This is a genomic window from Pseudomonas sp. I8001 (genome assembly GCF_013385345.1).
Taxonomy (GTDB): domain Bacteria; phylum Pseudomonadota; class Gammaproteobacteria; order Pseudomonadales; family Pseudomonadaceae; genus Aquipseudomonas.
In genome coordinates, this window is sequence record NZ_JACAQC010000028.1 from 1 (window position 1) to 88,810 (window position 88,810).

At 60.7% G+C, this 88,810-nt stretch carries 80 protein-coding genes, 1 tRNA gene and 2 pseudogenes; 44 read left to right on the plus strand and 39 right to left on the minus strand.

Annotation, left to right across the window (positions count from 1 at the left end):
- Positions 1-43: 43 nt before the first annotated feature.
- Genes HX839_RS19475 through HX839_RS19485 form a run of 3 tightly spaced genes read right to left on the minus strand, consistent with a single transcriptional unit; the run spans position 44 to position 3,667 of the window.
- Positions 44-1,141 (minus strand): DUF1513 domain-containing protein, encoded by a 1,098-nt coding sequence (locus tag HX839_RS19475; RefSeq protein WP_003214098.1) that lies wholly within the window; start codon positions 1,139-1,141, stop codon positions 44-46.
- Positions 1,142-1,143: 2 nt separating this feature from the next.
- Positions 1,144-2,208: an imelysin family protein gene (locus HX839_RS19480; RefSeq protein WP_102606236.1), complete on the minus strand. Its 1,065-nt coding sequence runs from the start codon at positions 2,206-2,208 to the stop codon at positions 1,144-1,146.
- A gap of 31 nt (positions 2,209-2,239) precedes the next feature.
- A complete protein-coding gene (locus HX839_RS19485) occupies positions 2,240-3,667 on the minus strand; it encodes a di-heme oxidoredictase family protein (protein WP_177067562.1) in 1,428 nt (475 codons plus the stop codon).
- Positions 3,668-3,806: 139 nt separating this feature from the next.
- On the opposite strand from HX839_RS19485, the gene HX839_RS19490 reads away from it, so the two are divergent.
- Positions 3,807-4,370 carry an NAD(P)H nitroreductase gene (locus HX839_RS19490; protein WP_003214103.1) on the plus strand — a complete coding sequence of 188 codons (564 nt, stop codon included), beginning with the start codon at positions 3,807-3,809 and terminating at the stop codon, positions 4,368-4,370.
- Between the two features lie 149 nt (positions 4,371-4,519).
- Here HX839_RS19490 and HX839_RS31895 read toward each other — a convergent pair whose 3' ends face one another.
- The 8 genes and pseudogenes from HX839_RS31895 to gap all read right to left on the minus strand — a co-directional run bounded on the left by HX839_RS31895 (position 4,520) and on the right by gap (position 13,525).
- Positions 4,520-5,275 (minus strand): methyl-accepting chemotaxis protein, encoded by a 756-nt coding sequence (locus HX839_RS31895; RefSeq protein ID WP_371132077.1) that lies wholly within the window; start codon positions 5,273-5,275, stop codon positions 4,520-4,522.
- Between the two features lie 102 nt (positions 5,276-5,377).
- Positions 5,378-6,658, minus strand: a pseudogene (locus tag HX839_RS31900) (HAMP domain-containing protein); the annotation flags it as partial.
- A gap of 123 nt (positions 6,659-6,781) precedes the next feature.
- A complete protein-coding gene (locus HX839_RS19500) occupies positions 6,782-7,183 on the minus strand; it encodes a YbaN family protein (protein WP_003214107.1) in 402 nt (133 codons plus the stop codon).
- A gap of 170 nt (positions 7,184-7,353) precedes the next feature.
- A complete protein-coding gene (locus HX839_RS19505) occupies positions 7,354-7,962 on the minus strand; it encodes a biliverdin-producing heme oxygenase (protein ID WP_003214109.1) in 609 nt (202 codons plus the stop codon).
- 131 nt (positions 7,963-8,093) lie between these two features.
- The gene (locus HX839_RS19510; protein WP_177067563.1) at positions 8,094-10,673 is read right to left on the minus strand and encodes a TonB-dependent receptor; all 2,580 of its coding nucleotides are present in this window, start codon (positions 10,671-10,673) and stop codon (positions 8,094-8,096) included.
- A gap of 117 nt (positions 10,674-10,790) precedes the next feature.
- Positions 10,791-11,759, minus strand: coding sequence for a FecR domain-containing protein (locus tag HX839_RS19515; RefSeq protein ID WP_032899418.1), 969 nt, complete (start codon positions 11,757-11,759; stop codon positions 10,791-10,793).
- Positions 11,760-11,820: 61 nt separating this feature from the next.
- Positions 11,821-12,339: an RNA polymerase sigma factor gene (locus HX839_RS19520; RefSeq protein WP_003214115.1), complete on the minus strand. Its 519-nt coding sequence runs from the start codon at positions 12,337-12,339 to the stop codon at positions 11,821-11,823.
- 184 nt (positions 12,340-12,523) lie between these two features.
- Complete coding sequence (gene gap / locus HX839_RS19525; protein WP_003214117.1) at positions 12,524-13,525, minus strand: type I glyceraldehyde-3-phosphate dehydrogenase; 1,002 nt, start codon at positions 13,523-13,525, stop codon at positions 12,524-12,526.
- A gap of 221 nt (positions 13,526-13,746) precedes the next feature.
- Here gap and edd point away from each other — a divergent pair, with 221 nt between their 5' ends.
- The 4 genes from edd to HX839_RS19545 all read left to right on the plus strand — a co-directional run bounded on the left by edd (position 13,747) and on the right by HX839_RS19545 (position 18,871).
- Positions 13,747-15,573, plus strand: coding sequence for a phosphogluconate dehydratase (gene edd, locus HX839_RS19530; RefSeq protein WP_003214119.1), 1,827 nt, complete (start codon positions 13,747-13,749; stop codon positions 15,571-15,573).
- Positions 15,570-16,526 carry a glucokinase gene (locus tag HX839_RS19535; protein ID WP_003214122.1) on the plus strand — a complete coding sequence of 319 codons (957 nt, stop codon included), beginning with the start codon at positions 15,570-15,572 and terminating at the stop codon, positions 16,524-16,526. The genes edd and HX839_RS19535 overlap by 4 nt, the downstream gene beginning before the upstream one ends.
- Before the next feature lie 154 nt (positions 16,527-16,680).
- Positions 16,681-17,412 (plus strand): response regulator, encoded by a 732-nt coding sequence (locus HX839_RS19540; protein ID WP_003214124.1) that lies wholly within the window; start codon positions 16,681-16,683, stop codon positions 17,410-17,412.
- Positions 17,402-18,871: an ATP-binding protein gene (locus HX839_RS19545; protein WP_087694634.1), complete on the plus strand. Its 1,470-nt coding sequence runs from the start codon at positions 17,402-17,404 to the stop codon at positions 18,869-18,871. Before HX839_RS19540 ends, HX839_RS19545 begins: the two co-directional genes overlap by 11 nt.
- Positions 18,872-19,023: 152 nt before the next feature.
- On the opposite strand, the gene HX839_RS19550 is transcribed toward HX839_RS19545, so the two are convergent.
- On the minus strand, positions 19,024-19,953 hold the full coding sequence (locus tag HX839_RS19550) for an AraC family transcriptional regulator (protein ID WP_177067564.1): 930 nt from the start codon (positions 19,951-19,953) through the stop codon (positions 19,024-19,026).
- Positions 19,954-20,279: 326 nt separating this feature from the next.
- Here HX839_RS19550 and HX839_RS19555 point away from each other — a divergent pair, with 326 nt between their 5' ends.
- Entirely contained in the window at positions 20,280-20,621 is a 342-nt protein-coding gene (locus HX839_RS19555; RefSeq protein ID WP_003214130.1) for an antibiotic biosynthesis monooxygenase family protein, read from the plus strand.
- A 43-nt stretch (positions 20,622-20,664) separates the two neighbouring features.
- Positions 20,665-20,913 carry a hypothetical protein gene (locus HX839_RS19560; protein ID WP_003214132.1) on the plus strand — a complete coding sequence of 83 codons (249 nt, stop codon included), beginning with the start codon at positions 20,665-20,667 and terminating at the stop codon, positions 20,911-20,913.
- Positions 20,914-21,054: 141 nt separating this feature from the next.
- Here the strand turns inward: HX839_RS19560 and HX839_RS19565 are convergent, their stop codons facing one another.
- The 5 genes from HX839_RS19565 to HX839_RS19585 all read right to left on the minus strand — a co-directional run bounded on the left by HX839_RS19565 (position 21,055) and on the right by HX839_RS19585 (position 28,246).
- On the minus strand, positions 21,055-21,687 hold the full coding sequence (locus tag HX839_RS19565; protein WP_177067565.1) for a flavin reductase family protein: 633 nt from the start codon (positions 21,685-21,687) through the stop codon (positions 21,055-21,057).
- 124 nt (positions 21,688-21,811) lie between these two features.
- A complete protein-coding gene (locus HX839_RS19570; RefSeq protein WP_003214136.1) occupies positions 21,812-23,131 on the minus strand; it encodes an MFS transporter in 1,320 nt (439 codons plus the stop codon).
- A 289-nt stretch (positions 23,132-23,420) separates the two neighbouring features.
- A complete protein-coding gene (locus HX839_RS19575) occupies positions 23,421-24,746 on the minus strand; it encodes a sigma-54 dependent transcriptional regulator (RefSeq protein WP_008435499.1) in 1,326 nt (441 codons plus the stop codon).
- Complete coding sequence (locus HX839_RS19580) at positions 24,740-26,506, minus strand: ATP-binding protein (protein ID WP_003214141.1); 1,767 nt, start codon at positions 26,504-26,506, stop codon at positions 24,740-24,742. The genes HX839_RS19575 and HX839_RS19580 overlap by 7 nt, the downstream gene beginning before the upstream one ends.
- Before the next feature lie 216 nt (positions 26,507-26,722).
- Positions 26,723-28,246, minus strand: coding sequence for a fumarate hydratase (locus HX839_RS19585; protein ID WP_003214142.1), 1,524 nt, complete (start codon positions 28,244-28,246; stop codon positions 26,723-26,725).
- A gap of 216 nt (positions 28,247-28,462) precedes the next feature.
- Here HX839_RS19585 and HX839_RS19590 point away from each other — a divergent pair, with 216 nt between their 5' ends.
- Entirely contained in the window at positions 28,463-29,395 is a 933-nt protein-coding gene (locus HX839_RS19590) for an iron-sulfur-binding ferredoxin reductase (RefSeq protein WP_177067566.1), read from the plus strand.
- A 30-nt stretch (positions 29,396-29,425) separates the two neighbouring features.
- Positions 29,426-30,175: an enoyl-CoA hydratase-related protein gene (locus HX839_RS19595; protein WP_003214147.1), complete on the plus strand. Its 750-nt coding sequence runs from the start codon at positions 29,426-29,428 to the stop codon at positions 30,173-30,175.
- A gap of 199 nt (positions 30,176-30,374) precedes the next feature.
- On the opposite strand, the gene pyk is transcribed toward HX839_RS19595, so the two are convergent.
- Entirely contained in the window at positions 30,375-31,826 is a 1,452-nt protein-coding gene (gene pyk, locus HX839_RS19600; RefSeq protein ID WP_003214149.1) for a pyruvate kinase, read from the minus strand.
- Between the two features lie 175 nt (positions 31,827-32,001).
- On the opposite strand from pyk, the gene HX839_RS19605 reads away from it, so the two are divergent.
- Both HX839_RS19605 and HX839_RS19610 read left to right on the plus strand, forming a co-directional pair.
- On the plus strand, positions 32,002-32,376 hold the full coding sequence (locus HX839_RS19605; protein WP_003214151.1) for a tol-pal system YbgF family protein: 375 nt from the start codon (positions 32,002-32,004) through the stop codon (positions 32,374-32,376).
- Between the two features lie 226 nt (positions 32,377-32,602).
- Positions 32,603-32,962: a PilZ domain-containing protein gene (locus HX839_RS19610; protein WP_134327238.1), complete on the plus strand. Its 360-nt coding sequence runs from the start codon at positions 32,603-32,605 to the stop codon at positions 32,960-32,962.
- A gap of 16 nt (positions 32,963-32,978) precedes the next feature.
- Here the strand turns inward: HX839_RS19610 and HX839_RS19615 are convergent, their stop codons facing one another.
- The 6 genes from HX839_RS19615 to HX839_RS19640 are packed head-to-tail and all read right to left on the minus strand — an operon-like array spanning position 32,979 to position 39,634.
- Positions 32,979-34,310, minus strand: coding sequence for a DUF58 domain-containing protein (locus HX839_RS19615; RefSeq protein ID WP_177045884.1), 1,332 nt, complete (start codon positions 34,308-34,310; stop codon positions 32,979-32,981).
- Between the two features lie 7 nt (positions 34,311-34,317).
- Positions 34,318-35,298, minus strand: coding sequence for a MoxR family ATPase (locus tag HX839_RS19620; protein ID WP_008432346.1), 981 nt, complete (start codon positions 35,296-35,298; stop codon positions 34,318-34,320).
- Positions 35,295-36,452, minus strand: coding sequence for a DUF4350 domain-containing protein (locus tag HX839_RS19625; RefSeq protein WP_177067567.1), 1,158 nt, complete (start codon positions 36,450-36,452; stop codon positions 35,295-35,297). The genes HX839_RS19620 and HX839_RS19625 overlap by 4 nt, the downstream gene beginning before the upstream one ends.
- Positions 36,449-37,978 (minus strand): DUF4129 domain-containing protein, encoded by a 1,530-nt coding sequence (locus HX839_RS19630; RefSeq protein ID WP_177067568.1) that lies wholly within the window; start codon positions 37,976-37,978, stop codon positions 36,449-36,451. Before HX839_RS19630 ends, HX839_RS19625 begins: the two co-directional genes overlap by 4 nt.
- A complete protein-coding gene (locus tag HX839_RS19635) occupies positions 37,965-38,945 on the minus strand; it encodes a stage II sporulation protein M (RefSeq protein WP_177067569.1) in 981 nt (326 codons plus the stop codon). The genes HX839_RS19630 and HX839_RS19635 overlap by 14 nt, the downstream gene beginning before the upstream one ends.
- Positions 38,942-39,634, minus strand: a complete 693-nt coding sequence (locus HX839_RS19640; RefSeq protein ID WP_177067570.1) for an RDD family protein — start codon at positions 39,632-39,634, stop codon at positions 38,942-38,944. Before HX839_RS19640 ends, HX839_RS19635 begins: the two co-directional genes overlap by 4 nt.
- A gap of 189 nt (positions 39,635-39,823) precedes the next feature.
- On the opposite strand from HX839_RS19640, the gene sbcB reads away from it, so the two are divergent.
- A complete protein-coding gene (sbcB, locus tag HX839_RS19645; RefSeq protein ID WP_177067571.1) occupies positions 39,824-41,251 on the plus strand; it encodes an exodeoxyribonuclease I in 1,428 nt (475 codons plus the stop codon).
- A 90-nt stretch (positions 41,252-41,341) separates the two neighbouring features.
- Here sbcB and mvaT read toward each other — a convergent pair whose 3' ends face one another.
- Complete coding sequence (gene mvaT, locus HX839_RS19650; protein ID WP_003209760.1) at positions 41,342-41,716, minus strand: histone-like nucleoid-structuring protein MvaT; 375 nt, start codon at positions 41,714-41,716, stop codon at positions 41,342-41,344.
- Between the two features lie 349 nt (positions 41,717-42,065).
- Here mvaT and purU point away from each other — a divergent pair, with 349 nt between their 5' ends.
- On the plus strand, positions 42,066-42,914 hold the full coding sequence (purU, locus tag HX839_RS19655) for a formyltetrahydrofolate deformylase (protein WP_003209762.1): 849 nt from the start codon (positions 42,066-42,068) through the stop codon (positions 42,912-42,914).
- Between the two features lie 70 nt (positions 42,915-42,984).
- Positions 42,985-43,185: a hypothetical protein gene (locus tag HX839_RS19660; protein ID WP_023659227.1), complete on the plus strand. Its 201-nt coding sequence runs from the start codon at positions 42,985-42,987 to the stop codon at positions 43,183-43,185.
- A 10-nt stretch (positions 43,186-43,195) separates the two neighbouring features.
- Here the strand turns inward: HX839_RS19660 and HX839_RS31905 are convergent, their stop codons facing one another.
- Positions 43,196-43,960, minus strand: a complete 765-nt coding sequence (locus HX839_RS31905; protein WP_371132408.1) for a methyl-accepting chemotaxis protein — start codon at positions 43,958-43,960, stop codon at positions 43,196-43,198.
- 93 nt (positions 43,961-44,053) lie between these two features.
- Positions 44,054-45,085, minus strand: a pseudogene (locus HX839_RS31910) (cache domain-containing protein); the annotation flags it as partial.
- Positions 45,086-45,281: 196 nt separating this feature from the next.
- Between HX839_RS31910 and HX839_RS19670 the strand changes: the two are divergent.
- Entirely contained in the window at positions 45,282-46,760 is a 1,479-nt protein-coding gene (locus tag HX839_RS19670; protein ID WP_008432355.1) for a helicase HerA-like domain-containing protein, read from the plus strand.
- Positions 46,761-46,882: 122 nt separating this feature from the next.
- Here HX839_RS19670 and HX839_RS19675 read toward each other — a convergent pair whose 3' ends face one another.
- Positions 46,883-47,338: a DUF721 domain-containing protein gene (locus HX839_RS19675; RefSeq protein ID WP_008432358.1), complete on the minus strand. Its 456-nt coding sequence runs from the start codon at positions 47,336-47,338 to the stop codon at positions 46,883-46,885.
- 305 nt (positions 47,339-47,643) lie between these two features.
- Between HX839_RS19675 and secA the strand changes: the two genes are divergently transcribed.
- The 3 genes from secA to HX839_RS19690 all read left to right on the plus strand — a co-directional run bounded on the left by secA (position 47,644) and on the right by HX839_RS19690 (position 52,705).
- Complete coding sequence (gene secA / locus HX839_RS19680; protein ID WP_003209775.1) at positions 47,644-50,379, plus strand: preprotein translocase subunit SecA; 2,736 nt, start codon at positions 47,644-47,646, stop codon at positions 50,377-50,379.
- Between the two features lie 122 nt (positions 50,380-50,501).
- The gene (argJ, locus tag HX839_RS19685; protein WP_008432361.1) at positions 50,502-51,719 is read left to right on the plus strand and encodes a bifunctional glutamate N-acetyltransferase/amino-acid acetyltransferase ArgJ; all 1,218 of its coding nucleotides are present in this window, start codon (positions 50,502-50,504) and stop codon (positions 51,717-51,719) included.
- Positions 51,720-51,760: 41 nt separating this feature from the next.
- The gene (locus HX839_RS19690) at positions 51,761-52,705 is read left to right on the plus strand and encodes a Nudix family hydrolase (protein WP_102369787.1); all 945 of its coding nucleotides are present in this window, start codon (positions 51,761-51,763) and stop codon (positions 52,703-52,705) included.
- A gap of 148 nt (positions 52,706-52,853) precedes the next feature.
- Here the strand turns inward: HX839_RS19690 and HX839_RS19695 are convergent, their stop codons facing one another.
- Genes HX839_RS19695 through HX839_RS19705 form a run of 3 tightly spaced genes read right to left on the minus strand, consistent with a single transcriptional unit; the run spans position 52,854 to position 56,435 of the window.
- Entirely contained in the window at positions 52,854-53,432 is a 579-nt protein-coding gene (locus tag HX839_RS19695) for a cob(I)yrinic acid a,c-diamide adenosyltransferase (protein WP_008432363.1), read from the minus strand.
- Between the two features lie 2 nt (positions 53,433-53,434).
- Positions 53,435-55,471 (minus strand): ATP-binding protein, encoded by a 2,037-nt coding sequence (locus HX839_RS19700; RefSeq protein ID WP_003209782.1) that lies wholly within the window; start codon positions 55,469-55,471, stop codon positions 53,435-53,437.
- A 46-nt stretch (positions 55,472-55,517) separates the two neighbouring features.
- Entirely contained in the window at positions 55,518-56,435 is a 918-nt protein-coding gene (locus tag HX839_RS19705) for a putative 2-dehydropantoate 2-reductase (protein ID WP_177067572.1), read from the minus strand.
- A 126-nt stretch (positions 56,436-56,561) separates the two neighbouring features.
- On the opposite strand from HX839_RS19705, the gene HX839_RS19710 reads away from it, so the two are divergent.
- Entirely contained in the window at positions 56,562-57,047 is a 486-nt protein-coding gene (locus HX839_RS19710) for a YajQ family cyclic di-GMP-binding protein (protein ID WP_003209785.1), read from the plus strand.
- Between the two features lie 134 nt (positions 57,048-57,181).
- Complete coding sequence (locus HX839_RS19715; protein ID WP_003209787.1) at positions 57,182-58,024, plus strand: mechanosensitive ion channel family protein; 843 nt, start codon at positions 57,182-57,184, stop codon at positions 58,022-58,024.
- Between the two features lie 191 nt (positions 58,025-58,215).
- Here the strand turns inward: HX839_RS19715 and HX839_RS19720 are convergent, their stop codons facing one another.
- A complete protein-coding gene (locus tag HX839_RS19720; RefSeq protein WP_003209790.1) occupies positions 58,216-59,487 on the minus strand; it encodes an OprD family porin in 1,272 nt (423 codons plus the stop codon).
- Positions 59,488-60,370: 883 nt separating this feature from the next.
- Here HX839_RS19720 and HX839_RS19725 point away from each other — a divergent pair.
- Together HX839_RS19725 and HX839_RS19730 are read left to right on the plus strand one after the other, a co-directional pair.
- The gene (locus tag HX839_RS19725; protein WP_008432371.1) at positions 60,371-60,796 is read left to right on the plus strand and encodes an HIT domain-containing protein; all 426 of its coding nucleotides are present in this window, start codon (positions 60,371-60,373) and stop codon (positions 60,794-60,796) included.
- A 3-nt stretch (positions 60,797-60,799) separates the two neighbouring features.
- Positions 60,800-61,006: a SlyX family protein gene (locus tag HX839_RS19730; protein ID WP_003209796.1), complete on the plus strand. Its 207-nt coding sequence runs from the start codon at positions 60,800-60,802 to the stop codon at positions 61,004-61,006.
- 85 nt (positions 61,007-61,091) lie between these two features.
- Here the strand turns inward: HX839_RS19730 and HX839_RS31750 are convergent, their stop codons facing one another.
- Positions 61,092-61,694, minus strand: a complete 603-nt coding sequence (locus tag HX839_RS31750; RefSeq protein WP_003209798.1) for a cold-shock protein — start codon at positions 61,692-61,694, stop codon at positions 61,092-61,094.
- Between the two features lie 428 nt (positions 61,695-62,122).
- On the opposite strand from HX839_RS31750, the gene HX839_RS19740 reads away from it, so the two are divergent.
- The 18 genes from HX839_RS19740 to HX839_RS19825 all read left to right on the plus strand — a co-directional run bounded on the left by HX839_RS19740 (position 62,123) and on the right by HX839_RS19825 (position 76,011).
- Entirely contained in the window at positions 62,123-62,596 is a 474-nt protein-coding gene (locus HX839_RS19740; RefSeq protein ID WP_003209800.1) for a Dps family protein, read from the plus strand.
- 209 nt (positions 62,597-62,805) lie between these two features.
- On the plus strand, positions 62,806-63,159 hold the full coding sequence (locus tag HX839_RS19745) for a ribbon-helix-helix domain-containing protein (protein ID WP_043225921.1): 354 nt from the start codon (positions 62,806-62,808) through the stop codon (positions 63,157-63,159).
- 218 nt (positions 63,160-63,377) lie between these two features.
- Complete coding sequence (locus HX839_RS19750) at positions 63,378-63,599, plus strand: FmdB family zinc ribbon protein (RefSeq protein ID WP_003209804.1); 222 nt, start codon at positions 63,378-63,380, stop codon at positions 63,597-63,599.
- Positions 63,600-63,707: 108 nt separating this feature from the next.
- Positions 63,708-65,483 (plus strand): aspartate--tRNA ligase, encoded by a 1,776-nt coding sequence (gene aspS, locus HX839_RS19755; RefSeq protein WP_003209808.1) that lies wholly within the window; start codon positions 63,708-63,710, stop codon positions 65,481-65,483.
- Positions 65,484-65,634: 151 nt separating this feature from the next.
- Entirely contained in the window at positions 65,635-66,381 is a 747-nt protein-coding gene (locus HX839_RS19760) for a YebC/PmpR family DNA-binding transcriptional regulator (RefSeq protein WP_003209810.1), read from the plus strand.
- A gap of 155 nt (positions 66,382-66,536) precedes the next feature.
- Complete coding sequence (ruvC, locus tag HX839_RS19765; RefSeq protein ID WP_003209812.1) at positions 66,537-67,061, plus strand: crossover junction endodeoxyribonuclease RuvC; 525 nt, start codon at positions 66,537-66,539, stop codon at positions 67,059-67,061.
- Between the two features lie 115 nt (positions 67,062-67,176).
- The gene (ruvA, locus tag HX839_RS19770) at positions 67,177-67,788 is read left to right on the plus strand and encodes a Holliday junction branch migration protein RuvA (protein ID WP_003209814.1); all 612 of its coding nucleotides are present in this window, start codon (positions 67,177-67,179) and stop codon (positions 67,786-67,788) included.
- Positions 67,789-68,847, plus strand: coding sequence for a Holliday junction branch migration DNA helicase RuvB (ruvB, locus tag HX839_RS19775; protein WP_003209815.1), 1,059 nt, complete (start codon positions 67,789-67,791; stop codon positions 68,845-68,847).
- A 138-nt stretch (positions 68,848-68,985) separates the two neighbouring features.
- Positions 68,986-69,441, plus strand: coding sequence for a tol-pal system-associated acyl-CoA thioesterase (ybgC, locus tag HX839_RS19780; protein WP_008432379.1), 456 nt, complete (start codon positions 68,986-68,988; stop codon positions 69,439-69,441).
- Position 69,442: 1 nt separating this feature from the next.
- Complete coding sequence (gene tolQ, locus HX839_RS19785; protein ID WP_003209819.1) at positions 69,443-70,138, plus strand: protein TolQ; 696 nt, start codon at positions 69,443-69,445, stop codon at positions 70,136-70,138.
- Between the two features lie 23 nt (positions 70,139-70,161).
- Positions 70,162-70,614 (plus strand): protein TolR, encoded by a 453-nt coding sequence (gene tolR, locus HX839_RS19790; RefSeq protein WP_161635741.1) that lies wholly within the window; start codon positions 70,162-70,164, stop codon positions 70,612-70,614.
- Positions 70,614-71,687, plus strand: coding sequence for a cell envelope integrity protein TolA (gene tolA / locus HX839_RS19795; RefSeq protein WP_003209823.1), 1,074 nt, complete (start codon positions 70,614-70,616; stop codon positions 71,685-71,687). Before tolR ends, tolA begins: the two co-directional genes overlap by 1 nt.
- Before the next feature lie 17 nt (positions 71,688-71,704).
- Positions 71,705-72,985 carry a Tol-Pal system beta propeller repeat protein TolB gene (gene tolB, locus HX839_RS19800; protein WP_032868196.1) on the plus strand — a complete coding sequence of 427 codons (1,281 nt, stop codon included), beginning with the start codon at positions 71,705-71,707 and terminating at the stop codon, positions 72,983-72,985.
- A gap of 55 nt (positions 72,986-73,040) precedes the next feature.
- Positions 73,041-73,541 (plus strand): peptidoglycan-associated lipoprotein Pal, encoded by a 501-nt coding sequence (gene pal / locus HX839_RS19805; protein ID WP_003209827.1) that lies wholly within the window; start codon positions 73,041-73,043, stop codon positions 73,539-73,541.
- A gap of 6 nt (positions 73,542-73,547) precedes the next feature.
- On the plus strand, positions 73,548-74,381 hold the full coding sequence (ybgF, locus tag HX839_RS19810) for a tol-pal system protein YbgF (protein ID WP_023659229.1): 834 nt from the start codon (positions 73,548-73,550) through the stop codon (positions 74,379-74,381).
- A gap of 164 nt (positions 74,382-74,545) precedes the next feature.
- Positions 74,546-75,193: a 7-carboxy-7-deazaguanine synthase QueE gene (gene queE, locus HX839_RS19815; RefSeq protein WP_003209831.1), complete on the plus strand. Its 648-nt coding sequence runs from the start codon at positions 74,546-74,548 to the stop codon at positions 75,191-75,193.
- Position 75,194: 1 nt separating this feature from the next.
- On the plus strand, positions 75,195-75,872 hold the full coding sequence (gene queC, locus HX839_RS19820; RefSeq protein ID WP_043225928.1) for a 7-cyano-7-deazaguanine synthase QueC: 678 nt from the start codon (positions 75,195-75,197) through the stop codon (positions 75,870-75,872).
- Between the two features lie 63 nt (positions 75,873-75,935).
- A tRNA-Lys gene (locus HX839_RS19825) sits at positions 75,936-76,011 on the plus strand.
- A gap of 118 nt (positions 76,012-76,129) precedes the next feature.
- Here HX839_RS19825 and pstB read toward each other — a convergent pair.
- From pstB to lldD, 5 genes are all read right to left on the minus strand, one after another.
- Complete coding sequence (gene pstB, locus HX839_RS19830) at positions 76,130-76,909, minus strand: phosphate ABC transporter ATP-binding protein PstB (RefSeq protein WP_003209835.1); 780 nt, start codon at positions 76,907-76,909, stop codon at positions 76,130-76,132.
- Positions 76,909-77,781, minus strand: a complete 873-nt coding sequence (gene pstA / locus HX839_RS19835; RefSeq protein ID WP_003209837.1) for a phosphate ABC transporter permease PstA — start codon at positions 77,779-77,781, stop codon at positions 76,909-76,911. Before pstA ends, pstB begins: the two co-directional genes overlap by 1 nt.
- Complete coding sequence (gene pstC, locus HX839_RS19840) at positions 77,778-78,773, minus strand: phosphate ABC transporter permease subunit PstC (RefSeq protein ID WP_177067575.1); 996 nt, start codon at positions 78,771-78,773, stop codon at positions 77,778-77,780. Before pstC ends, pstA begins: the two co-directional genes overlap by 4 nt.
- 66 nt (positions 78,774-78,839) lie before the next feature.
- Positions 78,840-79,856 carry a phosphate ABC transporter substrate-binding protein PstS gene (pstS, locus tag HX839_RS19845; RefSeq protein ID WP_177067573.1) on the minus strand — a complete coding sequence of 339 codons (1,017 nt, stop codon included), beginning with the start codon at positions 79,854-79,856 and terminating at the stop codon, positions 78,840-78,842.
- 169 nt (positions 79,857-80,025) lie between these two features.
- Positions 80,026-81,168, minus strand: coding sequence for an FMN-dependent L-lactate dehydrogenase LldD (gene lldD, locus HX839_RS19850; RefSeq protein WP_003209842.1), 1,143 nt, complete (start codon positions 81,166-81,168; stop codon positions 80,026-80,028).
- Between the two features lie 107 nt (positions 81,169-81,275).
- Here lldD and HX839_RS19855 point away from each other — a divergent pair, with 107 nt between their 5' ends.
- Positions 81,276-82,181: a LysR family transcriptional regulator gene (locus HX839_RS19855; RefSeq protein ID WP_003209844.1), complete on the plus strand. Its 906-nt coding sequence runs from the start codon at positions 81,276-81,278 to the stop codon at positions 82,179-82,181.
- On the opposite strand, the gene HX839_RS19860 is transcribed toward HX839_RS19855, so the two are convergent.
- The gene (locus tag HX839_RS19860) at positions 82,178-84,136 is read right to left on the minus strand and encodes a PAS domain-containing sensor histidine kinase (protein WP_177021869.1); all 1,959 of its coding nucleotides are present in this window, start codon (positions 84,134-84,136) and stop codon (positions 82,178-82,180) included. The two genes, HX839_RS19855 and HX839_RS19860, sit on opposite strands and share 4 nt — an antisense overlap.
- Before the next feature lie 359 nt (positions 84,137-84,495).
- Between HX839_RS19860 and HX839_RS19865 the strand changes: the two genes are divergently transcribed.
- The 3 genes from HX839_RS19865 to nadA all read left to right on the plus strand — a co-directional run bounded on the left by HX839_RS19865 (position 84,496) and on the right by nadA (position 88,760).
- On the plus strand, positions 84,496-85,782 hold the full coding sequence (locus HX839_RS19865; protein ID WP_177067574.1) for an OmpP1/FadL family transporter: 1,287 nt from the start codon (positions 84,496-84,498) through the stop codon (positions 85,780-85,782).
- Positions 85,783-85,910: 128 nt separating this feature from the next.
- Positions 85,911-87,482: a lactate dehydrogenase gene (locus HX839_RS19870; protein WP_218173652.1), complete on the plus strand. Its 1,572-nt coding sequence runs from the start codon at positions 85,911-85,913 to the stop codon at positions 87,480-87,482.
- Positions 87,483-87,701: 219 nt separating this feature from the next.
- The gene (gene nadA, locus HX839_RS19875) at positions 87,702-88,760 is read left to right on the plus strand and encodes a quinolinate synthase NadA (RefSeq protein ID WP_003209852.1); all 1,059 of its coding nucleotides are present in this window, start codon (positions 87,702-87,704) and stop codon (positions 88,758-88,760) included.
- Positions 88,761-88,810: the final 50 nt, after the last annotated feature.

Here is an 88,810-nt window from a genome sequence, read left to right on the forward strand (position 1 = left end):
AACCATAAGCCGCCGTTACCGCAGCAACGGATATGCCCCCCAATCAAACCAGATGCAGATGGTTATCCCAAAGCCCCGCCGGCAATTCCAGCGGCTTGCCCACCAACGGCACCTGCCGGCAATCGTAAAACCGGCAACGGCCCTGCCCGGAAGTCACCACAAACCCATCAGCCACCGCACCCACCCCGGCACAATCCGGCAACGGCCCGTCCAGCAGCAACTGCGCGCTGTCCATGTTCCAGATAAAGAATCGATTCCCCCGTGGCGCCGTCAACGCCACCAGCCGCAACTCGCTGTGCACCGCCACACTGGCCGTGTAATGCCCCATGGCCTGCAACTGCTCATCCGCCACCGGAAACGCCACAAACGCCTGCCCCGGCCGCTTGATCGCCAGCAACTCCGAACGCTCATGGGAAGGCCCCATGAATTGCTGCCCCGCGAGGATCGTCCCGTCGCTGGCAATCCCCATATGCCGCACACTGTTCATCTGCTGGCTCAGGGTCTCCTTGCTCAACAGCGTCCCGTCGCGCTTCATCAGGACCAGGCTCGGCTCCATGGCATTCAGGTTCATCTCGACCCGGCTCTCCGCCTCGGTACGAATCCCGCCATTAGCCACCACCAGCGTCTCGCCATCAGGCATCCACGACACCTGGTGCGGCCCGATCCCATGGGTAGAAATCTCCCCGGTGTGCACCAGCCGCTCACCCTCGAACCGGTACACACCCAGCAAACCGCGACCCGGGTCAGACGTGTCGTTCTCTGTGGCATACAACCACTCGCCATCCTTGTGCACCACCGCATGCCCGTAAAAGTGGCGATTGGCCTTGGAGGTGATGGTTTGCAGCAGCGCCCCGTCCCGCAAGTCGATCAGGTAACTCTCGGTGCCCGGCCGGCGGGCGACAAACAGCGCAATCGGCAGCGTCGGGTGGTTGATGATGTCGTGGCAGCGCTGGCCGACCTCGGTGGCAAATACCTGCTTGCCGTCCAGGCGAAAGCCGACGGCGTAGTGCCTGCCATCACTGTCATCCCGCGCCGAGAGCAGCAGCGGGCTTTTGCCCTTCTGCTTGAACAGCGTCCAGCCGCCCAAAGTGATCGCACTGAGCAGCACGCTGCCGAGGGCCAAAGCCTGTCGCCTGAGCATCATCAGTCACCGTCGTTGGCGTTAAAGCCCAGTTGGATGCCCAGCGCCTTGGCCAGCTCGCCTTCGTGCAGGCGGTGGACGACGTTGAGGCTGTCGTAGATATCGTTGAGTTGCTGGCGCCCGGCATCGTCGGCCAGCATTTCATTCAGCGTACGCTGGTTGCTGGCGAAGAGTTTCAGGGAGGCGGCATACGCGGCGTCGATCTTGTCAGCCAGGGGCTTTTGATCGGCAGGCAACAGGCCGCGCAGGCCTTTGTTGTCGACGCCGACCCAGACGGTCTGGGCGGCAGCCAGGCTGGCTTCCAGGCTTTGCAGGGACGACTGGCTGCGCCACGCATCGGCCTGGAACGGTTGCGGGATGCCCTTGGTCTGGCGGCCCATCGGGGTGCCGAGTTTTTTCTTCAGGGTGTCCAGCGCAGTCACTTGAACCCGCAGCAGGTCGGCGATGGCTTCGTGGGAATCGGCGTAGCGCTGGTTAGGAAACTTGGTCATCTGCGCCAGCATGCCGTCGGTGCTGTTCCAGCTCGACAGGATTTCTTCGGCCAGCAGTTTCTGGCGCTCGCCGATGGCTACCAGCAACGGGCAGTAGCGAGCTTTTTGCGTCTCGTCCGCCAGATCGGTCTTGGCGTCGTAGAGGATGTATTCGTAGGCCGACAGGCCCTGCACCACGACGCTGGATTTGGCCAGGGCGGCGGCGTCGATCTGTGGTTGGGCGGTCACCAGTTGCTCGACTTGACGACCCACCAGGTTTTTCTTGTCCGGCCAGAACTGCACCTGCCACGAGCGGTTGCCCTCGGCCAGCGGGCCGATCAGCAGCGGTTGCAACTCGGCCCAGGCCTTTTGCGCGTGCAGGAAGTCGGCGCGGGCGGTCTCCAGGCTTTCCTTGCCCTGGCAGTAGGCCAGGGCGCTGACGGCCAGTTGGCGGTCGGCTTCAACCCAGCGGCTGTAGGTCGGCAGGATCACTTGCTTGGCGATGGCCGCCGAGGTCACCGCTTGCGGATCCTGGGGCGAGCACGCACCGAGGGCGAGGGCGGCCAGGCTGGTGAACAACAACTTGGGACGGAACATGTCGAGCTCCCTTCTGTAATTAGGACAAAGCTTATAAAGAATTCAGAAATGCCAGCAACGCGGCGCGCTGCTCGGCATTGAACGACAACACATGCTGCTGCGCCGCCTGGGCTTCACCGCCGTGCCACAGCACGGCCTCCATCAGGTTGCGGGCGCGGCCGTCATGCAAGAACTGGGTGTGGCCACTGACGGCTTGCGTCAGGCCAATGCCCCACAACGGCGGCGTGCGCCAGTCGCGGCCACTGGCTTTGAATTCGCTGCGGTTGTCGGCGAGGCCGTCGCCCATGTCGTGCAGCAGCAAGTCGCTGTAGGGGCGAATCAACTGGTTAGCCAATTCAGGTTCGGCGGCGGTGGGCGCCGTGGTGAATTGCGGGGTGTGGCAGCCCTGGCAACCGGCCTGGTAGAACAGGTTTTTCCCGGCCAGCACTTGCGGTGCGTTGACGTCGCGGCGGGCGGGGACGGCCAGGTTGCGGGTGTAGAACAGCACCAGGCGCAGGATGTTGTCGCTGACCTCAGGCTCGCCATCCGGGCCATTGCCGTTGGGCGCCTGTTTGCAGGCCACTTGTGCATCGGTGCAGTCATCGAACGGTCTCAGGGAGGTGGTCAGGCCCATATCACCAGAGAACGCGTGAACATTTTGTTGATTGAGGTTCGGTTGCCCGGCTTTCCAGCCAAATCGACCGAGCACGGTCTTGTGTTGCGCGTCGTCCCAGACCCAATTCGCCCGCCCGACGATGGCTTCCTTGTCGGCGGTTTTCGGGTCGGTGTTGCGCAGGATGTCGGCGTCGGGGATCGCTTCGAGCAGCCCCAGGCCGATCATCGGCGGTGCAACCCGCGCCGAGAAGCGCGTGTCGGGGTGCATCGGCCCATAACCGAGCTGGGTGATTTGCAGGGCAGGCTTGCGCAATTCGACCACGGTGCCGTCCTTGAAGCGGACGTTGACCGGCGTGTAGTCGACCCGCACCTTGCCCTCCGGGGCGACGCCGGGCACGGCCATGTCCTGCAATTGCCCACCGTAGACCGGTTCGGGGACTACACCCAGTTGCTCGATGACCTTCGCATAGGGCGGTGCATCGGGAATCGACAGGCGTACCAGCATCGACACCGCGTTGGGCGCATCGGGCAATGGCGGATGCCCACGGCCATCCTTGATATGGCAGTTCTGGCAGGCATTGGTATTGAACAGCGGGCCCAGCCCGTCGCGGGCAGTGGTGGTGGACGGGGCAATCACCCAGGGGCTGCGAAAGAAACTGTTGCCGACGCTGAAGTCCAGGCGCCGGGTGGGCGACAGGTTGGCCGAGGGCAGGGAGAAGGCGTTCTGGTCGGTCTTCTTCACCGTGGTCGCGCCACCGGCACGCGCTTCACCAGGCTCGGCCTTGGTGAATCGCGGGGCGTCATCGCAGGCACTCAGGCTCAAGGCCATCAACAGTGCAGACAGGCGAAGGGGCGAACGGGACATCAGTCTTCCTGAACGTAGGCTGAAAATAAGGCCGCAAAGTCTAACAGGGCAGGGCGGATTGAATAAGAGCAATTATCGTTTGGTGGTATCCGATTCATTCCCGCTAGAATGACCGCACATTTTTCTCTGGAGGTGGCCAATGCAGGCTCTCGACGCTTTGCTCAACCGTGTTTCCGTGCCGCGACTGCTGGACCCGGCACCGACCCAGGAGCAGCGCGACCTGCTGTTCGCCGCTGCCATGCGCGCGCCCGACCACGGCCAACTGCGCCCTTGGCGCTTCCTGACGGTGGAGGGTGCGGCACGTGAGCGCATGGGCACCCTGCTGGCCGAAGCCGCCCGCCTGCAGGACGCCGACGCGCCCCAGGCCGCGATCGACAAGGCGCAGAACGGCCCGCTGCGGGCGCCGTTGGTGGTGGTGGTGATTGCCCGCCTGCAAGAACATTTCAAAGTGCCAAAATCCGAGCAGCTGCTGGCGGCGGCCTGTGCGGCTCACGGGATTCTGCTGGCGGCGTACGCCCAGGGGATCGGCGCGGTGTGGCGCACCGGTGAGTTGTCGTACTCGGCCCATGTCGCCAAAGGCCTCGGGCTGAAGGCGGATGAGGAAGTGATTGGCTTCCTCTACCTGGGCACCCCACAAAACCCGCCGCGTACGGCCCCGAAAGAAGACCTGGCGCCGTTTGTGGCGGCCTGGACGGGTCAATAAGGCACCGCGACTCTAAATGTGGACGGGCTTGTGTGGGAGCGGGCTTGCTCGCGAATGCGGTGTGTCAGTCAATACATATACCGACTGATCCACCGTATTCGCGGGCAAGCCCGCTCCCACATTGGGTGCTTACTGGCTTCAAGCCCGGGTCAAACCCGAAACTGATCCATCAGCTTCATCTGCTGGCTGGCCAGGGCATTGAGCTGGCTGCTGATGGCCGCCGATTCGGTGGCCTGGCCGGTCAGGGTTTCTGTCACTGTGCGGATCGCCGAGACGTTGCGGTTGACCTCCTCGGCCACCGCACTTTGCTGCTCGGCGGCGCTGGCGATTTGCAGGTTCATGTCGCTGATCACCGTCACTGCATCGCTGATCTTGCCCAGGGCCTGTACTGCCTGATGAATCTGCCCGGCGTTGTTCTGCGCCTGGCTCTGGCTCGAATGCATGGTCGCCACCACTCCACGGGTGCCGGTCTGGATGCGCTCGATCACCAGGCGAATCTCCTCCACCGAGTCCTGGGTACGCTTGGCCAGGTTGCGCACCTCGTCGGCCACCACCGCAAAACCGCGCCCGCTTTCCCCGGCTCGCGCCGCTTCAATCGCAGCGTTCAGGGCCAGCAGGTTGGTCTGTTCGGCGATGCTGCGGATCACTTCCAGTACCGAGCCGATCTGCTCGCTGTTCACCGCCAGGGCTTCGACTTCGGTCACGGCCTTGCTGACTTCTTCGGCCAGGGTGGTGATGTCGCGGGTGCTGCGTTCAATGATCTGCATGCCTTCGCGGGCTGACTGGTCGGCGCCGCGGGCCGCGCTGGCGGCGTTGGAGGCGCTGTTGGCCACGTCGTGGGCGGTGGCGCTCATTTCATTCGAGGCGGTGGCCACCTGGTCGATCTCACGGAACTGCACCTGCATGCCTTCGCTGGTCTGGCGCGCGATTGCCGAGGACTGGTCGGCGGTGCCACGGGCTTCGGTGATGCTTTGCTTGATCTGCGCGATGGTCGGCTGCAGCTTGTCGAGGAAGCGGTTGAACCAGTTCACCAGTTCCCCCAGTTCATCTTTTTTACCGTAGGCCAGGCGCTGGGTGAGGTCGCCGTCGCCGCTGGCGATTTCCTTGAGCATGGCGGCCACGCTGTTGATCGGCCGGGTCACGCCGGTGGCGGTCAGCCAGATCAGCAACAGGCCCAGCAGCCCGGCGGCTGCGCCTACCAGCAACGCCTTGACGGTGCCACTGGCCTGGGCCTTGTCGAGCACCGCCTGGAGTTTGAGCGAGTCTGCCAGCAGCACTTGTTTGGGCAGTTTGATCACCACGCCCCAGGATTTGGCGTCGGCAATCGGTTTGACCGGGTACACGGCGCGAATCGTGCCGTCTTCCTCGCGGATCTTGCGGGTATCGCTGGCCAGCAGTTGCACGATCTCTTTGCCTTCGGCACCGAGGGTGTCCACCAGGTTTTTGCCGACTTTGGCCGGCTCGCCGCTGTAGCCGGCGATCAAGCCGTTACCGGACAGTATTTCGAGAATTCCGGCGCCGTTGAACAGTTCTTTTTGCGCCGCATCGGTCGCCGCTTGCAGGGCATTGAGGGCGAGGTCCACACCGACCACGCCGATCACTTTGCCGTCGACCAGCAGCGGCAGGGAAATGGTGGTCATCAACACCGGCTTGCCGGCCACGGTGTCTTCATACGGGTCCAGCAGGCAGGTGTTTTTTGTGTCTCGTGGGCAGGTGTACCAGATGTTGTAGGGCGTGCCGCTGAGGTTGAGGGTGGTCTTGGTCAGGTCATCCTCGACCATCACGGTGTTCAGGCCTTCACCGCCGGCGCGGCTCCAGTAGCTGGAAAAGCGGCCTTTTTCGTTGGACACACGGGCGGCATCATTGACGAATTCACTGTCTTTGCCATCGAGGGCGTTGGGCTCGAACGACAGCCAGATGCCGAGCACCTTGGTGTTGCGGTCGAAGGCGGTTTTCAGGCTGTGGTTGAGTTCTTCACGCAGGGCCCCGGCATCCAACGAGCGCTTGCCGGCCAGAGTGCGCAGGTCCTTGATCTGGTCGGCCAGGGCCGTCACCACCAACAGGCTTTCACCGAAGGTTTTTTGCAGTTGCACCGCTTGCTCGGCGGCCTTGGCCTGCAGCAGGTTCTGCACACTGTCGGTGAGCATTCGCGAGCTTGAATCGCTGATGAGTTCGTCGTTCTGGTTGGTCTGGTACAGGTTCATGCCGACCACCAGGGCGATCACCCCCAGCAGGCACAGACCGGACAACAGCACGATTTTCAAGCGAATGGAGAGGGTGTCGAACATAGAAGTACCCGCGAATGGACTTATTAGTATGCAAGCTCACGCGAGTCCATTCGGCGCTATGCCCGGAACATCGGCTTGGGCCGGCAGTTCATGAGCGGGAGCCGATGAGCGGTAGTCAGGGTGTCAGGTGGGTTGCGGGAGACGTTCCGGTCGCGACCAGATCCACAGGTTGCCCATGCTCATTCCGGCGATGGCCAGGTAGATCGGCCAGCCGTGGTCGAGCATCACCAGCATCAGGCCGGCGCACAGCAGCATGCTCACGGTGGCGCTGACTTTGGCCCGGCGGGCGATGATCCTGCCATTGCGCCAATTGAACAGGATCGGCCCGAACAGCCGGTGGTTTTCCAGCCAGGCACTCAGGCGCGGCGAGCTTTTGGTGGCGGCCCAGGCGGCCAGCAGGATGAACTCGGTGGTGGGCAAGCCCGGTACCACAATCGCAATCAAGCCGATGCCCAGGCTGACGTAGGCCAGCAGGCCGAACAGGACGCGGGCGATTTTGGATGAGGATTGAGTTTTGCCGGTCATGGGTGCGGTTTGCATGGATGGATTTACGAAGGATTCAAAGTGAAACCGGATCAAAATGTGGGAGCGGGCTTGCTCGCGAATGCGGTGGTTCAGTCAATATATCTGGTGACTGAACCACGGCATTCGCGAGCAAGCCCGCTCCCACATTTGATTGCATTCCAATCAGGGAATCAGGCCAGTTCAGGGGCGCTAGCGTACGCCTGTTCCAGCAACACGGTGAAGCGCACGAACGCATCAATCGCGCCTTTCTCCACTTCGGCTTCTTCTTCAGCGGTGAATTCCAGTGCGTCGAGGGTGCGGGTGAAGCGCTTCCAGCCTTCAGCGCGACCCCCCGCAGGCTCGCCCAGGTGACGGGCACCGAAGGTTTCGCTCAAACCCAGGCCCACGGCACGCTTGATCAGGAACGCGGCGCCCAGCTTGGAGCCTTCGGACACGAACAGCCAGCCCAGCGCTTCGGCCTTGCTCGGGTTTTTCACCGCGCCGGCCACCGGTGCCGGTACTTCGGTGTCCAGGTCGCCCAGGTCCAGCTTGGCCGCTTCGGCACGGCAGCGTTCGGCGAGGTCAGGGACGATCTTGATCAACTCTGCATCGTTGTACAGCGCCACCAGCTCCGACTGGAACAGGTATTGCGCGACCACGAAGCGGGCGAAGTTGGCCTGGGTTTCAAACGGTGCATGGGCCTTCACCAACGCATCGAGCTTGGTGTGCGGTTCGTTGGTGATCTGGTTCAGGCGCTGGGAGCGCAGGGCTGCACGTTCTGCGGTAGGGGAGGCGGTCATCGGGGAGTCCTTGAGAAGAGAAAGCGTCTGGTTGCCAGGCTGTTATGAACTAGACGAACCAGAAGACGCGTCACAGTAAAAAATCCTCACCCCGGCGCAGATTAAATCGCGCCGGGGTGAGGCTCCATGGATCAGATGTCCCAGATCAGATTGATCGCAAAGTTGCGGCCCGGCTGGGTCAGGCGGTCGAGGTTGGCCGGGCCGGTCACACCGGCTTCGCCGACGCTGTCGTAGCTGCGCACGTCATCCCAGTTCCAGTATTTCTTGTCCGTCAGGTTGTACAGGCCGCCGTTGATGGTCACGTCGTTGGTGACCTTGTAGAAGCCGGTCAGGTCGACGATGCCAAAACCCGGGGTCTTGAACGGGCCGTTGGCGCTGTTGCCGTCAGGGGCGAAGAAGGTGGTGCTGTCGACGCGGTCCTGTTTCTTGACCAGGGTCCAGCTGACCAGGGCACCGTAGTTCTGCTGGTCATAGCCCAGGCCGAACACGCCCTTGAGCGGGTTGACGCTGTTCAACGGTTCGCCGTTGTCGTCATTGCGCCCGTAGGTGTAGGCAATCGAGCCTTGGGTATACAGGCCCTGCGGTGCGCCGAATGCGTCGAGGCTCAAGCGGCCCTTGGCCTCCACGCCCTTGATGGTGGCGTGCTTGATGTTGTTGGCTTCGAACTGCTGGACGGTGCCACCGGCAACCGAGGCATCTTCGTCGATGAAATCACGGTACTTGTTGTAGTACACCGCCACATCAAACGAGCCCGAGTCGAAGTTGCCGCGAATCCCGGTTTCGACACCCCGGCTGCTTTCCGGCTTGAGGTCCGGGTTGGGTTCGACGGTGTAGCCCTGCTGCAGGTTTTCAAAGCGGCCATACAAGGCCTTGGCCGATGGCGTGCGATAGCCTTCGGCGTATTGGCCGAACCAGGTGTATTGCTCGGTCAGGGCATAAGTGATGCCGAATTTTGGCGTTACACGGTGCCAGTTCTTTTCCGAATCGCTGTGGTCGTAGATGCGTGTCGGGTCAACGGTATTGAGGAATTCCTGGGTCAGCTTGGGTTTGAGCTGGATGTAGTCGTACCGTACGCTGGGCAGGAAGGTCCACTTGTCCCAGGCAATCTGGTCCTGGGCAAACAGCGCGTAGGAGTTGATGGTCGGGTCGGGGAAGTCGCTGGCTTTTTTCACGCTGTCGGCGGCCGACGGGCTTGGTGCACCGATGGCGGTGCAGCCTGCGCCGACCGCCAGGCAGGTCGCGGCGCCCTCACGGGAACCGGTGACTTTCTGCTGCTTGAGGGTGGTGCCGTAGGTCACGACATGGTCGGTTTCGCCGATGCTGAAAGCCTTGTCCAACTGCGCGTCGAATACCCACTGTTTCTCTTCGTACAGGGTCTCGCGGGTGCGCAATACCTTGCGCGATGGCTGGTAGATTTCTGCGGTGGTCTGTTCGGTCTTGGCGATCTGGTAGTTGAGGCTGGTCTTGATGTGATCGGCAATCGGCGAGTCGAGGGCGAACTTGTTTTCGATGCCGAAGCGTTCTCGGGTGATGGTGTCGTTGCCCGTGCGGCCGCGGTAGAAGTTGAAGCCCTGGCCACCGACAAACGGGCCACCCACTGCGTTTTTCAGGTTGGTGTCGCGATCGTCCTTGAACTTCTCGTAGGTCAGGCCCAGGCGGTTCTCTTCGCCGTAGTTCCAGCCCAGTTTGGCCAGCACGTTGGTGGTGCGCGCATCTTCCGGGTTGGCGCCGGTGCGCGCCAGGCCGGTGGCGTTATTGCCGTCGTAGGATTCCATCTCGTGACCGTTGCGCTGGCTCAGGTGCAGCAAGCCGTCGAAGTCCTGCACGCGACCGGCGACGGTGCCGGAGGTCAGCCAGCTCTCATCGGCGGAGCTGTAGCCGGTCTTCAGGCGTGCGCCGTAGTCCTGCCCGGGCTTGATGATGTCGTTGGGGTCGAGGGTAAAGTAGCTCACCGCGCCGCCGATGGCGCTGCTGCCGTACAAGGCCGAGGCCGGGCCGCGCAGGATTTCCACGCGCTTGACGATTTCCGGGTCGACGTAGTTGCGGCGGGTCTTGGCGTAGGGGCCGTTGAAGAAGTTGTCCGGCACCTCGACGCCGTCCACCTGGGTCAGGATACGGTCGCCGTCGATCCCGCGAATGTTGTAGCCAGCATTGCCGGAGCGGGTGCCGGCACCGCCCACCGAAACACCTGGCTCATAACGCACCAGTTCACGGATGGTGTTGACGTTCTGGCGGTCCAGTTCTTCGCGGTCGTGCACGGTCACGGTGCTGGGCACGCTGTCCACGGCCTGTTCCTGGCGGGTGGCACTGATGGTCATCTGTTGCAAGGTGATGGCGCCGACGGCGACGCGTTTTTCCAGCACGATGTTGTTGTTGCCCAGTTTGCGATAACCCAGGTTGGTCCCCACCAACAGCCGGTCCAGGGCTTTATCCGCCGGCAATGAGCCGCGCACGCCAGGGGACGACACACCCTGGCCCAGTTCTGCCGGCAGGCCGACTTGCCAGCCGGTCACCGCGGTGAAGGCGTTCAGCGCCGAGACCAGGGATTGCTGCTCGATGCTGAAGCTGTAATTGCCCTGGCTGCGGCTGGCAGGCTCGGCGGCGGTGGCGGCCATGACGGGCGCACCGGCCAACAGGATTGCAGCCGTCAGCAGCGACAAGCCCTGGCGGCGAACGGGCGAAGAGGACCGGCGGTTGAAACGAGACGACATCGAGAGCGCTCCGGAAGGTACGAATCTTATAGTTGCGCACTGAATCAAATAGGAATCAGTTGCATTGGCTATAACGAGACGTATCGTCGCTGGCTATCGAGTAAAAATAATTCTCATTTAGTTCAGGATCACCAGCGCCGGGTATTCCGAGAGCTTGGCCGAGGTGATGTGGGCCAGGGAGCGCACCACGTCGAGCGGCTGGTCGAGCCGGTAATTGCCGGTGACGGCCACGCTGGCCAGCCTGTCGTTGTTGTTGACGATCCAGCCGGGGTAGTAGCGACGCAATTCGGCGAGCACTTCGCTCATCGGGCAGTTTTCGAAGATCAGCCGGCCGTCGACCCAGGCCAGGTCCTTGGTGGTGTCGAGCTTGGCCGGTTGGCCGAAGCCCTTGGGCCCGATGCGGATACTTTCACCGGCGCTCAGGCGCACCCGCGCGTCGTCAAACGTGTTGCTCAGGTCGACATCACCGCGCTGTACCTGAACCTGGGCTTCACCGTTCAAGTAGCGCACCGCGAAAGAGGTGTCCCTCACGCTGGCGCGCACCGGGCCGGCGTCGATTTCCAGGGGCAGGCCACGGCTGGGCAGCACTTCGAAAAACGCCTCGCCCTGATACAGGCGGGCGATGCGCTGGTGGTCCTTGATGCTGCTGGAGAAGGCTGAATTGGTGTTGAGCAACACTTTCGAGCCATCGTCCAACTGCAGGCGCTGGCGCTCGCCCACCACGGTCAGATGGTCGGCCTGCAGGCGCATAGGCAGGTTGCTGAAGCTGAACAGGCCCAGCAGCAACACGGCGGCAGTGGCCAGGGGCTTCCAGTGCGGTTTGATACGGCGCCAGGCGCTGGGTTTGCGTGGCGCATTCAGGGCGACGGCAGCGCTGTGAACGGGCGCTCCGCTCCAGGCAGTCTGGGCCTTGATGAAGGCTTCGGCGTTTAACGGGTCGTTGGCGAGCCAGGCTTCAAATTCCGCTTGCTGCCCAGGTTGCGGGCACTGCAAGGCGATCAGCCAGTCGAGGGCTTGGTCCATGGCCGCGTCTTGCAACACCTCATGAGCCAGCTCATGGGGGTGCCGTTGATTCGGTTCCGTCACGGTGTTCCTCGGGTCTTCGCCACGTTTTAATCAAGAGTCCTACAGACTGTGCCGCTAAAGCTTAAGGGCGATCCAGTCTTTCGGCCACACCTATGCAGATGGCCATGATCAGTTTCAGTTCCTTCTGCACGGTGCTCAGGGACACGTCGAGCTTGTCGGCGATCTCCTGATAGCTGCAACCGTGCAGGCGGCTGAGGATGAATATCTGCTGCTGGCGGGCGCTCAACTGGCCGAGGCTGACACTCAGGTGCTCGAGCAATTGCTCGGCCTGTGTCGCGTCTTCGGGGGTGCTGACGGGGGAGGCGACGCTTTGCAGAACGTCCAGCGGGACATCTTCCTGCAGGGTGCGGGCCTGAATCCTGCGGGCGCGCAGGTGGTCCAGCGCCAGGTTGCGCGCCGTCTGGTAGACAAAGGGTTCGAGGTGGTCGATCGGCCGCTCGCTCAGGGCCCGGGTAACGCGCAGGTAGGTTTCCTGCAACAGGTCCTCGGCGGTGCTGTGGTTATTCACCATCCGCTGCAAGGTGCGCAGCAAAATCACCCGCTGGGTGAGGAAGACTTGGTTGAAACGAGATTGGCTCACAGTGATACCAGACCGATTTGCAGCGAATGATAATGCTTATCATCAACGTAAATGGCAAGTGGCACTTTGGATTACTGTAGGAGCGAGCTTGCTCGCGAAGGGCGTCAACGATATCGCTGGCATCCTGAATAAACGCGGTGGTTTTGCGTTTTTCGCGAGCAAGCTCGCTCCTACAGGCCGAGCATTACTCGGCGTTGCACAGCGCCAGGCAGTTATCCAGCATGCGGTTCGAGAAGCCCCACTCGTTGTCGTACCAGGCCAGCACTTTCAGCAGTTTGCCGCTGACCTTGGTGTGATTGGCGTCGAAGATCGACGACAGCGGGTTATGGTTGAAGTCGCTGGAAACCAGCGGCAGGGTGTTGTAGCCGAGGATTTTCGAGTGCTGGCTGGCTTCTTTCAGCAGCGCGTTGACCTGCTCGGCACTGGCTTCTTTTTTCAGTTGCACGGTGAGGTCCACCAGCGACACGTTGATCACCGGTACACGCACGGCCATGCCGGTCAGCTTGCCTGCCAGTTCCGGCAGCACCAGGCCCACGGCTTCGGCAGCGCCGGTCTTGCTCGGGATCATGTTCTGGGTGGCCGAGCGCGCGCGGTACGGGTCGGTGTGGTAGACGTCGGTCAGGTTCTGGTCGTTGGTGTAGGCGTGGATGGTGGTCATCAAGCCGCTTTCGATGCCCAGCTCGCGGTGCAGCACCTGGGCCACGGGCGCCAGGCAGTTGGTGGTGCAGGAAGCGTTGGAGATGATCTGGTGGGATTGACGCAAAATGTCATGGTTTACCCCGTACACCACGGTGGCATCGGCGCCCTTGGCCGGGGCCGAGATGATTACCTTGCGCGCGCCGGCGGTAATATGGGCGGCGGCCTTGTCACGGTCGGTGAACAGACCGGTGCATTCGAACACCACGTCCACCTTGTGCGCAGCCCACGGCAGGTCGGCCGGGTTGCGAATGGCACTCACGGCAATCCGGTCACCATTCACGGTCAGGCTTTCCTGATCATGAGCGACCTCTGCGTCGAAAGTACCGTGGACGGTGTCGTATTTAAGCAGGTGGGCATTGATCGAGCTGTCGCCGAGATCGTTGATGGCGACGATCTGCAAATCCTGACGGTAGCCTTGGGTATAAAGTGCGCGCAGGACATTACGGCCAATACGGCCAAAACCATTGATAGCGATACGTAGAGTCATTGGAAGGTGCCTGTCGTCGATTTGTTGTAAGAATTACAAGATTATTCGCATAAAAATAGAAAACAAGCCTTTTTAGTGGCAATATTTTGTTCAATCTACAACGAGTGACCTGAATCAACTGGTCCGATTGGTCAAGCAACACCCTGCCAACCTCTTCGCGGCGGGCTTTTGACCAGCATAGACACTCAGGTCGCCACATCCGTTAGCCTGGAGTTCTATACATGCATCCCCGCGTACTTGAGGTCACCGAACGGCTTATCGCCCGCAGCCGTGCAACCCGTGAGGCATACCTTGCGCTCATTCGCGGCGCTGCCAGCGACGGCCCGATGCGCGGCAAGCTGCAATGCGCCAACTTTGCCCACGGCGTGGCCGGGTGTGGCACCGAAGACAAAAACAGCCTGCGCATGATGAACGCCGCCAACGTGGCAATTGTTTCGTCATATAACGACATGCTGTCGGCCCACCAGCCATACGAACATTTCCCCGAGCAAATCAAAAAGGCCCTGCGTGAAGTCGGCTCTGTTGGGCAGTTCGCCGGCGGTACCCCCGCCATGTGCGACGGCGTGACCCAGGGCGAGCCAGGCATGGAGCTCAGCCTGCTGAGCCGCGAAGTGATTGCCATGTCCACGGCGGTAGCGCTGTCCCACAACATGTTCGACGCCGCGCTGATGCTGGGTATCTGCGACAAGATCGTCCCCGGCCTGATGATGGGCGCCCTGCGCTACGGCCACCTGCCGATGATCTTCGTACCGGGCGGCCCGATGCCGTCGGGGATCTCCAACAAACAGAAAGCCGACGTGCGCCAGCGCTACGCCGAAGGCAAGGCCACCCGCGAAGAGCTGCTGGAATCGGAGATGAAGTCCTACCACAGCCCGGGCACCTGCACCTTCTACGGCACCGCCAACACCAACCAGTTGCTGATGGAAGTCATGGGCCTGCACCTGCCGGGCGCCTCGTTCGTCAACCCGTACACGCCGCTGCGTGACGCCCTGACCCGCGAAGCCGCGCACCAGGTCACGCGCCTGACCAAGGCCAACGGCAGCTTCACGCCGATCGGCGAGATCGTCGACGAGAAATCCATCGTCAACTCCATCATCGCCCTCAACGCCACTGGCGGGTCCACCAACCACACCCTGCACATGCCGGCCATCGCCATGTCGGCGGGCATCATCTTGACCTGGGATGACATGGCCGACCTCTCCGAGGTGGTGCCGACCCTCTCCCACGTGTATCCAAACGGCAAGGCCGACATCAACCACTTCCAGGCGGCGGGAGGCATGTCGTTCCTGATCCGCGAACTGCTGGAAGCCGGCCTGCTGCACAACGACGTCAACACCGTGGCCGGTCATGGCCTGAGCCGCTACACCCAGGAACCGTTTCTGGTGGACGGCGAGCTGGTATGGCGTGAAGGCCCGATTGAAAGCCTCGACGAAACCATCCTGCGTCCCGTGGCCCGTGCGTTTTCTCCGGAAGGCGGCCTGCGGGTAATGGAAGGCAACCTCGGCCGGGGTGTGATGAAGGTCTCCGCCGTGGCCCTCGAACATCAAATCGTCGAAGCCCCGGCCGTGGTGTTCCAGGACCAGCAAGACCTGGCCGACGCGTTCAAGGCCGGTGAGTTGGAAAAAGACTTTGTTGCAGTGATGCGTTTCCAGGGCCCGCGCTCCAACGGCATGCCGGAATTGCACAAGATGACCCCGTTCCTCGGCGTGTTGCAGGATCGTGGCTTCAAAGTGGCGTTGGTAACAGACGGGCGCATGTCCGGCGCGTCGGGTAAGATTCCCGCCGCGATTCACGTCAACCCCGAAGCCCAGAGCGGCGGGCCACTGGCACGTGTGCGCGATGGCGATATCATTCGCGTGGATGGCGTCAAAGGCACCTTGGAGCTTAAGGTGGACGCCGAAGAATTTGCCGCGCGCGCGCCTGCCACGGGCCTTCTGGGCAATAACGTGGGGGCCGGTCGCGAGTTGTTTGCGTTTATGCGTTTGGCTGCAAGCTCCGCAGAGCAGGGCGCCAGCGCCTTTACCTCTGCCTTGGAGACACTTAAGTGAAGCTAGCGCTGGTCGGTGATATCGGTGGTACCAACGCCCGTTTTGCGTTGTGGCGGGATCAGGAGCTGCATTCGATCCGCGTCCATGCGACGGCGGATCATGCCAGCCCGGAGGAGGCGATCCAGGTCTATCTGAAGGAAGAAGGCCTGGCCATCGGCTCGATTGGCGCGGTGTGCCTGTCGGTCGCGGGGCCGGTGAGTGGCGATGAATTTAAATTCACCAACAATCACTGGCGCCTGAGCAAGACTGCGTTCTGCAAGACCTTGCAGGTGGACGAGCTGCTGCTGGTGAATGATTTCTCGGCCATGGCCCTGGGCATGACCCGCCTGAAGCCCGACGAATTCCGCGTGGTGTGCGAAGGCACGCCGGAGCCGTTGCGCCCTGCGGTGGTGATTGGCCCGGGCACTGGCCTGGGCGTCGGCACCTTGCTCGACCTCGGCCATGGCCGTTGGGCGGCATTGCCGGGGGAGGGCGGCCATGTCGACCTGCCCGTGAGCAGCCCGCGTGAAGCCCAGCTGTGGCAGCACATCTACAATGAGATCGGCCATGTCAGCGCTGAAACTGCCTTGAGCGGTGGCGGTTTGCCCAGGTTGTACCGGGCGATCTGCGCGGTGGACGGTCACGAGGCGGTTCTGGAAACTCCCGAAGCCATCACTGCCGCTGGCCTGGCGGGTGACCCGATAGCCCTGGAAGTGCTGGACCAGTTCAGTATCTGGCTGGGCCGCGTTGCCGGTAACAACGTGCTGACCACCGGCGGTCGTGGTGGCGTGTACATCGTGGGTGGGGTGATCCCGCGCTTTGCCGATTTCTTTATCAAGAGTGGTTTTGCCAGGAGTTTTGGCGACAAGGGCTGCATGAGCGACTACTTCAAAGGCATTCCGGTGTGGCTGGTGACGGCACCGTATTCAGGGTTGACAGGTGCTGGTGTGGCGCTTGAGCAGGCATTTGCGTAGGCAGTGATGGCCTCTTTGCGAGCAAGCCCGCTCCCACATTCAATCCCATTCCAACTGGATGAATGAGGTCGAATGTGGGAGCGGGCTTGCTCGCGAAGGCGGCCTCAAGGGCAACAAATGACTTAAGCTTGGCCATAACAACAAGGAGGACCCCGTGAGCGTAATCAGTAAATCCATTCTCCTGGTCGACGACGACCAGGAAATCCGCGAGTTGCTGCAAACCTACCTCAGCCGCGCCGGTTTCCAGGTGCGCGGCGTGCCGGATGGCGCGGGGTTCCGCCAGGCGATGAACGAAGCCCCGTGCGACCTGGTGATCCTTGATGTGATGCTGCCGGACGAAGACGGTTTCAGCCTTTGCCGCTGGATCCGCCAGCACCCGCGCCAGGCCCAGGTGCCGATCATCATGCTCACCGCCAGTTCCGACGAAGCCGACCGCGTCATCGGCCTGGAGCTGGGTGCCGACGATTACATCGGCAAACCCTTCAGCCCCCGTGAGTTGCAGGCCCGTATCAAGGCCTTGTTGCGGCGCTGCCAGTTTGGCCAGGAGCGCAGCGGCGGCGAGGTGCTGGTGTTTGGCGAGTGGCGCCTGGACATGGTCAGCCACCGGCTGTTCCACGTCGACGGCGAGGAAGTGATTCTTTCCGGCGCCGATTTTGCCCTGCTCAAACTGTTCCTCGACCACCCCCAGCAAATCCTCGACCGCGACACCATCGGCAACGCCACCCGTGGCCGCGACCTGATGCCCCTGGACCGGATTGTCGACATGGCCGTCAGCCGTCTGCGCCAACGCCTGCGCGACACCGAAAAACCACCCCGGCTGATCCGCACCGTGCGCGGCAGTGGCTATCAATTGGCAGCCAGCGTGGTTGCCGGCAATGCCCACTGAGCGCCTGCGTGAACTGCGCCGGCGCATCCCGGTACCGCGTTCGCTGCTGGGGCGGATGTTACTGCTGACCCTGTTGGCGGTGCTGTTTGCCCAGGCGTTGTCCAGCGTGATCTGGGTCTCGCAATTGCGCGCTACCCAGCTTGAAGGCCTGGTAACCGCCGCCCGCAGCCTGGCGCATTCGATGACCGCCAGCGTCAGTTATTTCCGCTCGTTGCCGGTGGCCTTCCGGCCGTTGGTACTGGACCAGTTGCGCAGCATGGGCGGTACCCGGTTTGTGGTGACGCTCAACGACAAGCCCCTGGACATGGCGGTATTGCCGGAAACCCCGCGCAAGCATGCAGTGCTCGGTGCTGTCGAAGAAGTGTTGCGCCAGACCCTGGGCAGCGACGTGCATGTTTCGGTGGAGTTCGTCAGCGCCGAAGACCTGCGCATCTTCAACGCCGGCTTGAAACTCGATGAATTGCCGCGTTCCTGGGCGCATTACGCGTTGACCCTGGAACCGGTGAATCCGCCGGTGTTGGTCACCCAGATCCAGCTGGCCCAGGGCGAATGGCTCTACATTGCCTCCTTGCTGCCCGAACCCTATACCAGCCTCGAAGAACAAGGCCTGCCATACCAGCAGGTGTGGTTTATCGTGCTCACCAGCGGCTTCCTGCTGCTGTTTATCGGCCTGTTGGTGCACTGGCAAAGCCGCCCACTCAAGCGCCTGGCGAGGGCGGCGCGGGACATGTCCCTGGGCGCCGACGTGGAGCCGGTGGCCGAAGGCGGCGGCAGCGAAGTGGTGGAAGTAGGCCGCGCGTTCAATGCCATGCGCGAACGCATCAGCCGTTACCTGACCGAACGCAGCCAGCTGTTCAGCGCCATTTCCCACGACCTGCGCACACCCATCACACGCCTGCGGTTGCGGGTGGAATTGCTGGAAGACGAGAACCTGCAAACCAAGTTCGGCCGCGACCTGGATGAACTGGAGTTGCTGGTCAAAGGCGCGTTGCAGTGTGTGAAAGACACCGACATTCACGAAAACATCGAACCGGTGGACCTCAACCACGTACTCGACTGCCTGGTGGAGCCGTACCTGGCGCCCAACGGCAATGGGCGCGTGACCCAACATGGTCGGGCACTTACGACGTACCCGGGCAAGCCGCTGGCGCTCAAGCGCTGTATCGGCAACCTGATCGACAACGCCCTGAAGTACGGGCAGAACGCCCATTTGCACATTGAAGACGATGGCGCGGAGTTCATCCTCCACGTCGACGACGAAGGCCCGGGCGTGCCGGAACAGCGCCTGGAGCAGGTCTTCGAACCGCACTTCCGCCTGGCCGGGCAGCAACAGGGTTACGGCCTGGGCCTGGGCATCGCCCGCAACATTGCCCACAGCCATGGCGGTGAAGTGAGTTTGCAGAATCTGCGGGAGGGCGGTTTGCGGGTGACCTTGCAACTGCCTCGTGGCCTGGATTGAACGCCACCAATACCGCAGCTGATTGAGTACTTGTGGCGAGGGAGCTTGCTCCCGTTGGGGCGCGAAGCGGCCCCAAAAGATGGGACTGCTGCGCAGTCCAACGGGAGCAAGCGCCCTCGCCACATTATTAGTATCCGGCGTTATAACCGTGGTTAGACGCTCTGGCGCAACCTGGCCAGATCCCGCAACGGCGGCGCACCAAACAGCCGGCTGTATTCGCGGCTGAACTGCGATGGGCTCTCATAGCCCACCCGATACCCCGCCGCCGAGGCTTCCAGGCCCTCGGCGATCATCAACCGCCGAGCCTCCTGCAAGCGCAACTGTTTTTGGTACTGCAGCGGGCTCATGGCGGTCATCGCCTTGAAGCGGTGGTGCAAGGTCGAGACGCTGAGGTTCACTTCCTTGGCCAGGTCATCAATGCGCAGGGGCTGTTCGTAGTTGCCGTTCAACCAGGTGATCGCCTGGCTCACCCGATGGCTCTGACTGTTGGCGACGGCGATTTCATACAGCCGATAACCCTGTGGACCGCGCAACAGGCGATAGAGAATTTCCCGATTGATCAGCGGCGCGAGCATTGCGATGTCTTTCGGTGTGTCGAGCAATCGGGTCAGGCGCAGCACGGCGTCCAGTAGCTGGTTGTCCAGACGGTCGACATACATCCCTCGGGAGGTCGGGCGCGGGGGCACGCCCATCGGCCCGGCTTCGGCAATCAGTGCGGTGATCTGTGCCGGGTCGATATTCACCCGAATCGACAGGTTGGGGTCTTCCGGCGTGGCATCAAGGATGCGCCCGGCCACCGGCATCGCTACCGAAAACACCAGGTAATTGAGCGGGTCATAGGCGAAGACTTCATCCGCCAAACGCACTTCCTTGCGACCCTGGGCGAGGATGCACAGTGCGGGTTCCACCAGCACCGGCGTGAATTCACGCGGGGAGTTATGACGGTTGAGATACAGCGACGTGATCGCCGTGCCGTAGGAACCATCCTCCCAGGTATGCCGGCGAACGATGCCGGCGAGTTCTGCGCGCTGCTTTTCCATATCGGCGTCGAGGGGTTTGGAGCGAAGTTCGGGCGACGACATGGGACATCCTCTGGTGCTTTGACGATGGGCACAGCTTAAGGGCGGCTTTGCAAAAAGCGGTATTTCGATTCTGCACAATCCTTGCCTGATCCTGCGAAAAATCGTGAATCAGGCAAGCCGGGGCCTGTCATGCCCCTGAAATACGGCAGTCATGCCGGGAATAAACTTCGCAGGCCGATTGCTATATCTACGTATCTCGCAGGATTGTGCAATAAGCCAGCAGGAATTGACTAACCGCATCCATACCCGCGCCCGTATCTTTGATCCTGTGGCAACACGCCCTCACAGTGCTTGCCGAGCATCACTTCTCAACGGGAGAGTCGAACATGTCCACCCCCATTCCCGCGAGCCATATGGCCTTTATCCGTGCCCGTACCGGGTACAGCACCGAACTGGGTGCACGCTTGAGCAGTTTGATCGAACCGGGCCGCCAGGCTCAGGGTTGCCTGCAATTCTCGTTGCAGCACTCCCTGGCCGACCCGGATGTGTGGTTGGTGTCGGGCTTCTGGAGCAGCGAGCAGGCGATGAGTGCCTACTTCAGCTCGCCGGCGCTGATGGTCTTCACCGAGTTGTTGAATGACATGGTGGTTCGCAGCATGGACTTCCAGACCTTTACCGACGCCTCGGCGGCCAATGCCTATGGCGAGTACCTGCAACTGGCGGGCTAGTGCTTTAGAATGGCCGCCTTTCCCATTGGCCAGGACCTGCAACATGGCACGTAAAGAGTTTGCCCACCACGAAGCCGTTTCCGCCTTGGTGCGTGAAGAAGAGGGTGGCTATAGCGCCGCCATCGCCGTCAAGGCGCTGGATGGCATGGGCGCACCGCGCTTTCACAAGATCCTCGATGGACAGACGTTCAAGACTGCCTCCGACGCCGACGATGCCGCAGCGCTGCAACTGGAGCGCTTGGTCGATGTAGATGAAGACGGTCAGCTCTCTTGGGCAACTTCCGCCAACTAAAAACACCGCTGATCCAAATCTGGGAGCGGGCTTGTGTGGGAGCGGGCTTGCTCGCGAATGCGGTGGATCAGTTGGCATATGCATTGACTGATACGCCCCCTTCGCGAGCAAGCCCGCTCCCACATTTTTATCGCATTCCAATCAGCGTTTCGCGGCGCCTGGGCGGTACATTTTGAACAGCGCTTCCGGCCCCAACTGAAAATAATCCGCCGGGCCACCTCCACGCAGGATCGGCTGGGCGGCAGCCGTGTCGTACACCCCGTCTTTCAGCAGCCATTTGGCGATATGCACCGCGACCACCTCGCCGAGCACCAACCAGCTTGGCACCAGCTCCTTGTCTGCGCGCTGCAGCTGAATGATCTGCGTCACCTTGCACTCGAACGATACCGGGCTTTCGGCTACGCGAGGCACGGCGATCACCTTTGAAGCCACCGGCGTCAGGCCCGACAATTCAAACTCGTTGACCTCGGGCGATACCGGCGCGCAGCTCTGGTTCATCTGCTCGGCCAGCGGGCGGGTAGCCAGGTTCCACACGAATTCGCCAGTCTGTTCGATGTTGTTCAGGCTGTCTTTGCGCCCGACACTGGAAAACCCAATGATCGGCGGAATGTAGTTGAACGCGTTAAAGAAACTGTAGGGCGCCAGGTTCAGGCGGCCCTGGCTGTCGTGTGACGAAATCCAGCCAATCGGGCGCGGGCCGACGATCGCATTGAACGGGTCATGGGGCAGGCCGTGGCCGTTGGCGGGTTCGTAGAAATGAATATCGTCGGACATGGGCCGGGGTTCCTGCTGGTGGTTCGGGGAAGGGCATCATAGTGCACTCAGGTGGCGTGTTCGCCAATGAAAAAGGGGCTGTGTCATACACTGACACAGCCCCTTTTTTATCCTGGCAGAACCCTTAGTCCGTAGTAATCCGCGAATGCTTGCGGGTGTCCTTCATGGTCACATACACCAACAGCGACACCGCAATACACGCGGTGACGTACCAGTAGTAACCGGTTTCCATGCCAATGCTCTTGAACCACAGCGCGATATATTCAGCGGTGCCGCCGAAGATCGACACGGTCAGCGCATAGGGCAAGCCAACACCCAGGGCGCGGATTTCGGTGGGGAACAATTCGGCCTTCACCACGGCGTTGATCGAGGTGTAGCCGCTGACGATGATCAGCGCCGCCATGATCAGGAAGAACGCGCCCCACCAGGTCTGGATGGTGTGCAGGGTGGTGAGGATCGGCACGGTGAACAGGGTGCCGAGGACGCCGAAGGCGATCAGGATCGGCCGGCGGCCAACCTTGTCCGACAGCCCGCCGATGATGGGTTGCAGGCACATGAACAGGAACAGCGTGGCCGCCGAAATGGTGGTGGAGTCGGAGATGCTCATGCCGACGGTGTTCACCAGGTATTTCTGCATGTAGGTGGTGTAGGTGTAGAACGCCAGGGTGCCGCCCATGGTCAGGCCAACCACGGTCATCAGTTCCTTGGGGTGGCGCATCAAGGTGCGCATTGCGCTTTCCTTGGCCTTTTCTTTCTTGGTGAACGACTCGGTTTCTTCCATGCCACGACGCAGGTACAGCGCCACTACCGCGCACAGGGCGCCGATGGCGAACGGGATACGCCAGCCCCAGTCGTACAGCTGTTCGGTGGTCAGCAATTGTTGCAGCACGATCAATACCGCCAGGGCGATGAGCTGGCCGGAGATCAGGGTCACGTACTGGAAGCTGGAGTAGAAGCCCCGACGTTCCTTGGTCGCCATCTCGCTGAGGTAAGTGGCGGAGGTGCCGTATTCACCGCCGACCGACAGGCCCTGCAGCAAACGGGCGAATACCAGCAGGATCGGCGCACCGATACCAATGGCTTCATAGCCCGGGCTCAGGGCAATCAGCAGCGAGCCGAAGCACATCAGGTAGACCGACGCCATCAAGGCCTTTTTACGCCCGACCTTGTCGGCGTACAGGCCCATCAGCCAGCCACCGATCGGGCGCATCAGGAAGCCCACGGCGAAGATCGCGGCGGTGTTCAGGAGTTGGGCGGTGGTGTCGCCTTTCGGGAAAAAGGTCTTGGCGAAATACAGGGAGAAAGCCGCGTAGACGTACCAGTCGTACCACTCGACCATGTTGCCGACCGATCCGCTGAAGATCGACCTGATACGGCTGGAGGTGGTGCGTCCTTTTGCCGGCGCAGTCGCCGACCCCAGAGGCAGGGAGTTGGAGTTATCCATTTAAGGATCCTTCATCTAATTGTTTTTGTGGAGCGCGCGGTAGCGCAGCCTGGCTGGGCTATAGCAGGAGCTGTGCCAAGCTGATGAAGGCCCGGTCTAGAAGGGTTTGCGGAAATTTTTGAGCGGAAAATTGCTGATGAATCAAGGGGGATGAGCGGAAAACCGCCGACGAAGATCGCTCCCACGCTCTGCGTGGGAGCGTATCCTGTGACGCTCCGCGTCACGATTTTAAGGGCGGACGCGGAGCGTCCAGAGCTGCATTCCCACGCGGAGCGTGGGAACGATCGGGTTAGAGGAACGTATCCCGCGCCAGGCCATGGCGCTGCATTTTTTCATTGAAGGTGCGCCGTGGCAGCTGCAGCTCGGCCAGCACCGCCTTGATATCGCCTTTGTGCCGGGTCAGCGCGGCTTTCAGGCAATGGGCTTCAAATGCTTCCTGCTGCGCCGCCAACGATTGCCCGGCTTCGATGCCTTCCGGCTCCGGTTCACCCAGCCCCAGCACCTGGCGTTCCGCGGCATTGGCCAGCTCCCGCACATTCCCCGGCCAGTCATGGCTGAGCAGGCGCCCCAGCGCGGGTCCGCTCAGCGGCGCGAAGTTGCGGCCCAGGCGCTCGGCGGCGCTTTGTGCAAAGTGCTCGAATAGCAGGGGAATGTCTTCCCGGCGTTCCCGCAGCGGTGGCAGGCGCAGTTGTGCGACGGTCAGGCGATAGGCCAAGTCCTCGCGAAAACGCCCGGCGCGAGCTTCGTCCAGCAGGTCGGGTTTGGTGGCGGCGATGATCCGCAAGTCCACCTTGATGCTTTGATTGGAACCGAGCCGTTCGAGTTTTTGCTCCTGCAACACCCGCAGCAATTTCACCTGCTGGGCCAGCGGCATGCTTTCGATCTCATCGAGAAACAGCGTGCCGCCATTGGCGTATTCCAGCTTGCCGATGCGCTTGCCCTGGGCGCCGGTGAACGCGCCACTTTCATGGCCGAACAGCTCGGCTTCAAACAGCTGCTCGGGAATCGCCGCGCAGTTCAGCGCCACAAACGGCTTCTTCGCCCGGGGGCCGAAATCATGCAGGCAACGGGCGACCAGCTCCTTGCCGCTGCCGGTTTCGCCGCGAATCAACACATTGACCGGCAAGCCGGCCAGGTCCAGGACTTGCCGGCGCAGGTTCTGCAAACCCCGGGACACCCCCAGCAGGCTCGATTCCAGTTGGGCACGGTGATCGGCCTGCTGATGCAAGCGGCGGTTTTCCAGCACCAGCCCGCGCTTGTCCAGCGCCCGGCGCAGGCTGCTGAGCAGGGCTTCGGGGCTGAAGGGTTTTTCGAGGAAGTCGTAGGCGCCGTCGCGCATGGCTTCGACGGCCATCGGCACATCGCCGTGGCCGGTGAGCAGAATCACCGGCAGGTCGGCGTCACGCCGCTGCACTTCAGCCAGCAACTCCAGGCCGCTGAGGCCGGGCATGCGCACGTCGCTCAGGATCACCCCGGGAAAGTCCCTGGGCAATTGCGCCAGGCATTCTTCGGCGCGGCCGAACAACTGCACCTCAAAGCCGGACAGGCTCAGCCATTGCTCGACGGCCGTGCGAATGCTGGCTTCGTCGTCGACCACAATCACCGCATTCAACATAGGTCTGGCGTCTCCAGTGCGATGGGCAAGGTCAGGGTAAAGATCGCCCCGTCACCTTGATTGCCGGCGCTCAGGCGCCCGCCAAGTTCGTGGACGATAGCGTACGACACGGCGAGTCCCAAGCCGAGCCCGTCGCCTACCGGCTTGGTGGTGAAGAACGGGTCGAACACGCTGTTGAGGTTTTCCTCGGCGATCCCGCCGCCGCTGTCGCTGACGGTCAGGTGCCATAGCTGCTGATCGGCGTGCAGACGGATCTCCAGGCGCTTGCGTGGCTTGTCGGCCATGGCGTCGAGGGCGTTGCGCAGCAGGTTGATCAGCACCTGTTCGAGGCGGATCGCGTCGCCGCGTACCCAGGCCGGGCGGGTCAGGTCCAGTACGGTGCCGATGGCTTCGTCCCGCAGGCGCGCATCGAGCAAGTGCAGGGACTGGTCCACCACCGTCGCCAGGTCGAGGCGTTCGCGCAGGCCGCTGGGGCTCTTGCGGGCGAAGGTCTTGAGGTGGCCGGTGAGCGCGGCCATGCGTGTGAGCATGTCGTCCAGCGGGGTCAGGGCCTGGTAGGCGTCGTCCACCCGGCCATGGTCCAGCAGCAGCCGCAGAGTCGCCAACTGCATGCGCTGGGCGGTCAATGGCTGGTTGATTTCGTGAGCGAGGGCGGCAGACATCTGCCCCAGCGCTGCCAGTTTGGCGGATTGCACCAGGCCATCCTGGGCAGTACGCAGGGCGCGGGTGCGTTCTTCCACCAGTTGTTCAAGTTCTTCGCGGCTGCGCTGGCGCAAGCGGGCGAGGCGCCAGCGCTGGGTCAGGAACAGCACCAGGAACACCAGCGCCAGCCATGAGCCGGCGGCGGCGAGGCCGGCGTTGCGTTGGTCTTCAAAGGCAAATTGTGGCTTGCGCAGCAGGTGCAAGGTCCAGCCTTCGGCCTTCAGCGGCAGGGATTCCCAAATGTAATTGGCCTTGCCGTCGGGGCCGTCGACGCGCATCAGGTGGCTGTTTTCGTCAAAGCGCTGCAAGGCTTCGGTGTCCAGCGGCAGCAATTGTTTCTTGTCGTATTGGCGGGTGGCCTTGAGTTCGGCGTGGTCGCTGTCCGACAACGGACGCAGCGCGCGGTAGCGCCAGCCCGGCTGATTGGCGATAAACACAATGCCCCGGGCATCGCTGACCAGCAGCAAGTCATTACCCTGGGCCCACTCGCGCTCCAGTTCCGGGAACTCCAGCTTGACCACCATGGCACCGAGGAACTGCTCGTTCTCGCCGACCACCGCGCTGGAGAGGAAATACCCCGGAATCCCGGTGGTCACGCCCACTGCATAAAAACGCCCGGTGCCCTGGCTCAAGGTTTGGCTGAAGTAGGGACGAAACGCGTAGTTGTGCCCCACATAACTGCTGGGCAGGTTCCAGTTGCTGGCGGCCACGGCGAGGCCGTTGCGGTCCATCAGTTCCAGGGTCGAGGACTGGGCGGCGCCGTTGATGCGCTCCAGCTTGCGGTTGAGCAAATCCTGGGTGGCGGTGTCCAGCGGGCCCTTCAGGGCGCTGATCATTTCCGAGTCCAGGGCCAGCACGGCGGGCAGGGCGCGGTAACGTTCGATCAGGGTGTGCAGGGAGTTGCCATAAAGCATGAGCTGCTGATTGGCGCGGGCGGCGTCATCCACCAGGGCCAGGCGTTCGGCGTGGCGGGTGGCCAGGGCGGCAGCCAGCATCGCACCGGCGATGATCAGCAGGGAGTAGAAGGTCAAACGCAAAGGCCGGGGAATCGCGATCATTCGAGGATGAACAGTGCAATTGGGGGCGAGCACCATAGCATGAGGCGCATGGCTGTTGTGGCGAGGGAGCTTGCTCCCGCTGGGGCGCGTAGCGGCCCCAAAAAAATGGGAGCGCTGCGCACTGGAGCGGGAGCAAGCTCCCTCGCCACAGTGAGAGGTGCATGAAACAAAAAAAGGCGACCGTAGTGGTCGCCTTTTATCCTTGCGGGGAAATGCTTACTGCACTTCAACCGCCAGGCTTTCACTGATCTTTTTCTGCCAGATGGCAGGACCGGTGATGTGTACCGACTCGCCCTTGCTATCAACGGCAACGGTGACCGGCATGTCTTTCACGTCGAACTCGTAGATCGCTTCCATGCCCAGCTCGGCGAACGCCACGACGCGGGATTTCTTGATGGCCTGGGCCACCAGGTAAGCCGCGCCGCCCACTGCCATCAGGTAAACCGCCTTGTGGTCCTTGATCGCTTCGATAGCGGTCGGGCCGCGCTCGGATTTGCCGATCATGCCCAACAGGCCGGTTTGCTCGAGGATCTGGCGGGTGAACTTGTCCATCCGCGTAGCGGTGGTCGGACCGGCAGGCCCCACCACTTCTTCGCGCACCGGATCAACCGGGCCGACGTAGTAGATGAAGCGACCCTTGAGGTCCACCGGCAGGGTTTCGCCCTTGTTCAGCATCTCGACCATGCGCTTGTGCGCGGCGTCGCGACCGGTGAGCATCTTGCCGTTGAGCAACACGGTTTCGCCCGGCTTCCAGCTCTGCACGTCTTCCGGGGTCAGGGTGTCGAGGTTGACGCGACGGGCCGACGGGCCGGCTTCCCAGACGATTTCCGGGTAGGCGTCCAGCGGTGGCGCTTCGAGCGATGCAGGGCCCGAACCGTCGAGCACGAAGTGCGCATGACGGGTGGCGGCGCAGTTGGGGATCATGCACACCGGCAGCGAGGCCGCGTGGGTCGGGTAGTCCATGATTTTCACGTCGAGCACGGTGGTCAGGCCACCCAGGCCCTGGGCGCCGATGCCCAGTTGGTTGACCTTCTCGAACAGCTCCAGGCGCATCTCTTCGATACGGTTGGACGGGCCGCGCTTCTTCAGCTCGTGGATGTCGATGGATTCCATCAACACTTCCTTGGCCATTACCGCGGCTTTCTCGGCGGTGCCGCCGATGCCGATGCCAAGCATGCCCGGTGGGCACCAGCCGGCGCCCATGGTCGGAACGGTCTTGAGCACCCAGTCGACGATCGAGTCGGACGGGTTGAGCATGGCCATTTTCGACTTGTTCTCGGAACCACCGCCCTTGGCGGCCACGTCCACTTCCACGGTGTTACCCGGGACGATGGAGTAGTGGATCACGGCAGGGGTGTTGTCCTTGGTGTTTTTACGCGCACCGGCCGGGTCGGCGAGGATCGAAGCCCGCAGGACGTTTTCCGGCAGGTTGTAAGCCTGGCGCACGCCTTGGTTGATCATGTCGTCCAGGCTCATGGTGGCGCCATCCCAGCGCACGTCCATGCCTACACGTACAAATACGGTGACAATCCCGGTGTCCTGGCAGATCGGGCGGTGGCCGGTGGCACACATGCGCGAGTTGATCAGGATCTGAGCCATGGAGTCACGGGCCGCTGGCGATTCTTCGCGCAGGTAGGCCTCGTGCATCGCCTGGATGAAGTCAACGGGATGGTAGTAGGAAATGAATTGCAGGGCGTCGGCAACGCTCTGAATCAGGTCGTCTTGCTTGATCACGGTCATGAGTCGCGCTCCTCTATAAGGGAACATTCAATAAAGGTGGCGTCAGTGTTGCATCGGTCGGCTGAAGCCACCTTTCCAAGGCACGCCAAAGTGGTGCAGGCGCGACGCTAAAAAGGCGCGGCAGTATAACCCGCCACGGTGGCCGATACACCCGACTATGGTCAAACTCTACCGGGCGTGATTCCCTGTAGACGCCTTTTTGATCCGAGACCCTTGATGCCTGAACTTCACGTCGGTGAACGCCACTGGTCGGTAGCCGCCGGCAGCAACCTGCTGGATGCCCTGAACCAGGCGGGCGTGGCCGTGCCTTATAGTTGCCGCGCCGGCAGCTGCCATGCCTGCCTGGTGCGTTGCCAGGGTGATATCCAGGACAACCAGCCGGATGCCCTGAGCCCGGCGCAGCGCCAGGATGGCTGGCGCCTGGCGTGCCAGTGCCAGGTCGCAGGTGACTTGCAGGTCGAAGCCTTCGACCCGCTGCGTGACGGGTTGCCGGCGACGGTGCTGAGCGTCGATTGGTTGAGCCCGAGTGTACTGCGCTTGCGGCTGCAACCCGAACGCGGCTTGCGCTACCGGGCGGGGCAGCATCTGGTGTTGTGGGCCGGCAGCGTTGCGCGGCCTTATTCATTGGCCAGCCTGCCCCAGGAAGATCCGTTTCTCGAATTTCACATCGATTGCCGCCTGCCCGGCGAATTCAGCGACGCCGCCCGCCAATTCAAGGCCGGTGACAGCCTGCGCCTGGGCGAATTGCGGGGCGGCGCCTTGCAGTACGACCCCGACTGGCAATCGCGGCCGCTCTGGCTGCTGGCCTCGGGCACCGGACTCGGCCCGCTATGGGGCGTGTTGCGCGAGGCCTTGCGCCAGGATCACCAGGGCGCCATCCGGGTCATTCACCTGGCCCATGACGCGGGCGGTCATTACCTCGCCGGGCCATTGGCCCAGCTGGCTGGTGCGCATCCGAACGTGACCGTTGAGCTATGGACAGCGGCTGAGGTGACGCAGGCGTTGGCGCAACTGCGGCTTGTTTCCCGGCAAACTCTGGCTTTACTCTGCGGGCACCCGGCCAGTGTCGAGGCCTTTTCCAAGCGCCTGTTCCTGGCCGGACTGCCGCGCAATCAACTGCTGGCCGATGTGTTCCTGCCCCGTGGTTGAGCGCTGAATTTCCCAGCCGCGAGATTTGTCATGACCGATGCCATCCTGCAGCAACGCGAACGCGGGTTGCTGATTTTGCAGCTCAATCGCCCGGACAAGAAAAATGCCCTGACCCGCGCCATGTACAGCCAATTGGCCGAGGCGCTGGAGCAGGCGGATGCCGATACCAGCGTGAATGCCGTGCTGATCCAGGGCAGCAGCGAGTGCTTCACCGCCGGTAACGATATTGGCGACTTCCTCGAACAACCGCCGGCGGATCTCGACAGCCCGGTCTTCAATTTCATGCGCAGCTTGCTCAACTGCCGCAAGCCGGTGATTGCGGCAGTGGCGGGCGTGGCGGTGGGAATTGGCACGACGCTGCTGCTGCATTGTGACCTGGTGTATGTCAGCCGGGATGCACGGTTGCGCATGCCGTTCGTCAACCTGGGGCTGTGTCCGGAGTTTGGGTCCAGCTTGATCCTCCCGCGCTTGCTGGGGCATGCCAAGGCGGCGGAGTTGCTGCTGCTGGGTGAAGGGTTTACCGGCGAACAGGCTGCCGCCTGGGGCATTGCCACCGAGGCATTGGGCAGCGGTGAATCGGCCCTGGCCAAGGCGCGGGAAATTGCTGGACGGTTTGAGACCCTGGCGCCGGGCGCGGTGCAGGTCAGCAAGCATCTGATGAAAAGCGTTGATCGCGAGCAGTTGCGCAAGGTGATCGAGGAGGAGGGGGCGTTGTTTACCCAGAGGTTGAAGTCGCCGGAGGCGATTGCGGCGTTGTCGGGGTTTATCACTCGGAGATGAATGAGCGTTGACTGGTCGGCCGTCTTCGCGAGCAAGCCCGCTCCCACATTCGACCGTGTTTCTTCAGGATGTACGCGATCAAATGTGGGAGCGGGCTTGCTCGCGAATAGGCCAGTAAAGCCAACACACAAGCCAATTTGCAATGCAAAAAGCCCCGCCATTCACATGGCGGGGCTTTTGTTTTTCAGCGAGCGGTCACTCAGACCATTGGGTCGCCAACGTGCAGGATCTTCATGCCGTTGGTGCCGCCGATGGTGTGGTAGCTGTCACCCTTGGTCAGGATGACCCAGTCGCCTTTCTCCACGACGCCGCGCTTGAGCAACTCGTCGATCGCGGCCTGGCTGACTTGCTCAGGCGGCAGCGATGCCGGGTCGAACGGTACGGTGTAGACGCCGCGGAACATGGCCGCACGGGCCTGGGTTTCGCGGTGCGGGGAGAACGCGTAGATCGGGATCGAGGAACGGATGCGCGACATGATCAACGGCGTGTAGCCACTTTCGGTCAGGGCGATGATCGCTTTCACACCCGGGAAGTGGTTGGCGGTGTACATGGCCGCCAGGGCGATGCTCTGGTCGCAGCTTTCGAAGACCTTGCCGATACGGTGGCTGGAGGTCTTGCTGGTCGGGTGCTTTTCAGCGCCGACGCAGATGCGTGCCATGGCCTGCACGGCTTCCAGCGGGTACGGGCCAGCCGCACTTTCAGCCGAAAGCATCACGGCGTCGGTGTAGTCGAGCACGGCGTTGGCCACGTCGGACACTTCGGCACGGGTTGGCATCGGGTTCTGGATCATCGACTCCATCATCTGGGTCGCAACGATCACCGCCTTGTTGTGGCGACGTGCGTGCAGGATGATTTTCTTCTGGATACCGATCAGCTCGGCGTCACCGATTTCCACACCCAGGTCGCCACGGGCAACCATCACGGCGTCGGAAGCCTTGATCAGGCCGTCGAGGGTTTCGTCATCGGCTACGGCTTCGGCGCGTTCGATCTTCGCCACCAGCCAGGCAGTGCCGCCGGCTTCGTCGCGCAGTTTACGGGCGTATTCCATGTCGGCGGCGTCGCGCGGGAAGGATACCGCGAGGTAGTCCACTTCCATTTCGGCGGCGAGCTTGATGTCGGCCTTGTCTTTTTCAGTCAGGGCCGGGGCAGTCAGGCCACCGCCGCGACGGTTGATGCCTTTGTGGTCCGACAGCGGGCCGCCGATGATCACGGTGCAATTCAGTTCGGTCGGGGTGGCGGTGTCGACGCGCATTACCACACGGCCGTCGTCCAGCAGCAGTTCGTCGCCCACGCCGCAGTCTTTCACCAGGTCCGGGTAGTCGATACCCACGACTTGCTGGTTGCCTTCGGTCAGGGGATGGCTGGTGGAGAAGGTGAACTGGTCACCGATCTTCAGCTCGATCCGCTTGTTGGCGAATTTGGCGATACGGATTTTCGGGCCTTGCAGGTCACCCAGCAACGCCACAAAGCGGCCATGCTTGGCGGCCAGGTCACGCACCAGCTTGGCGCGAGCCTTGTGCTCGTCCGGGGTGCCGTGGGAGAAGTTCAGACGGGCAACGTCCAGGCCAGCCAGAATCAGCTGTTCGAGGACTTCCGGCGAGTTACTGGCCGGGCCAAGGGTGGCGACGATTTTGGTACGACGGACGGACATGCACGGACTCCTGAGTTCAAGCGCTGGGGAAGGCTACTATGCTCTTTGGTTGTAGTCATTGTTCGTTTGCACTACTTATCGATGATTCGCTTGTTTTCACTCTGCATGAACAGATGAACAACCTTGAAGATTTTCGATGAAGGGTCGATACACTGCACAAGACAGGAGAACCCCCATGCGAATCGTGATCATTGCTGCCCTGGCCGTCAGTGTTGTCGGCTGCACCCGTTGGTCGATGGACCATCATTTGAACAATGCGTACCGCGCCTACGGTGTGGGCGATTGCCAGCGGGTCACCCTTGAGTTGTCCCAGGTCGACCGTGAAAGCCGTTCCCGGCGCTACGTGCAACCGGAAGTCTCGATGTTGCGCGGGCAGTGCCTGGAGCGCGAGAAGCTGTTTGTCGATGCGGCGCAAACCTATCAGTTCATCATCAGCCAGTACCCGGCGAGCGAGTACGCATTCCGTGCCCGTGCCCGTTTGGATACCCTGCAGCAACTGGGGCATTACCCCGGCGCGAGCGTTGCCCAGCCGCGGCCGGCGTCGTTGTGATGATATTTGTCATGCCATAGCTGGCTCGTTGCCAGTCTTGGGCTAATCTTCGAATGTCAGTTTGTATAAGTTTCTATTCAAACGGATGGCGTTCCCGGATTTGGCAGCTGTAAAAGTGGCAACCCGTTTGCGGTTGTCGCACCGATATCCGGGGAGAGCGGGCCTTCAGGCTCGTTTCGAATCACTGGAGCGGCCACAATCATGGCCATTGGATGGCGACCTCATCATGTTTACTCCCCGACGGATCGAGCGACATCAGTTACCTTGCTTCCTTCAAGTGTTCAATCGCCTGACGGACAAGCCAATCGGCTATCTGGGCAATGTTTCCGAGCAGGGCCTGATGTTGATCAGCCAGTTACCCATGATGGTCGATGTGGAGTTCGAGCTGCGCTTGAAGATCCCCGGGCCTGAGGGGGAGGTGCAGGCGGTAGACCTCACGGCCACCTGCCTGTGGTGTCATGAGGATATAAACCCCCAGCATTACGATTCCGGGTTCAGCATATCCCAGGCCCCTGCCGAATATGGGGAGGTGATCAGCGCGCTGCTGGATTACTTCAGCTTTGATCCGTTGCAGGCCTCTGCCTAGGTGCTGCATCCGGCGTTCATAGCGCGCCGGCTTTTTTCCAGCCCAGGTAGCGGGTCACCAGGGCGGCACCCAGGTCCGAAGGCAGTGTGTCCAGTACCGACAGCCCGTGGGCGTTCAAGCGGTCGTGGAGTTCGTCCCGGGTATTGAGATAGTTGATCGTGCCGCAGTAGGCCAGGGCTTCGGGCAGGGTTTGCACGGGAGCCTGGCGTAACTGGTCAAGGACCTCCTCCCGCAGGCTTGCGACCATTACCCGGTGCTGGCGGCTGATGCGCTTTACGGCGCTGAGTAACTCTTCATCTTCCTCATCCCGCAAATTGGTCACTACGATCACCAGCGAGCGACGTTTCTGCCGGGCCAGCAGTTGGCTGGCGGCCGCCTGGTAATCGGCCGTACGCCGGGACGTGTCCAGGTCATACACCGCATTCAGCAACAGGTTGAGCTGGCCACTGCCCTTGACCGGCGCCAGGTAGCGCGGCTGGTCGCAGGCAAATGTGCACAGCCCTACGGCATCGCCCTGGCGCAAGGCTACATAACTGAGCAGCAGGCAGGCGTTGAGCGCGTGGTCGAAGTGCGACAGTTCGGCGTCCTGGCTGCGCATACGGCGGCCACAATCGAGCATGAACATGATCTGCTGGTCGCGCTCGTCCTGGTACTCCCTGGCAATGGGCGTGCGTTGCCGGGCGGTGGCTTTCCAGTCGATCTGGCGCAGGCTGTCACCTTCGCGAAACTCACGCAGCTGGTGAAACTCCAGGCCCAGCCCACGCCGTTGCCGCTGGCGTACGCCCAGCTGGTTGAGCCAGTTGTCCACCGCCAGCAACTGCGCGCCATACAGGCGTGCGAAGTCCGGGTAGACCCGGGTGGCGTCGCTGACGTCGATCAGGCGCCGGGCCGACCATAGCCCCAGGGCGCTGGGCAGATGCACTTCACAGCGGGTAAAGCTGAAATGCCCGCGCCTTTGGGGCCTTAGCCGATAACCCAGTTCACTGTGCTCGCCGGGCCGCAGTTCGATGGATTGCGGCAGGTCCTCCACCGCCAGGCCGTCAGGCACATGATCGAATACCTGGACCGCCAACGGCTGGGGATAATCGTGCTCCAGGGTTACCCGCACTTCCCCCCAGCGCCCCAGTGCCAGGCTGCCGGGCATCTGCCGTCGCACGCGCGGGGACGGCCGGCGGCGCAGGCGGCTGGCATCCAGCAGGGCCAGCAGCAACAGGGCCAGCAGCAGGCCCCACGTCACTGAGTGCAGGGCGTCTGGCACCTTGACCTGTAGCGCCACCAGTGCGCCGAGCAGGATACTCAGGCCCAGCAGTACACCGAGCCAGGTCAACAGCAGGCGGGTTGGTCTCATGGGCGTCTCATTGGCGTGGCGCCGGGACCTGGTCCAGCAATTGCCGGAGCACCTGGTCGACTTCCAACCCGTCGATATCCAGCTCCGGGGCAATACGCACCCGATGGCGCAACACTGCCAGGGCGCAGCCCTTGATGTCGTCCGGGGTCACGAACTCGCCCCCGCGCAGCAAGGCCCGCGCCCGTGCACCGCGAACCAGGGCGATGGAGGCCCGGGGCCCGGCGCCGATGGTCAGGCCCGGCCAACTGCGCGTAGTGCGGGCCAGGCGCACGGCGTAGTCGAGCACCTGCTCATCCAGCGCCAACTCGCTGGCAATCTGTTGCAACAGCAGCACGTCTTCGGCTTGCAGCACCGTGCGCAGCGGCTGTACGTCGAGCATGTCGGCTCGGGACGAGCGGGTGACTTCGCGCACCATGTCCAGTTCCTGCTGTGCCTCGGGATAGTCCATGCGCACCTTGAGCATGAAACGGTCCAGTTCGGCTTCGGGCAACGGGTAAGTACCTTCCTGCTCGATGGGGTTCTGGGTGGCCAGTACCATGAACGGCTGGCCGATGGGCAGCGCCTCGCCTTCAAGGGTTACCTGGCGTTCCTGCATGGCTTCCAGCAACGCTGCCTGGGTTTTCGCCGGGGCACGGTTGATCTCGTCAGCCAACAGCAGGTTGGTGAACAACGGTCCCTTGCGCAGCTTGAACTGTTCGGTATGCAGGTCGTATACGGCATGGCCGGTCACGTCGCTGGGCATCAGGTCCGGGGTGAACTGGATGCGCGCGAACTCGCCTCCAAAACAGCGTGCCAGCGCGCGTACCAGCAAGGTCTTGCCCAGGCCGGGAACCCCTTCAAGCAACACATGGCCGCCCGCGATCAACGCCGTGAGCACGTCATCGATCACCGGGTCCTGACCGATAACCGCCTTGCGCAGTTCGACGCGCAAGGCCTGGGCCAGTTGGCTGGCGCGCTGAATCGGGTCAGTGGCGGGAAATTCGCTCATAGGGCATTCCTGAGGGTTTGCAGGCAGGCCACCTGGCGGCTGAAATCGGCGCTGGAGAGCCGTTTCGTCGCAGGTGGGCCAAGGGCCTGGCTGATAACAAGGGAGGGTTGGCGGGTCAGGCGTTCAAGCACCCGCAATTGTTCGGCTGTATCGAGGTGTTCGAACCCGGGATGACGGCGCCGAGCGGTGCGCTGGATGTCGCGCTGCAAAGCTTGCAGCAAGCTGTCTTGCCCGCTGCGGCGCAACAGGAAGTCGGCACTGGCGTTCAAGTGTTCCTGCAATTGCCGGCGTGCCTTGGGCGCCGGTTGCCGGATCGGACCCTGGCGCAGGCTGGCGTGCCAGAGGCCCAGGGCGATCAGTGCGGCAAGTGCCATCAGTGCCTGGGGGAAGTAGCGCAACAACAGGCTGAACAGGTCCTCGACATCCGTGTTGAACAGCAGTGTGACCTGGGTGCCCTGGCTCAGGTACCAGAGCAGCCACGCGTTATCGTGCAGGCCGATGCCCGGGTTTTTCCACAGGTCGCTGTCGGTGACCACGGTCACACGCCCTTGCCCGAGGTTGACCTGCATCAGGTGCGTCGACCGGGCGCTGTTGGCCGAGAATTGTGCCAGGTGCCTGGGGTCGGTGAGGTTGAAGTCGGTGTCGAAGCTGAAATAGGCCGGCGCTGTTTCGTTGTCCACATAGAGTTTGGTCAGGTCCGGCGTTTTCTTTTTACGCGCGGGTGCCGGAGCGTCGAATTCTTCACTGAAGGATTGGTGTATCTGCACACGATCCAGCAACAGGTCGCCACTTTCACCGGTGTCCTCATCCCACAGCGCTTCGGCTACCAGCAGCAGATGGCCGCCAGCCCGGGTCCACTGCAGCAATTGATCAACCTGGGGCGGGCTCATGTTGCTGCGCTCGCCCAGCAACAGCAGGCTGTTGCCCTTGGGCGAAAGGCTGGCCAGCCGTTCGAGGCTGTTGGCATGTTCCACCACCAGGCCCTGCTGGCGCAGAAAGTGTTCAGCTGCCAGGTAGGGGTTGGCCAGGGCTTCGGGTGAAGGGCCGCGATCGACCACTTCCTGATAAGGAATCGCCTTGTGCCAGGCATAAAAACCGCCTGCTGCCAGCAAGCCTGCGACCAGCAGCCCGACCCACAGCAACGGCCGATTCATTGCGCCGCTCCCGAGCCGAACAGGGTTCGCCAATCGCTGCATAGCTGTTGTTGCACCAAGGCAGGCGGCAGGCGATGGCCATAGGCAAGGTTTTGCCAGTAACGGGTCAGCTCACCGCTGAATGCCAGCAGCTGCGGTTGTTGCAGTTGGCGGATACGTTCCAGGACTTCACCTTCCGTGTCGGCACTTTTCAGCGGCAGGTTGAAGTCGTGCAGCAAGCGGCTGAGCAACCCACGATAGAGCAGGCCGAGGGCTTCCCGGGGCTGTGTTGCCCACAGCTGTTCGGCGGCGCCTGCGATGTCTTCGGGCAAGGTGTCAGCCCCCAGTTCAAGGCCGAACAGCTGCGAAGGCACGGGTTTGGCAGCCTTGGGTTTGCGCGGGCTGCGGCGGCTGACAAAGGCATGCAGCCAGTCGCGGTAGCGCCAGATCACCAGTGCCAGGCCACCTGCCAGCAATCCCCAGAGCAGTACTTCAAGGCCCTTGGCGATGTGCTTGAACGAATCACTGTTGAGGTTTTTCAGCAATGCTTCCAGCCAGGCTGGCAGCTTGGCATCACCTGCCGCTTTGTTTTTGTCGGCTGCTTTATCCTCGCCGAAGCGGTAGCGAGTGAGCGTTTCCGGGTTCTTGAACGGTGGCTGCTCCAGCAGCGTCTTGATCGAGTGACTGGCCGATTGTGTAGTCAGCGGCGTTTGGGGAACCGGTTCATCAGCCCATGCCGGTGGGGTCGGCGGAATCAGCGTCAGCCCGGCCACCAGCAACAGCACCGACGCCACACCACTCAGGCGCTGGCGTATTCGGCGGAACACCAGTTCCAGGTCCCAGGCTTCCAGCACCGTGCGGCGGTTCAGGTAAAGGCTGAAGCCACAGGCGACATAGATCGGCTCCCAGAACACCAGGATCAAGGCGTAGAACATGTTGGTCAGGTGCTCCAGCCAACGCCAGTCGTGGCCGGCGGTGAGCACCAGTTGCTGCCAATCCCAGTCGCGTTCGACCTCTTGCGGCAGGAAGAAATAGAATCCTGCCATCAACCCGAACCACAGGGCGATTTCCAGGTGCACCCCGATCAGGGTCAGCCAGCGCGCGGCGCCTGCGTTGCGCTGCTGCAACACCCCGAGACGTTGTTGGCGCGCCTGGCCTTGCAGCCCTTCGAGCTGGACCACCGGCATCTCGAAGCTACGGCTGAGGCTGAAGCGCCGCCAGGTCAGGCTGGCCAGCAGTTGGCCCTTGAGCAGCCGCGGCGATTGGCGCAGCGCTTGTTTCAGGCTGGGTGTTTCGCCGAACAGGGCCTTGGACAGGATATACAGTGGCAGGCGGTCGAATGCCGGTTTCAACCACCAGAACAGCAACAGCGCGGTGGTGGGGTGATTCCACAGCAGCACGCTGAACAGGGCGAAGACCGGCAAGGTCACGATGGCCCAACTGCTCATCAACAGCAGCCGGTGTTCCCGGGCCAGCAGGATGCCGAGGTCCATGGCCTCCCAGGAGGTACGCGGGCGGATCACGACGCTGGCATCACTCAGGCGCATGGCGATTCCGTCCGGCAAACAGCAGGTAGGCCGCCACCAGCAACCACAGGGCGGTGCCGACCAGGTACTTGACCCACGGCGCCACGGCATTGGTGGACGACCAGTACGCCTCGATAAACGCGGCGATCAGCAGGAACACCATCACACCACAAATCATTTGCACACTTTTGCGCGCGGCCACGCGCAGGGATTCGCCTCTGGTGAGGGGCCCCGGTGCAATCAGCGCCCAGCCCAGTTGCAGGCCAGCCGCGCCAGCCAGGGCAATTGCGCTGAGCTCGAAGGCGCCATGGCCGATGACAAATGACCAGAACGTTTGCCCGTAGCCGATTTGCGTCAGGTGCCCGGCAACGGCGCCAATGATCAGGCCATTGAAGAACAGGAAAAATACGCTGCCCAGGCCGAACAGCAACCCGGCGGCAAAGGTCTGGAAGGCGATACCGATGTTGTGCATCACGTAGTAGCAGAACATCATCCAGTCCTCGCTGGAAGCGCGTTCGGCTGCCCGGCCCAGGCGGCTGGCATCGGGGTTGTACATGGCCTGCATCTCGGCCACCTGCCGAGGGCTGACGATGCTGTAGATCAAGTCCGGAAACAGGTACACCAGCAAGGCAATGCCGAGCAGGCTGCCAAAGAACAGCAGGCCGGCAGCCAGCACAAATGGCCATTGCGCGCGAACCAGCCTGGGGAAATCGGCCAGCAGGAAGCTCAGCACGTTTGCCCCCATCCGGCTGCGATGACGATACAACTGTTGATGGCCGCGCAAGGCAAGCTGCTGCAACGGGTCCACCAGGTAGCTGCTGTAGCCGCGCTCCTGGGCCAGGGCCAGGTGCTGGCACAACTGCCGGTATTGATGAGGGAAGTCGACGAAGTCGGCGCCTTTGGCTTTGCCTTTCTCCAACTGCGTCAATTGCTCGGCAAAGGCTTGCCATTGTGGCTGATGGCGGCTTTCGAAAAGACTCTGTTTCATGCTGGCCCCAACAATCCGCGGGCCACACCGTTGAGTTCTGCCACGGCGCGGGCAGGGGAGACCTGCAGGGGCGCGGCCAGGATAGCGGCCAGTTCGTTGACCCGTTCGGCTGACAGCTCGCCCTGGCGTTCGGCGAAGCTGAGAATCGCCCGTTGTTCGTTCAGCTCAAGGGCGAACGGCAGGCGCAGCGCCGGGGCCTGGGGCACTTGCGGGCGGGAAAGCGGTTGTTCGCGGTAGATCACCAGGGTCCCGGCCGCCAGGTCGCCCAGGCGCTTGAAGTTGGGGTGTTGCAGGCAACTGATGGCGCCGAGGAAATAGCCGAAGGGCAGCATGTCGACAAAGCGCAGCAGGTTACGGATCAGCGAGGCGGACCAGCCGATGGGCGTGCCGTCGTCCTGTACCACCCGCAGGCCCATGACCTGTTTGCCGGGCGAGCAGCCCTGGTTGAGCACTTCGAAAAGCACCATGTACCACCAACTGACGAGGAACAGCAGCAGCGAACCCAGGCCAATGCCCAGGTTGCCGAGAAAGGCCAATGCGATAAACAGGATGCCGAGAATCAGGCCGCGCAAACCCAGGTCGAAGGCAAAGGCCAGTGAGCGTACCAGCAGGCCGGCCGGGCGCAGGGGCAGGTCGATACCCTCCGGGGTCTCGATCTGGTAGCGGGTATCCAGTGGCGCAGGTGGCATCGCGGTCCTTGGCAGTGCGGCGCTGGCGCCTGAGCGGCAGCGGCGGGGTTGGAAAGACCGATGCTAGCAGTGTCGACGGTGGAAGCAACCACTCAACGATTTACTGAATGTTTGTACAGGGAACACAGCGCTGGCCCCCGATGCCTGCAAGCGCCTAGACTTTGCCGGTCTTCAGCACAGGAATAGCCCGTGACCACCATTTTCTGGTACGACTATGAAACCACCGGCATCAATCCGCGTACCGACCGCCCGCTGCAGGTAGCCGGTATTCGCACCGACCTCGAGCTTAACGAGGTCGGGCCGCCGGTCAATCTCTACTGCCACCCCAGCGACGATATCCTGCCGCATCCGGCAGCGTGCGCGATCACTGGCATCACTCCCGGCGTGCTGGCGGAAAAAGGCCTGGCCGAAGCCGACTTCATGACCCGGGTGCACGCCGAGCTGGCCACCCCGGGCACTTGCGGGGCCGGCTACAACACCTTGCGTTTTGACGATGAGATGACGCGCTACAGCTTGTACCGCAATTTCTTCGATCCCTATGCCCGGGAATGGCAGGGCGGCAACAGCCGCTGGGACCTGATCGACGTGGTGCGCACTGCCTACGCCCTGCGCCCTGACGGGATCGTCTGGCCGGAACAGGACGGGCGCGTCACCCTCAAGCTTGAGCGGTTGACGGCCGCCAACGGCATCGACCACGGCCAGGCCCACGACGCCTTGTCCGATGTGCGCGCCACCATCGCCCTGGCCCGGTTGATCCGCGAGAAGCAACCCAAGCTCTATGACTGGCTGTTTCAACTGCGCAGCAAACAACGGGTCATGGACCAGGTGCGGTTGTTGCAGCCGATGGTGCATATTTCCGGTCGTTTTTCTGCCGAGCGTCATTACCTGGGGGTGGTGCTGCCGCTGGCGTGGCACCCGCGCAATCGCAATGCATTGATCGTCTGCGACCTGGGGCTCGATCCGCAAGGGCTGTTGGACGAGGACGCCGATACCTTGCGCCGGCGCTTATATACCCGCCGCGACGAACTGGCCGAAGGTGAGTTGCCGGTACCACTCAAGTTGCTGCACATCAATCGTTGCCCGGTGGTCGCACCGTTGAGCGTGCTTCGGCCGCAAGACCGCGAGCGTTTGCAGCTGGATATGGATGAGTGTGATGCGCGGGCCCTGCGGCTAAGCGACGCACAGGAACTATGGCGCGATAAACTGGCGGCGATTTACGCCGAGGAAGATTTTGCGCCAAGCGCCGATCCCGAGCAGCAGCTATACGATGGTTTTATCGGGGATCGTGATCGACGTTTATGTGAGCAAGTGAGAGTCGCCGAGCCGGCGCAACTAGCGCGCCAGCAATGGCCTTTCGATGATGAACGTTTGCCTGAATTATTATTTCGCTATCGTGCACGCAACTTTCCAGACACCTTGAATAGTGAAGAGCAACAACGCTGGAGAGTTTTCTGTCAGCAACGTTTGTCAGACCCTCAATGGGGCGCGCCAAACACCCTTGAGGGTTTTAAGCAGGCGTGTCTTGAGTTGGCTATTAGTGCCACACCGTTTCAGCGCCGGGTGCTTGATGAATGGCAGGAGTATGTTGATGCCTTAGCGACTCGAATGAGTCTGTAATCAGCTTCCCGGTAAAATACGGACAATAAAAAACGCCAGCAAGCTGGCGTTTTTTATTGCGTTGCGTATCACGCAGCGTCCTGGCGAGGCTTAGCCCAGCAGGGTAGCCCAGCCTTCAACCACGTCGCCGCCCCACTTGGCTTTCCACTCTTTCAGAGTCTTGTGGTTGCCACCTTTGGTTTCAATCACTTCGCCGTTGTGCGGGTTTTTGTATTGTTTAACCTTGCGTGCACGCTTGGTGCCGGTAGCTTTTACGGCGCCACGTGGAGCCTTAACTTTCGAATCCGGATCCAGCAGCGCGATGATGTCACGCAGGGATTTGGAGTATTCGCCCATCAGGGTGCGCAATTTGCCTTCGAATTCCAGCTCGGTTTGCAGTTTGTCGTCTTGGGACAGGTTCTTCAAACGGGCTTGCAGCTCTTTGATAGCTTCTTCGGTGGCGCGATATTCGTTGATCAGGGACATGGGGACTACCTTATGCAGGGCGCTGGGTGAAAGGGGATAGTGGCTCAATAATAGTCAGACAGTTTGCCCAAGTAAACATTTAAGGCCGCATTTATGTAATTTACTTTGGTTGTTTGTGGCAAAAGCGTGGAATTGAGTTAATTAGTAAGGGGGATGGCCTAAAGATACTCTGGTTAAGTCTTGGCTTACTGCCGGAGTCCACGCGTTTGCACACATAGTGGGGAAAAACCTTACGCTATTAAGGGGCAGGGTTGACGCAGCCGATCAGAATAAGCGTTGAGGAATACTGCAGTTTTTCTGCGCAATCGCTAGAATGGCGGCCTTTGCGAAGTTCTGGAGTTTCCCCCTAATGCGCACTTTTCGGCTGGTGATTGCTTGCCCGGACCGGGTTGGCATCGTTGCCAAGGTCAGTAACTTTCTGGCTTCCCACAACGGTTGGATCACCGAAGCGAGCCATCACTCGGACAATCTCAGCGGCTGGTTTTTCATGCGTCACGAAATTCGTGCCGATACGCTGCCCTTTGGTCTAGAGGCATTTCGCGAGGCATTTGCGCCGATCGCTGAAGAGTTCTCGATGACCTGGCGCATCACCGACACGGAACAGAAAAAACGCGTGGTCCTGATGGCCAGTCGTGAGTCCCACTGCCTGGCAGACCTGCTGCACCGCTGGCACAGCGATGAACTGGACTGCGAAATCTCCTGCGTGATTTCCAACCATGACGACCTGCGCAGCATGGTCGAGTGGCATGGCATTCCGTACTACCACGTCCCGGTCAACCCGCAGGACAAGGAGCCGGCCTTTGCCGAGGTCTCGCGCCTGGTCAAGCAGCACGATGCGGACGTCGTGGTACTGGCGCGCTACATGCAGATTCTGCCGCCGGAGTTGTGCAGTGAATACGCTGGCAAGGTGATCAATATTCACCACAGTTTCCTGCCATCGTTTGTGGGTGCCAAGCCGTATCACCAGGCATCCCTGCGTGGCGTGAAGCTGATCGGTGCAACGTGCCACTACGTCACCGAAGAGTTGGACGCCGGTCCCATCATCGAGCAGGACGTGGTGCGTGTCAGCCATAGCGACAGCATCGAAGACATGGTCCGTTTTGGCCGTGACGTCGAGAAGATGGTGCTGGCTCGCGGCCTGCGCTATCACCTGGAAGACCGGGTACTGGTGCACGGCAACAAGACTGTCGTGTTCTGATTGAAGAATGAAGGGCCTGGGCGTTAAATCGCTACAGGCCCTTTTTTTGAGCGCGGGTGAGGACTGGAGCATGAGCGATCCACTGGACAAGGCGACTTCCAAAGCCCCCGCGACGCTGGGAGAGGGTTGTTTGAGTCGATATGACCCGGATGACCTGAGCAGTGAGGACGGCACCGAGTTTCCAGGCGCCGCCGAGTTGTGGGAACAATTGCAGGACACATCCGAATTGCCTGAAGAAAAGGCGTCAGCGGCTGTGCAAGGCAGCCGCTGACCCGGCGGGATCAAATCCGGAAACTACCCACCAGTTGTTTCAAGCGCGCCGCTTGCTGTTCCAGGTCGGAACAGGCCCGCAAGGTTGATTGCAGGTTTTCCACACCTTCCTGATTGAGGGTGTTGATCTCGGTGATGTCCATGTTGATTGACTCCACCACCGAGGTCTGTTCCTCGGTAGCGGTGGCTACCGACTGGTTCATCCCGTCAATTTCGCCGATACGCTGGGTCACGCTGTTCAGGCGCTCGCCCGCCAGGTTGGCGATTTCCACACTGTCCTGGCTGTGCCGCTGGCTTTCGCTCATGGTGCTGACCGAATCCCGGGCGCCGACTTGCAGCTCCTCGATCATCTTCTGCACCTGCTGCGCCGACTCCTGGGTGCGGTGCGCCAGGTTGCGCACTTCATCGGCCACCACCGCAAAGCCGCGCCCGGCTTCCCCTGCCCGTGCGGCTTCAATCGCCGCGTTGAGGGCCAGCAGGTTGGTTTGCTGGGAAATGCTGGTGATCACTTCCAGAATCTGCCCGATGTTCACTGTCTTGCTGTTAAGCGCTTCGATATTGGTGCTGGAGGCGCTGATCATCTGCGACAACTGGTTCATCGCCTTGATATTGCGTTCCACCACCTGCTGACCGTCTTCGGCCAAGTGCCGGGCGTCGCTGGCCTGGTTGGAGGCTTGTGCGGCGTTGCGGGCGATTTCCTGGGCGGCGGCCCCCAGCTCGTTGATCGCGGCCGCGACGCTGTTGGTCCGGTTGGCCTGCTCGTCGGAATTGACCATTGAGGAATTGGAGGCGCTGACCACCCGCAGGGCCACTTCATTGACCTGCTCGGTGGCCGAGGAAACTTCGCGAATCGAGGTGTGAATCCGCTCCACGAAGCGATTGAAAGCGCTGCCAAGCACGCCGAATTCGTCGTGGTTCTGGATGGTCAGGCGGCGGGTCAGGTCGCCTTCACCGTCGGCGATGTCTTCCATGGCGCGGGTCATGACGTGCAGTGGCTGCAGGAGGATGCGAATCAGCATGCCCAGCAGGGCGATGATGATGACCACGGCGATGATCGTGGCGATGATCGCCGAGGTGCGGAATTCGCTGAGCATGGCGAAGGATTTATCTTTATCCACCGACAGGCCGAGGTACCAGTTCACCGAGGGCAGGCCCTTGATCGGGGTAAAGGTGACGATACGTGTCTTGCCGTTTACCTCGACTTCACTGAAGTCGCTGCTGATTCGGGGGGTGTTGTTCGGATACACGTCGGCCAGGGTTTTCATCACCAGGCTCTTGTCCGGGTGTACCAGCACTTTGCCGTCGGCACTGACCAGGAAGGCATAACCCATGCCGCCGAAGTTCAGGGCACCGATGTTGTCTACCAGGGTTTGCAGGCTCAGGTCGCCGCCCACCACGCCGACACTCTGGCCGGCCTTGCTGCTGGGGGTGGCGATGGAGATGATCAACTGGCCGGTGGCCGCGTCAATGTAGGGTTCGGTCAGGGTTGAGCCGTTGCTGCCCTGCGCGCCCTTGTACCAGGGGCGTACCCGTGGGTCGAAGCCGTCGGGCATCTTGGTATCGGGGCGGATGACGAAGCCGCCCTTGCTGTCGCCAAGGTATGTGGCCATGAACGAGGACGTCAGGGCCTTCTGTTCCAGAAGGCTGGCGACGCTGGTTGAATCCGGGTTGATGGCGATGTTCTGTGCGGCGCTTTCTATCAGCACTATGCGCCCGGTAAGCCAGGTCTGGATGTTGCTGGCAGTGACATCGCCCATTTCATGCAGGTAGTTGTTCAGGTCGTCGCGAATCGCATTACGCTGCAAGTAGTCGTTGTAGAGGGTAAACAACGCAAAGGCGGCAATGACGACAAGAGCGGCGGCAAGCAGGATTTTATGGCTGAAACGCAGATTTTTATTCATGGCTTGTGGGGTCCGCTATGGTCTTAATATCCGATGCACGTCCTTCTGGGACGCGCGGAATGGCTGCGTCAAAAAAAGTGTGATATTTCCATCTGCTCCTGCAGGAATTATCCGGCCTGTTTTTCCAAGACTTTTTGGGTCTCTCGCTTTATCTGTATCGACCATTCAGCGCCAAAGATTAACCATGGGTGACAAAATGCCTGACTCCTCGCAACTCATTATTGGTGCAGATCTTCAGGGCCAGCCGATTGCCCAGTCGATGCGCCTGGCCAACCGCCACGGCCTGATCGCAGGCGCCACCGGCACCGGCAAGACCGTGACCTTGCAGCGCCTGGCGGAAGCCTTCAGCGACGCCGGCGTCGCGGTATTTGCCGCCGATATCAAGGGTGACCTGTGTGGCCTGGGCGCTGCGGCCAACCCTCAGGGCAAGGTCGCCGAGCGCATAGCCGGCATGCCTTTCCTTAATTACACGCCCAAGGCGTATCCGGTGACGTTGTGGGATATCCACGGCCAGTCCGGTCATCCGTTGCGCACCACCATGAGTGAAATGGGCCCGCTGTTGCTCGGCAGCCTGTTGGAGCTCACCGACAGCCAGCAATCGGCCCTCTACGCAGCCTTCAAGGTGGCCGATCGTGAAGGCCTGTTGTTGCTGGACCTCAAGGACCTCAAGGCGCTGCTGAACCATTTGCGCTATCACCCGGAGTTGCTCGGGGAAGACGCGGCCTTGATGACCACCGGTTCCAGCCAGGCGCTGTTGCGGCGCCTGGCGGTGCTGGAGCAGCAGGGTGCCGAAGCGTTGTTCGGCGAGCCGGCGCTGCAACTCGAAGACATCCTGCAACCGGCCAGTGACGGCCGCGGGCGTATTCATCTATTGGACGCCAGCCGGCTGGTGCATGAGGCGCCGAAGGTCTACGCGACCTTCCTGCTTTGGCTGTTGGCCGAACTGTTCGAGCAACTGCCGGAACGTGGCGATGCCGACAAGCCGCTGCTGGCGCTGTTTTTCGATGAGGCGCATCTGTTGTTTGCCGACACCCCCAAGGCCCTGCAGGATCGCCTGGAGCAAGTGGTGCGGCTGATTCGCTCGAAAGGCGTCGGTGTGTATTTCGTCACCCAGTCTCCCGGGGACTTGCCGGACACCGTGCTGGCGCAACTCGGCTTGCGCATCCAGCACGGGCTGCGGGCGTTCACCACCAAGGAGCAGAAGTCCCTGCGGGCGGTGGCCGATGGTTTCCGGCCCAATCCGGCATTTGATGCGCTGGCGGTGCTGACCGAGTTGGGTACAGGTGAGGCATTGGTGGGAACCTTGCAGGAAAAGGGGACGCCTGAAGTAGTCCAACGCGTACTGGTAGCACCGCCGCAATCGCGGATCGGGCCACTGAGCGAAGCTGAGCGGGCAGCACTGATTGCCAGTTCGCCATTGCAGGGGCGTTATGACAAGCCGATTGACCGTGAGTCGGCGTACGAAGTGCTGATGGCGCGCAAGGACTTGGGCCCGCAAGAGGATTCGACGCCCGCCGCTGAAGAGCCAAGCTTTACCGACAAGGCCGGTGCGTTCCTCGGTACTACGGCAGGCAAGGCACTGAAATCGGCGATGCAACAGGCGGCCAATCAGATGGGCCGGCAGTTGGTGCGCGGGTTACTGGGGTCTTTGTTAGGCGGCAGCAAACGTAAATAACGATGGGATCAAATGTGGGAGCGGGCTTGCTCGCGAAAGCGGTGGATCAGTCAATATATCCAGTGACTGACACGCCACCTTCGCGAGCAAGCCCGCTCCCACACTTGGTTCTGCGCCGGGTCTCAGGTTTTGGGTTTGGCGTGAGCGGCCAGCCGCTCCAGCGCAGCGCGTAAGTTCGGATCGGTAATCCCGTCTGCCGTGGCCTGAATGGTTTCGGCGGCGATTTCCGACAAATCCATCGTGTGCCCCACCGCACCTTGCGGCACGGTCGGCGGTTGCACCTTGAACTGGATGCGCGTCAGGCTGGCGAATTCGTCGAAGGCCATCAATTGGCGCTGCAAACGTTTCTGCTGGTAGCGCAGGCGCGTCGCCCAATGGCCGTCGGTGACGATCAGCAGCAGATTGCCCTCGCGCCACGAGGCCACATGGCAGTGTTCGCGGGCGGCGGGCTGCAGTTGGCTTTCTACCAGGCGTTGCAGATGACCAAGGCGTTGCGCATGGCCGAAGATGGCTTTTAAAGGCTTGGCTTCGCGAAGCAACACGGCGGGAGCTCGGGCCGTAAGAGGGCGAAATGCCATGACTAGACACCTTAAGTAACAGAGAGGCCATGGTAGCAGAAAGCGTCTGCGACACCGCCGCCATTGCATTACCGGCAGTTTATCCATTAAATCAACGAGTAACTTATTACCCGAATGGGTTGAAGTTCAGCAAAAAGCCCTTATTTTAAACAAGCCCTCCAAGAGCGCCGTGCCAGCATCGTGGAATAACGCCACTTTCCTCACCCACGTTTCCGGGTAGAATGCTCGTTCGCATGCGGCCGTGAGGGCTGCTCGGGCGACTCACGGGGCGCCCTCCATCCCTATGTGTGGAAGAACCTGCCGATATGTTTGCGCCTTTGTTAAAGAAACTTTTTGGAAGCAAGAATGAGCGCGAAGTCAAACGCATGCTCAAGACGGTGCAGCTGGTCAATGCCTTCGAAGAGCAGATGGTTGCCCTTTCGGACGAGCAATTGCGCGCCAAGACCGAAGAGTTCAAGGCCCGCATAGCCAAAGGTGAAACCCTCGACAAGCTGCTTCCCGAAGCCTTTGCGGTCGCCCGCGAAGCCGGTAAGCGTGTCATGGGCATGCGCCACTTCGACGTCCAGTTGATCGGCGGCATGACCTTGCATGAAGGCATGATTGCCGAAATGCGTACCGGTGAAGGCAAGACCCTGGTAGCTACCCTGGGCGTTTACCTCAACGCATTGTCCGGCAAGGGCGTGCACGTTGTGACGGTGAACGACTACCTCGCCCGCCGGGATGCCAACTGGATGCGTCCGCTGTACGAATTCCTCGGCCTGACGGTCGGCGTTGTCACGCCGTTCCAGCCGCCGGAAGAGAAGCGCGCCGCCTACGCTGCCGACATCACCTACGGTACCAATAACGAATTCGGTTTCGACTACCTGCGCGACAACATGGCGTTCAGCATGGAAGAAAAATTCCAGCGCGAACTCAACTTTGCCGTGATCGACGAAGTCGACTCCATCCTGATCGACGAAGCCCGTACCCCGCTGATCATCTCCGGCCAGGCCGAGGACAGCTCGCGCCTGTACACCGAGATCAACAAGCTGATCCCGCGCCTTGAGCAACATATCGAGGAAGTGGAGGGCGTGGTGACCAAAGAAGGTCACTTCACCATCGACGAGAAGACCCGCCAGGTCGAACTCAACGAAGCCGGTCACCAGTTCGTCGAAGACATGCTGACCCAGATCGGCCTGCTGGCCGAAGGCGAGAGCCTGTACTCGGCGCACAACCTGGGCCTGTTGACCCACGTGTATGCCGGTCTGCGTGCCCACAAGCTGTTCCATCGCAACGTTGAATACATCGTGCAGGACGGCCAGGTCGTACTGGTCGACGAACACACCGGTCGTACCATGCCGGGTCGCCGTTTGTCGGAAGGCCTGCACCAGGCGATCGAAGCCAAGGAAGCCCTGAACATCCAGGCTGAAAGCCAGACCCTGGCCTCGACCACCTTCCAGAACTACTTCCGTCTGTACAACAAACTGTCCGGCATGACCGGTACAGCCGACACCGAAGCGTTCGAATTCCACCAGATCTACGGTCTGTCGGTGATGGTTATCCCGCCGAACAAGCCGCTGGCGCGTAAAGACTTCAACGACCTGGTGTTCCTGACCGCCGACGAGAAATACGCTGCAATCGTCGCCGACATCAAGGAATGCATGGCCCAGGGCCGTCCAGTGCTGGTGGGTACTGCCACCATCGAAACTTCCGAGCACATGTCCAGCTTGCTGGCCAAGGAAGGCATCGAGCACAAGGTCCTCAACGCCAAGTTCCACGAAAAAGAAGCCGAGATCATTGCCCAGGCCGGTCGCCCGGGCGCACTGACCATCGCCACCAACATGGCCGGTCGTGGTACCGACATCCTGTTGGGCGGTAACTGGGAAGTGGAAGTTGCGTCCCTGGACAACCCGACCCCTGAGCAGATCGCGCAGATCAAGGCCGACTGGCAGAAGCGCCACCAGCAAGTGCTGGAGTCCGGCGGCTTGCAGGTGATCGCGTCCGAGCGTCACGAATCGCGCCGTATTGACAACCAGCTGCGTGGTCGTGCCGGTCGTCAGGGTGACGCCGGTTCCAGTCGTTTCTACCTGTCCCTGGAAGACAGCCTGATGCGCATCTTCGCCTCGGATCGGGTGAAGAACTTTATGAAAGCCCTGGGCATGCAGTCCGGTGAAGCGATTGAACACCGCATGGTGACCAACGCGATCGAGAAGGCCCAGCGCAAGGTAGAAGGCCGTAACTTCGACATTCGTAAGCAACTGCTCGAGTTCGATGACGTCAACAACGAACAGCGTAAAGTGATTTATCACATGCGTAACAGCTTGTTGGCCGCCACCAACATCGGCGAGACCATTGCCGATTTCCGCCAGGACGTGCTCAACGCCACCGTCAGCGCCCATATCCCGCCACAGTCCCTGCCTGAGCAGTGGGATGTTGCCGGCCTGGAAGCTGCGTTGAAGAGCGACTTCGGTGTCGACTTGCCGGTCCAGCAATGGCTCGACGAAGACGATCACCTGTACGAAGAAACCCTGCGCGAGAAGCTCATGACCGAGCTGCTGGCCGCTTACAACGAGAAAGAAGAGCAGGCGAGTGCCGAAGCACTGCGCACCTTCGAGAAGCAAATCGTACTGCGCGTGCTGGACGACCTGTGGAAAGACCACCTGTCGACCATGGACCACCTGCGTCACGGCATCCACTTGCGTGGCTACGCCCAGAAGAACCCGAAGCAGGAGTACAAGCGCGAGTCGTTCACGCTGTTCTCCGAACTGCTGGATTCGATCAAGCGCGATTCGATTCGTGTGCTGTCCCACGTTCAGGTGCGTCGCGAAGACCCGATCGAGGAAGAAGCCCGCCTGCGTCAGGAAGCCGAGGCACTGGCTGCGCGCATGCAGTTCCAGCACGACGAAGCGCCTGGTCTTGAGGCTCCGGAAGTATTGGGTGAAGAGGTCGATGTGGCCCTGGCCCAGGCCCCGGTGCGCAACGAACAGAAGCTGGGCCGCAACGAACTGTGCTGGTGCGGTTCGGGCAAGAAGTTCAAACACTGCCACGGCGAAATCAACTAAGATTTTCGCCTGACGCTGCAACACCCCCGCGCCGCGACCGGCATCAGCCGTCGCGGCGTTTTGCCATTTCGTCACCGTCGATAGCGACGGGGTACACACCCAATATTTTTAGGAGCGCATTCATGGCTGTTGGTCTTGGTCCTTTGCCCACGTTGCACCCGGTTGCCGGTTTTGAACTCGGTATCGCTTCGGCGGGCATCAAGCGCCCGGGGCGCAAGGATGTGGTGGTGATGCGCTGTGCCGAAGGCTCGACCGTCGCGGGTGTGTTCACCCTGAACGCGTTTTGCGCCGCGCCCGTGATTCTGGCCAAGCAGCGTGTCGAAGGCCCGGTGCGTTACCTTTTGACCAACACCGGCAATGCCAACGCCGGGACCGGCGAGCCTGGCCTGGCCGCCGCTGCCCGCACCTGCGCCAAGCTGGCGGAGCTGACCGGCGTGGAGGCCAGCCAGGTGCTGCCGTACTCCACCGGCGTGATCGGTGAGCCGCTGCCGGTAGAGAAAATCGAAGGCGCGTTGCAAGCAGCGCTGGATGACCTGTCGGTGGATAACTGGGCGGCTGCGGCTACCGGGATCATGACCACCGATACTCTGCCAAAAGGCGCCAGCCGTCAGTTTGTGCACGAAGGCGTGACCGTTACCGTCACGGGCATCAGCAAAGGCGCCGGCATGATTCGCCCGAACATGGCGACCATGCTGGGCTATATCGCCACCGACGCCAAAGTCTCCCGTGACGTGCTGCAAAACCTGATGCTCGACGGCGCCAACAAGTCCTTCAACCGCATCACCATCGACGGCGACACCTCGACCAACGATTGCTGCATGTTGATCGCCACCGGCCAGGCTGACCTGCCGGAAATCACCTCGTCCAACGGCGCGTATTTCGCCGCGTTGAAGCAGGCGGTGTTCGAAGTGTGCATGGACGTGGCCCAGGCCATCGTGCGCGACGGCGAAGGCGCCACCAAGTTTGTGACGGTTGAAGTCAACGGCGGCGGTAACCACCAGGAATGCCTGGATGTCGGTTACACCGTGGCTCACTCGCCGCTGATCAAGACCGCGCTGTTTGCCTCCGACCCGAACTGGGGCCGTATCCTGGCCGCTGTGGGCCGTGCCGGCGTGCCGAACCTGGACGTGAGCAAGATCGACGTGTTCCTCGGCGAAGTGTGCATCGCCAGCCGTGGCGCCCGGGCCGAGACGTACACCGAAGCCCAGGGTTCGGCGGTGATGCAGCAGGAAGAAATCACCATCCGTATCGAATTGGGTCGCGGTGAGTGCAGCGAAACCATCTGGACCACCGACCTGTCCCACGAGTACGTGAAGATCAACGCGGAATACCGCACCTGATACCAGGCAGGTCTTCAAACCGATTCAGAGGAAATAGTGCGGTGAAACGAGTTCATGTAGCAGCAGCGGTCATCCGGGGTGTCGACGGCAGGATTCTGCTGGCGCGCCGCGCCGATACCCAGCATCAGGGCGGCCTCTGGGAGTTTCCCGGTGGCAAGGTGGAGGCCGATGAGTCGGTCGCTACCGCGCTGTCCCGTGAATTGCAGGAGGAGCTGGGCATCCAGGTCACGGCGGCTCGCCCGTTGATCAAGGTGCAGCATGATTACCCGGACAAGCAGGTGTTGCTGGATGTCTGGGAAGTCTCGGCCTTTACCGGCGAGCCCCACGGTGCCGAAGGCCAACCCCTTGAGTGGGTGGCCCAGCGGGACCTGCCGAACTATGAGTTTCCGGCAGCCAATGCGCCGATCGTTGCGGCGGCGCGTTTACCGGCTGACTACTTGATCACTCCGGGCGAGCTGGAGACACCCGTCCTGCTGCGCGGTATTCAAAAAGCCATCGCTGGTGGCATCAAGCTGGTTCAGCTGCGTGCCCCCAACGGTTACGACCCCAAGTACCGTGACCTGGCGGTGGACGCCGTGGGCCTGTGTGCGGGCAAGGCGCAACTGATGCTCAAGGGGCCGTTTGAATGGCTGGGGGATTTTCCCGCGGCCGGCTGGCATATGACCTCGGCGCAACTGCGCAAGTACGCCAGCAAGGGACGTCCTTTGCCGAAGGATCGCTGGTTGGCGGCGTCTTGCCACAATGCTGAGGAATTAGCCTTGGCGGAGTTGATGGACGTGGATTTCGTCACCTTGTCGCCGGTGCAGCCGACCCAGACTCATCCTGATGCCGAGCCGTTGGGCTGGGAGCAGGCACAGCAGTTGATCAGTGGGTTCAGCAAGCCGGTGTTCTTGCTCGGTGGGGTGGGTCCTGCTGAGCGGGAAAAGGCCTGGGAGGCTGGTGCTCAAGGTGTGGCGGGGATTCGGGCGTTCTGGCCTGAGGTTTAGGCATAACCCTGGCGAGTGGCCAGGGGAGCTGTTGTGGCGAGGGAGCTTGCTCCCGCTGGAGTGCGCAGCGCTCCCGCTTTTTTGGGGCCGCTACGCAGCCCAGCGGGAGCAAGCTCCCTCGCCACAGGTTGCAATCGGTCAGTAAGCGTCAGTGCGGCTTTGCCGCCGCCTGCCACAAGATCTCTGCAACGCCCTGGCGCTTGGCAATCACCCTGGCTGCCACAAAGAGCAAGTCCGACAGCCGGTTGATGTACGCCAACCCGACGCCTTCCAGCGGTTCCTCTGCATTCAGGTGCTGACACCGGCGCTCCGCACTGCGAGCCAGGCTTCGGCATACATGGGCCTGGGCAATCAACGCCGAACCACCCGGCAGAATGAAGTTCTCCAGCGGCCCGACCTCTTCATTCCAGCGATCGATCGCCGCCTCAAGGCGGTCGACTTCCGCCGCGTTCAGCGCCTTGTACACCGGCATCGCCAATTCGCCGCCCAGGTCAAACAGACGATGCTGGCAAGGTGTCAGCACCTCGATCACATCCTTCAACGCTGGATGCTGCCCGCTTTGTTCCTCCAATCCCGCCAGCAACAAACCCAACTGGCTGTTCAGCGCATCCACCTCGCCAATCGCCTCCACCCGTGGATGGTCCTTGGGCACGCGGCGGCCGTCGCCCAGGCCGGTTTCGCCCTTGTCGCCGGTACGGGTGTAAATTTTCGACAGGCGAAAGCCCATGGTTAGCGCTCCAGTTGAGTGAGTTCGTTGGGTGGCAATTGGCTGCCCGCCAGGGGCAAGCGCAAGGTGAAACAGGTACCCTGGCCAAGGGTCGAATGCACTTCCATCTGCCCCTTGTGATTGTTGGTGATGATGAAATACGAAACCGACAACCCAAGCCCGGTGCCCTGGCCGATTTCCTTGGTGGTGAAGAACGGCTCAAACGTGCGTTTGCGCACGTTCTCGCTCATGCCGATGCCGTTGTCTTCCACCTGGATTTCTGCCCACGGCGGGTTGAGCCGGGTGCGCAGGATGATCCGGCCGGGCTCGCTGCCGTCTTCGCGCTGATGAATCGCCTGGGCGGCGTTTTTCAGCAGGTTGAGCAGTACTTGCTCCAGTTCGTTGGCGGTGCCGGGTACCGGGCCCAGTTGCGGGTCGAACTGGCGGATGATCGCCTGGCCCTTGAAGTCGAAGCCGACGGTGAGGTCGAAGTCGTTGCCGGCAATTTCCACGGCCTGGTCGATCAAGGCCGGCAAGTCGCACGGCGCCATCTGCCGGTTGCTGCGGCGGCTGAAGCTGAGCATGTGGGTGACGATTTTCGCCGCCCGGGCGCCAGCCTGCTGGATGCCGTCGAGCAACTGTGGCACTTCGCGGCTTTGCAGGTAGCGGTTGACCGAGTCCAGGTCTATGCCCGCCTGTTCGGCGTGCTCGAGGTTTTTCGGCAGTTCGTTGGACAACCGGCGGCGAATGTTCTGCACGTTATGCAGGATCGCTCCCAACGGGTTGTTGATTTCGTGCGCCATGCCGGCGGCCAGGCCACCGACCGAGAGCATTTTCTCTGACTGCACCATCATTTCTTCCAGGGACAGGCGCTGGGTGATGTCGTCGATCCGGATCACCACGCCGCGTCCGGCACCGCCCATCAACGGATAGAAGGTCAGGGCGTAGTGCTTGGGTTCGTCATCCTTGACCCAGGTAACGCGCTCGATCCGCTCTACGGTGTGTTGCTCTACCGTGGCCTTGATCTGCGGCAGGAACGGCTTGAGCGGCTGGAAGGCGAGGAAAATCGGCTGGTTCAGCGCCTCGTCCAGGCGGGTCCCGGAAAGTGCGCTGGCTTCCTGGTTCCATTGGGTGACGTAGAGCTGTTCGTCGAGGGCGATCAGCGCCGAGGGCATCGAGTCGATGATGCTGTTGAGGTAGTTCTGGAAGCCGGTGAGCTTTTTCTCGATCTTGCTGCGCACCTGCACTTCCAGTTCCAGCTTGCGGTTGGTGTGGCGGGTTTCTTCCGCCAGGCCCTGGGCTTGATCGTAGGCGGCCTGGGAATCGTCTCGCGCGCGCTTGAGTTGCTGCTCACGGGCTTCAATGCGCGAAAGCATGGTGTTGAAAGCTTCGGCGAGGCTGCCGATTTCATCATGGTTGCCGCGACCGGCGCGCAGGGCGTAGTTCTCTTCCCGGGTGACCTGGCGCGACAATTCTTCCAGTTCATGGATCGGCCGGGTAATCAGGCGCTTGATCTGCCGGGCGATCACCAGCCACAGCAGCACGCTGAAGATCAGGATACCCAGGCTGGCGGTGAAGGTCCCGGTATAGAAAGCCACCGGCAGTTCGCTGCTGGCCACCAGCAGCAAGTGCCCGGACGGTTTGCCGGCACGGGGCAGGGTGATCACCTGGTTGCTGCGAAATTCGGTGGTACGCCAGGTTTCAATGTCCCGGAAATTATCTGGCAGGTGCAGGCGATTGGCATGTTGCAGCTGGGCCAGGCGCGTGCCATCTCCGTCGTATAAGGCCGCAGCCCGCAATGGCGAGTAGCTGGTCAGTTCATCCAGCAGGGTTTGCGCCTTGAGCGGTGAGTCCAGGGACTCGGCGGCGAGCGACGGGTTGGACACCAGCCGACCGATGGCCTGCAAGGCCTGGGGCGCCATGCTTTCCTGGGAGATCCAGTAGGCGGCGCTGATAAAGGTCAGGTTGGCCACCAGCAAGACGGTGGTCAACAAAACCAGCAGGGCCGCCAGCAGTTTCTGCCCAACCGGTAGATTTTCGAGACGCTGGCGCAGTGGCATCAAGGTTTTCGCTGCAAAGGAACAAGCAGGCAGGGTAGCGCGTGCTTCAGTCGCTGGGCAATCCGCGCGCAGACAGTTGCCGTACCAGGCGCGCCTGGAGTTGTTGCAGGTGCGGCAAGCTCAGTTGGTGGCGGGCGGCCGCCTGGCAGGCATAGCCCAGCAAATAGCTGATTTCGGTGCGTCGGGCACTGGCCACGTCCTGGTACATCGAGGAGTAATTGGCCGCCGTGGCCTGGATTACCCGTTCCACTTCGCTGTGCAAATCCTCTGCGGCAGCGGGTTGGCCGCAGCATTCCAGCAGGTCGGCGAGTTCGGCGCACAGGGTGGCCACTTCGCACTGATGGTCTTGCAGCTCGCCATTGCGACATTGGTAAAGCACGGTCAGCGGGTTGATGGCGCAGTTCAGGGCCAGTTTGCGCCACAGGCGGGTGAGGATGTCGGTGCTCCACTCATGGGGAATGCCGGCGGCTTGCAGGTCATCCAGCCACAGCGGCGGAGTAGGGTGCCGAGCATCCCCCAGCCAGGTGTAGCCATGGCCGGCAAACACTACTCGCCAGTCACTCTCGCGAAACGCGCCTTCGGTGCTGGAGGCGAAGATGCAGCGTGCCTGGGGCAGTTGGGCGGCGACTGCGTCCTGGCTGCCCAGCCCGTTTTGCAGCAGGATCAGTTCGGCGTCTGGCACCAGTCGATGTTCCAGCTGTGCGACGGCTTCCTGGGCGTCGTAAGCCTTGCATGCCACCAGCAGGCGATGAATTGGCCCAGGGCTGTCGGAGGTTTCGCCGACGACCGGGTAGGTGTGGGCCACGCCTTGCTCGACCAGGGTCAGGCCATTGGCCGTCTGATAACTCGCCAACCGCCCGGGATCCCGCAGGATCAGGCGCACGGGCAGCCCGGCGCGGGCCAGGCGGGCGGCCCACAGTGTTCCGAGGCTGCCGGCGCCGAGGACGTGCCAGGTGGTCGACATCAGTTTTTACTCCGTAAGGCTGCCCGCAGTGAACGAGGCGAAAGAACCGCTATAATGCCCGGGCATTTTAGCCCGGGCGTGCTCCATCTCTACTGAGCCGCGCCCCTTTTTTATTGGAGAAATTACATGCCGTCGTTCGACGTGGTATCCGAACTGGACAAACATGAAGTCACCAACGCCGTCGAGAACGCCGTCAAGGAGCTGGATCGCCGCTATGACTTGAAGGGCAAGGGCAGCTTCGAGTTCAAGGAAAAGGAGCTGACCGTCAACCTGACCGCGGAAGCCGACTTCCAGCTGGAAGCGATGATTGAGATCCTCAAGCTGTCTCTGGTCAAGCGCAAGATCGACGCGCAATGCCTCGAAATCAAGGATGCCTATGCGTCCGGCAAGCTGATGAAGCAGGAAGCCGTGCTCAAGGAAGGCATCGACAAGGAGCTGGCGAAGAAAATCGTCGCTCACGTCAAGGACGCCAAGCTCAAGGTCCAGGCCGCCATCCAGGGCGAGCAGGTGCGTATCACCGGCAAGAAGCGTGACGATTTGCAGGAGGCCATTGCTGCCCTGCGCGCCAAGACCTTCGACATGCCGCTGCAGTTCAATAACTTCCGCGACTGAGTGGACCCCTCGGGAACCTGTGGACGTTTTTGACGTCCCACGCCCAGAACCTGCAGAAACGATTGAGCCCTTCGGGGCTCATTTGTTATGTGGGGATTGATAAGGCCGCACATCCGGCAAACAGGAGAATGTAGATGGACTTGAACGCTGAAGTGGATCACTTGATCAAGACCTCGGAGTCGTGGTTACCGATGATCATGGAATACGGCAGCCGATTTTTGCTGGCAGTGGTCACCCTGGCCATCGGTTGGTGGCTGATCAACGTCTTGACCCACCGGGTAGGGCGTTTGCTGGCATTGCGTAATGCTGACCTGGCGCTGCAACACTTCATTACCAGCCTTGCGAACATTGCGCTCAAGGTCATGCTGGTGGTCAACGTGGCCTCGATGATCGGCGTCGCAACCACCTCGTTCGTTGCCGCGATCGGCGCCGCCACCCTGGCCATCGGCCTGGCCTTGCAAGGCAGCCTGGCGAACTTCGCCGGCGGCGTGCTGATTCTGTTGTTCCGTCCGTTCCGCATTGGTGACTGGATCGAAGCCCAGGGCACTTCCGGTACCGTCGACAGCATCCAGATCTTCCACACCGTGTTGCGCACCGGCGACAACAAGACGGTGATCATCCCGAACGGCAGCCTGTCCAACGGCCTCATTACCAACACCAATCGTCAGCCGACCCGCAAGGTGGTGTTTGACGTGGGTGTCGACTATGAAGCCGACCTGCAGAAAGCACGTGAAGTGCTGCTGGAACTGGCCAAGGATCCACGTGTATTGGCTGATCCTGCGCCGGCAGCGGTAGTTTCGACCTTGGGCGACAGTTCGATCACGGTATCCCTGCGAGTCTGGACCAAGACTTCGGATTACTGGGATGTGATGTTCATGTTCAATGAACTGGCACGTGACCGTTTGAAAGCGGCGGGGATTGATATTCCGTTTCCACAACGGGTTATTCGCGTCATGCAGGAAAGTGCTGGGAAGTAATAGTGTGACTGGATGATTAAACCTGGCCGATGTGTCAGGTTTGTTACGCAGGATTAAACTAGATAGTTAGCTTGCTAGTTATCGGGTTGTTGAGATTAAGTTGCAATAAAAAAGCCGCTCACTTGCGAACAAGTGAGCGGCTTTTTAGTTAGGGCCGAAACCCTAAGTCATCGTTGTAATCAAACTGCCAATTACAAGATGTTCAGCGGGTATTGCGCGATCAGACGCAGTTCGTCGATGGACGCCGAACCGTAGTACACACCATCGCTGGAGCGATAAGTGGCTTGACGCACGCGCAGGCTCAGGTCTTTTGCCGGGCCGCTCTGGATCACGTACTTGGCTTCGATGTCACGTTCCCACTCTTTGCCGTTCGAGGTGTCGGCGGTGTTGGCGCCGGTACCTTTGACGTAGCGAGTCATGAAGCTCAGGCCTGGTACGCCGAAAGTCGCCATGTTCAGGTCGTAGCGAGCCTGGAACGACTTCTCGTCTTCAGCGTTGAAGTCGGAACGAGCGATGGAGTTGGCAAGGAAGATCGTGCCGCCGCCGTCTACGCCGTAGCCGTAGTCACCGTCACCGCTGACCTTCTGGTAGGCCAGGGTAAAGGTGTGAGCCTGGATGGTGTACGCGCCTTGCAAGCTGTAGGCACGGTTGTCCAGTTTGGTGGTGCCGTCTTTCTCAGCCCGTTGCAGGCCAGCGCCATCACTTTTGGTGCTGTAGATGTTGAAGTCGACCGCCAGGGACTGCTCATTGCTGAGCGCATGGGTCCAGTTCAGGTTGGCGTAGGTTTTCTTCCAGTAGTCTTCGGTCTTCGCGTAGTAGAGGCTGGCGCTGACTTCTGGAGTCAGGGCGTAGACACCACCGATGAAGTCGGTTTTTGTCAGGCCCAGGCTGTCGCGGTAGGTCTGGGCTTGTGCCACGCTCGAAGTGAAGTGACCGCCTTCAAGTTTCAGGCCTTTGATCTCGTTGCTGGTCAGCGAGATACCCTGTGGCAATTCAGGCAGCAGACGGCTGTCATCGGAAGCGAATACAGGCGCGGTGGTGTACTGGTCGCCGATTTTCAGGACCGTATCGGAGATACGGAACTTAACTGCGCCGCCGCCCTTGGAGTAATCATCCTGAGCGCGACCGTCGGAGCCAGTTGGAAACAGGCCAGTGCCGGAACGACCCTTGCCGCTGTCCAGTTTGACGCCCAACAGACCGATGACGTCGACACCCACACCGATGGTGCCTTGGGTGAAGCCCGACTGGTACAGGCCGTTGAAGCCCAGACCGGTTTCGTCGACGCGGCTCTTGCCGGTGTCATTGTTACGGAAGTCGCGGCTAAAGTTCAGGAGGCGAGTGTTGATGCTGAAAGTGCTGTCTTCAACAAAGCCCTTGGAATCGTCCTGGGAGGACGCCATTGCGAACTGCGAGGTGCCTGCTGAAACAGCCAGGGCGATCATGCTCCACTTCATCACGCGCATCGTGATTTGCTCCTTTGGTTTTAGGAAGAGTACTGCCGTCCCACCTATATTTTTGTCTGGGCGGCTCTTTCTTTTTTGTGTCGGCGCAAAGTTATATCACGCAGACATTATTGACGATACTTGCACATCTATCCTTTCAGCTTCTTTACGGGCCTGTCGTAAATTGCTAGCTCCATGTCGCAAATTCACAGTCCTCTTGTAACCGGACTGACAACTTCAATGCTGTTTTAAAACCTTGGAAGCGGGGTGGAAAAGTCACCCCTGAAAGTTTCAACTCATCCCTGTCAGGCATTGAACCGCTGTTATTTTCCGTCGCGAAACACCTGCTTCCCGCCGGTGCCGTTGTCGACGATATGGGTGTGAATGCAACAAGCGTGCACAAACCCGTAACCGAATGTGATTTTTTCGTGAAAAGTGTCAACGGCCTGTAAAAACCGCATAAGCACGGGCTTTTTACGCCGTTTGGTTTGGCCTTGACGCGCCTGCCGTACTCCGGTTTGGTGGCGCATAAAACCTGTACCAGAGCAAAACGTTACCGGTTCACCCCGTTCGGTGGGTAGTTGGCGGATCCCTTTGAAGCACAAATGGGTCATTTTGGTGCAGTGCTTCACTGACTGCGTTTCTGCTCCCGTTCACCCTTGGCCTTTTGAAAGCCGTCTGGCTCAAGGTCTTGAAGCATGTTCTGCGTCCCGACTTTGACCAGAATTGGATACATTGGTCATTTAGCGTAGCTGAAATATTGGCCTGTCTCGAAATGGTGCGCTTTTTTTCGTGGCGTCCTGTTTGGGCGCGTATTCGGCCACGCGCATTCGCCGTGAAGCGACTGGCATTCGCAGGTATGCTGGGCGCCTGAAACCTGACCCGCCGAACGGGAGTGACTGCTGTGTTCGCCTTAGATCCACGTCTTCAACAAGACACCTTGCCTATCGGGGATTTCCCCCTGTGTCGGCTGCTGCTTTCCAATGACTCGAATTACCCCTGGTTCATCCTGGTGCCGCGCATTGACGGTATCAGCGAAGTGTTTCAACTGGATGTCGCCGACCAGCAGCGGGTGTGGCAGGAAAGCACGGCGCTGGCACAGTGGCTGAACGAAGGGTTCGGCGCCGACAAAATGAATATCGGTGCCTTGGGTAATGTGGTCAGCCAGCTGCACGTGCATGTGATCGTACGCAAGCGCGACGACGCGGCCTGGCCTGCGCCGGTCTGGGGCAAGCACCCGGCGAGGCCCTACAGTGACGAGCAAGTGGTGGCAATTCGTACGCGCCTGCGCGAGATCCTGCCGGCCGACTTCACGTTCCTGGAGGCTTGAGCCATGGATCTTCAAGCCCGCGTGACCGACCTGGAAAGCCGCCTGGCCTTTCAGGACGACACCATCGAGACCCTGAATGACATCCTGGTCACCCAGCAGCGTGCCGTGGAACGCCTGCAGTTGCAGATGACTGCGTTGCTCAAGCGCCAGGAAGAAATGGGCGGCCAGTTCGAGTCGTCCGAGGAAGAGGCGCCGCCGCCTCATTATTAATAAGGCAGGGGTTGACCCCCCGGGCATAAAAAAACCGCGATGCAGCCAGGCTGCATCGCGGTTTCTTTTTTTCGGGGTGCTGGAATCAGCGACGCGGCAATGCGGCGATCACATCTTCAGCTTGCAGCCCCTTGTCACGGTTCATGACGGAGAACTCCACGCGCTGGCCTTCCACCAGTACGCGATGGCCTTCGCCGCGAATCGCCCGGAAGTGGACGAAGATATCGTCGCCCGAATCCCGGGAAATAAAGCCGAAGCCCTTGGAGGTGTTGAACCACTTGACGGTCCCGGTATCCCGGTTGGTCATGTCGTAGCTTTGCGACGCAGCGGCCGGGGAGGAGCGGTAAAAACTGATGGCCAGATGAAGAACGATGGCGACCAGTGCTATTGCCAGGCTGAGCAGGACGGCCGGGTGGCCACCCACTTCAGGCATAGGCGCCAGCAGGGTGAGGGTTTGCACGACAACAGCCAGGACCAGCAGGGCGCTGACCAGGTTTTGCAGTTGATGACGCGGGCCTTTGTTCCAGTATGGAATGACTGGAGCCAGTGTCAGGTTAAGAAGACCAAAGAAGGTCAGGTAGAGAGCGTCAGGTTGCTGCAGGTAAGGCAGGGTCTCTGATCGCAGGCTGGGGATAAAGGACAGCAGCAAAGCTGCAGCGCCCGTTAGCAGGTGGACGATTTTCAACATTTTGATTAACTCACGTTAAGACGGATCACAAGGAAGAGCTGACGGGCACGGTTCGCTTCTGAACAATGGGAGGCGTTGGGCACGTGCACGGGTATCAGCCTATGCCGCTTGCCGCGAAAAATATCGGCGGCGACACGCTGCCTATTTAACAGCAAAGCCTGTGCCTACTCAAATCAAGCATTTCAGGCTGTTACAAGGGGCACGGCATTTCTGCGTCAAACACTTGTCCTAGACAGGTGCAGGCTTTTTCGCAGGTGCTGGGTAATTTTTCCGGTAGCTGTTGAAGCCTTGCCTGTCGGGCAAGCCCGCTCTGCAAGGGGCGATTTGCCGCACCTCGAAAGGGTCAGCCAGGCTGCGCACGGCCGGCACTCTTGCTAGAGTGGTCCTGCACCTGATCAATGAATTTTTATCAATTGAAGGGGAAACACATGGCAATCGATATTGGTATCAGTGAAGAAGACCGTAAATCAATCGTTGATGGACTTTCGCGACTGCTTTCCGATACCTATGTACTTTACCTGAAGACCCACAACTTCCATTGGAACGTAACGGGGCCCATGTTTCGTACACTGCACTTGATGTTTGAAGAGCAGTACAACGAACTGGCGCTGGCGGTGGATTCAATCGCAGAGCGTATTCGTGCCCTGGGCTTTCCCGCACCGGGTGCCTACTCGGTGTATGCGCGACTTTCTTCGATCAAGGAAGAAGAGGGTGTGCCGAGCGCTGAAGACATGATCAAGCAACTGGTCGAAGGCCAGGAAGCGGTGACTCGCACAGCCCGGGGGATCTTCCCGTTGTTGGATAAAGTCAGTGATGAACCGACGGCGGACTTGCTGACCCAGCGTATGCAAGTGCATGAAAAGACCGCATGGATGTTGCGTTCCCTGCTCGAAAACAAATAACACCGGTGGCGGGCGGGCGTCGAGCTGACGCCCCTCGCATGCCTGCTTTCCGGCGATTTCCGCGATTCCGCGAGCTTCCTGATACGCGCGTTGGCTTGTCCTACGGTGATCGGCTCCCTGTCTTCTGGCTGCACTTGTCGTCTTGATGTTTTATAGCTCAACGGCCAACGAGAACATGAGTGGCCGTCAGGCAATGGAGTGTCAAGTGTATGTCACGCGGAGCAGGTAATGGAGTTATGGAAACGTGCGGATTGCACAAGATAAAGGTAGATCCCTTTGCCAAGGGGTTCGATATGAACTTGGCCAGGCCATTGTCCCGATCGGTTCGGCTTAATGGTTTTTCGACGTGTTTGCGGCTCGAAGAGGTGTATTGGAATATCCTCGCGGAGATCGCCAGGATCAATACGTGTTCGGTCAGTGCGCTGCTGTCTTACGTGGACCGGGAAGTGCACTTGCGTTATGGCGGTGTAAAGAACTTCAGCGGTCTGGTCAGGGTGGTTTGCGTGGTGCATGTATTGAAAGGGCGGCTTGTCGCGCCCAGTGTCCAGCCGGACCCTGCATGAACCTTGTGCCGGGCGCCCGTCCCGGGATTGCCCCGGCTCGGGCGCCCGGCAGAAGCCTGCTGCAGTCATCTATATAAAGAGCAGCGCGCCGCTACGGCTGCACAGCCTCGATTTACCAGATATAATCCCGGGCTTTGCTGCGCATGCCGGGACTTTCCCACAGGATAGAGCCAGGGCAGGGCGTGGCGCAGTAATGATCTGATCGCCGAGACATCTCCATGCCCATGTACGACTATCAATGCGCTTCCTGTGGTCATCAGTTGGAAGCCATTCAAAAGATCAGCGCAGCGCCGCTGGTCGATTGCCCTGCCTGCCAGGCACCGGAGCTCAAGAAGATGTTGTCCATGCCGGGCTTTCGCCTGAGTGGCAACGGTTGGTACGAGACCGACTTCAAGACCGGTTCGAAGAAGAATCTGGCCGGCGGCGACAAAGCAGACTGAGTTGAACTCTACGCGCAGGCTCCTGCATTATCCGTCACCTGACTTAGCTGTACGGTGATGAGGCGGGCCTCCACCGAATTTCGAATTACGAGAAGCGAAACCACTATCATGATGCGCAGCCACTATTGCGGCCAACTGAACGAGACCCTGGAAGGTCAGGAAATCACCCTTTGCGGATGGGTTCACCGTCGCCGCGACCACGGCGGGGTGATCTTCCTCGATATCCGTGATCGTGATGGTCTGGCCCAGGTGGTGTTCGATCCGGACCGCGCCGAGAGCTTCGCCGCCGCCGATCGCGTGCGCAGCGAGTACGTCGTGAAGATCACCGGCAAGGTTCGCCTGCGTCCGGCCGGTGCCACCAACGCCAACATGGCGTCGGGCATGATCGAAGTGCTGGGTTACGAACTGGAAGTGCTGAACGAGTCGGAAACTCCGCCGTTCCCGCTGAACGAGTTCTCTGACGTTGGCGAAGAAACCCGCCTGCGTTATCGCTTCCTGGACCTGCGTCGCCCGGAAATGGCCGAGAAGCTGCGCCTGCGTTCGCGCATGACCACCAGCATCCGTCGCTTCCTCGACGAGAACGGCTTCCTCGACGTCGAGACGCCGATCCTGACCCGTGCTACCCCGGAAGGCGCCCGCGACTACCTGGTGCCGAGCCGTACCCACGCCGGTTCCTTCTTCGCCTTGCCGCAATCGCCACAGCTGTTCAAGCAACTGCTGATGGTCGCCGGCTTCGACCGTTACTACCAGATCGCCAAGTGCTTCCGTGACGAAGACCTGCGGGCCGACCGCCAGCCGGAATTCACCCAGATCGACATCGAGACCAGTTTCCTCGATGAAAAAGAGATCATGGGCATCACCGAGCAGATGATCCGCAACCTGTTCAAGGAAGTGCTGAACCTGGAGTTCGGCGAATTCCCGCACATGACCTTCGAAGAAGCCATGCGCCGTTACGGTTCCGACAAGCCAGACCTGCGTAACCCGCTGGAACTGGTTGACGTTGAAGACCAACTGAAAGATGTCGACTTCAAGGTGTTCAGCGGCCCGGCCAACGACCCGAAATGCCGTATCGCCGCACTGCGTGTGCCTGGCGCTGCGAGCATGCCGCGCAAGCAGATCGACGACTACACCAAGTTCGTCGGCATCTACGGTGCCAAGGGCCTGGCGTACATCAAGGTCAACGAGCGCGCCAAGGGCGTTGAAGGCCTGCAGTCGCCAATCGTCAAGAACATCCCTGAAGCCAACCTCAATGTGATCCTGGATCGTGTTGGCGCGGTTGACGGCGACATCGTGTTCTTCGGTGCCGACAAGTCGAAGATCGTCAGCGAAGCGCTGGGTGCACTGCGGATCAAGGTCGGCAACGACCTGAACCTGCTGACCTGCCAGTGGGCGCCGATGTGGGTTGTCGACTTCCCGATGTTCGAAGAAAACGACGACGGCAGCTTCAGCGCACTGCACCACCCGTTCACCGCGCCGAAGTGCACGCCGCAAGAGCTGGAAGCCAACCCGGCTGGCGCTCTGTCCCGTGCCTACGACATGGTGCTCAACGGCACCGAGCTGGGTGGCGGTTCGATCCGTATCCACCGCAAGGAAATGCAGCAATCGGTCTTCCGCCTGCTGGGCATCAACGAAGATGAGCAGCAAGAGAAGTTCGGCTTCCTGCTTGACGCCCTGAAATACGGCGCGCCACCCCATGGCGGCCTGGCCTTCGGCCTGGACCGTCTGGTGATGCTGATGACCGGTGCCCAGTCGATCCGTGAAGTGATTGCCTTCCCGAAAACCCAAAGTGCTGCCGACGTCATGACGCAAGCGCCGGGTGTGGTGGATGCCAAGGCACTGCGCGAGCTGCATATCCGTCTGCGCGAGACACCAAAGGCTGAGTAAGGCCGCAGCGTGAAAGCGCGATAGGGTTTTACATTGTCAGCTAAGGGCGCATCTTCGGATGCGCCTTTGCGTTACAAGGGCTGCACGTTAAAGAGGGAAGTCCCGCCTGGGGCGGGATCGACAGGTTTCTACAGAATTTCGGAGTTGTGTTATGGCTGGCCATTCCAAGTGGGCGAACATCAAGCACCGCAAAGAGCGTCAGGATGCCAAGAAAGGCAAGATCTTCACCAAGTGGATTCGCGAGCTGACCGTTGCCGCGCGCCAGGGTGGCGGTGACCCGGGTTCCAACCCGCGCCTGCGCCTGGCCCTGGACAAGGCCCTCGGCGCCAACATGAGCCGCGACATCATCGACCGCGCCGTGGCCCGTGGTGCCGGTGCGGCCGATACAGACGACATGGTCGAGTTGAGCTACGAAGGCTACGGCCCGGGTGGCGTGGCGGTGATGGTCGAGTGCATGACCGACAACCGCAACCGTACCGCGGCTGCCGTGCGCCATGCGTTCAGCAAATGTGGCGGCAACCTCGGCACAGACGGTTCGGTAGCCTACCTGTTTGAGCGCAAGGGGCAGATTTCCTTCGCGCCGGGCGTGGATGAAGATGCGCTGATTGAGGCTGCAATGGAGGCCGATGCCGACGACGTGGTGACCAACGAAGACGGCTCCATCGACGTGTTCACCTCGTTCGCGGGCTTCTATTCGGTGCGTAACGCCCTGGAAGCGGCTGGTTTCAAAGGCACCGACGCGGAAATCGTGATGCTGCCGACCACCAGCGCCGAGCTGGACCTGGACGGGGCGCAGAAGGTACTCAAGATGCTCGACATGCTTGAAGACCTGGATGACGTGCAGAACGTCTATTCCAATGCCGATATTCCGGAATCGGTGGCTGAACAGCTAGGCTGAAGGATGATGCAGATCTAATGTGGGAGCGGGCTTGCTCGCGAAGGCGGCGTGTCAGTCAGTCAATACGGTGACTGATACACCGCCTTCGCGAGCAAGCCCGCTCCCACATTTTGATCTTGGCTATATCAAGAATTTTTTATCCAACTGCAGGCGTTATGACTCTAATCCTAGGTATCGACCCCGGTTCGCGAATCACCGGCTTTGGCGTGGTCCAACAGACCCCGCGAGGCTGCGTGTACGTGGCGTCGGGCTGTATCCGTACCGGCGCCGGCGAGTTGGCCGAGCGCTTGCAGATCGTGTATCGCGGCGTGCGCGAAGTGATCCAGACCTATGGGCCGGTGACCATGGGCATCGAAAAAGTGTTCATGGCGAAAAACGCCGACTCCGCCCTGAAGCTCGGCCAGGCCCGCGGTGCGGCCATCGTGGCCGGAGCCGAGGAGGGCATGGAGATCGCTGAATACACCGCGACCCAGGTCAAGCAAGCCGTGGTCGGTACCGGTGCTGCCAATAAAGAGCAGGTGATGATGATGGTCATGCACATGCTCAAACTCACCGCCAAACCGCAAATCGATGCCTCCGACGCCCTGGCCATTGCCATTTGCCATGCCCATACCCGTTCCAGCCTGATGCCCCATGGCTTGGGGACCGCACGCAGTCGTGGCGGCCGGCTGCGTCTCTGATAGCATCAGCGCATTCATTCTGCGTGGGGTGCATGAACGGCCTGTGCTGTCGGCCGGCATGCCCGCGTTATTACCGGCCAGGCCTTGATTTGAGCCGATTCTTAAGGATTCGAACGTGATTGGACGCTTGCGCGGCACCCTGGCTGAGAAACAGCCACCGCACCTGATTCTGGATGTAAACGGGCTGGGTTATGAGCTTGAAGTGCCCATGACCACCCTCTACCGCTTACCGTCGGTCGGTGAACCGCTGACCCTGCACACTCACCTGGTGGTGCGCGAAGACGCGCAATTGCTCTATGGGTTCGTTGGCAAGCGTGACCGGGATTTTTTCCGTGAGCTGATCCGCCTCAACGGCGTGGGGCCGAAGCTGGCGCTGGCGCTGATGTCGAGCCTGGAAGTGGATGAATTGGTGCGCTGTGTGTCGGCCCAGGACACGTCCGCGCTGACCAAGGTACCGGGCGTTGGCAAGAAAACCGCCGAGCGCCTGCTGGTGGAGCTCAAAGACCGCTTCAAGGCCTGGGAGGTTGTGCCGAGCATGTTTGCCCTGGTGCCCAACCAGCCTGATGCGCCGGGTGTGCCGGTGGCCAGCGCTGAAAGCGATGCGGTCAGCGCGCTGATCTCCCTGGGCTACAAGCCGCAAGAGGCGAGCAAGGCCGTGTCAGCCATCAAGGACAAGAACCTGAGCAGCGAAGACATGATCCGCCGCGCCCTGAAGGGAATGATTTAAGTGATTGAAGCTGATCGTCTGATCGCGGCCACCGGGCCTCGTGATCGTGAAGAAATCCAGGACCGGGCGATTCGCCCCCTGAGCCTTGCCGAATACATCGGCCAGCCCACCGTGCGCGAGCAGATGGAGCTGTTCATCCAGGCCGCGCGCGGGCGCAGCGAGTCCCTGGACCACACGTTGATCTTCGGCCCGCCCGGGCTCGGCAAGACCACCCTGGCCAACATCATCGCCCAGGAAATGGGCGTGTCGATCAAGTCCACCTCCGGCCCCGTGCTGGAGCGCCCGGGCGACCTGGCGGCGCTGCTGACCAACCTGGAGCCCCACGACGTACTGTTTATCGACGAGATCCACCGGCTTTCGCCCATCGTCGAGGAAGTACTGTACCCGGCCATGGAAGACTTCCAGCTGGACATCATGATCGGAGAAGGCCCGGCGGCGCGCTCGATCAAGCTCGACCTGCCACCGTTCACGCTGGTGGGTGCGACCACCCGTGCGGGCATGCTGACCAACCCGCTGCGAGACCGTTTCGGGATTGTTCAACGTCTAGAGTTCTATAGCACGGCGGATCTGGCCACCATCGTCAGCCGTTCGGCGAGCATCCTTGGCTTGCCCCTGGACCCGGAAGGCGCCTTTGAAATCGCCCGCCGCGCCCGTGGTACCCCGCGGATTGCCAACCGTCTGCTGCGCCGGGTGCGCGACTTTGCCGAAGTGCGGGCCAAGGGGCATATCACCAAGCCCGTGGCAGACCTGGCGCTGAACCTGCTGGATGTGGATGAGCATGGCTTTGATCACCAGGACCGGCGCCTGCTGTTGACCATGATCGAGAAGTTCGACGGCGGCCCGGTGGGCGTGGACAGCCTCGCCGCCGCCATCAGCGAAGAGCGGCATACGATTGAGGATGTACTGGAGCCGTATCTGATTCAGCAGGGCTACATCATGCGCACACCAAGGGGGCGTGTGGTCACCCGGCATGCGTATCTGCACTTTGGGTTAAACATTCCGTCACGATTGGGCGAGATGCCCGTAGTAGACGAATTCCTCGATGCAGTAGACGATTAAAAACGCTTGGCGATTCGATTTATTCGGAGTTTGTGCTGTCCTAGTGGCTGGCGTCGTCATTCTTTCGTTAGAAATGTGCCACAGAATGAAAAACAGTTGCCTGGCCGGATTGGCAACCTGAGGAGTAAGCACTAGAGTATGCGCGCGCAAAACGGGGATCAGTCGTTCGCACATCGCTGTCGCGTTTATTACGAGGACACCGATGCTGGCGGCATCGTTTATTACGTCAATTACCTAAAGTTCATGGAGCGGGCTCGAACCGAGCGGCTACGGGAGCTGGGCTTTGCCCAATCCCAGCTGGCAGGGGAGGACCTGTTGTTTGTCGTGCATTCCAGCGAGGCGCGTTACCACGCGCCGGCGCGACTGGACGACGAGCTGCTGGTCAGCGCAGAAATAACCGAATTGAACCGTGCCAGCCTGCGCTTTAAACAGCAGGTCAGGCGGGCTACGGATGCAACGCTGCTCTGTGAGGGGCAGTTCCTGGTGGCCTGTGTTCGCACCAATAGTTTGAAACCCCGGGCCATTCCCGAAACTCTACGCGCGGCCTTTGCCGGCGTGAGCGGCGCGGGTAAACATTCAGAGCAGGAGATTTAGCGTGGAACCTACCGTCGTCGACCATTCCTCCATGTGGAGCCTGGTCAGCAATGCCAGTGTCGTGGTTCAACTGGTGATGCTGGTCCTGGTAGCCGCATCGGTTACCTCTTGGGTCATGATTTTTCAGCGCAGCAACCTGCTGCGTGCTGGTCGACGTGCCCTGGAGAGCTTCGAAGAGCGCTTCTGGTCGGGTATCGACCTGTCCAAGCTGTACCGCCAGGCGGGCAGCAACCCGGACCCGGATTCGGGCGTCGAGCAGATCTTCCGCGCAGGCTTCAAGGAATTCTCCCGTCTGCGCCAGCAGCCAGGCGTTGACCCGGAAGCGGTCATGGAAGGTGTGGCCCGTGCCATGCGCGTCGCCATCTCCCGGGAAGAAGAAAAGCTTGAGCAAAGCCTGCCGTTCCTCGCCACCGTAGGTTCCGTCAGCCCGTATATCGGCCTGTTCGGTACCGTATGGGGGATCATGAACTCCTTCCGCGGCCTGGCCCAGGCCCAGCAAGCGACCCTGGCCACCGTGGCCCCGGGTATCGCCGAAGCGCTGATCGCCACCGCCATCGGCCTGTTCGCAGCTATTCCCGCAGTAATCGCCTACAACCGTTTTGCCGCTCGTGGCGAAACCTTGATCAGCCGTTACTACACCTTCGCCGATGAATTCCAGGCGATCCTGCACCGTAAAGTGCACACCAGCGAAGAATAAGCAGGTAATTCCCAATGGCTTTAATCGCTCGAGCTCGCAAAAAGCGCAAGCCGGTCGCCGAGATGAACGTGGTGCCTTACATCGACGTGATGCTGGTGCTGCTGGTTATCTTCATGGTGACCGCGCCGATGCTCAATCAGGGCGTGAAGGTTGATCTGCCCAAGGTTTCCAGCGAAGCCTTGCCGCAGGACAACAACACCCAGGTCCTGACCATTTCGATCAAGGCTGACAAGACCTATTACTGGAACCTTGGCAGCGAAGTCGACACTCAGAAACAGCAGGACAAGGCCATGACCTTGCCGCAGATGACTGATGCCGTGACCAAGATCATTCGCGCCGGCAACGAAGGTGGCAAGCACACCCAGGTGTTCATTCGCGGCGACAAGGTCGTCGACTACGGCTCCGTCATGGGCGCCATGGGCGGGCTGCAGAAGGCCGGGGTCGGTAATGTTGGCTTGATTACCGAGGCGCCCTGATGCACCAACAGCGAGAGCCGTCCGCCTCGGAAAGCTACTTCTGGCCTAGCGTCTGGGCAATTGCCCTGCACGTCCTGGTGTTTGGCATGCTGTTCGTCAGCTTTGCCATGACCCCGGACCTGCCGCCAGCCAAGCCGATCGTGCAGGCGACCCTGTATCAGCTGAAATCGAAAAGCCAGGCCACCACCCAGACCAATCAGAAGATTGCGGGTGAGGCCCAGAAGTCGGCTGCGCGCCAGACTGAAGTCGAGCAGATGGAACAGAAGAAGGTCGAGCAGGAAGCGGTGAAGGCTGCTGCGGAACAAAAGAAAGAAGAGGCGGCTCAAAAGGCCGAGGAATCGAAAAAGGCTGACGAGGCGAAGAAAGCTGCAGAGGCGCAAAAGGCTGATGAAGCCAAGAAAGCCGATAAAGCTGCCGAAGCCAAGAAGGCTGAAGAGAAACAATTGGCTGATATAGCCAAGAAGAAATCTGAAGAAGAAGCCAAGAAGGCTGCCGAAGAAGAGGCCAAGAAAAAGGCCGCTGAAGACGCGAAGAAAAAGATAGTCGAAGACGCGAAGAAGAAAGCCGCGGACGACGCCAAGAAGAAAGCTGAAGCTGACGAGGCGAAGAAGAAGATCGCCGACGATGCGAAGAAGAAAGCTGCCGCCGATGCCTCCAAGAAAAAGGCCCAGGAAGCAGCGCGTAAATCGACCGAAGACAAAAAGGCCCAGGCCTTGGCCGATTTGCTTTCCGACACGCCGCAGCGCCAGCAAGCCTTGGCCGATGAACGTGGTGATGAAGTCGCGGGCAGTTTCGACGACCTGATTCGTTCACGGGCAGCGGAAGGGTGGACCCGTCCTCCTTCGGCACGTAAAGGCATGACAGTAGTGCTGCAGATCGGCATGTTGCCGGACGGTACGGTGACTTCGGTCAGCGTGGCCAAGTCCAGTGGCGACGGTTCGTTCGACAGTTCGGCGGTAGCAGCGGTCAAGAACATTGGCCGGTTGACCGAGATGCAGGGAATGAAACCAAGCGACTTCGCTCCCTACCGTTCATTCAAGATGACATTCACACCTGAGGATCTAGCCTTGTGAGAAACCTTCTTCGAGGAATGCTTGTCGTTATTTGCTGCATGGCAGGGATAGCGGCGGCGGATGAAAAGAACATCCTGGTCACCAGCGGTAGCGATCGGGCCACCCCGATCGCCGTTGTGCCGTTTGGCTGGCAGGGCGGCAGCGTGCTGCCGGACGACATGTCGCAGATCATCAGCGATGACCTGCGCAACTCCGGCTACTACGCACCGATCGACAAAGGCAACATGATCAGCCAGCCGACCCAGGCCAGCGAAGTCATCTTCCGTGACTGGAAAGCGCTGAACGCCCAGTACCTGATGGTGGGCAGCATCACGCCCGCCGGCGGTCGCCTGCAGATCCAGTACACCCTGTTCAACGTCGCGACCGAGCAGCAAGTGCTGACCGGCAGCGTGTCGGGCACCACGGATCAGCTGCGGGACATGGCGCACTACATCTCCGACCAGTCGTTTGAAAAACTGACCGGGATCAAGGGTGCCTTCTCCACGCGCTTGCTCTATGTAACGGCCGAGCGTTTTTCGGTAGACAACACTCGTTACACTTTGCAGCGCTCCGACTATGACGGCGCTCGTGCAGTGACGCTGCTGCAATCCCGTGAGCCGATCCTGTCGCCGCGTTTCGCGCCAGATGGCAAGCGTATCGCCTACGTGTCCTTTGAACAGAAGCGTCCACGGATCTTCGTCCAGCACATCGATACCGGTCGCCGTGAGCAGATCACCAACTTCGAAGGCCTGAATGGCGCGCCAGCCTGGTCGCCGGATGGTTCGCGCCTGGCATTCGTGCTGTCCAAAGATGGCAACCCGGACATCTACGTGATGAACATGGCTTCGCGCCAACTGAGCCGTGTTACCAGCGGCCCGGGTATCAACACCGAACCGTTCTGGGGCAAGGATGGCTCGACCATCTACTTCACCTCCGACCGTGGCGGCAAGCCGCAAGTCTACAAAACCAGCGTCAACGGCGGCGGCGCCGAACGAGTGACCTTTATTGGTAACTACAACGCTGCACCTAAGCTTTCGGCTGATGAAAAGACGTTGGTGATGATTCACCGTCAGGATGGTTTCACTAATTTCCGGGTTGCGGCCCAGGATTTGCAGCGTGGAACCGTAAAAATCCTTACAGATACCAACCTTGATGAGTCAGCTACTGTTGCGCCCAACGGCACCATGGTAATCTACGCCACCCGCCAGCAGGGCCGGGGAGTCTTGATGCTCGTGTCCATTAATGGACGCGTAAGGCTCCCGCTTCCTACCGCTCAAGGCGAAGTCAGAGAACCGTCCTGGTCCCCTTACCTGAACTGACGCGGCGCTACAAAAAGAAGTACTTAACACACTGGGGTTCATTAGGAGTTTCACGATGGAAATGCTGAAGTTTGGTAAGTTTGCTGCTCTGGCTCTGGCTCTGTCCGTAGCCGTTGGTTGCTCGTCTAAAGGCGGCGACAATGCCGGTGAAGGCGCAGCTGTTGATCCAAACGCTGGTTACGGCGCTAACACTGGTGCAGTTGACGGCTCCCTGAGCGAAGAAGCTGCTCTGCGCGCTATCACCACTTTCTACTTCGAATACGACAGTTCGGACCTGAAACCAGAAGCCATGCGCGCTCTGGACGTTCACGCGAAGGACCTGAAAGCTAACGGCGCTCGCGTTGTTCTGGAAGGTAACACCGACGAACGTGGTACTCGTGAGTACAACATGGCACTGGGCGAGCGTCGTGCGAAAGCCGTTCAGCGCTACCTGGTTCTGCAAGGTGTTGCTCCAGGCCAACTGGAACTGGTTTCCTACGGTAAAGAGCGTCCAGTTGCTACTGGCCACGACGAGCAGTCCTGGGCTCAAAACCGTCGCGTCGAACTGCGTAAGTAATTCGTCATGCGAACGTGCCGTCGTGCTCTAACTGTATTGGCTCTCAGCCTGGCACCGCTTGCGGTGTGGGCTGCGGTTCCTGTGGAAGATAGCAACTCTGGCTATAACAATAGCGGGAGCAGTTATCCGCCAGCGGGTTATGGCACGAACGGCGCCTATGCCGGGGGCGCGGCAACTGCCGCGCCTTCGGCACAGGGCGAACTGTTCAACCAGCTGCAACGCATGCAGGATCAATTGTCGCAGCAACAAGGCACGATTGAGGTTCTGCAGAATCAAGTGAACCAGCTGAAGCAAGAAGGCCTGGAGCGTTACCAGGATCTTGATCGACGCATTGGAGCCGGCGTTACACCAGCCGCCACTCCTGATAATTCTTCTGCCGGTGGCGCCGCAAGCGCCGCCGGTGGTGCAGCGGCAGGGGCCGCGGCTGCGAGCCAAGCCCCTGCCGCCAGCAGCGAACCGGGTGATCCTGCGAAGGAAAAGCTGTATTACGATGCAGCCTTCGACCTGATCAAAGCCAAGGATTTCGATAAGGCCAGCCAGGCTTTTACCGCATTCCTGCGCAAATACCCGAACAGCCAGTACGCGGGCAACGCCCAGTACTGGTTGGGTGAGGTGAACCTGGCCAAGGGTGATCTGCAGGGCGCAGGCCAGGCATTTGCCAAGGTCAGCCAGCTGTACCCCAAGCACGCCAAGGTGCCGGATTCGCTGTACAAACTGGCTGACGTAGAACGCCGCCTGGGTCATACCGACAAGGTCAAAGGCATTCTGCAGCAGGTGGTGGCCCAATATCCGGGTACCTCTGCGGCCCAGTTGGCTCAGCGGGATCTGCAACGCATGTAAGCGTCGCAACCCGTTCAGAAGAAACCCGCGCCCTGCGCGGGTTTTTTCGTTAGAATCCACGCTCTTTTATGAAACACGCTTCCTGGGGTTTACGCGTTGGCGCAATTCCTTGAAGTGCCTGACGGAGGCGGACAGCCTGTTTAGCTGTTACGCCCGTGGCGACTATGCAAGACACATTACGTATCACCGAAGTTTTTTACTCGTTGCAGGGTGAAACGCGCACTGCCGGGCTGCCCACTGTATTTGTGCGCCTCACCGGTTGCCCGCTGCGTTGCCAGTACTGCGACAGCGCCTACGCCTTCAGCGGCGGCACCGTGCGCACCCTTGAAGACATCCTTGAGCAGGTGGCCGGTTACCGGCCGCGTTATGTCTGCGTCACGGGTGGCGAGCCCCTGGCACAGCCCAATGCCATTCCCTTGCTCAAGCAGTTGTGCGATGCCGGTTACGAGGTGTCCCTGGAAACCAGCGGCGCCCTCGATATCTCTGCAGTCGACCCTCGGGTCAGCCGAGTCGTCGACCTCAAGACCCCAGGCTCCAAGGAAGTGCACCGCAACCGCTACGAGAACATTGAGCTGCTGACGGCCAACGACCAGGTCAAGTTCGTCATCTGTTCCCGTGAAGACTACGACTGGGCGACCTCCAAGCTGATCCAGTATGGCCTGGACCGCCGGGCCGGCGAAGTGCTGTTTTCCCCCAGCCATCATGACCTGAATGCTCGCGACCTGGCCGACTGGGTCGTTGCAGACAACCTTCCGGTGCGTCTGCAACTGCAGCTGCACAAGTACCTGTGGAACGATGAGCCGGGGCGCTGAGATGACTGATCAAAAACGTGCGGTGATCCTGCTGTCCGGCGGCCTCGACTCCGCGACCGTGGTCGCCATGGCCCGTGCAGAAGGCTACAGCTGCTACACCATGAGCTTCGACTACGGCCAGCGTCACCGTGCCGAACTGAACGCTGCCGCCCGTGTCGCCCGAGACCTGGGCGCGGTTGAGCACAAGGTGATCGGCCTGAATCTCGACGGCATGGGTGGCTCGGCGCTGACCGACAGCTCCATAGACGTGCCGCAAGGCCCCAGCGAAGGCATTCCGGTGACCTACGTGCCGGCACGCAACACGGTCTTCCTGTCCCTGGCCCTCGGCTGGGCCGAGGTGCTCAATGCCCGCGACATCTTCATCGGCGTCAACGCCCTGGACTACGCCGGATACCCGGACTGCCGTCCCGAGTACATCGAGTCGTTCGAGCGCATGGCCAACCTGGCGACCAAGGCCGGTGTAGAAGGGCAGGGCTTTCGCATACTGGCGCCGCTGCAGAACCGCAGCAAGGCCGATATCGTGAAGGCAGGCGTAGGACTTGGCGTCGATTACTCGCTGACTGTTTCCTGCTATCAGGCAGACACTGATGGTCGCGCTTGTGGGAAATGCGACAGCTGCAGACTGCGTGCAGAGGGCTTCCAAGCGGCCGGAATTACTGACCCAACGCGTTATTTCTGATTTATTTTAAATAAGGTGTTGAATAATCCTTAGAAATCAGTATTATACGCGCCACCACACAGCGGGTCGTTAGCTCAGTTGGTAGAGCAGTTGGCTTTTAACCAATTGGTCGTAGGTTCGAATCCCACACGACCCACCATTTTTGGCGGTTTAGAAAATCCGGAAGGCCCACGCAAGTGAGGATTTCCGGGTTTTTTTTTGCCCAGTAAAAAGCCGATCACTCTCGCGACAGAGAGTGATCGGCTTTTTTGTTAAAGCTAGCCAAACCGCCCGGTGATGTAGTCCTCGGTCTGTTTCATCTTCGGCTTGGTGAAGATCTCATCCGTATTGCCATGCTCAATCAGTTCGCCCATGAACATGAACGCCGTGCTGTCCGACACCCGGGCGGCCTGCTGCATGTTGTGGGTCACGATGATCACCGTGTATTGCTCTTTCAGCTCGGTGATCAACTGCTCGATGCGCCCGGTGGAAATCGGGTCGAGCGCCGAGGTCGGTTCATCCAGCAACAATACCTGCGGGCGCAGCGCAATGGTGCGGGCGATGCACAGGCGTTGCTGTTGTCCGCCTGAAAGACTCTGGGCGCTCTGCTTGAGTTTGTCCTTCACCTCATCCCACAGCGCGCCGCCGCGCAAGGCTTGCTCGACTCGATCATCCATTTCCCGGCGCGACAGCTTTTCGTGGTGACGCACGGCATAGGCGATGTTGTCGTAGATCGACATCGGGAACGGCACCGGCTTCTGGAAGACCATCCCGACGTGGCTGCGCAGGCGGTTCATCGAGTAGCCGGGGGCGAGGATGTTTTCGCCATTGAGCAGCACTTCACCGCGGGCTTCCTGCTTCGGGTACATCGAGTAGATACGGTTGAACACCCGCAGCAAGGTCGACTTGCCGCAGCCCGATGGGCCGATGATCGCGGTGATGCGTTTTTCCGGAATGTCGATGTCGATGGATTTCAGCGAACGCTGGTTGTTGTAGAAAAACTCCAACCCACGGACACGGATTTTGGTTTTTTCAGGATCAAGGCGGGTCGATTGCATCAGTGGGACCTATTGCGCAAAAGAATCAGGCGAGACAGCAAGCTCAGCACCAGCACGAACATCGTCAGTACCAAGGCGCCTGCCCATGCGAGGGAGTGCCAGTCATCGAAGGGGCTCATGGCGTACTGGAAAATAACCACCGGCACGCTGGCAATCGGCTTGAGCAGGTTGCTGCTCCAGAACTGGTTGCCGAAGGCGGTGAACAGCAGCGGCGCGGTTTCCCCGGTAATCCGCGCCAGCGCCAGCAGGATGCCGGTCACCACGCCGGCCTTGGCCGCTCTCAACACGATCTGCAACGTCAGTTTCCACTGGGGTACGCCCAGGGCCAGGGCCGCCTCGCGCATGGTGGAAGGTTGCAGTTGGAGCATCTCGTCGGTCGTGCGCACCACCACCGGAATCACCAGCAAGGCCAGCGCCAGGGCACCGGCAATGGCGGAGAAACCTACCTGGTGATTGGTCAGCAGGTTCAGCGGCAGGATCACCCCGGTGTAGATGAACAGGCCCAGCACGATCGACGGCGCGGACAGCAGGATGTCGTTGATGAAACGCACCGTGGTACCCAGGCGCGAGTGCCGTGCGAATTCCGCCAGCCAGATACCGGCCATCAGTCCGATGGGCGTGCCAATCAGCAGCGCAATCCCGGACATCAGGGCGCTGCCATAAAACGCGTTGGCCAGGCCGCCGTCTGTTCCGGGTGGCGGCGTCATCTCGGTAAACAGGCGCAGGTTGAGCGCCTGAAAGCCGTTGATGATGGTGGTCAGCAGAATCCACGCCAGCCACAGCAGGCCAAAGACTGTCGCGCCACAACTGAGCAGCATGGCCACCCGGTTCTTCAAGGCACGCTTGCGGTACAGGCGTTCGTTGCTGCTCATAGGCCCTCCTTGCGGGACAGGCGCATGAGCATCAGCCGCGCCAGTGCCAGCACCACGAATGTCACGATAAACAGCAGGAAGCCCAGGGCGATCAGCGCCGAACGATGCAGGTCGGTGTACGCCTCGCTGAACTCGTTGGCGATGACGGACGCGATGGAACTGCTGGGCATCAGCAACGAGGCGGAGAACTGTTGCGCGTTGCCCAGCACGAAGGTGACGGCCATGGTTTCACCCAGGGCGCGACCGAGGCCGAGAAAGATCCCGCCGACCACTGCCGAACGGGTGTAGGGCAGGACGATGTCCCAAACCACTTCCCAGGTAGTACTGCCCAGTGCGTAGGCCGACTCCTTCAATTGAGTCGGCACACTGCGGAACACCTCATGCATCACCGACGTGATGAACGGCGTGATCATGATCGCCAGCACGATGCCGGCGGTCAGCATCCCGATGCCCAGCGGCGGCCCCTGGAACAGCGAGCCAATAAACGGAAGCGCACCCAGGAAGTCATTGATCCAGGGTGACAAGTGTTCAGCCATAAAGGGCCCGAAAACAAACAGGCCCCACATGCCATAGATAATCGAGGGAATGCCCGCGAGCAATTCAACGGCGGAGGCGACCGGCATTCTGAGCCAGGGCGGCGCCACTTCGGTGAGGAAAATCGCGATGCCGAAACTCACCGGCACCGCAATCAGCAACGCCAGCAACGAGGTGACCAAGGTGCCGTAGATCGGTACCAGGGCGCCAAAGTGGTTGTTGACGGCATCCCACTCGGTGCTGGTGATGAAACCGAAACCGAAGGTCTTGAAGGCCAGGCCACCGCCCCACAGGGTGGAGGCGGCGATGCTTGCCAAGAGCAGCAGCACCAGCATCGCGGCCCCGAACATCGAGCGTTTGAACCACAGATCGTGGCGCTGATCGCGAGCGGCGCGGCTATCACCCGACACGTCGCTTGCGTGAGTAGTCATAACCAAGGGTTGCACGGTGTCGTTCATATCAGAAGTGCTCACCCGCCTCCATCAAGCATGCACATGCTTGAGGAAGGGGGCTATAGAGGCGGATCAGTGGGCGAAGTCAGACTTCCAGTAACCTTCGATCCGGGTCACGAGGGAATCGGGCAACGCTACGTAGTCCAATGCCGCAGCCTGCTGCTGACCTTTCTCCAACGACCATTTGAAGAAGTTGAAAGCGGCCTGGCTTTGCTCGGCGTTTTTTGCCTGCTTGTACATGATGATCCAAGTGGTCGCCGTGATCGGCCACGCGTTCTCGCCCGGTGCGTTGGTCATGATCAGGTTGAAGTCATGGGCGTTGGCCCAATCGGCAGTATCAGCCGCTGCCTGGAAGGCCTTGGCGTTGGGCTCGACGAATTTGCCGGACGCGTTCTTCAGTGAGGCGTAGGTCATCTTGTTTTGCAGGGCGTAGGCGTATTCAACAAAGCCGATGGAGTTCTTGATCTGCTTCACGTAGGCCGAAACACCTTCGTTACCCTTGCCGCCCACACCGACCGGCCACGGCACGGTGGTGCCGAAACCGATTTTGGTTTTCCAGCCATCACTGACTTTGGAGAGGTAGTTGGTGAAGTTGTACGAGGTGCCCGAGCCGTCCGAGCGGTGGACCACGGTGATATTCGCGCCCGGCAGTTTCAAGCCGGGGTTGAGGGCGGCAATCGCCGGGTCGTTCCAGGCCTTGATGTCACCGAGGAAGATCTTCGCCAGCACATCACCATCGAGTTTCAGCTGGCCAGCTGCAATGCCCTCGACGTTCATCACCGGCACGATGCCGCCAATCACGCTTGGGAATTGGCCGAGGCCGCCGGCCTTCAGTTCATCCGCCGACAGCGGCGCGTCGGACGCACCGAAGTCCACGGTAGCCGCCTTGATCTGGGCGATACCACCACCGGAGCCGATGGACTGGTAGTTGATCCGGTCACTGGAGCTTTTGCTGTATTCCTGGGACCACTTGGACAGCACCGGGTAGACGAAACTGGAGCCTGCGCCCGTGACGTCAGTGGCGTGAGCGACACCACTCAGGCACAGGGCAGTGAACAACACTGACAGACTCTTTTTGGTCAGCAACATCACGACGACACCTCAAAGGAAGGGGGCAGGTGGAGGACTCCACCTGGCTGGGACGTGACGATTTAATTCCTGAAATGTGTCTGTTTAATGACGGTTTGGCTTTATGAAGAAACATTTAGAAATATCTGTGGGCGACCCCGGAAGGGATGCTCCGAGGTCGCTGCACTGATCAACCCTGGCTGCGCACCAGGATCGACTCATCGATCTGGGCGATCGACGTGACTCCGGTCAACGTCATGGCCACGCGCATTTCCTTGGCGAAGATATCCAGCAGGTTCTCCACGCCACGCTGCCCGTCGGCGGCCAGTGCGTAAGCCTGTGCACGGCCCAGCAGAACGCCCTTGGCGCCCAGCGCGAGCATGCGCACCACGTCCAGCCCCGAGCGTACGCCGGAGTCCACCAGCACCGTCAGATCGCTGCCCACGGCTTGTACGATAGGCGCCAGTGCCTTGGCTGTGGACAGCACGCCATCCAACTGGCGCCCGCCGTGGTTGGAGACGACGATGCCGTCGGCACCAAAGCTCACCGCGTCCTTGGCATCCTGTGGGTCGAGGATGCCTTTGATGATCATCGGGCCTTTCCAGAATTCGCGGATCCACTCCAGGTCTTTCCAACTGATGGAAGGGTCGAAGTTGTTGGCCAGCCAGCCGATGTAGTCCTTCAGTTGGGTGGGCTTGCCCAGGTACTTGGAGATGTTGCCCAGGTCGTGGGGGCGACCCAGCAGGCCCACATCGAAGGCCCAGGCTGGTTTGGTCATGGCCTGCAGGATTTGGCGTTGCGGCCCGTAGGCACCGGACATACCCGAATGGGCGTCGCGATAACGCGCGCCGGGGGTGGGCATGTCGACCGTGAACACGAGGTTTTTCACCCCGGCGGCCTGGGCGCGCTCCAGGGCGTTTTTCATGAAGCCGCGGTCTTTCAGCACATACAGCTGAAACCAGATCGATTGCGGGCTCTGGGACGCCACTTCCTCGATCGGGCACACGGAAACGGTCGACAGGCAAAACGGAATGCCCTTGTTCGCTGCCGCCTTCGCCGCCTGGACTTCACCACGCCGGGCAAACATGCCGGTCAGGCCCACCGGGCTGAGGACCACCGGCATCGCCAATGGCTGGTCGAACAACGTGGTTTCAAGGCTCAGGCTTTCGACGTTGCGCAGGATGCGCTGGCGCAGGCTGATATCCGACAGGTCCGAGCTGTTGGCCCTGAGGGTGTGTTCGGCGTAGGCGCCGCCGTCGATGTAGTCGAACAGGAAGCGCGGCAGTTTGCGGCGGGCGGCTTCGCGGTAATCCGATGCAGACGAAATGATCATGAACAGTGATGCCCCGAGTGAAGAAAACGGTGGGGTGAGGATAGACAAAGGCCTTTCATGGTAAAAACAACTTTTCCAACTTGAATCAAGTCGCAAACGGAATACTCATGAACCTTCGTACGTTGCTGGCCTTTGTCGAAGTAGTTCGCCAGGGCAGCTTCTCACAAGCAGCCGAGGTGGTTTCGCTCACCCAGTCTACCGTCAGCAAGGCGGTCAAGACTCTGGAAGATGAATTGGGCACGCCGCTGTTCAATCGCATCGGCCACAAGAGCGAGCTCACGGCCGCCGGCGAAATTGCCTACCGCCGAGCGCTGGTGTTGCTGGCGGAGCGCAGTGACCTGGTGGCCGAGATCAACGACTTGCTGGGGCTCAAGCGCGGTGTATTGCGCATCGGCTTGCCGCCGGTGGGCAGTGGGGTGCTGTTTGCGGCGATGTTTGCCTTGTATCGACAGCGTTATCCGGAAATCGAGATCGAGCTGATCGAGCATGGCAGCAAGAAGTTGGGCGAATGCCTGGAGGCCGGGGAGGTGGACCTGGCCGCGTTGCTGGTACCGGTGGCGGGAGAATTTGAATATCAGGATGTGCGCGTCGAGCCACTGATGGTGGTGATGCCGATCGACCATCCTTTGGCCGGGCGTAAAAGCGTCGATTTTTCCGACCTGGCTGACTCGCCCTTTATTCTGTTCGAGGCCGGGTTTGCGCTTAACCGGATCATTCTCACAGCCTGCGAGCGCAGAGGCGTAGTCCCGCGTATCACCGCCCGCAGTGCCCAGATCGACTTTATCGTCGACCTGGTTGCCGCAGGCCTGGGTGTCGCGTTTCTACCGAGCATGCTGGCTTACAAACACCTGCACGCCGGCATCGCCCTGATCCAGCTGGACGAGCCCCAGACTGATTGGCACATCGCCCTGGCCTGGCGGCGACAGGCGCACTTGCCACCGGCGGCGCGGGCCTGGCTGGATCTGGCCCTGGAGATGGGGAATGTTCCGGACACGACCCGGCCTGCGGTCTAGCCTTGTGCGACCAGGGGCAGGCGGCTCTTGACGACTTTTTGCAGCAGCAGGGCCAGCACCTCGGTGGAATACGGCTTCTGCAGCAAGACAAAACGGCTGGCTTCTTCCTGGGCGATACGCGCGTATTCGTCGTTGTAGCCGGTGGTGAGCACCACCGGCAGCCATGGGTACAAGGCTTCGATTGCGTCCAGCAACTCCAGGCCACTCATGCCGGGCATGGAGATATCGGAGAACACCACCTGGAAGCTTTCCGGGTTGGGGGCCAGGGCTTCCAGCGCGCTGTTCGCATCCGGCACCCACAGCACGTGAAAGCCCATCTGTTCCAGGGTTTGCGAGGTGTACAGGCCCACATCGGCGTTGTCCTCGACCATCAGCACGCACAAGCCTGAGATGATGGGCGAAACGCTGGTGTCTTGAGGTACCGGCATGGCACTTGGCTCGACCTTGGGCAGGTACAGCGTAAATTGGCTACCCCTGCCGCACTCGCTCTGTACCAGGATTTCCCCGCCTGATTGCTTGGCGAAGCCGTACACCTGGGACAAGCCCAGGCCGGTGCCCTGGCCGATACCCTTGGTGGTGTAGAAGGGCTCAAAGATCGCGTCGAGTTTTTCCGGCGGGATACCCGAGCCGGTGTCCGCCAGTTCGATGGTCACGTAATCGGCGACACGTACCGGGTGAGCGCGAACCGAGGGTAGCCAGCTTGCCGTCGAAACGGTGATGGTCAAATGCCCGTTGCCGGCCATGGCATCCCTGGCGTTCACCACCATGTTGACCAGCGCGGTATCGAACTGGCTTTCGTCGGCGTTGATAAAGCAGGCGTCGTCAGGCACCTGGATGCTTACCTTGACCCGCGAGCCGGTCAGGCTGTCCATCATCTCGCCCACCCGCTTTACACTTTCGCCGACGTTGAACACCTCGGGTCGCAAAGCCTGGCGGCGGGCGAATGTGAGCAACTGGGCCGTCAGGCGGGCCGCGCGATCGACCGTGCTGGCGATGGCTTCCACGTATTTCACGCGGCGTGCTTCGCTCAGGGCAGGTGGCTTGAGCAAGTCGGCACAGGACTTGATCACCGTCAGCAGGTTATTGAAATCATGTGCGACACCGCCAGTGAGCTGGCCGATGGCTTCCAGTTTCTGTGACTGACGCAGGGCGTCTTCCGACAGTCGCAGGGCTTCCTTGGCTTCTTCCTCAGCCTGGATGTCGCGGCCCACGGCGTGGATGTAGTCGCTGTCGGGCACGGCCGTCCAGGCGATCATGCGGTAGCTGCCGTCCTGGTGGCGGTAACGGTTCTTGAAATTGGGGAAGTTCTTGCCATCGCCCAAACGGCTGACCGCCGAGGATGAGACGGCCAGGTCGTCGGGGTGAACCAGGGCCAGCAACTGGCTGCCCACCAGGTCGTTTTCGGCGTGGCCGAGCATGCGTGTCCAGGCCGGGTTCACGGCGGAGATCACACCGTCGAGTTGTGCCACCAGCATCAGGTCCGGCGACAGACGCCAGATACGGTCGCGATCGCGAGTGCGTTCGACCACCCGCTGTTCCAGGGACTCGTTGAGTTTGCGCAGGGACTCTTCGGCTTCGCGCAGGGGCGTGATGTCCCGGGACACGCAGAGGATTTTCTCCGGCAGGCCGTCACTGCCCATGATCGGGCTGACGTTCACGTGCCACCATTTAAGGTTGCCGGCCAGGGTGTGGGCAGCGCCGACAAAGCTGGCATTGCGACCGGCCTTGGCGGCCTCAACGGCAGCCTTGGCATCGAGATTGCCCTGGTCGTGCCAGAAGTCGGGCCAGGGGCAGCCGCGGATCGCATTGAAGTCGCTGACTTCCATGATCTGCTTGCCGCCTTCGCTCATGAAGGTCAGGCGGGCGTCGAGGTCCAGCACCTTGATGCAATCGTTAATGCTGGCAAGCACGCGTTCGGTGAAGGCTTCGCTGTGGTTGAGGCCCGCGGCGGACAAATCACTCTCGCCAGATTCAGGTGGGCTGTTTGTCTCAGGACCCGTCCCGATAGTGCTATTCATTTGAGTGCTGCCACGCGTGTTAAATGGCCGTCATCATGTCATTGCGACACTTATATCACCAGCGCCTTGACGCTTATTCGATGGCAGGCAATCCGGCCTGCTGCAAGCGTGACGGCGAGATTAAAACCCGTCAGTCATATTCAGGTTCCGGGGTCTGAATAAGTGCTGGAAAAACCGTCGAAGTCTTTGAAAGAAATAGGATTGTCGGACAATTTTGCGCATGAAAAACTCTTCATAATTTGCCCGCTCGAAGATTGGTAGCTTCCCCTCGCTGCCCAATAATTCGAGTTCTAATAATGAATAAAAAACTCTTCAAGAGCGCTTTGGCGCTGTCGATTTCCCTTGCCTCCACTTCCTTGTTTGCCGGTGGTTTCGCCCTCAACGAACAAAGCATCAGTTCAATGGGGACCGGTTACGCCGGGCGTTCCTCCTCCGCGGATGACGCCAGCACGGTGTTTGGCAACCCGGCGGGTATGTCTCGCCTCAAGCAGAATGAAGTGAGCATCGGGGCGACCTACCTGGATGCCAAGTCGAACATCAAGGATGCCAGCTCCAGCCAAGGTGGCGTGGACAACCCCGGCACCGACAAAGGCGATATGGTCCCCGGCATCGCCGTACCGATGGGCTACCTGGTGACGCCGATTGATGAACACTGGGCGTTTGGCCTGGGAATCTACGCGCCGTTCGGCCTCGTGACCGACTATGAACACAGCTTCCAGGGCAATGGCTTTGGCAACAAAAGCAAGGTTCAAGTCATCACCGTGCAGCCAACCGTCAGCTATGCCTTCAACGACAAGGTTTCGGTGGGCTTCGGTCCGACCTTCAACCGTATCAGTGGCGAACTGGACTCCAAGGTCCCGGCATTTGGCCTCGGCACGGAAAACGTAAAGGTCAAGGGCGACGACACCGCCACCGGTTTCAACGCCGGTATCCTGGTGCAGCCGATTGAAAGCACGCGCATTGGTGTGACCTACCACTCGCAGGTTGTGTATCACCTGTCGGGCAAAACCAACGCCTCGGGGGTGCTCACCGACCTGGTGGATGGCGGCCCGCAGCGGTATGACGCCAAGCTGGATGTCACCACGCCGTCGTCCGTGGACTTCTCGGTCACCCATAAACTCAACGATGACTGGACCCTGTACGTCGGCAGCACCTACACCCGCTGGAGCCAGTTGAAGAAGATTACGATCAACAACAGTGGCGTCTCTGACCTCGCCACCGAACTGGCCGGCCTGAACTCCATCACCGAAGAACAGCACTGGCATGACACCTGGTCTCACGCCATCGGCCTGTCGTACCAGTTGAACAAGCAACTGGTGCTGCGTACCGGCTTTTCGGTGGACCAGACGCCCACCAACAACACCGACCGGTCCGTACGTATTCCTACGGGCGATCGCACGGTGTTCAGCTTGGGCGCCGGCTGGACGCCAGTGGATAACCTGACCTTCGACGTCGCTTATTCCTACCTGAAAGAAGAGCCGATCAAGGTCCGCGACAATAATCCGCAACTGGCGCTGACCTACGACGCCAAGTATGAAAACAGCGCCAACGGTTTCGGCGGTTCGGTGACTTACCGCTTCTGATGCACCGGAAGAGGGCAAAGAGTCAGTTTTCTGACATGGCTCTTTGCTAGCAATTGTATCGGTCGCGCTACCAAACCTTCCCTGTCTTGGTTAAATTGGCTGCAATCCAGCTCAAGACAGGGATCGTCATGACTACGCTTTCGCCGATCAGCTCCGCCATCGCCCTTACCAATCGACCCGCCGTTACCCCGCCAGCTACGCAGGCGCCAGAAACGGACGCCGCTGCCGTGCGACCTTCCTCGGTGGTCAGCCTTGGCAATGTCACGGTGGACGTTCAAGCCGAGACGTATTCCCGCAACGGCCAATTGCCCGGCCATGGGCCGATCAATGCCTGGGAAAGTGACAGCGACGATGCGGTCACCAAAGCGATCAGCACGAATTTCCCTGCACTGCCCAGAGGCACAGGCTTCAGCGGCCTGGGCGCCACCCTGATTGAGCAATTTGCGAAGAGCGGTACCGACATTTCCCAGTCGGCGCTGAGCACCAGCGCTTCCAGGACCCAAAGCCCCGCCGAACTCAAGGTTCAACAGGCGCTGCTGCACAGCAGGGCCGACAACCTGGTCAGCCTGACCGTCAAGACGGCCAGCGGCAAGACCGTCACCTTCAGCCTGGCCAGCCAGTTGGGAGGCTTGGCCGCGCAGGCGAAGGTGGACGGTGGCGCCCTCAGCGCCGCCGAACTCAAGGAAGTCGCCAAGTTGGGCGAAGCCTTCCAGGACGCGATCGACGGCCTGGCCGCCCAGCCGCCGAAACTCGAGCTGAGCAAGCTGACGCAGTTTGATTCCAGCGTATTGGCTTCGGTGGACCTCAGCGGCAAATTGAAAGTGAGCAATACTGACGACCTCACACTTGCATTCCATGCGGACAGCCAGGGCCGCACCACGCGCATGAGTAGCCCGGCGGGGGAAGTGAATCTCTCGGTCGACCTGAAGAACGCCGGCATCCTCGGCAACGCCAAGCAACAGGCAATCGCGCTGAAAAGCTACCTGGCCCAGTTCGACAAGGCCCAGGCGCGGGGCAAGGCCAATGCTGACCTGATGGCGATGTTCAAGGATGCGTTTACCGCCATGAACAGCAACTACCCGCAGAGCGCCAAAGCGCCTGCGCCGCTGACCCGCAGCGCGGCAGATCAAGGCCTGCTGACGGGCCTGGCGGATTTCAAGGCCTCCATCAGCCAGGCGGCCAGCTCCCCCAACCCGGCGCGCCCAGGGGAAACCGATACGTTTGCCTATGGGATTTCCCAGAAAACGCGCATCGGCGGCAATGACCTCTCCAATCGCACGATCGATCAGGTCCAGCGATCAAGCCTCAAGGCCAGTTTCCATCAGGGCCTGGATGGCGGGAAGCCGCCGGCTTTCGATACTAGGCGCGAGTCGCAGAACTACCTCTATGTGAAGGTCGACGACAAGGCCAGCAGTGCGGCGAACATCACCTACAAGGATGGTTTCCTGACCAACGCCTCCGTGGACCAAAGCGCCAGTCAGAACACCCGCACCCAGCGATACGAGATGGCTCGACTGGTTAAAGACAGCGTGGTACCGAACGAGGCCACCAGCCATCGCGACTACCTGGTACTGCTGGAATATGCGGCGCGGGAAGGCAAGAGTACCAAGGGCGCCGATGAAACCATCCTGAAGGATGCCCTGGCGAACATGCATCAGTGGGCGTTGCTGCAAGACGATCCGTCCGCTTTGCCCGGTTAAACCGGTCGTTGTAAAAAAGGGAAACCCCTGGCCGGGTTTCCCTTTTTCATGCCTGGCCGAATCCCAGATTAGGCTTTTGAAACCATTCGATATTCTGTAGCCTTGCGCAGCTTCACCGTGCTTGATGAACACAATCACTTCGTCCGGCGGCGCCCGAAAGGCTCCAGAGCCGGTGGTACACTCGACTTTCGCGCAACTGCGCCTGCAGGTCTTGCGAACATGACGCAAATTTCCGAACGCCTTCTGGTCCAAGCCCACCTCGACGCCAAGCAGCCCAAGGTGCTGAGCGCCGAAGAAGAGGCGGGCTACCGCGCCGCCATCGCCGCCGAGCTCAAGGCTCAGGACGCGGTGCTGGTGGCACACTTCTACTGCGACCCGGTGATTCAGGCCCTGGCCGAAGAAACCGGTGGCTGTGTCTCCGACTCCCTGGAAATGGCCCGCTTCGGCGCGGCGCACCCGGCCAAGACCGTATTGGTGGCGGGCGTGCGATTCATGGGGGAGACGGCCAAGATCCTCACGCCTGAAAAACGCATCCTGATGCCGACACTGGAAGCCACGTGCTCCCTGGACCTTGGCTGCCCGGTGGATGAGTTCTCGGCATTCTGTGATCAGCACCCTGAGCGCACGGTGGTGGTATATGCCAACACGTCGGCGGCGGTGAAAGCCCGTGCTGATTGGGTGGTGACTTCCAGTTGTGCGCTGGAGATTGTCGAAAGCCTGATGGATAACGGCGAGACGATTATCTGGGGGCCGGACAAGCACCTGGGCACCTATATCCAGCGTCAGACGGGTGCAGACATGTTGCTGTGGGATGGTGCGTGCATCGTGCACGAGGAGTTCAAGTCCAAGCAGTTGGAGGACATGAAGGCGTTGTACCCGGACGCGGCGATTCTGGTGCACCCGGAGTCGCCCACTTCGGTGATTGAGTTGGCGGATGCGGTGGGGTCTACCAGCCAGTTGATTGCGGCGGCGCAGCGGTTGCCGAACAAGACGTTTATCGTGGCCACCGACCGCGGCATTTTCTACAAGATGCAGCAGTTGTGCCCGGACAAGGTGTTTGTCGAGGCGCCGACGGCGGGGAATGGGGCGGCGTGTCGCAGTTGTGCGCATTGCCCGTGGATGGCGATGAATACCCTGGAGCGCACGCTGCAGTGCTTGCGTGAGGGGAGTAATGAGATTTTTGTTGAGCCTTCGGTGATTCCGCAGGCGGTTAGACCGCTGAAGCGGATGTTGGATTTTACTCAGGCGGCTCGGTTGAGGTTGGCGGGGAATGCTTGATCTTGTTTGAGTACATATCCGTTATTTAGGTAACGGCCGCTTATGGTTCC

Excerpts from the sequence above, each read along its gene's own strand:
- HX839_RS19635 (WP_177067569.1), bottom strand. The coding sequence starts at position 38,945 with ATGAAACAGAGTCTTTTCGAAAGCCGCCATCAGCCACAATGGCAAGCC.
- HX839_RS19555 (WP_003214130.1), top strand. The coding sequence starts at position 20,280 with ATGTCCACCCCCATTCCCGCGAGCCATATGGCCTTTATCCGTGCCCGT.
- HX839_RS19615 (WP_177045884.1), bottom strand. The coding sequence starts at position 34,310 with ATGAGACCAACCCGCCTGCTGTTGACCTGGCTCGGTGTACTGCTGGGC.
- HX839_RS19585 (WP_003214142.1), bottom strand. The coding sequence starts at position 28,246 with ATGACCGTGATCAAGCAAGACGACCTGATTCAGAGCGTTGCCGACGCC.
- HX839_RS19675 (WP_008432358.1), bottom strand. The coding sequence starts at position 47,338 with ATGGCATTTCGCCCTCTTACGGCCCGAGCTCCCGCCGTGTTGCTTCGC.
- HX839_RS19480 (WP_102606236.1), bottom strand. The coding sequence starts at position 2,208 with ATGTTCCGTCCCAAGTTGTTGTTCACCAGCCTGGCCGCCCTCGCCCTC.
- HX839_RS19550 (WP_177067564.1), bottom strand. The coding sequence starts at position 19,953 with ATGTCGTCGCCCGAACTTCGCTCCAAACCCCTCGACGCCGATATGGAA.
- HX839_RS19505 (WP_003214109.1), bottom strand. The coding sequence starts at position 7,962 with ATGACCGCCTCCCCTACCGCAGAACGTGCAGCCCTGCGCTCCCAGCGC.
- HX839_RS19730 (WP_003209796.1), top strand. The coding sequence starts at position 60,800 with ATGGATCTTCAAGCCCGCGTGACCGACCTGGAAAGCCGCCTGGCCTTT.
- queE (WP_003209831.1), top strand. The coding sequence starts at position 74,546 with ATGCAAGACACATTACGTATCACCGAAGTTTTTTACTCGTTGCAGGGT.
- pstB (WP_003209835.1), bottom strand. The coding sequence starts at position 76,909 with ATGCAATCGACCCGCCTTGATCCTGAAAAAACCAAAATCCGTGTCCGT.
- HX839_RS31750 (WP_003209798.1), bottom strand. The coding sequence starts at position 61,694 with ATGTTGAAAATCGTCCACCTGCTAACGGGCGCTGCAGCTTTGCTGCTG.
- HX839_RS19485 (WP_177067562.1), bottom strand. The coding sequence starts at position 3,667 with ATGTCCCGTTCGCCCCTTCGCCTGTCTGCACTGTTGATGGCCTTGAGC.
- HX839_RS19760 (WP_003209810.1), top strand. The coding sequence starts at position 65,635 with ATGGCTGGCCATTCCAAGTGGGCGAACATCAAGCACCGCAAAGAGCGT.
- pstA (WP_003209837.1), bottom strand. The coding sequence starts at position 77,781 with ATGAGCAGCAACGAACGCCTGTACCGCAAGCGTGCCTTGAAGAACCGG.
- HX839_RS19705 (WP_177067572.1), bottom strand. The coding sequence starts at position 56,435 with ATGTCGACCACCTGGCACGTCCTCGGCGCCGGCAGCCTCGGAACACTG.
- HX839_RS19545 (WP_087694634.1), top strand. The coding sequence starts at position 17,402 with ATGCCCACTGAGCGCCTGCGTGAACTGCGCCGGCGCATCCCGGTACCG.
- HX839_RS31895 (WP_371132077.1), bottom strand. The coding sequence starts at position 5,275 with ATGCAGGTGCAGTTCCGTGAGATCGACCAGGTGGCCACCGCCTCGAAT.
- ybgF (WP_023659229.1), top strand. The coding sequence starts at position 73,548 with ATGCGAACGTGCCGTCGTGCTCTAACTGTATTGGCTCTCAGCCTGGCA.
- ybgC (WP_008432379.1), top strand. The coding sequence starts at position 68,986 with ATGCGCGCGCAAAACGGGGATCAGTCGTTCGCACATCGCTGTCGCGTT.
- argJ (WP_008432361.1), top strand. The coding sequence starts at position 50,502 with ATGGCTGTTGGTCTTGGTCCTTTGCCCACGTTGCACCCGGTTGCCGGT.
- HX839_RS19510 (WP_177067563.1), bottom strand. The coding sequence starts at position 10,673 with ATGTCGTCTCGTTTCAACCGCCGGTCCTCTTCGCCCGTTCGCCGCCAG.
- HX839_RS19745 (WP_043225921.1), top strand. The coding sequence starts at position 62,806 with ATGTCACGCGGAGCAGGTAATGGAGTTATGGAAACGTGCGGATTGCAC.
- lldD (WP_003209842.1), bottom strand. The coding sequence starts at position 81,168 with ATGATCATTTCGTCTGCATCGGATTACCGCGAAGCCGCCCGCCGCAAA.
- secA (WP_003209775.1), top strand. The coding sequence starts at position 47,644 with ATGTTTGCGCCTTTGTTAAAGAAACTTTTTGGAAGCAAGAATGAGCGC.
- HX839_RS19865 (WP_177067574.1), top strand. The coding sequence starts at position 84,496 with ATGAATAAAAAACTCTTCAAGAGCGCTTTGGCGCTGTCGATTTCCCTT.
- queC (WP_043225928.1), top strand. The coding sequence starts at position 75,195 with ATGACTGATCAAAAACGTGCGGTGATCCTGCTGTCCGGCGGCCTCGAC.
- HX839_RS19610 (WP_134327238.1), top strand. The coding sequence starts at position 32,603 with ATGTTTACTCCCCGACGGATCGAGCGACATCAGTTACCTTGCTTCCTT.
- HX839_RS19565 (WP_177067565.1), bottom strand. The coding sequence starts at position 21,687 with ATGTCCGACGATATTCATTTCTACGAACCCGCCAACGGCCACGGCCTG.
- ruvC (WP_003209812.1), top strand. The coding sequence starts at position 66,537 with ATGACTCTAATCCTAGGTATCGACCCCGGTTCGCGAATCACCGGCTTT.
- HX839_RS19660 (WP_023659227.1), top strand. The coding sequence starts at position 42,985 with ATGAGCGATCCACTGGACAAGGCGACTTCCAAAGCCCCCGCGACGCTG.
- gap (WP_003214117.1), bottom strand. The coding sequence starts at position 13,525 with ATGACTCTACGTATCGCTATCAATGGTTTTGGCCGTATTGGCCGTAAT.
- HX839_RS19620 (WP_008432346.1), bottom strand. The coding sequence starts at position 35,298 with ATGAGCGAATTTCCCGCCACTGACCCGATTCAGCGCGCCAGCCAACTG.
- HX839_RS19625 (WP_177067567.1), bottom strand. The coding sequence starts at position 36,452 with ATGAATCGGCCGTTGCTGTGGGTCGGGCTGCTGGTCGCAGGCTTGCTG.
- HX839_RS19475 (WP_003214098.1), bottom strand. The coding sequence starts at position 1,141 with ATGCTCAGGCGACAGGCTTTGGCCCTCGGCAGCGTGCTGCTCAGTGCG.
- HX839_RS19605 (WP_003214151.1), top strand. The coding sequence starts at position 32,002 with ATGCGAATCGTGATCATTGCTGCCCTGGCCGTCAGTGTTGTCGGCTGC.
- HX839_RS19570 (WP_003214136.1), bottom strand. The coding sequence starts at position 23,131 with ATGGATAACTCCAACTCCCTGCCTCTGGGGTCGGCGACTGCGCCGGCA.
- mvaT (WP_003209760.1), bottom strand. The coding sequence starts at position 41,716 with ATGTCCCTGATCAACGAATATCGCGCCACCGAAGAAGCTATCAAAGAG.
- aspS (WP_003209808.1), top strand. The coding sequence starts at position 63,708 with ATGATGCGCAGCCACTATTGCGGCCAACTGAACGAGACCCTGGAAGGT.
- edd (WP_003214119.1), top strand. The coding sequence starts at position 13,747 with ATGCATCCCCGCGTACTTGAGGTCACCGAACGGCTTATCGCCCGCAGC.
- HX839_RS19630 (WP_177067568.1), bottom strand. The coding sequence starts at position 37,978 with ATGCGCCTGAGTGATGCCAGCGTCGTGATCCGCCCGCGTACCTCCTGG.
- HX839_RS19500 (WP_003214107.1), bottom strand. The coding sequence starts at position 7,183 with ATGACCGGCAAAACTCAATCCTCATCCAAAATCGCCCGCGTCCTGTTC.
- HX839_RS19720 (WP_003209790.1), bottom strand. The coding sequence starts at position 59,487 with ATGCGCGTGATGAAGTGGAGCATGATCGCCCTGGCTGTTTCAGCAGGC.
- HX839_RS19670 (WP_008432355.1), top strand. The coding sequence starts at position 45,282 with ATGCCTGACTCCTCGCAACTCATTATTGGTGCAGATCTTCAGGGCCAG.
- pstS (WP_177067573.1), bottom strand. The coding sequence starts at position 79,856 with ATGTTGCTGACCAAAAAGAGTCTGTCAGTGTTGTTCACTGCCCTGTGC.
- HX839_RS19710 (WP_003209785.1), top strand. The coding sequence starts at position 56,562 with ATGCCGTCGTTCGACGTGGTATCCGAACTGGACAAACATGAAGTCACC.
- purU (WP_003209762.1), top strand. The coding sequence starts at position 42,066 with ATGCGCACTTTTCGGCTGGTGATTGCTTGCCCGGACCGGGTTGGCATC.
- HX839_RS19870 (WP_218173652.1), top strand. The coding sequence starts at position 85,911 with ATGACTACGCTTTCGCCGATCAGCTCCGCCATCGCCCTTACCAATCGA.
- pal (WP_003209827.1), top strand. The coding sequence starts at position 73,041 with ATGGAAATGCTGAAGTTTGGTAAGTTTGCTGCTCTGGCTCTGGCTCTG.
- tolB (WP_032868196.1), top strand. The coding sequence starts at position 71,705 with ATGCTTGTCGTTATTTGCTGCATGGCAGGGATAGCGGCGGCGGATGAA.
- HX839_RS19715 (WP_003209787.1), top strand. The coding sequence starts at position 57,182 with ATGGACTTGAACGCTGAAGTGGATCACTTGATCAAGACCTCGGAGTCG.
- nadA (WP_003209852.1), top strand. The coding sequence starts at position 87,702 with ATGACGCAAATTTCCGAACGCCTTCTGGTCCAAGCCCACCTCGACGCC.
- HX839_RS19590 (WP_177067566.1), top strand. The coding sequence starts at position 28,463 with ATGCCTGAACTTCACGTCGGTGAACGCCACTGGTCGGTAGCCGCCGGC.
- HX839_RS31905 (WP_371132408.1), bottom strand. The coding sequence starts at position 43,960 with ATGGTCAATTCCGACGAGCAGGCCAACCGGACCAACAGCGTCGCGGCC.
- pstC (WP_177067575.1), bottom strand. The coding sequence starts at position 78,773 with ATGAACGACACCGTGCAACCCTTGGTTATGACTACTCACGCAAGCGAC.
- pyk (WP_003214149.1), bottom strand. The coding sequence starts at position 31,826 with ATGTCCGTCCGTCGTACCAAAATCGTCGCCACCCTTGGCCCGGCCAGT.
- HX839_RS19750 (WP_003209804.1), top strand. The coding sequence starts at position 63,378 with ATGCCCATGTACGACTATCAATGCGCTTCCTGTGGTCATCAGTTGGAA.
- HX839_RS19740 (WP_003209800.1), top strand. The coding sequence starts at position 62,123 with ATGGCAATCGATATTGGTATCAGTGAAGAAGACCGTAAATCAATCGTT.
- HX839_RS19700 (WP_003209782.1), bottom strand. The coding sequence starts at position 55,471 with ATGCCACTGCGCCAGCGTCTCGAAAATCTACCGGTTGGGCAGAAACTG.
- HX839_RS19855 (WP_003209844.1), top strand. The coding sequence starts at position 81,276 with ATGAACCTTCGTACGTTGCTGGCCTTTGTCGAAGTAGTTCGCCAGGGC.
- tolA (WP_003209823.1), top strand. The coding sequence starts at position 70,614 with ATGCACCAACAGCGAGAGCCGTCCGCCTCGGAAAGCTACTTCTGGCCT.
- HX839_RS19490 (WP_003214103.1), top strand. The coding sequence starts at position 3,807 with ATGCAGGCTCTCGACGCTTTGCTCAACCGTGTTTCCGTGCCGCGACTG.
- HX839_RS19580 (WP_003214141.1), bottom strand. The coding sequence starts at position 26,506 with ATGATCGCGATTCCCCGGCCTTTGCGTTTGACCTTCTACTCCCTGCTG.
- HX839_RS19595 (WP_003214147.1), top strand. The coding sequence starts at position 29,426 with ATGACCGATGCCATCCTGCAGCAACGCGAACGCGGGTTGCTGATTTTG.
- HX839_RS19560 (WP_003214132.1), top strand. The coding sequence starts at position 20,665 with ATGGCACGTAAAGAGTTTGCCCACCACGAAGCCGTTTCCGCCTTGGTG.
- HX839_RS19575 (WP_008435499.1), bottom strand. The coding sequence starts at position 24,746 with ATGTTGAATGCGGTGATTGTGGTCGACGACGAAGCCAGCATTCGCACG.
- HX839_RS19695 (WP_008432363.1), bottom strand. The coding sequence starts at position 53,432 with ATGGGCTTTCGCCTGTCGAAAATTTACACCCGTACCGGCGACAAGGGC.
- HX839_RS19640 (WP_177067570.1), bottom strand. The coding sequence starts at position 39,634 with ATGCCACCTGCGCCACTGGATACCCGCTACCAGATCGAGACCCCGGAG.